Here is a 90,790-nt window from a genome sequence, read left to right as displayed (position 1 = left end):
CCCCCAGGACCAAACCCGGGCAGAATTCGAATCAGAAAAATCCGATCACAAACAAAAGACACCAAAAACTGGCATCCAAAAAACATTGCGCCCCACAAACGGGAAAATCCGGGACACAACAAAAAAACAACAAACAAAAACCACCAAACACACTATTGAGTTCTCAAACAACAGATGCCGTTTTCAGGCAACCCTGCCACTGTACTGCATGTGATCAGGGCGGTCAAGCTCCAGCCTCAGGTCTTTCGACCGGGGTCATCGGCTTGTGAAGGAAATACTACGTGCTGTCGGCCAGACGCCCAAATCCCCAGCGCAAGAGGCCAAAACGGGCGCCGGAGACTAGCTGACGCGCTCGATCTCCGCGCCCAGACCGACCAGATTTTCCACGAACTTCGGATACCCGCGGTCGATGTGAAACACGTCGTGCACCTCGGTGTCACCATCGGCCACGAGTCCGGCCAACACCAGCCCGGCGCCGGCACGGATGTCCGACGACCAGACCGGAGCGCTGGACAGTTGCGGTATCCCCCGCACCACCGCGTGGTGTCCGTCGGTGCGTGCGTCGGCACCGAGCCGGATCATCTCTTCGACGAAGCGGAACCGCGCCTCGAAGACGTTCTCGGTGATCATCGATGTGCCGTCGGCGATCGCGGCCAACCCGATGGCCATCGGTTGCAGATCCGTCGGGAAGCCGGGGAACGGCAGCGTGGCCACGTTCACCGCCTTGGGCCGTTCGTACTGCACCACCCGGAAGCCGTCGTCGGACTGCGTCACGGTCGCCCCGGCATCGTGCAGCTTGTGGAGCACGAGTTGCAGATGCGCGGGATCGATCCCCGTCACCGAGATGTCCCCGCGCGTCATCGCTGCGGCTATCCCCCACGTCGCGGCCACGATTCGATCGCCGATGACGCGGTGCTCGGTGGGATAGAGCCGGTCGACGCCGGTGATCGTCAGCGTCGATGACCCGGCCCCCGCGATCTCCGCGCCCATCTGATTCAGCATCGTGCACAGGTCCACGACGTCGGGCTCGCGTGCGGCGTTGTGGATCGTCGTGACACCGTCGGCGAGTACCGCCGCCATCAGGATGTTCTCGGTGGCGCCGACGGACGGGAACTCCAGCTGGATCTCGGCGCCGTGCAGGTGGTCTGCTTCGGCGACCACACAGCCGTGCTCGATCGTGCAGCGCGCCCCGAGTTGGCGCAAACCCGCCTGGTGCATGTCCAGCGGGCGGGATCCGATCGCGTCACCGCCGGGCAGTGCCACCTTCGCTCGCTTGCATCTACCGACCAGGGGCCCGAGGACGCACACCGACGCGCGGAACTGGCGCACCGCGGCGAAATCAGCGTCGTACTTCGGCTCATCCGGTGAGGTGATACGGACGACGTCGCCGTCGAGATCGACGGTCGCTCCGAGCCCGCGGAGCACCTCGGCCATCAGCGGCACGTCGAGGATGTCGGGACAGTTCGTGATGGTGCTGGTGCCTTCTGCCAGCAACGACGCGGCCATCAGCTTCAAGACGCTGTTCTTGGCGCCTCCGACGGCCACTTCGCCTGCCAACCGGCTGCCGCCGGTCACCACGAAACGCTCACCCACGCGGTCAGTCTAAACAGCGCGATGACCCATGTCAGTCTCCGCGAACGCGCCCTGACACGCGTCCCGTACGGTTTGGGCATGGCGGTGCATCTGACGCGGATCTACACCCGGACCGGCGACGACGGGACCACAGGCCTGAGCGATTTCAGCCGGGTGGCCAAGAACGACCCGCGCCTGGTGGCGTATGCCGATTGTGACGAGACAAACGCTGCCATCGGTGTCGCGATAGCGCTCGGGCACCCGGACGAGCACGTTCTCGAGGTACTCCGCCGCATCCAGAACGACCTGTTCGATGCCGGTGCCGACCTGTCCACGCCCGTGGTCGAGGACCCCCAGTACCCGCCGCTGCGCATCCAGCAGAGCTACATCGATCGCCTCGAGAAGTGGTGCGACGAGTTCAACGAACCCCTTCCGGCGCTCGATTCGTTCGTGCTGCCCGGCGGCACCGCGCTCTCAGCTCTCCTGCATGTCGCACGCACGGTGGCGCGCCGCGCCGAGAGATCAGCCTGGCTGGCTGTCGACACCCACGGTGACTCCATCAGCGTGCTCCCGGCCAAGTATCTGAACCGACTGTCCGACCTGCTGTTCATCTTGTCGCGAGTGGCCAACCCGGAAGGTGACGTGCTCTGGCGTCCCGGCGGTGGCGCTCAGTAGCTGCGTCGGCGGGCCCGCGGCGAGGGTCGCGACTCGACCCATGACGTGAACGCGGTCAGTGCACCGCGATCGAGGGCGATCTCGTATCCCCGGCCGCGGTCGGGCATGACGTCGCGCAATTCCAGGACGACGATCTCATCGGTCATGATGTCGAACTCGTCGCCGCGCGGCGAACGTCGCGACACGACCTCCAAGCCGCGACGGCTGAGCGTGCGATCGGGCCACCACCGCAGGCTGGACAGTCGGTAGAACTGCGCTTCGCCACCGCGGTACCGCATCACACCGTGCCGCCAGCCGTGGCCACCCACCGCAGGCACATCACGCAGGATCGCCGCGGTGCCGCCCACCTGACGCAGCTTCCACAACCGGTAGCTCAACGCGATGACGGCCAGCAGAAGCACGCTGACCAGCGCGACCATGAACAGCATGGACGCGCTCATCGCCGGTCAGTCCAGCTGGCCGAGGGCGCGCAGCCGCGCCCTGCCCCATGCCGCCGTCCGCTCGTCGTCGGACTCGGAATCCTGCTTGGCCTCGTCGCTGTTGATCTCGGACTCGAACTGCGCGTTCTCGACCAGAATCCGGACGGTCTCTTCCGTCACGGACAGGAATCCGCCGTCGACCGCGATCCGCAGATCGTCCTCGCCGTCCCGCTCGACGCGCACCATCGCGTCGTCGACGAGCTGCGCGACGAGTGGGATGTGCCGCGGCAGGATGCCGATCTCCCCGGCGGTGGTGCGAGTGAACAGGAAGGACGCCTCGCCCTTCCACAGTTCACGCTCGACGGCGACGATCTCGACGTTCATCTCCGCCATGTCACACCACCTTTCCCGGAACAGTCACTCGCGTCATCACAACTTCGCGCCGAGGCTTTCGGCCTTCTTCGCCAGGTCGTCGAGACCGCCGATCAGGAAGAACGCCTGCTCGGGCAGGTGATCGAAGTCGCCCTTGGTGAGCTTGTCGAACGCCTCGATGGTCTCTTTGAGCGGCACCGTGGAGCCCGGCTGACCGGTGAACTGCTCGGCCGCCATCATGTTCTGGCTCAGGAAGCGCTCGATACGACGCGCCCGGTTCACCAGCTGCTTGTCCTCTTCGGCGAGCTCGTCGATACCGAGGATGGCGATGATGTCCTGAAGGTCCTTGTAGCGCTGCAGGATTCGGATGACTTCCTGCGCCACGCGGTAGTGCTCGTCACCCACGACGGCCGGGTCGAGGATCGTCGAGCTCGACGCCAGCGGATCCACGGCCGGGAAGATGCCCTTCGAGAAGACCGTACGAGAGAGCTCGGTGGTCGCATCGAGGTGCGCGAACGTGGTCGCGGGCGCCGGGTCGGTGTAGTCGTCGGCGGGCACGTACACGGCCTGCATCGAGGTGATGGACTTGCCTCGGGTCGAGGTGATGCGCTCCTGCAGCTCACCCATCTCGTCGGCCAGCGTCGGCTGGTAGCCCACCGCGGACGGCATACGGCCCAGCAGCGTCGACACCTCGGAACCGGCCTGGGTGAACCGGAAGATGTTGTCGATGAACAGCAGCACGTCCTGGCCCTGCTCGTCGCGGAAGTACTCGGCCATGGTCAGCGCCGACAGGGCCACACGCATACGCGTGCCCGGCGGCTCATCCATCTGACCGAACACCAACGCGGTGTCCTTGAGCACGTTGGCGTCCTCGAGCTCGACCCACAGGTCGTTGCCCTCGCGGGTCCGCTCACCCACACCGGCGAACACGGAGGTGCCACCGAAATTGCGGGCGATGCGGTTGATCATCTCCTGGATGAGCACGGTCTTGCCCACGCCGGCACCGCCGAACAGGGCGATCTTGCCACCACGCACGTAGGGGGTGAGCAGGTCGACGACCTTGAGGCCCGTCTCGAGCATCTCGGTACGCGGTTCGAGCTCGGAGAAGGCCGGCGGCTTGCGGTGGATCGACCAGTGCTCGAAATCCTTGCCGTAGCCGGGCTCGTCGAGGCAGTCGCCGAGGGCGTTGAACACGTGACCCTTGACGCCGTCGCCGACGGGCACCGAGATCGAGGTACCGGTGTCGGTCACCTCGACGCCGCGGACGAGACCGTCGGTCGGCTGCATCGAGATGGTGCGCACCAGGTTGTCACCGAGGTGCTGCGCGACCTCCAGCGTCAGCGTCTTCGACAGCTCCTTGTAGGAGATGTCGGCGTGCAGCGCGTTGAACAGCTCGGGCACGGCACCGCGGGGGAACTCCACGTCCACGACCGGACCGGTGATGCGAACCACCCGACCGGTGGTCTCCTTGGTGCTTTCCTTGGACTTCTCTTCTGCGGGTGCGCTCATTTTTCTTCGCTTCCTAACCGATGCTGCTGGAGGTCATTTGGCGTCGGCCAGCGCGTTGGCGCCGCCGACGATCTCGCTGATTTCCTGGGTGATCTGTGCCTGCCGCTCGCGGTTGGCCGCCAGCGTGAGGGACTTGATCAGATCGTCGGCGTTGTCGGTGGCCGACTTCATGGCCCGTCGGCGTGACGCCGACTCCGAGGCCGCCGCCTCGAGCAACGCGGCGTAGACGCGGGTGGCCACGTAGCGCGGCAGCAGTGCGTCGAACAGCGTTTCAGCGTTGGGCTCGAACGTGAACAAGGTGCGCGGACCGTCCTCGGGACGGTCGTCTTCGACGTACTCGACGACCATCGGGGCGATCCGGCGCGCCGCCGCGCTCTGCGAGAGCATCGACTTGAACTCGGTGAACACGATGTGGAGTTCGTCGACGCCGAGCACGCCGTCTGCGCCGGCATCGTCACCGTCGTCGTCGGCTCCCGCCATGAACGCCGACACCAGGGTCTCGGCGATCTCCTTGGCGTTCTCGTAGTCGGGTCGCTCGGAGAACCCGGTCCAGGACTCGACGACATCGCGCTGGCGGAAGTTGAAGTAGCCCAACGCCTTACGCCCGACGACGTAGAGCACGGGGTCCTTGCCCTCCTCACGCAGCAGGGCGAAGAGCTCCTCGGACTGCCGCAGCACGTTGGCGTTGTACGCCCCGCACAAGCCGCGGTCCGAGGACACCACCAGCACACCGGCCCGGCGACGGTTCTCCCGCTCGACGAGCAGCGGATGATCCAGCGCGCTGGCGCTGGCCAGCTCGGTCAGCATGTTGGTGATCTCGGTGCTGTAGGGCCGAGCCGCCTCGACTCGGGCCTGCGCCTTCGAGATTCGCGAGGTCGCGATCAGTTCCTGGGCCTTGGTGATCTTCTTGATCGACCCGGCGGAACGGATACGCCCCCGAAGCTCGCGCAGTGTTGCAGCCATCTAGCTCTCCAGACCCTTTCGGTCCAACGTCGTTGTCGGTCTTACTTCTTGGCCGGCTTGCGGACCTTGACGGACTCTTTCTCGACGTCTTCTTCGTCCATCGCCTCGGTCTTGTCGTCGACCGCGACCGAGCTTCCGTCCGTGGCGGAGAAGCCCTTCTTGAACTCGTTGATGATGTCGGAGACCTTGTCCTGCTCCTCTTCCGGGAACTTCTTGCTCTCCCGGATGTTGTCGAGGATCTCGCTGTGCGAGCCCTTGATGTGCTCGAGCAGCTCGGACTCGAAGCGCGCGACGTCTTCGACCGGAACCGAGTCGAGGTGCCCGCCGGTGCCGAGGAAGATCGCGATGACCTGGTCCTCGACGGGGTACGGCGTGTACTGCGGCTGCTTGAGCAGCTCGACCAGGCGCGCGCCGCGGTCCAGCTGGGCCTTGGACGCGGCGTCCAGGTCAGAGGCGAAGGCGGCGAAGGACTCGAGCTCGCGGTACTGCGACAGCTCCAGACGCAGCGAGCCCGCCACCTCCTTCATCGCCTTGATCTGGGCGGCGCCACCGACGCGCGACACCGACACACCGACGTTGATGGCCGGGCGCACACCCTGGTTGAACAGGTCGGACTCCAGGAAGCACTGGCCGTCGGTGATCGAGATGACGTTGGTGGGGATGAACGCCGAGATGTCGTTGGCCTTGGTCTCGATGATCGGCAGACCGGTCATCGAGCCGCCGCCGAGCTCGTCGGACAGCTTCGCGCAGCGCTCGAGCAACCGCGAGTGCAGGTAGAACACGTCGCCGGGGAACGCCTCGCGGCCCGGCGGGCGGCGCAGCAGCAGCGAGATCGCGCGGTAGGCGTCGGCCTGCTTCGACAGATCGTCGAACACGATCAGCACGTGCTTGCCGTCGTACATCCAGTGCTGGCCGATGGCCGAACCGGTGTACGGCGCAAGCCATTTGAAGCCGGCGGCATCGGACGCGGGCGCGGCGACGATGGTGGTGTACTCCATCGCGCCACCCTCTTCGAGGGCCCGCTTCACCGAGGCGATCGTGGTGCCCTTCTGGCCGATCGCGACGTAGACGCAGCGCACCTGCTTGCTCGGGTCGCCGGTCTCCCAGGCCTCACGCTGGTTGAGGATCGTGTCGACCGCGACCGCAGTCTTACCGGTCTTGCGGTCACCGATGATGAGCTGGCGCTGGCCACGGCCGATCGGGGTCTGGCTGTCGATGGCTTTGATACCGGTCTGCAGCGGCTCGGACACGCCCTGGCGCTGCACCACCGACGGCGCCTGCAGCTCGAGGGCGCGACGGCCGTCGGCCTCGATGTCGCCCTGGCCGTCGATCGGCTCGCCCAGCGGGTTGATGACGCGGCCCAGGAACTTGTCGCCGACGGGCACGGACAGCACCTCGCCGGTGCGCTTGACCTGCTGGCCTTCTTCGATCTTTCCGAACTCGCCGAGGATCACGGCGCCGACGGTGTGCTCGTCGAGGTTCAGCGCGACACCGAGCACGCCGCCGGGGAACTCGAGCAGCTCCTGGGTCATGACCGAGGGCAGGCCCTCGACGTGGGCGATGCCGTCACCCGCGTCGACGACCGTGCCGATCTCTTCACGGTCGGAGTCGGCGGCGAAGGAGGAGACGTAGTCCTCGATCGCGCCCTCGATGTCAGAAGCCGAGATTGTCAACTCTGCCATGGGTTCGTCTTCCTGCCTTCGTGTTTCGTTGCTGGGAGTGCTGGGCCGGTCAGTCCGGCAGGCCCGTGCGGGCCGCTGCCAACCGGGAGGAGATGGATCCGTCGATGACCTCTTCGCCGACGGTGATGAGCAGACCTCCGAGGATGTCGGGGTCGATCTCGAGCTGCACCGACACCTCGGTGCCGTAGATGCGGCTCAGCACCTCGGTGAGACGGGTGCGCTGCGCGTCGCTGATCTCGGTCGCGGCCGTCACCTGCGCGACCGCCTCGCCGCGGCGGGACACCGCCAACTCGGCCAGGTCGGCGACTGCTGCGTCGGCGAGATCGCCGCGGAGCAACCGCACGGTCTGAGCCAGCAGCGCCGCGGTGGTGTCGTTGACTCCCCCGCCGGCTTCGACGACCTTGTTCAGCAGCTCGATCCGCTTGTCGGCCGGCACCGTCGGATCGGACAGCAGCCGGTTGAGCCGCGACTCCGCGTCGAGCACACGGCCCACACGGAACAGCTGCTCCTCGACCTCTTCGCTCTGCTCGTCGCGCTCCGAGCGGACCAGCAGCGCGAGTCGGGCGACGTGCTCGAGGGCATCCACGAGGTTGCCGTCGGTCGACCAGCGCTGCGCCACAGCGGTTTTGAGCAGATCAACCGTTGTTGCACTGAGCTTGTCGCCGAACAGCCGCTCGACCAGACGCTCCTTGGCGGCCGAGTCGTCGGTCGGCTCGGCGAGGTGGGTGTTGAGCGCGTGCTCCTCGGTCAGGAGCGCGGCAACCGAGGTCAGCTCCTCGGCGAGCGTCGTCAGCGCGTCCGCATCGGCGCCGTCGGCGACCGACTCGAACTTCTTGACGACCTCGGCGAGCGCCTCGCGGCTGGCGGCGCGCAGTGTGAGCGGGGCACCGGCCTCGAGGACCGCCGGCGACGGTGCCATGTCGTCGAGCTCGTCGAGGAAGCGGTCCACCGAGGCAGCCTGCGCCTCGTTGTCGGCGAGCTGGTCGCGGATGATCTGCTCGGCCTTGGCCACCGATTCCAACCCCAGCTGCTGGCGCAGCTCACGGATGGTCTGCTGCCGCAACAGCGAGACCTGTTGATCGCCTTGCGCTTTGATGCGCTCGGCTTCGGTGCCCGCTTGTTCGCGCAGGTGCTCGGCAATCCGTGACGAGTCGGCGCGGGCCTCCTCCGTCAGCTTCTCACCGCGGCTCTTTGCTTCTTCGACGGCCTTGGCGTGTTCGGCGTCGGCATTCGCCAGCTTGTCGGCGGCGGCCTTGCTCTCCATGAGCGCGGCGCGCACCGCTTCCTGCTGGGTGTTCATCAGCTTGCGCACCGGCGGGACCACCCATTTGACGATGATCGCCACGATGATCACGAATCCGACCAGCTGTCCGATGAAGGTGGACATCAGCGCCTCTCGCTCGCAGTGCCGTTGACGTCGACGCCGAGGATGCGACTGGCCAGGGTGGCCGACAGACCGTCGACCGACGACTGCAACTCCTCGTTGGTCGACGCCGCGTTGCGCTCCAGTTCGGCGTTGGCCGACTGCAGCTTCTCCGACACCTCGTTACCGGCCTCGGTTCTGGCCTCGTCGACCACCTGGCGACCTTCTGCGCGGGCCTCGTCGCGGATCGACGCCGCCTCACTGCGCGCCTTGGCCATGGTCTCTTCGTAATCCGCCTGGGCAGCCGCCGTCAGCTCGGCGGCCTTCCGGTTGTCGGCAGCGGTCTTGGCGAGCATCGCCTCGCGCTCGGCCAACACCTTGCTCACCGGAGGCACCACCCATTTCCAGATCACGCCGAGCACGATCAGGAAGATGAGCAGGACGAAGAAGAAGGTGCCGTTGGGGATCAGGAAGTTACTGGTCCCCCCGCCTCCTTCTTCGGCTGCCAAGACCCGTGCGGTGGTATCACCCATGACGACGAGTTAGCCGCCGACCGGGGTGGCGAACACGAACAGCGCCATGAAGGCCAGGTTGATGAAGTAGGCCGCCTCGACCAGACCGACCGTGATGAAGAACGGGGTGAACAGCCGACCCTGTGCCTCCGGCTGCCGGGCGATGCCCGAGATCAGGGCGTTACCGGCGATGCCGTCACCGATGCCTGCGCCGATCGCGCCGCCGGCCATGATCAGACCACCGCCGATGAGCGCGCCTGCAGCGATAGTGGGATCCATTACTTATCCTCCTTGATAACTGGCTGTCGGTTGTCGCCAGGTTCTGTTGGGTCTAACGGGTACTGCTGGTCTCAGTGAGCCGCGGCCGCGCCCTGCTTGGCGTGGTCGGACTCTTCCTTGGAGTCGTGTCCGGTGTCGTGGTCGTCGTGGTCGAGCTCCATCGACTGTCCGAAGTACAGGATCGTCAGCAGAGCGAAGATGAACGCCTGGATGAGGCCGATGAACAGGTCGAACGATTTCCAGATGGCGTTGGGCAGCCACAAGATCCAGGCCGGGAACAACGCGATCAGTCCGACCATGATGCCGCCGGCGAAGATGTTGCCGAAGAGTCGCAGTGACAGCGAGATCGGCTTGGCGATCTCTTCGACGATGTTGATCGGCGCGAGGAAGGCGACGTGGCCCTTGGCGACCTTGATGGGGTGGCCGATGACGCCGCGGCGCCACACGCCCGCTGCGTGGTAACAGAGGAACACGAACAGGGCCAGCGCCAGCACGAAGTTGATGTCCGAGGCCGGCGGCTTGATCAGTTCGGTGGTGACGCCCTCGGAATCGGTGTACTGCACGGGCAGCACCGACAGCCAGTTGGCGAACAGGATGAAGCAGAACAGCGCCACGGCCAGCGGCAGTACGAAGGGCGCGATGCGCATCCCGATCGCGCTCTCCACCTGGTTGCGCATCTGGATGGTGATCGCCTCGAAGAACAGCTGCACTCCGCCGGGGACGCCGGTCGAGGTGACCTTGGCGCGCAGGAAGAACGCCAGCGCGATCACGATGACGCCGGCGATGGCGGTCGACAGCACGGTGTCCACGTTGACCGTCAGGCCGAACCACTTCTGCTCGATGTGGTGACCGACCTCGAGGGCGAGCACGCTCTGGTTCATCTACGTATCAGTCCTTGAAGCTATCCGTCGGTGGGCGTCGAGGTGTCAGCAGCGGGGGCCGCTGCGCCGGCTTGGGTGTCGGGGTCACCGGCGCGCAGCTTCTTGAGAACGGGCAGGGAGGTGCTCATGACGAGAACCACCTGGAACAGTGCCAGACCGAACAGCACGCCGAGGCCCATCGGGCGAAAGACGAACGCAATGGTGAGCCCGACGACGGTGATCGCCAGCAGCCGGGACGCCGAGTTCAGCGCCATCTTCTTCTTGAGCGGATGGTCGTCGGCGGTGATGGACTCGACCGCGCGGCGCACCATCAGCGCGTTGGTCAGGCCCAGCGCCATGCCGATCGCGAAGAACGCACCGAACAGCGGGTAGCCGACCAGGGCCGCGGCGACGGTGATGAGCCCGGAGACGGCCGCGCAGATCACGAGCAGACGAACCGGCCGGAAAGCCACGGACGGGAACACCAACGGCGCGTCCTGCGCTGGCGTCGTCACTGCGTCACCTCAATCCCGCGGTCGTGTCGTGTGAGCGTCGTCTCGTTATTCCTGTGAGCGTCCGTAGCGTATCGGAGGGCGACGGGCGCGCGGGAATCACCCAAGAGGTAGCTCCTGAATCGGTTGATCTGTCGGTCGTGTGTCCGCCCCGATCGGTACCCAGGAATCTGGGAACCAATGGTTCGGAGGCCGGCAACCCGCGAGGTTTTTTCGGGTTCTAACTGAACCCTAACACATGGTGAGAGCCCAAAAAGGGGGCCTACTACTTTTTGTCGTATATCGGGTCTGCAGCGCTTCCCACCACGTCCTCGCCGTCGGCGTCGCGCCGCCTGAGCAACGGAATCAGTGTCACCACCCCGGCCACCACGATGGCACCTGCCATCACCGCGGCGGTGTGCCGCGGATCGAAGAAGATCGTGCTCGCCGCCCCCAGCGCGACGATGCCCACCCAGACGTAGATGAGCAGGACCACCCGGCGGTGCGAATGACCGATCTCGAGCAGACGGTGATGCAGGTGCATCTTGTCCGGGCTGAAGGGACTCAGTCCCGCGCGGGTCCGCCGGATGATCGCCAACAGCATGTCCAGAGCAGGCACGAACATCACCGCGACCACGAGCAGGAACGGCGACAGCAGGGCGAACACGTCGCGGGCGCCGTAGGCCGTCTGCGAGATCGGTCCCGCCGCAGTGGTGGAGGCGGCCGCGAGCATCAAGCCGATCAGCATCGACCCGGAGTCACCCATGAAGATCCGGGCCTTGTGGAAGTTGTGCGGCAGGAAGCCCAGGCACGCCCCGGCCAGCACGACCGAGATCACCGCGGGCGGATAGAACAGCACGTCGCCGCCGTGGTCGTGGAGCAGCCCGATGGAGAAGATGCAGATCGCCGACGCGGTGATCAATCCGAGGCCGGCGGCCAGCCCGTCGAGGCCGTCGACGAAATTCATCGCGTTGACGATCGCAACGGTCAGCGCGAGCGTGAGCAGAATGGATGCGACCTGGTCGAGCACGATGGTGCCGACCCCGCCGATCGGGATGTAGAGCACGCTCCACGCCACGCCCATGGTGACCATCACGCTCGCCGCCGTGATCTGACCGGCGAACTTGGTCAACGCGTCGAGTCCCCAGCGGTCGTCGATGAGTCCGACCACCATGATCAGGCCGCCCGCCACCACCACGGCCGGCAGGCCGGAGGAGTACACGAAGCCGCGGGTCAGCGCCGGCAGCTGGGACGCGAGAAGGACCGCGAACACCACTCCCGCGTACATCGCGAGTCCGCCCATCCGCGGCGTGGGCTGCATGTGCACGTCACGTTCGCGGGGATAGGCGACCGCGCCCCATCGGGTGGCCAGCACGCGCACCCAGCCGGTCGCGAGGTAGGTGATGATCGCAGCGGTCAGACCCACCAGTGCCAGTTCACGCAGCGGCACCCCTGCTCCGCGGTCGGTCAGTGCCAGCAGGGTGGTCGTCATGATCAGTCCGGGAGCGCCGTCAGCGTGGCGGCCTCGACGCCCAGCACGCCGGCCACCGCGTCGGCCGAGACCGGACCTTGGCGCAGGACGCGGGGATGCGCCCCGGTGAGGTCGACGATGGTCGACGCGGCCTGCTGCTCGGCCGGTCCGCCGTCGAGGTAGACCTCGACCAGATCGCCGAGTTGCTCACGGGCCTGCTGCGCCGTGACGGACGCGGGCCGGCCCGAGATGTTCGCGCTCGACACGGCCATGGGTCCGACTTCGCGAAGCAGTTCGATCGCCACGGGGTGCAGCGGCATGCGCAACATGACGGTGCCGTTGGCATCGCCGAGATCCCACTGCAGCGACGGTGCCTGGCGGACCACCAGACTCAACGCGCCCGGCCAGAACGCCCGGATCAGTTCTTTCGCGCTCTGCGGTACCGAGTACACGAGCCCGTCGATGGTGTGCCAGGAGCCGACCAGCACGGGGACCGGCATGTCACGGCCCCGCCCCTTGGCGGCGAGCAACGCGGCCACGGCGGCACTGTCGAACGCGTCAGCCCCGATGCCGTAGACGGTGTCGGTGGGCATCACCACCAGGCGGCCACCCTTGAGCGCGCTGATGGCTGACGCGATCCCGGCCTCCCGCTGCTCGGGATCGCCGCAGTCGAACATCTCGCTCACAAAGACCAGCCTCTCACTCCGCGCGCACGGCCGTCACGAAGCGTGGCCGCCCGGTGAGGTCGTGTCGAGCCGTCACGTCGGTGAACCGTCCGGCGCGGGTGAACGCGTCCACGGTGCGCGCCGAGGTGGTGTCGTCGTGTTCCACGGCACACGAGCCGCCCGGCCGCAGGAGGCGGGCGGCGGCGTCGACAATGCGGTCGATCACAGCCATTCCGTCCGGTCCGCCGAACAGCGCACGTGACGGATCATACTGCGCCACTTCAGGTTCCAGCTGCGCGCCGGTCGGGATGTAGGGCGGATTCGCCACCAGCAGATCGACGGTGCCGTCGAGTTCGGCCAGCAGACCGGGCGCGGTGACATCGGCGCACAGCACCTCCACCGGGGTGCCTGCGGCGTTACGGCGGGCGTAGCGGAGAGCATCGGACGAATCGTCGACCGCGATCACCCGGGCGCGCGCGCAGCCGCTCGCCAACGCCAGCGCCAGCGCGCCCGAACCGGTGCACAGGTCGACGATCAGCGGCTCGGCGGGCAGCGGCTGAGCCAGCGCCCATTCCAGCAGCGCCTCGGTCTCCGGACGGGGCACGAAGACCCCGGGCCCGACGTGCACCGACACGGGGCCGAAGGCGGCGGTGCCCGTCAGGTGCTGCAACGGCACGCGCTGGGCGCGACGTGCGACCAACGCGGCGAAACGTTCCCCGAAGTCGGTGTCCGGAACGGTGAATCCGAGCAGTCCCCGCTCGGTACCGGCAACGTGCGCGGCCAGCAACTCGGCGTCGACCCTCGGCGATGCGACCCCGGCGGCTGCCAACTGCTCCGCGGCATCGTCGATCAACAGGCGCATCGTCACGGGGCCACCGGCCACACTCACGACGCGCTCTGCAGCTTCGCCTGCCGGTCGGCCGCGGCCAGCGCGTCGAAGAGCGGGTCGAGATCGCCGTCGAGCACCTGGTCGAGGTTGTGGGCCTTGAAGTTGATCCGGTGATCGGCGATCCGGTTCTCGGGGAAGTTGTAGGTGCGGATGCGCTCACTGCGGTCGACGGTGCGGATCTGGCTGGCCCGGTCGGCGGATGCGTCGGCCTGCGCCTGCTCCTCGGCCAGCGACTGCAGCCGCGCGGCGAGCACCTGCATCGCCCGCGCCTTGTTCTGCAGCTGCGAGCGTTCGTTCTGGCACGTGACGACAATGCCGGTGGGCAGGTGGGTGATGCGCACGGCGGAGTCGGTGGTGTTGACGCCCTGGCCGCCCTTGCCCGAGGAACGGTAGACGTCGACGCGCAGGTCTGATTCGTCGATCTGAACCTGCTCCACCTCTTCGGGTTCCGGATACACCAGAACACCGGCCGCCGAGGTGTGCACACGACCTTGGGACTCGGTGACGGGCACCCGCTGCACGCGGTGCACGCCACCCTCGAACTTCAACCGTGACCACACGCCGTCGGCGGAATCGCCCTTGCTGCGGATGGACAGTGTCGCGTCCTTGTAGCCGCCGAGGTCGGAGGCGGTCTCGTCGAGCATCGTGACGGTCCAGCCATGCCGCTCGGCATACCGGATGTACATCCGGGCCAGATCGGCGGCGAACAGCGCGGACTCCTCGCCGCCCTCGCCGGACTTGACCTCGAGCACGATGTCGTCGGCATCGTGCGGATCGCGCGGAGCCAGTAGGTCGGACAGTGCGGTCTCGAGCCGCTCCACCGTTTCCGCCAGCTCATCGACTTCGCCGGCGAATGACGAGTCATCGGCGGCGAGCTCCCGGGCGGTCTCCAGATCTCCGCGCGCAGCCTCGAGTTTGCGATAGGTGGCCACGATCGGGGAGATCTGAGAGAACCGGCGCCCCACCTTGCGGGCCATGGCCGGATCGGCGTGCAACTCGGGTTCGGAGAGGCGCTGCTCGAGTTCAGCATGCTCGGCCAGGATGGCGTCGACCGCCGTCGCGGTGTCGCTCATCTCGCCTCCTTCGTCCGAACCGGTTGGTCTACCCCAGTCATGAAACGGCGCCCGGCCTGCGCAGAGTGCGACAGAGCGGGCGCCGTTGTGTCAGCTATTTGTCGGCAGAGGCCGCCGAAGCGTCAGCAGCCTTGGTCCGCTTGCCGTACCGCTTCTCGAAGCGGGCGACGCGGCCGCCGCTGTCCAGGATCTTCTGCTTGCCGGTGTAGAACGGGTGGCACTGCGAGCAGACCTCGACGGTGATGTTGCCGCTCTTCTTCGTGCTGCGGGTGGTGAAGCTGGCACCGCAACCACACAGCACCGTGGTGTCGACATAGTCCGGGTGGACGCCTGATTTCATGGTTTCCTCTTCGATCGTGGGCCCCGGGTCGCCCCTCCCGTGTCGGGAAGTTTCGGCGTGAACCGGAACCGAGGTGTAGGCACCCGGCCGGAGGCCGGAAGGCTGGCCCAAATTATGCCAGGTCAACCGCCAAGAGCCTAAACGTGCGCAGTACGCCCCCTATTCCGTCACCTCGGAGTACGCCCGACCGTCCCGACGCCAGAGCACTCGACCCGCGGGTTCGACCCCCATCGCGACGAGTTCCCGCTTGAGCACTTTGTTGGTCGCCGTCGCGGGCAGTTCAGGGGCCACCCAGACGTGGCGCGGCCAGGCCTTCGGCGACAGATCCGGCTGTGCCGCGAGGAAGGCGCCGAAGTCCTCGGGTGTCAGCGTCGCGCCGTCTGCCAACACGAGCGCGGCCATCACCTGGTCGCCGACGAGCTCGTCGGGAACGGGATAGACCGCGACCTGGCTGATCGCGGGCAGGCGACCGAGGATCCGCTCGATCGGCGCGGCGGTCATGTTCTCTCCGTCCACCCGCATCCAGTCGGCGGTGCGCCCGGCGAGGTAGATCCAGCCGGCGGCGTCGCGGTAGGCGAGGTCGCCGGACCAGAACATGCCGTGGCGCATGCGCTCGTCGGTGGCGTCCTGGTCGTTGTAGTAGCCGGCGAACATTCCCGGCCCCTCGGTGTTGACGAGCTCCCCGATGGCGGCGTCGCCGTTGCGCAATGCCCCGTGCTCGTCGAACTCGGCGACGGCGCACTCGGTCAGCGTCTCCGGGTCGTAGATGGCGACGCCCGGGAACCCCTTGCCGATCGACCCGGGCGGACAGCCGTCCTCCCGAGTGACGGTGACCGCGTTCTCGGTCGAACCGAAGCCGTCCCAGACCTGGCAGCCGAACCGGCGGGCGAATTCGGCGATGTCCCGATCGCTCGCCTCGTTCCCGAAGGCGATGCGCAACGGGTTGTCGGCATCGTCGGGTTGTTCTGCCCGCGCCAGCAGGTACGCCAGTGGCTTACCGACGTAGTTCATGTACGTGACGCCGTGACGGCGCACGTCGTCGAGGAACCGCGACGCGCTGAACGGCGCGGGCACCATCGCCGCTCCGGAGTTCAGCGCGACCGACCAGCCGGCGAGGATGCCGTTGCTGTGGAACAGCGGCATCGACAGGTAGCAGACGTCGGCGGGGGTGAGCTCGAACCGCCCGCTCAGTGCGGCACCGGCCAGCACCACCATTGCGTGCATCATCTTCACGGCCTTGGGGTCGCCACTGGTCCCGGACGTGAAGATCAGCATGAACGTGTCGGTGGCGCCGACCTCGCGGTGCGGCACCAGTGGTGGCGCACCGGCGATGACCTGTTTCCATTCGGCACTGCCGATCGTCAGCACGCGGACGTCCGCCAGGTCCAGACCGTCGAGGAGGCCGGCGTGCGCCTCGTCGGTGAGCAGGATCTGCACATCGGCGCGGCGGATGTCGCGGCCCAGCGCCTCGCCGCGGCGGGTGTCGTTGATCCCGCACAGCACGTAGCCGCCCAATCCCGCGGCGGCCAGCGCGGTCAGCATCTCGGGGGTGTTGCCGAGCAGCACGCCCACATGCAGGGGCCGCGTCGGATCGGCCAGGCCGATGAGAGCAGCCGCCTGCGCCTCCGCATCTGCGAGGTGCTGACGCCACGTCCAGCGCTGCCCGTCTCGGGTCACCGCGAGTCCGTCGTCGTCGCGTCGTTCCCGCAGCAGCTGCTGCACGGTCTCGGCCATCGGCACGTCCTTCGCGGTGGTGAACACTTTCCCGTCGGTGTCTACTCGACCGGCCGGCGCAGCGTACCAACGGCGCGTCGACCATTTGCGAAGATAGGGCGGTGAGCGTGGACACCGGGGCAGATTCTGTGACCGATCCGCAGACCGCCCGTGGCCGGTCGGTGCGAGATCGCCTCATCGACGCCGCCGAGCAGTGCTTGACCGCCAAGGGCATTCGCGCGACGACGGTGTCAGAGGTCGCCGAGGTGGCCGGCGTGAGTCGGGGCTGGCTGTATCGGCACTTCCCGGACAAGGCCGAGCTGCTCGGAGCCGCGATCGTCCGGCTGAACGAGGCGTTCTGGAGCGAGTCGAAGTCCCGACTCGATGCGGTCGACGGGCTCGACGAGCGCATCGCCGTCGGTGTGGCGCTCGCGCGGCGGGAGTCGGAGGCCCCGGGTGCGTTGGTGCTGAAACTGCGTCAGCAGGAGCCCGAAGCGTTCACCGCCTGCGCCGGACTGGGCGTACGCGGCCTGATCCCGGAGATCGCCGCGTTCTGGAAGCCGTATCTGGAGGCCGCGGTGGACGCCGGGGAGATCCATCCGGCCACCGATTGTGCGGAGGCCGCCGAGTGGATCGCGCGGATCGTCGTCAGCCTGGCGACGGTGCCGGGCGAGCACTGCGACCTCGATGACCACGCGTCGGTTCTGCGCCACGCCCGGCGCTACATCGTCGCGGGACTGCGGGCCGAGCCGGCGCCCTGAGTCACGCGGCGGCCGGCGGCCTGCCCGTCATCTGCATCAGGAGCTCGCGGATCGGCGCGTGGTGTGTGCGGCTGCCCTCCCCCACCTCGAAGTCGACATCGGTGGCGACGAGCCGCACTCCGGCGAGACGCCGACGCGCCTGGAACGGGAAACCCATCTGCCAGACGCGCTGCGCGGCCGCGACGGCGGCGTCGTCGGGCATCGCTCGATCGACGCCGAGAGGAACGCACAGGTCCTGGCCATGGACGAGCAGGTCGATCAGCGGCTCCACCGCCGAGGTTCCGGGCGGGTGCCGTCGCGATTCGGCGTCGGCCCGTAGCGCGGCGGCGATCTCCGCCGGGCTGCGCCGGTCTGTGCGAGCCATGCGATCGACCACAGCGTTGAAGCGAAAGCCGCTGCGTGCGGCCTCGAACAGCATGCGCGGCACGGGCAGGGTGCCGTGGGTGAGATGAGCGGCCACGTGACGGACCGACCACCCGGCGCACAGGGACGGCGTCTCCCAGCACCCCGGCTGGTCGGCGTCCAGAGCCTCGACGAGGTCGGCGAGCTCACGACGCTGGGCGGCGATGTGTCGCCACACGGCTGCATCCTCCACGAGACCCTCCCCATTTAGTCAGTTACCCTGACGAAAATAGTCAGATACTCGTACTAAAGTCAACGATCATGGCGGACGACCCGAGTACGGCAACGCTGATGTTCATCGCGCACCGCGACGTCGAAACGCGGGTGATGGCCGCGCTGGCCACGGCGGGAATCACCGATGTGACGCTCGCGCAGTCGCGATTGCTCCAGCGCCTGAGCCCGGAAGGCACGCGTCTGACCGACCTGGCCGATCAGGCCCGGATCACCAAACAGACCGCCGGCGCGCTCGTCGATCAACTGGAACGTGCGGGCTACGTGGACCGCAGGCCCGACCCGCGTGACGCACGGGCACGCCTGGTGACGCTCACCGACAAGGGCGACGCACTGTGCCGCCTGGCAGCCGACGAGGTCGCCCGGGTCGAGCAGCGGTGGCGCGAGCGCCTCGGGGCACGGTCCTTCGAGGCGCTGCGCGCGGCCTTGATCTCGCTACGCGAGATCACCGACCCCTACCGCTGACGGGTCAGTCGTCGCCGTTGCCGCCGGGGGTGTTCTTCGAGACCTGGACCAGGAACTCGTAGTTGTTCTTGGTCTTGCGCAGCTGGCTCATCAGCAGGTCGATGGCCTGGTGCGGGTCCAGCCCGGAGAGCACGCGGCGCAGCTTGTGCACGATCGCGAACTCGTCGGGCGAGAGCAGCAGCTCGTCCTTGCGGGTACCGGACGGGTTGACGTCCACCGCGGGGAACACCCGGCGCTCGGCGATCTTGCGGTCGAGCTTGAGCTCGGCGTTACCGGTGCCCTTAAATTCCTCGAAGATCACCGTGTCACCGGTGGAACCGGTCTCGACCATCGCCGTGGCGATGATGGTCAGCGAGCCACCCTCTTCGATGTTGCGCGCCGCACCGAGGAACCGCTTCGGCGGGTACAGCGCGGTCGAGTCGACACCACCGGAGAGGATGCGACCGGACGCGGGCGAGGCGTTGTTGTAGGCGCGGCCCAGCCGGGTGATGGAGTCCAGCAGCACGACGACGTCCTTGCCCTGCTCCACGAGGCGCTTCGCCCGCTCGATCGCGAGCTCGGCAGCCTGCGTGTGGTCTGACGGCGGACGGTCGAAGGTCGAGGCGATGACCTCTCCCTTGACCGAGCGCTGCATGTCGGTGACCTCTTCGGGCCGTTCGTCGACCAGCACGACCATCAGGTGGCACTCGGGATTGTTGCGGGTGATCGCGTTGGCGATGTCCTGCATGATCGTGGTCTTACCGGCCTTGGGCGGCGAGACGATCAGGGCGCGCTGGCCCTTGCCGATCGGCATGATCAGGTCGATGACGCGCGTGGTCAGCTTGTCTCCGCTGGTCTCCAGGCGCAGCCGCTGGTTCGGGTAGAGCGGCGTGAGCTTGGTGAACTCGGGCCGCTTGCGGGCCTCCTCGACGGGCTTGCCGTTGACGGAGTCCAGGCGCACCAGCGGATTGAACTTCTGGCGGGAGTTCTGCCCTCCGCCGTCGCCCTCCTTGGGCACCCGCACGGCACCGGTCACCGCGTCACCGCGGCGCAGCCCGTTCTTGCGGACCATGTTCATCGACACGTAGACGTCATTGGGCCCCGCCAGGTAGCCGGAGGTCCGCACGAACGCGTAGTTGTCGAGGACGTCGAGAATGCCGGCGACCGGCTGGACGACGTCGTCTTCGCGCAGTTCGGTGTCGCGGTCCGCACCGCCGCCGCCACCCTCACCACCGCGTTCGCGGCGGCGACGATCACGGAATCGGCGGCCCCGCCGGCCCTGCCGGCCGTCACCGTCGTCGTCGTTGTCGTTGTCGGAGTTGCGGTTGTCCTGGTTGCGATTGCCCTGGTTGCGGTCGTTCTGCTGGTTCTGCTGCCGGTTGCCACCATCGTTCTGGTTGCGGTCGTTCTGGCTGCGGTCGTTCTGGTTGCGGTTGTCGTTCTGACGACCACCGTCGTTCTGCCGGTTGCCGCTCTCGTTCTGGTTGCGGCCCTCGTTCTGACGGGTGCCGCCCTCGTTCTGGTTGCGACCATCGTTCTGGGTGCGGCCGTCGCGGTCGGACTTCTCCGCCGCGTCACGTGTGGTGTCCTGGCTGTCCTGACCGCGCTCCTGCTCGGGCTTGCGCTCCGGGGCCTCGGTGGGCGCCGGGGCGGCCTCTGCACGCGGGGCGTCCTGGCTCTCGGGCTGGTCAGTGGTCTTGGCTTCACCCTGCCCGCGGGACGCGGATCGGCGCTCGCGGCGCTGCGGCGGCGCCGCATCGGCCGGCGCGGAGGCCTCGGCTGCGGGTGCCTCGGCTGCGGGTGCGGATTCGGCAGACTTGCCGTTGGTGTCGCCGCGGCGCTCACGGATGGCGGCGATCAGTTCGCTCTTGCGCATCCCGGAGGCGCCTTCGACGCCGATCTCTTTGGCCAGCGTGCGCAGCTCGGGCAGCACCATGCTGGTCAGCGCGCCGCGGCGCGCGGGCGCCGCGGATGCAGCGGGAGCGTCGGTGGTCACGGCAGGAGACGCGCCGTTGTCAGCGCTGGAGTCAGCCGTGATGAGGTCCGTATCGGTCACGGATTTCCTTTCTTCCCTCGCTGATCTTCGTCTCGCGAGGGGTCTGTGCGCTCAGTCCAATCCGCTGAACGCTGAGGTCACACCGCTGCCACAGCATCGGTGATCCACGGGTCCGCCGGGATACGACACAACCGCCGGTCCACGAGTTGAGCAAGTGAAGAGTTTGGGTTGTCCTGAGGTCTGCAGTCGACGCAGGGCGAAATGCCTGCGATTGCTGGACGACTGCGAGAATAACCCGCTTCGGAGCCGGAAGCAAGAATCGCCGTGATTCATCTGGTGCGTGTGTGACTGCGGCGGTGCCGGCGATCAGGACCGCGCGGCGACACCGGCCGACCAGGTCACCCCGTGTCCGACCGGGGTCTTCACGACGGTGAACCCGAGTTCCCGACCGCGTTGCACCGCCTCGGCGGGCAGTTCGGCATGGTGTTCGGCGTGGTTACCGAAGGCGAGCACTGCGGGCCCGGCGCCCGACAGCACTGCTGGTATGCCACAACGACGCAGGACGTCGAGGTATTCCGCGGACGCCGGTAGCGCAGGGGCCCGTTGCGGCTGGTGCAGCACGTCCTCGGTCGCAGCCATCAGCAGATCGGGCCGCTCGGTCAGCGCCACGACCAACAGCGCCGCCCGACTCAGGTTGAAGCGGGCATCGGTGTGGCTGACCTGGTCCGGGAGCAGGATTCGGGTCTCCGCGGTGGACGAGCGCACGGCAGGGATCGCACTGAACAGCACGATGTCCGGATGCAGCCGGATCGGCGCAGCGGAGTAGCGAGGCGCTCCCCCGGCGCCCTCGGTCCACGACACCACTGCGCCACCCAGCACTGCAGCAGAGGCGTTGTCGGGATGCCCTTCGAACTCCGAGGAGGCCTGCACCAGGGCCTCGGTACACATCGGACTCGAACCCGCCTGTGCGGCAAGGCCGTTGGCAGCAGCCAGCCCGCCGACGACGGCAGCCGCCGACGAACCGAGACCGCGCGAGTGGGGAATGGTGTTGCGGCAGCGGACGATCAGCCCCGGCGCCGAGACGTTCGTCTCCTGCAACCCGCGTTGGATGGCCCGCACCACCAGATGTGACGCATCGAGAGGCACTTGCCCCTCGCCTTCGCCCCGCACCTCGACCACGAGGCCCGATTCTGTTGTCTCGACCACGATTTCGTCGTAGATGCCGAGCGCGATGCCCATGCTGTCGAAACCGGGGCCCAGGTTGGCGCTCGAGGCCGCCACCACTGCGGTCGCGGTCAAACCCGGGGGCAGGGTACGGGTCGCGGACACGTCGTCTCAGACCAGGCCGAGCTTGGCGACGACGGCGACCGGATCGACCGGGACGGGGATCACCGCGGGCATGCCCTTGAGCGCCGTATCGGGATCCTTGAGGCCGTTCCCGGTCACGGTGCACACCACCGTGGACCCCTTGGCCACCCAGCCGTCCTCGATGGACTTCAGCAGGCCGGCGATGCTGGCCGCCGACGCCGGCTCGACGAAGACACCCTCGGTGCGCGCCACCAGGTGGTAGGCCGCGAGGATTTCCTCGTCGGTGGCTGCGAGGAACTTGCCGTCGGACTGCTGTTGGGCTTCGACCGCCTGCGTCCACGACGCAGGCGAGCCGATCCGGATCGCGGTCGCGATGGTCTCGGGGTCGCTGACGGGTTCGCCGGACACCAGCGGCGCGGCACCGGCTGCCTGCGTGCCGAGCATGCGGGGCAGGCGCGCGGCCAGGCCGTCACGGTGGTATTCGGTGTAGCCCTTCCAGTACGCGGTGATGTTCCCGGCGTTACCGACCGGGAGCGCATGCACATCGGGTGCGTCACCGAGCGCGTCGACGATCTCGAACGCGGCGGTCTTCTGGCCTTCGATGCGGAACGGGTTCACCGAGTTCACCAGCGACACCGTTGGGAAGTCGGCGGTGAGTTTGCGCGCCAGCTCGAGGCAGTCGTCGAAGTTACCGTCGATCTGAATGATCTTCGCGCCGTGCATGACTGCCTGCGCGAGCTTGCCCATCGCGATCTTGCCCTGCGGCACGAGCACTGCGCAGGTGATGCCGGCGCGGGCGGCGTAGGCCGCGGCCGAGGCCGACGTGTTGCCCGTGGACGCGCAGAGGACCGCCTGCTGACCGCGCGCGACCGCCTCGGTGACGGCCATCGTCATGCCACGATCCTTGAACGATCCGGTGGGGTTGAGACCCTCCACCTTGAGATGCACGGTGCAGCCGGTGTAGTCGGACAGCCGCGGGGCCGGCAGCAGCGGAGTGCCGCCCTCTCGCAACGTGATCGGCGTCCACGAGTCGTCGATGGGCAACCGTTCGCGGTAGGCCTCGATCAGTCCGGGCCAGGGCTGGTGTACGGCACGGGTGGTGTTCACTCTGCAGTCCCTTCCATCCGCAACACGCTGTTGATGCTGGACACGACTTCCAGATCAGCCAGTGCGGCAACGGTTTCCGATAATGCGGCATCGGTTGCCCGGTGGGTGACCACGACGATGCGGGCGCCGCAGCGCGTTCCGCCCTCGTCGACCATGCCTTCCTGACGCACCTCGGCGATGCTGACCTCGCGCTTGGAGAACTCGGCGGCGACGGCCGACAGCACGCCCGGGCGGTCGGTGACGTTCATGTTGACGTAGTAGCGGGTCGCGATGTCGCCGATCGGCGCCACCGGCAGCTTGGCGTACTTGGACTCTCGGGGCCCACGCCCGCCCTGCACGCGGTTGCGTGCGGCCATCACGACGTCACCCAGCACGGCCGACGCGGTGGGAGCACCGCCGGCGCCCTGCCCGTAGAACATCAGCCGGCCGGCGGCCTCGGCTTCCACCACCACTGCATTGAAGGCCCCGTTGACCGACGCGAGCGGATGGGTCAACGGCACGAGCGCGGGATAGACACGGGCCGAAACCCGCTGCTGCCCATCGTCATCGGTGAGCCGCTCGCAGATCGCCAGCAGCTTGATCGTGCAGCCGAGCGCGCGCGCCGAGGCGAAGTCGGCGGCGCTGACCTTCGTGATTCCCTCGCGGTACACGTCGTCGGCGGTGACCCGGGTGTGGAAGGCAATCGAGGCGAGGATGGCCGCCTTGGCCGCTGCGTCGTATCCCTCGACGTCGGCGGTGGGGTCGGCTTCGGCGTAGCCGAGCGCGCCGGCGTCGGCCAGGGCGCTGCCGTAATCGGCGCCCGTGCTGTCCATCGCGGACAGGATGTAGTTCGTGGTGCCGTTGACGATGCCGGCCACCCGGAGCACCGTGTCGCCGGCCAGCGACTGGGTCAGCGGACGGATCACCGGGATCGCCCCGGCCACGGCAGCCTCGAAATACAGGTCCACGTGCGCGTTCTCGGCGGCCTGGGCCAGTTCGCCTGCCGCGACCGCCATCAGCGCTTTGTTGGCGGTGACGACGGACTTGCCCTGCTCCAGTGCCGCCAGGATGGCCTTGCGCGCCGGTTCCACCGGGCCCATGAGCTCGACGACGATGTCGATGTCGTCGCGCGAGACCAGGCCGTCGATGTCGTCGGTGAGAAGGTCGACGGGCACCCCACGATCGTCGGCGACGCGGCGCACGCCGATGCCGCGGACCTCCAACGGCGCGCCGATGCGCGCGGTCAGGTCGGCCGCGCTGCGCTCGATGATGCGCACCACCTCGCTACCGACGTTGCCGTGGCCCAGAACGGCCACCCCGATCGCGTCGCTCACCGCGTTACCTCACTTCCAGACTCAACAAGTCGTCAACCGTTTCCCGGCGCAGGATCAGGCGGGTCTGCCCGTCGCGCACGGCCACCACGGCCGGCCGGCCGATCAGGTTGTATCGGCTCGACATCGAATAGCAGTATGCGCCGGTGGCCGCCACCCCGAGCAGGTCACCCGGGGCCACGTCACCGGGCAGCCAGGCGTCGCGCACCACGATGTCACCGCTTTCGCAGTGTTTCCCGACCACCCGGGAGAGCACCGGGGCCTCCTCGGTGATGCGGGAGAGCAGGCGGACGTCGTATTCGGCGCCGTAGAGCGAGGTGCGGATGTTGTCGCTCATCCCGCCGTCGACGCTGACGTAGCGGCGCTGCCGGTCCGCCGCGATCGCGACGTCCTTGACGGTGCCGACCTCGTAGACCGTGATGGTGCCGGGCCCGGCGATCGCCCGGCCCGGTTCGACGACGAGTCGGGGTGCCGGCAGCCCGACGGCGGCAGATTCGTTCTCGACGATGGCCCCGATCTTGGCGGCGAGATCCTCCATCGGCGGCGGATCGTCCGAGGGCAGATACGAGATGCCCAACCCACCCCCGAGGTCGACGATCGACATCTGTGCGGTCTTGTCGACCCCGAACTCGGCGATGACGTCGCGCAGCAAGCCGATGACCCGGTGCGCGGCGAGCTCGAAGCCCGCGACGTCGAAGATCTGCGAACCGATGTGGCTGTGCAGGCCGACCAGGCGTAGGTGATCGGCCTCGAACACCCGGCGCACGGCGGCCATCGCGGCGCCGCTGGCCAGCGACAGGCCGAACTTCTGATCCTCGTGCGCGGTGGAGATGAATTCGTGGGTGTGCGCCTCCACGCCGACGGTGATGCGGATCAGCACGTCCTGGACGACACCAGCGGCACCGGCGATGTCGTCCAGCCGCCCGATCTCGATCATCGAATCGACCACGACGTGCTCGATCCCGGCCTGCACCGCCGCGGTCAGCTCGGCGATGGATTTGTTGTTGCCGTGCAGCGCAATGCGATTGGCGGGGAAGCCGGCATGCAGGGCGACAGCGAGCTCTCCCCCGCTGGCGACGTCGAGGGACAGACCTTCCTCGTCGACCCAGCGCGCGACCTCGGTGCACAGGAATGCCTTGGCCGCGTAGCGCACATGGTCGCCGCCCCCGAAAGCTGCCGCGATTTCGCGACAGCGAGAACGGAAGTCGTCCTCGTCGACGACGAACACCGGGGTGCCGTACTCGGCGGCGATGTCGGTCACCGAAACCCCGCCGATCGTCAGGACACCGGCGTCGTCGCGAACCGCGTTGCGAGGCCAGACATTCGGCGCCAACGCCGCGACATCGGCCGCGGTCTGAGGCCGGGCCGGCGCGCCCGCGTGGTGAATCTCTTCAGCGTGACGGGGCCCGGCCGGGTGGGCGATCACATCCGCTCCGGCGCGCTGACGCCGAGGATGCCCAGACCGTTGGCGATCGCCTGACGGGTGGCCGCGCACAGTGCCAGCCGCGCAGCGTGCAGATCGCCGGGCTCCTCGTCACCCTGGGGCAGCACCCGGCAGGAATCGTAGAAGCGGTGGTAATCGCCCGCCAGATCCTCGAGATAGCGCGAGACACGGTGCGGTTCGCGCAGCGCTGCGGCGGTGGCGAGCACCCGTGGGAACTCGCCGATGTTGCGGATCAGGGTGCCCTCTTTGTCGTGGGTCAGCAGATCCAGATGAGCGGTGTCGGGCGCGATGCCGAGGTCGGCGGCGTTGCGGGCCAGCGCGCACAGCCGCGCATGCGCGTATTGCACGTAGTAGACCGGGTTTTCGGCCGATGCCGAGGACCACAGCTGCAGGTCGATGTCGATAGGCGTGTCGACCGAGCTGCGGATCAGCGCGTAGCGCGCGGCGTCCACGCCGATCGCCTCGACGAGGTCGTCGAGCGTGATCACGGTGCCGGCACGCTTGCTCATCCGCACGGGCTGACCGTCGCGCACCAGGTTCACCATCTGACCGATCAGCACCTCGACGGTGTCGGGATCGTCGCCCAGAGCGGCAGCGGCGGCTTTCAGGCGCGCGATGTAGCCGTGGTGGTCGGCGCCGAGCATGTAGATGCACAGGTCGAACCCGCGCTGGCGCTTGTCCAGGAAGTAGGCGAGGTCACCGGCGATGTAGGCCGGGTTGCCGTCGCTTTTTATGACGACGCGATCCTTGTCGTCCCCGTAGTCGGTGGTGCGCAACCAGGTGGCGCCGTCCTTCTCGTAGATGGCGCCGGTGTCGCGCAGCTTGGCGATCGCCTGGTCGACGCGGCCGGAGGTGTGCATCGAGTCTTCGTGGGTGTAGATGTCGAAATCGGTGCCGAAGTCGTGCAGCGAGGCCTTGATGTGGTCGAACATCAGGTTGACGCCGATGGCGCGGAAGGTCTCCCGCATCTGCTCGTCGGGCAGGTTCATCGCATCGGGTTCCTGGGCGAGCACCTGTGCTGCGATGTCGCCGATGTAGGTGCCTGCGTAGCCGTCCTCGGGCGTCGGCTCACCCTTTGCGGCCGCGATCAGCGAGTTCGTGAACCGGTCGATCTGCGCGCCATGGTCGTTGAAGTAGTACTCGCGTACCACCTCGGCGCCCTGGGTGGTCAGCAGCCGGCCCAGCGCGTCACCGACGGCCGCCCACCGGGTGCCGCCGATGTGGATGGGTCCGGTCGGGTTGGCCGAGACGAACTCGAGGTTGACCTTCGTGCCGGCGAGCTGGGCCGACGTCCCGTAGCCCGCGGCGGCGGCGATGACGTCGCCAACCAGCACGTTCTGTGCGGCCGCCTCGATGCGGAGGTTGACGAAGCCGGGTCCGGCGACGTCGGCGGCGGCGATGCCGCTCTGCTCGGTGAGTGCGGCGGCCAGCCATCCGGCCAGCTCGCGGGGGTTGGCGCCGACTTTCTTGCCGAGCTGCAGGGCCAGGTTGGTGGCGTAGTCGCCGTGCTCGGGGTTGCGGGGGCGTTCCACGGTGACGGTGGCCGGCAGTGCAGAGGAGTCCAGGCCGTGCGCATCGAGCACCGCGGCAGCGGTGCTGCGGAGCAGTTCGGCCAGATCGGCGGGGGTCACGAGGGACCATCCTATGGTCTGGGCCCCTCATGCCCCGAATCCGTTTCCCCGCACGGATGCGCTACGCTAACCACGCCCGATCGGCGCAGCATCACCACGCGCCCCCGTAGCTCAGGGGATAGAGCGTCTGCCTCCGGAGCAGAAGGCCGCAGGTTCGAATCCTGCCGGGGGCACTTTTCGCGGCCAGGGAATTCCCGTTCAGACCGTCGCCTGCCGGCAGTCGGCGTCACGAACGTCGACGCCGCACCACGGTGGAGATCGCGTAGTAGACCGGCACACAGGCCCACACGAGTGCCAGTGACACGCTCAAGCCGAGTGGGTACTCGCGGTCGAGAACGGTCGGGTTGTCCGGTTTGGCGCCCGGGGTGTCGAAGACCGGTATCGCAAGAAGGACCAGGGTGGCCGAGCACATCGCAGCGACGGCGATCGGTGGCCACCAGCCTCGCCCCAGCACCCGGCGCCCGGTGTAGCCGAGCGCTGCGGTGACCGGGGCGAACACGAAGTCATGGACCGCCACGCCGACTGCAATCCATATGCCGATGCGGATGAGGGTCTGGATGTTCAGATCCAGGAGCAGCCAGACGCCGCAGGACGCGCTGACGATTCCGGCGATCACAAGAGCGCCCCGTAGGGCGTTGGTCGCGGCACTCGACGACGCGGTCTGCCCCGTCATTCGCCGACCACCTCGATTCGGGTCAGCCACTTCGTCTGCAGGACACCGGGCCTCGTCGGAGCGATGAGCCGGCAGGGGTAACCGTGGTCGAGGTCGAGCTGCTCACCGTTGAGCCGCAGAGCGATCAGCGTCGCCGAATCACGGGCGTGCGGCGCAGGCAGGATCGTGCGCGAGTACGGTCCTGGCGGTTCCAGTGAGATCATTCGCGCGGCGGATTCCGGCGAACCACCCACCGCTGCAATGAGATCGGCGAGTACGACACCCGTCCACGACGCATTGACGCTCCATCCCTCGACGCAGGCGATGGGCAATTCGCGTGTCGACTGGGGCATGGCCTGCAGGTCGGCCAGCGTGAAACTGCGAGTGGCGGCGGGGCCGACGACCGTCAGCCGGTAATCCGGCGACTGGGCGGCACGCACGACACCGGCGGCGAATGCCGTCCGATTGATGGGCACACCCTGCGGGCCGTCGCCGGAGCGAGGAGCGAGCACCGACAGCCGTCTCAGCCACGGCACCGTCTGACCGGCGGTCGCGACGGTCGCCAGCGCGGTGGCCGCAGCAGCGCCGATCAGGACGGTGCGGCGGGTCGCCCCTACCGCGCCGCCACCGGCGACATCGCCTGCATCGATCGGCTCACCGAGTGCGCGACGGATCACCGGGAGCTTGACACCGACGTGCACCGCAACCGCCCCCAGGGCGACCCAGGCCATCGCGAAATGAACTGGCGGAAAATAGAATCCGAACACATACCACTGAGCGATGTTGAGAAGGCCGGTGCTCAGCTGGAAGATCATCGAGCCGACGAGCACGAGGATGGACAGTCGCTCGAGCTGGCGCGCCACACCTCCGATCACAGGCCGGGCGAAGAGCTTGGGCCACACCGACCACAGCTTGACCATCAACAACGGAATCGCGGCGATCCCGCTGATCACGTGCAGCCCCTGCGTGACGCGATACAGCCAGACCGGCCGCGTGGGCCACCAGAACCACGGCTGTGGATGTTGTATGAGGTGACTGATCAATCCTGTCGCCATGCACAACACGACGGCGACCCCGAGCCACATCCCGACACGGACGGTCACCGCCGTGCTGCGGCTCCTCGCGAAGCCCCGTGTATCCGGCGCTGCCGGCGCGCCAACATCTGCAGACATGTCGTCTCTCACTCCGTCACCGAACCGCCCAGAACTGTACTGTCCGATACAAAGAATGTACTGTCAAGTACAGAGACGTCGAGAGCGAGAGGAGGAGGCTGTCGTGAGGGTGCCACCGACGACGGATCGCGGTCGAGCGACCGTGACGCGCATCCTCGATGCAGCGTGCGATCTCTTTGGCGCTCAGGGTGTTCGGACCACGACGCTCGACGAGATCGGCGCCGCCGCAGGTGTCGGGCGCAGTCAGCTCTACCACTTCTTCGTCGACAAGTCCGACCTGGTCGCCGAAGTGGTCGCCTACCAGGTCGAACGGGTCGTCGCCGGTCTCGCTCCGTTTCTGGAGTCGATGTCGACACCTGCCGACGTGCAGGCCTGGTGCGATGAAGTCGTGGCTTTCCACGCCGCGTCCGCACCATCGATTCGTTGCCCCATCGGGTCACTCGTGCACCAACTCGGCGAGTCCGACACAGCAGCACGCCATGCGCTGCTTTCCGGATTCCAACGATGGGAAGAGCTACTGGCCAGGGGACTTCGGCGCGTCGCAGACAACGGTGGTCTGACCGAGAGCTCCGACGCCGACACTCTGGCCTCTGCGATGCTCGCGGCCTATCAGGGCGGCGTGCTGCTCGCCGGTGCCACCGGCGACGTAGCCCCGTTGCGTCGCGCCCTTCTCGGCGTCACCGCCGCGGCGATCGCCCGCTCCCCTCACCCAGAACGGACGCCGAACAGGACAGCGAAGGCCTGACCGATCGTCCCGAGCACCGCCGTTTCATCACGAGCCGATCCGAACTTTCGGCGGCATGACCCATGTGGAGGACCCGATGAGCTATCCCGATCGATTCGACGTGGTGGTGATAGGCGGGGGCCCGGGCGGGGTCACCGCGGCCATTCGGCTCGCGGGCCACGGACTCGCCGTCGCCGTCATCGAAGACCGGTTGATCGGCGGCGAATGCCACTACTGGGCGTGCAACCCGACCAAGACGCTCATCAGGCCCATCGAGGTTCTCGACCTCGCCAAAGCCGTACCCGGTGTGCGCGAGGTTTTGGCGAGCCAGACCGTTGACGTTGGTGCTGTCTTGAGCAAGCGAGACGCGGTGATCGACCACCTCGTCGACCGGGACCTCGTCGCCGGGTTGACCGAAGCCGGGATCGAGGTGGTCCGGGGTCGAGGTCGGCTCGACGGCGAACGCACAGTGGTGGTGAACGATCCCGACGGACACGAGCGCCGACTTCATGCCGAACACGCCGTCATACTCGCCACCGGGACACGCCCGTTCATCCCGGACATCGACGGATTGCCTTCTGCCGCACCATGGACCAACCGCGAACTCGCGACCATGACGCGCGTCCCGGACAGAACCGTAGTCCTCGGAGGCGGAGTCGTCGGCGTGGAGAGCGCGACCATTCTGTCCGGGCTCGGAAGCGAGGTCACGCTGTTGGCACGCGGGTCCGGCCTTCTGCGAGGTTCCGAACCCTTCGTCGGTGCGCGCGTGTTGCGCGCTCTGCAGGACCGCGGTGTCGAGATCCGCTGCGAAACGCCGGTGACGTCGGTCGTGCGAAACGATTCCGGCGGTGTCACGATCGTCGCCGCCGGCTCACGCTTGGAGGCCGACGAAATCGTCGTTGCCACAGGTCGTTCGGTGAACACCGACGACGTGGGCCTGGACACCGTGGATCTTCCGGTGGGAGAGTTCGTCGCCGTCGACGATCACCTCACGGCGACCGGAGTCGGTGGTGAATGGCTGTACGCGATCGGCGACACGACGGGTCGTGCGCTGCTCTCCCATGTGTCTCAGTATCACGCGGGCATCGTGGCGGATGTCGTGGCCGGTCGCGCACGCGGCGTCGCACCGGACGCGACGGGATCGTCCGCACAGGACACCGGCCGACTGCCTCAGATCATCTTCACAGACCCGCAGGTGGTGGAGGTCGGTTACACCGAAGCCGACGCGCGCGCAGCGGGATTCGCCGTCACCACGCGGTGCGCGACATACCCCGGTGGTCTCGGAGAACTCCTGATCCTGCGCGACGGCTTCGAAGGCGAGGCCAAGTTGGTGATCGATGCCGAACGCGACACACTTCTCGGAGCCACATTCGTCGGTCCGAATGTCGCCGACTTGGTCCATGGCGCCACCGTCGCAGTCGTCGGCGAAGTTCCCCTGTCGGTGCTGCGACACGTCATAGCGCCTCATCCGTCGCTCAGCCAGATCTGGAACCCGCTTCTCGCCGGCTGATCAGCGGGCCGTCCGGCCCGCTGTCCACCGATCGGCCGGACCTCGTCATCTGCAGTGTCACAACCTATTCATGACGAGTCTGCGACCCCTGAAGACCTCACCCCGAGGGCCGAAAGACAGCGCGGACGCAGCCATCGGACTTGTTCTTGAACATTCGGTAGCCCTGCGGGCCCTGGTCCAACGGCATGACGTGGGTGGCGAGATGTTCGGTGTCCAGCTCCCCGTCCGCCATGTTCTGCAGGATCCTGGGAATGTAGCGATGACCGTGTTGCTGCGCCCCACGCACAGTCATCGACTTGTTCATGATGGCACCGAGCGGAAACTTGTCGACGACTCCGCCGTATACGCCCAGGATGAACATGCTGCCACCCTTGCGGCATGCGTAGGCGGCCTCGCGGAGTGCCGTGGGCCGGTCGCTCTGCAGGCGTAGTTGCTGCTTCACCTGATCGTAGAGATACGCCGGGCCCGTGCCGTGCGCTTCCATCCCGACGGCCTCGATCACCACGTCGGGGCCACGGCCGCCGGTGCGCTCCTTCAGCTCGGCCAAGACGCTGTCCTTGGAGTAGTCCAGTGTTTCAGCGCCGATGTGTGTGCGCACCTGCCCAAGTCGTTCGGGGAACCGGTCGATGACGATGACCTGCTCTGCGCCCATGAGCATTGCGCCGCGCGCAGCCATCTGCCCCACCCCGCCCGCGCCCCACACGGCGACGATGTCGCCGGGAGCGACGCCGGCACCGTCAGCGCCGGTCCACCCGGTCGGGGCGGCGTCGGAGGCGAACAGCGCCGCCAGGTCCGAAACCCCCTCCGGCACGGTGAATGCACCATGGTCGGGATAGGGCACGCGAATGTATTCGGCGTGGCTGCCGGCGTACCCACCCAGCGCATGGCTGTACGCGAAGCATCCGCCGATCGCAGACCCCCACATCGCCTCGGTGAGTGCAGGGTTGGGATTGCCGTTGTCACACAACGAGAACAGCTGGTTCTGGCAGTACCAGCACTGTCCGCAGGCGACGAACGAGCAGACCACGACTCGGTCACCCACCTGATGGTTGCGGACGGCCGGGCCGACTTCCACCACCTCGCCCATGAACTCGTGTCCCAGTACGTCGCCGGCGCGCATGGTCGGGATGTAGCCGCCCAGCAGGTGGAGGTCCGACCCGCACGTCGTCGATAACCTGACCCGGAGGATCACGTCGTGATCGTTGAGGATTTCGGGGTCGTCGACGGTCTCCACCGACGTCTCGTTGACTCCTGTCCAACAGAGGGCCTTCACAGGACTCCCTCCCCACCTGCGCGGCGGGTCGCCAACTCGACCAGTTTGCCGGTCGGGGCGGCGCTGCGGGTGCCGTGCGGTACGGGGTCGACCCGCAGCACCTCACCCACTTCGATCAGTTGTTTGGCTTGACGCAGGGCCGACCGGAGCTGCTGGCGCGGGTCGTCTCCCGACACGCGGCTGGCAACCGACCCGGGCCCACTGGGCTCCGCCTGGCGCAGCCGCGCGGCGAGTTCCGTGCCCTTCCCGCCGGGAGCGGTGCGGACGTGCACTTCGATGCGGTCGCCGAGCGCGGCGAGGGGCTCGGGCACCCGGCCGCCCGGCATGAGGTCCTCCGCAGGCCTGTTGATCGTCACACTGCGCCACCGCGAACGCGGCTCGGGGTCTGCGGCCTGGGACGTTTCGCCGGCGAGCCTGCGTTGCAGCTGGCGGGCCAGCTGACCGGCGACGTTCAGACCCGCCTGCGCAACCTTGCTGACCGGGGTACTCACGAGCCGCTCCCCGCGCCGGCGGGCTGTGCGGCCGAACTGAACAAGTCCACGATCGCCGCGCAGAAGGCGGGGAGGTCGTCCGGCGATCGGCTGGTGATCAGGTTCCCGTCCCGCGCCACCTCCTCGTCGACGACGTTGGCGCCGGCATTGCGCAGGTCGGTGCGGATGCTCGGGTACGAGGTGAGCGTCCGGCCGCTCGCGACGCCGGCCTCGATCAGCGTCCATGGTCCGTGGCATATCGAAGCGACCGGCTTACTCGCGGACATGAAGTCGCGGACGAACGCGACCGCGGCGGAATTCATTCGCAGCTGGTCCGGATTCACCGTGCCGCCAGGCAGCAACAACCCGTCGTAGTCGTCGACCGACGCCGACTCCACCAAGCCGTCCACGGAGAACGTACCTGCCGATTCCAGGTCGTGGTCGCGCGCTTGAATCTCGCCGTCGTGCAACGACAGCAGATCGGTGGTGCCTCCGGCGTCGTGCAGAGCCTGTCTGGGCTGTTCCAGTTCCACCCGTTCCACGCCGTCCGCGGCCAGAATCGCAATTCGCCTGCCGCGCAATTGGTCTGCCACTGTGAGTTCCTTTCGTTGTGAGGTGACGGCGTGCCCGTGCGGCACGTCGTCGGTCGTCAGTACCGATGTGATGCCGTGGATGGGTCAGCGTGCGCCCGCGCCGGCCTTCTGCTTGCTCGACCCGTTCGGGTGCAGCACGACCTTGGTCCAGCCCTCGTCCCGGCTATCGAAGTGCTGGTAGGCCTCGGGGCCCTCGTCCAGGGAGAGATTGTGCGAGACGATCCAGGACGGCTTCACCTTGTCACCTGCGATGAGATCGCGCAGGCGCCGGTTGTACCGTTTGACCGGACACTGTCCGCTACCGAGGGTCTGGCCCTTGAACCAATGCAGGCCGTAGTCGAAGGCCACGTCACCCTTCTTGGCCAATTCGTCTGCGCCGCCCGGATCTTGGGGGACGTACACACCGACGGAGCCGATGCCCCCGGTGAAGCGAACCGCTTTCACCAAACTGTTCAGCGTCATGTTCGGATGCTCGGTGCCCTGCGGGTCGTGCGCCTGGTAGCCCACGCACTCGCACCCGCGGTCGGCACCCAGGCCCTTGGTCTCGTCCATCACAACCTCCACCGGGTCTACCTTCGAGTCGTCGATGGCGATGGCGCCGATCTCCTCGGCAAGTCTCAACCGGTCGGGATGGCGATCCACCACCATCACCTTGGAGGTGCCCTTGACCGCCGCGGACAAAGCGGCCATGAGACCGACTGGTCCCGACCCGAAGATCACCACGGAGTCACCCGGTACGACCCCGGCCAACTCCGTGGCGTGATATCCCGTCGGGAAAATGTCTGCGAGCATCACATAGTCGTTCTCTTTGTCCACCGAATCTTCGGGCAACCGCAGGCAGTTGTGGTCGCCATAGGGCACACGCAGCAGTTCCGCCTGGCCGCCCTGCCACGGCCCCATGTCGGCGAAGCCGTAAGCCGCCCCGGCCATGTGCGGTTCGGGTTGGGTGGTGAGGCAGTAATTGGTGAATCCTCGCTCGCAGTTCTTGCAGAACCCGCACGAAACGTTGAACGGTATGGCTACCCGGTCACCGATCTTGACCTTGTCGACGCCGTCTCCGACCTCGACGACTTCACCGAGGTTCTCGTGGCCGAAGCAGCGGCCGGTCTCGAAGTCGGTTCTGCCTTCGTACATGTGCAGATCCGAGCCACAGATGTTGGTTGCGGTGATCTTCACCAACACGTCGCTGGGCCGCTCGACTTCTGCGTCAGGTACGTCCTTGACGCTGACCTGGCGCGGTCCCTCGTACACGATGCCTTTCATAGTTTTCTCTCCTCCGGTGAGTTGGTGCGGGGGGATGGTGCCCCTGCACTTCGGCGCTAAACAATTGCGAGACAATTTGTTTCTGTGTTCGCGCTGAGGCCGGCCGACCGTTTTTTCGGCAGCGGCGACACTGGTTGGTCGACCGAGTCAGGCACGACCGAAACGCACACATGCAAGGAACTTCTCAGCGGTGAAACGTGTGTGGATTTCCACTGAGGATTCCGGTGTCGGCCGGGTAACACCTGGCGGACAGGAAGAAGTGCGAGCCCCGAACGGGTCGGCCTGGGGCCGCCGAGCCTCCAGGGGTGCCGGTGTGCTCACCTCGGCTCCGGCCTGCATTCGCAGTCCACATCAAGGCACATCGATCACCGCTCGGTGGCGGCCGATCGCTGATGCGCACGCCCACGATTGTGACGACTCAGTCGCGCAAGCGCCTGCGCCCGACGGGACCAAAACATGGGAATCGATTCGTCCTGCCAGCACCATTTCCGCCACCCGCGGCGTCCGGCCTGCTTCGCAGGACGCCCTACTCCGCCGTTAACGGTCGTCTGTCGGCCTTCAACATCCCAGCTCGACCGCACCGACACCCTGCGTCACCGCACTGAGTGGCGCTGCCGGATCCATCAGACTGCTGCCGCTTCACCCGTCGGTCTGCCAGGGCAGCCTGCACCGAGGACCAATGCCCGATCACTATGGCGTAGAGCGACATCCACGAAACCCAGACCACCGAGTCCGACCACCACAGCAGGGTCGCGACCGTGCCCGGTATGAGCCAAACCAGCAGCCAGCTCGCGTGGAACCCCACTGCGTACTCGGGCTTGGTGACAACCTTCGTGACCCTCGTCGCGGCCGCAGACAGTCTCCCGGCGCGGATGGAGGCCAGCCGCCGGGCGGCAGATCGATGGGGCAGGTCGGCGAGGCGCGACGATGAACACAACTGCGGATCCTTTTCTCATGGTGACGATTCATGCGCTTTCACAGTGCATCTCTCAGGAATCGCGTTGGCCTGCAACGTTGATGGCTTCGACCGGCCAATGTTTGCAACCAAGCCCCAACGCCTGGGCCTCGCGAGGATCGAAGACGGTTCAGCCTTCTTTCCAGCCCCGCGGTCCCGCCCCACTGTGCACGCGCACGCAGGCCGGGCGAATGGGTGCCACGCGACGAATTCCGACGGGCCAATTGGACCTGCGGGGACAAGTGGTGCCGCTCCGCCTCCGCGACGGCCCGCAGGAGCCATGTCGCCCGACGTCCTGTCGGGCGACATGCTCCCGCGGTTTCCTCAGTGGCCGCTCGGAGGGTTGGGTGCCGGAGCGGCTGGACCGGGGGCACCGCCTGCCGGCGGAGCCGGAGCCTGCGCACCGTGGCCCGGATTGGCCGGGACGTTGCCGTCGTTCTGGCCGTACTTGGTCAGCACGACAGCGCCACCTGGCACGTCGCACACGGTTTGTGGTGCGCCGGTGGTGTCGACGGTCCGTGCCATTGCGGTCACCTCCGCAGGGCTGTCACCGCAAATCGCGGCGGATATCCGCGCAGCGTCCCCGGGGCTGGTGTTCTCCCGAATGATCACGGCGTCGACCGTCACATTCACATTTTCCGATGCGGGCTGCGCCGCAGCCACGCCGGCGCCCGTCATCGCCAGTGCCGTTCCGCTCAACACGGAGCCGATCATGAACTTCGCTGTTCCCATCATTTGCTTTCCTCATCTGTGCGGTGGAATGGAACACGCACGGCTGCTTCGCAATGAAGCGGCAGTGGCCGGCGGTAGGTGTCGGCAAGAGCTTTTCCCCGCGCTCCGAGAAACCGGCTACCCGGGTCATCCGCTGCGATTCGCACGAACCGCAATCGGCTTGAACATGTTCGGACAGCGGATGTTTCACTGATATGCCTCACACGCCGCGCGACATCCTGATCGCCTGTCGAACACCCGGTCAGCCGGGCCCAGGCGGAGACTTGGCACCGCGGGTCGAAACTCGAGCAGCAACTTCACGCCTGCGGGATCAAGTATTGGGCGTCCTGGGAGCTGATTCTTGTGCTCTTGGGTTCGGCTAGGTCATGCGCCCGCGGGAGGAGGAGCTCAGATGAACGTCACTCTGTCACGACGCCCTGACGACATCTGCTCGGGAATGAATCCGATGTCACGCAATGTCATCATCGACACGGACGACCTCGACGAGGCAGAGAACGCGGTGAGCGCGTACTACACGAGAACGAAATTCGCGCGAAGTCCTGATCGACCCACCCATACATGGGCCATGCGGTCACAGCTCGGGTCGATGGCGTTCGACCAGTTCCGACACAGCTATCGCTGTCGCTACGAGGCCGACCCCATCCATGGCATCGTCCTGTGTCGTGTGCGGTCGGGCTCTCTCCGGCATCAGCAGACGTCCGGTATGGGTGACCTGTGTCCGACGGGAACGACAACAGCGATAGCGTGGCGAGAACGCGTACCGTTGGTGGGCGACATCATTCACGGGCACTTCGACCTGATACAGATCAATCGGAGTGTGCTCAGCGCCGTAGCTTCGACGGCACCCCGGGCCGGCAACACTCCCGAACTCGTTCGGCTCACAGGGGGGATGCCGGTGTCGTCCGCCGCGAACAGAATGATGGCCCAGACGATCGACTATGTGCTCGACGGAATTGTGACCAGTGCGGACGCCACACACAGCCCGCTGTTGGTCGGTACGGTCGCCCGGCACCTCGCCGCGACCATGCTCGCCAGCTTTCCCAGCAATGCCTTGCTGGACCCGACCATCGAGGACCGGCGCGATTCCACACCAGCGCTTCTCCGACGCGCCGTTGCCTACATCGACGACCACGCGCACACCGATATCACCGTCTCCGACATTGCGAACCACATTTTCGTCACCACCCGCGCGTTGCAGTACATGTTCCGCAGGCATCGCGACTGCACCCCGATCGAGTACTTGAGGCGGGTCCGATTGCACAATGCGCATCTCGAACTCGTCGCCGCCGATCGCGCCGTCACCACAGTCGCCACCATCGCCCGCCGCTGGGGCTTCTGCCACACCGGGCGATTTGCCGAGTACTACCGACAACATTACGGATGTAACCCCCGCCAGACTCTCAGCTCGTAGGCGCTTTCGGTTATCCACGTCTGCGTCGACCAAGTCGGCCGGCGGCAAGGGAACGTGGGGCTGACGTAATCGGTGGCCCGGCGTGATGGAACCGCACGCACTGAATTCAGCTCGGTGTTCGGATGCCGCAAACGCGATCGGAGTACCAGCCGCCGTGAAAGACGCGAATGCCACGCACTTCTGTCCACCAATCGGGGGGACCGATACTCCCCCTCCTCACGAACCGATCAGCGGATACCCGCGTCGCCGCGGCCGCGGCATCGTCATCAGCAGCGCCACAACCGGCCACGACGACGGGAGGCTCATGATGACATCCGCGAACAACGGCAGCGGAAGAACATGGTCTGCAATCATCGATTGCTACGCAGTGGCTTTCGGAATCATACCGGGTCCACCGGACCGCCTCGACTCCGACAGCGCCGGGCCATGCTGCAGCGCTGACGAATGAATGCGCGCCTACCCCGCGCCCAGTCCGAGCCGCGTCGCGGCGTCGCGCAGATCGGTGCGGAACTGATCGAGGCTCGCCAACGTGTACATGCCGTCGATGTGGTCATTCGCCCACAAACTGTGGATCTTCTTCAGGTCGGCCTTGCGCCGGTGCCAGCCGATACCGTCGATCACTGCGAACACGAACTGGCGCGGAAGCCGCACCTCGGCCATCTCCTCGATCTCCCGGACCGCGTCGGTGAGCTTGCTGCCGGTGGAGTCGAAGCCCTTGGCCGCGACGACGATCGATGCGTTGTCGGCATCGGGCACGATCAGGTCGGCCGGCGCCGTTCGCCCCTGACGGCCGGTGAATCGGGATCGCTGAGTATGCGGCAAGCCGAGATCGCTTGCTATCGACGAGATTTCGTCTTCGATCCTGCGACCGGACGCCTGTCCCCCTGACGCGGTCGCCCGCGGCCCGGCGCGCGCGATCAACACATCGGCCAGCGTGTACGTGCGGTTGCGCTGCATGCGCAGCAACCGCAGCAGATCGAACTGTTCGTCGAGCATTGCGATGAGCTCCGCCGGGCGCTGTCGCGCCAGCGTCACGAACCCGGCCGTGCCGAACTCGGTGGTGACCGCCGCTTTGAGCTTCTCCTGACCGAGCCCGACGGTCAGCCCCAGCACATGCACTGACTGCGGATTGTGCCGCGCCCACCAGGCCAGAGTCGCTGCGTCGATGTCGGGCAGGTCTTCCAGGCTGGCCACGGCCTCGCTGATCGCCTCGGCTTCCGGCGTCGCCGCCGTCGGATCCACGATCGCGGTCAGCCGTCCCAGCGACGCCACGTAATCGTCGAAGGCGACGGCACTGCTCATCAGTCCCGCCCGATGAACAGGTACTCGCTCACGTCACGCCGGGCGGCCGCCACGTGCGTGCCGAAGCTGTACTTGTGATCGATCGCGATCATCTCGACCGACGGCTTGACCTTGCCCAGTAGGTCGCGGATGCGCGTCGCTCCCGGAATCGCATTCGACGAGTACGACAGCACGATCGCACCCGCGTCGGCGAAATGCTCGAACGACCGGAGCAACGCGTCCTCGATCGTGCGCTTGTAGGCGAACGGCGTGAACCGCTTCTCCAGCTTCTTGGTCTTCGTGTTCTCCATGATCCTGACGTCGCGCCAGTAGACCGACAGACCCTCGAGGAAGTGATAGCGCTTGATGTAGTCGTTGTCGTCGCTGGGCGGCGCGTAGGGCGGGTCGAGATACACCAGATCCGGTGCGTTGTCCGGGATCTCGAACACATCGCCGCGGCGCGCTCGGCTGCGGGCGCCGTTGCTGAACACCGTCGCGTTGTAGTCGAGCGCGCGTTCGCGGAAGTGTTCGCGCAGCGTCAGTTTGAGGTCGCGGCGCCCGTCGGCGTACTTGGTGCCGTCGGTGAACGTGAACACCCCGCGCGGCTGCTTGCGCGCCGCGGACAGGACCAGCGCGGAGATCGCCAGATCGCGCCGATGGCCCCTCAACGTGTCGATGTGCGACCACGCCGAATCGAGGAACCGGCGATCCTCCGGCGTGAAGTAGAGACCGTCGAAGGTGCGCTGGATGAAGTCGCGATCGTCGGCCGGCGGCCCGCAGATCGTGTCGATCAGCTCCTGGTCGAGCCGTACGGACGAGTTCTGCACCGTGGCCGCCGTGATGACCGCCGGGAAGTTGAGGAAATCGTTCGACGTGACCGCGAAGCCCTGCACCTTGAGCAGGTAGGACACCACCCCGGACCCCGAGAAGGCGTCGACGGCGGTTTCCCCGCCGATCTCGGCGAACACGCGTTCCAGGTGCGGCAGCAGTCGGTACTTGGACCCCATGTAGCGCAGCCGCGGGAAACGCTGCGCCTTGGCGACGACATCCGCGGAGGACAGGTCGGATCTGCGCGCCACCGACACAGATTCCCACACATCAGCGCGCTTCTCCGGCACGCTCACCGGCGCATGTCCGCGATCTCAGCATTCATCACAGTGCGGGTCACCGTATCGGCGAGCACCGACAACCGGCGGCCGCCGAGTGTACGAATTGTGACGCGAAACGCGAGTGAGCCCCTCAGAAACCGTGCGTTCGGCGTGAACGAACGCCGGGCTACGCCCCCAGCTGCTGATCGAGCGCCGCCACCTGGTCCTTGCCGTACTGCGTGGCGAGGTCGGCCGGAACCGGATCGTTAGCCGGACCGTCGAACTCCACGTCGACCGCGGCGTTCCCCCGGGTGAACATCAGCACGCCGACGGACTGCGACCCGTTGGGCGACAACCCGGTCGCCCACATGGCGCCGGGAGCCACATCGACGGGCTCGGACTTCGGATCGGCGACCACGCCACCCAGGCCGTCACGCCAGGCGTTCATCGCGTCGGTCGCCGCCTGCGGCGACGACAGCACCAGGATCTTCGTCGTGATCCCGCGCGTGCCGTCCCGGTGGTTGAAAACCTGTTCGACGCCCTGCTGGCCGCCGGGGTCGAGCACCGGCGGGACGGGTACATAGGCCGTCGAGTCGGTGGTCACGTTCGGGTTGACGGGCAGCGTCCCGTAATCCGGTGCGGCTGCGGCTGTCCCGAGACCGAGGGTGAGGACGGCCGACGCGGCGGCCAATCCCCCGAGCGAGATGGCAGGAAGTTTCATGCGTGTCTCCGCGGTGTTCGAGGGTCGTCGGGTCAGCAGGGATAGCACGCGAAGCCGCGCCAGCCGTCGCGCCAGGTCCAACCGGGGCCACACCCCATCCAGCCGGTGGACCCGTAGCAGTCGAGCAGCTGCACCGTCGGGCGCTCGGGCGTGGGCGCCGGTGCCGGCGCCGGAGCGGGGTTGGCGAGCAGTGCCGCCGCGGCGGTCGGCGCCCCGAGTAGTGAGCCGACGATCAGGGCCGAGGCCCCGACTGTCCTCGCGAGTCTGCGCATGTCCAATCCCCTCTTCAGACGCTGTGCGAACACCTCGAGAGGTTACGCGTCCGGGTGAGGCCGCAAGCAGTGAATCGCACGCAGAAATGACATCGCCCGCACTGCGCGGAGGGGCTGCCAACCAAGTGGTTAGTCTGCAGGGAGTCCATCGATGGAGCAGGAGGCCGCCATGCAGCTGGCACTGACACCCAGCGAAGCCGAGTTTCGCGACGAGCTTCGCACCTTCTACCGGACGGAGATCCCTGCCGAGATCCGGGAACGCAGCCGCGCCGGTGTGGAGATCACCAAAGAAGACATCGTCACCACGCACAAGATCCTCAACGACCACGGCCTCGCGGTGCCCAGCTGGCCGGTCGAATGGGGCGGCAAGGACTGGACGCCGACCCAGCACCAGATCTGGTTGGACGAGATGCAGTTGGCCTGCGTGCCGGAGCCGCTGAACTTCAACGCCAAGATGGTCGGGCCGGTGATCGCCGAGTTCGGCTCCCAAGCGGTCAAGGAGCGCTTCCTGCCGCCGACGGCCGCCCTCGACATCTGGTGGTGCCAGGGCTTTTCCGAACCAGAGGCGGGCTCCGACCTCGCCTCGCTGCGCACCACGGCGACGCGCGACGGCGACAGCTACGTGGTCAACGGCCAGAAGACCTGGACCACGCTCGGCCAGTACGCGGACTGGATCTTCTGCCTGGTGCGCACCGATCCCAACGCCCCGAAGAAGCAGGCCGGCATCTCGTTCCTGCTGATCGATCTCGACACCCCCGGCATCACGATGCGCCCCATCAAGCTCGTCGACGGCAGCGTCGAGGTCAACGAGGTGTTCTTCGAAGACGTCCGGGTGCCCGCTGAGAATCTCGTCGGTGAGGAGAACCAGGGCTGGAGCTATGCGAAGTTCCTGCTCGGTAACGAACGAACGGGCATCGCCCAGGTCGGGCGTACCAAGGTGCGCCTCGCGGAGGTCAAGGAGCACGCCAAAGCCAATGGCCTGCTGGAGGATCCGCTGTTCGCGGCGCGGCTCGCGGAGGCCGAGAACGACGTGCTCGCACTGGAATTGACCCAGATGAGGGTGGCCTCGGGCTCGAAGGGCGGCAAGCCCAACCCCGCGTCGTCGGTGCTCAAGCTGCGAGGCAGCCAGCTGCAGCAGGTCGCCACCGAGCTCATGATGGAGGTGGCCGGATCCGACATCCTGCCGTTCGGGAGCGACGCCGACATCGCGTCCCCGCAGTGGGCGCAGCACAGTGCACCGCGCTACCTGAACTACCGCAAGACCTCCATCTACGGCGGCAGCAACGAAGTGCAGCGCACCATCATCTCGTCGACCATCCTCGGACTGTAGAGACAAGGCGAACCCATGGACTTCCAGTTCAGTGAAGAACAGACCCTGCTGCGCGACACCACTCGCGAGATGCTCACGCGTGCGTACGACATCGAAAGCCGTCTCAAGGTGCTCGACACCGATCAAGGCTGGAGCCGCGACGTGTGGAACCAGCTCGCCGAAACCGGGGTTCTCGGCCTCGGCTTCGACGAGGATGCCGGCGGGCAGCTCGAGATCCACGCGGTGCTCGTCGAAGCCGGCCGCCGGCTGGCACCTGAGCCGATACTGCACGCTGCGCTGGGTCCGGGCGCGGTGATCGCGGAGGTCGGCAACGACGAGCAACGCGCGCTGCTCGACGAGGTCGCCGGCGGTCAGCGGCTGCTGGCGTTCGCCCACACCGAGCCGGGCATGCGCCGACCCACCGCGACGGTCAAGACCACCGCCGCGCGCGCCGGCGACGGGTGGACGGTCAGTGGCACCAAGAATCCGGTGCTGGCCGGCGACAGCGCCGACACATTGGTGGTCACGGCCGCGCTGCCCGACGGTGGCACGGGGCTGTTCCTGGTCGACGGGTCGGCGGTCTCACGCAAGCCCTACAAGACCTTCGACGGACAGCGCGGCGCCGAGATCGACCTCGACGCCGCTTCGGCCGAGCCGCTCGGTGATGCGGTCGACGCATCGGAAGCCGTCGAGCGTGCACTGGCGCGGTTCTCGTCGGGCCTGTGCTCCGAGGCTCTCGGGGCCATGGAGGAGGCTCTGCGGTTGACCACCGAATACCTCACGCAGCGCAAGCAATTCGGCGTCACGCTGAGCAAGTTCCAGACGCTGACCCAACGCGCCGCCGACATGTACGTCTCGCTCGAGCTCGCCCGCAGCATGGCGCTGTACGCCGCCATGTCGATCGCCGACGGTGACCTGTCTGCGACCATCGCCGCGCGTGCCAAAGTGCAGATCGGCCGGTCCGGCCGCCACATCGCCCAGGAGGCGATCCAGCTGCACGGCGGTATCGGCGTCACCGCCGAGTATCCGGTGGGCCACTACGCCGCTCGGCTGACGGCCATCGAGCAGACACTGGGTTCTGCGCAGGACCACCTGCACACGCTGGTGGGTCAGCTCGGCGACTACGAGGTCGTCACCGTCTAAATCCTGCCGGGTAGCGGCGCATTGCGTACCCTGCTGCAATGGCCGGCAGCCACACCATCGTCAGCGGTGGTGACGCACTGGCGGTGCGCATCGCCGAGGAGCTGCGCAGCGCCGGCGCCACAGTGACGGTGATCGATCAGCCCGATCAACTCACCCCGGCCGGCGTCGCAACGGCGACCGCCGTCGTGTGTGCCGGGCCGGACGACGCGAAGAATCTCGAGATGGCGCTGCTGGCGCGGCGATTCAGTCCCACCGTGCGGGTCGTGGCCCGCCTGGCGAACACCGTGTTGCGGGAGGCGATGGCGGCGGGCAACGGGCCGGGCGCGGTCCTCGACGTCGCCGACCTCGCTGCGCCGTCGGTCGTGGAGCGGTGCCTTGCCCGCACGACGCACTCGATCGCCGCGGGTGACCTCCGATTCGTCGTGTCGGGCACCGCGGTGACCCGCGCGGGCACGTTGCGCGAGATCCACGGTGACCTCGCCCCGGTCGCCGTCGTGCACGGCGAGCACAGTTCCACCCCGGGCGCAGTGGTCGCCTGCCCGGGGCGGGACCTGCACGTCGACGAAGGCGACTGGGTGGCGGTCATCGGCGACACCGGCGAGTTCGACGACCCCGACACCGCGGCCCGCCCCCATCCCCGCCGCTCTGCGATGACCCGAATAGCCAACGCGGCGCGCGCTTTTCGCGAAGACGTCAACCCCAATTTCTATCGCGCCCTCTCGGTGTCGATGAGCCTGCTCATCGGATCGACGCTCCTGCTGTGGTTCGCCTACGACAAGCCCGGGATGAGCTTCGTCGACGCGCTGTACTTCTCCACCGAGACCATCGCGACCGTGGGATACGGCGACTTCAGCTTCAGCGACCAGCCGACGTGGCTGCGCCTGTTCAGCATCGTGCTGATGTTCGCCGGCATCACCACCACGGCCGTGCTGATGGCCTTCGTCGCCGACCTGCTGCTGTCGCGGCGCCTGGCGTACTCGGCGGGTCGACGCAAGGTCCGCGAACTGGAGCGCCACATGATCGTGGTGGGCCTGGGATCGTTCGGCATCCGGGTGGCCGCCGATCTGAAGGCCGCCGGCCACGACGTCGCGGTCATCGAGCTCAACGACGAGAACCGTTATCTGTCCGCGGCTGCCGACCGGGGCATCCCGGTGATCTTCGGTGACGCCACGCTGCCCTCGACGTTGCACGCGGCGCGCATCGACGACGCCACGGCGGTGGCGGTGCTCACCGACGACGACGTGGTGAACATCGAGACGGCCATCGTCTCCCGCGAGCAGCTCAGGGCCAGCACCGCCGCGCCGGTCGTGCTGCGGGTCTTCGATCGGGCGCTGGGCGCCGCGGTCGCGCACCGGTTCGGTTTCGACACCGTGCTGTCGACCGTCGAGCTGTCCGCACCGTGGTTCATCGGGGCGGCGCTGGGCCTCACCGTGTTCGGCACGTTCTCGGTCGGCCAGGCGTCGTTCATGGTGGGCGGGGTACGGGTGGATCCCGGAAGCGAGCTGGACGGCATCCGGATGGCCGAGCTCTCGACACAGACCCGGGTGATCGCGATCGTCGGCAGCGATGGCGCCCGTGAACTGCACCCGCGGCGCGACTCGCAGCTGCATGCCGGCGACACCGCCTATCTCGTCGGTCCCTACCGAGAGTTGCTCGCGACGCTGAGCAAGGGCCGTGGTCGTGCCTCCACCGACTCCCCGGCATTCAGCTGAGGTCGGACACCACCTCGGCCACCTGGCGCAGCTGATCGATGTCGGTACTGGTCGGGATCAGGTGGATCTCATCGGTGCCGATGTCGGCGAATCGGCCGAGCACGACACGTAATTCGTCCTGGGTGCCGGCCCAGCCCGTCGTCGGGGCCATCGCGTCGACGATCTCGGCCGGTATCCAGTTCATGTACCGCCGCAGGTGGTGATGCACCTGTTCGCGAGGTGCGGTCCCCTCCCCGATCGCGAACCAGAACGAGGTGGCCAGGTGCGGTGCCGGCTTGCCGGCGTCGCGCCATGCGGCGCGCGCGACGTCGAACAGCTCGTTCTGCGCCGCGGTATCGAGATCCAGGCTGATGCCCGCCAGGCCCGAAGCCCAGCCCGCGGCGCTGCGCAGCGTCTTCGGACCCGTTGTGCCCACCAGCAACTCGGGTCCGCCGGACTGCACGGGCGGTGGCCCCACCGGCAGCGTCGCGTCCGTGACGTTCTCCCCCGCCCACACCCGCTGCATGACAGCGACCCGGTCGGCGAGCTGGCGCATCGTCTGGGTCGCGGGGTCGGCGCCGACAGCGCGGTAGTCCTCGTGCCGCCCGCCCACACCGATCCCGACCGTCAACCGCCCGTCGCACAGCAGGTCGCCGGTCGCGAGAGCCTTCGCCAGCATGACGGGGTCGTGCAGCTGCGGGATCACCACCGTGGTCACCAGCCGCACCCGCTCCGTCCACGCGGCCAGGGCGCCCAGCAGAGTCAGGCTCTCCGGATTGTCGAACGCGATGCGCTCACCCCAGCACAACGACGAGAACGGCCCGTCGTCGACCAGCCGCGCCCACGCCCGCAGCGTCGCACTGTCCAGGTCGGGCTCCATCACCGGCATCGTCATCCCGATTTGCACGCCGCGATTCTGACATGCGAGGGGTCAGCACCTAGGTGGGCTGGCCGTGCAGGTTCTTGGCGGTCGGTGACGTCTCGACCGCGGTCGGGGATGGGCACGTACCCAGCACCCGGTCGGCGGTGCCGGCACTCGTGACGGTGAACCAGTAGTGCTCGTTCTTGAAGTGGTGCTGCCGATGATTACGCCACACTGCCCGGTAGACAGCCGTTTTCGGCTTGTAGTCGCTGTGCACCAGATAGTGGCACCACTCGTAGCACAGCCCCAGCACGGCCAGGAACGTCAGGAACGTCAGACCCAGGGCGGGTCGCGGAAACGCCAGCAGCGCGATCGCGACCGACACGGGCAACACCCACAGCAGCGCAGGCCACGGGATGAAGATCAACGCGACATCGCGCGGGTCGACGTGGTGTTCGCGGTGCTTGCGCGCCAACAGGGAGTCGATGCGCAGTCCGGCGATGCGGCGGGGCTTCCAGTGCAGGATGCACACGTGGACGACCCATTCGAAGAACGGGAACACGGCGAGCATCACGACGGGCACCACCGCGTCGGTCCACGTCCAATCCCCGAGGTAGAGACGCGCGGTGAGTGCGGCGGCCAGCGTCGTGCCGATCATCCACGGAGACGGATGCGCCGCGAATTCGCGTGCGGCGTCGCCGAGGGTGAACTGTCGGCGGGTGGGGCGGACGGGTGCGCTGGTCAAGGCTTCTCCTCCAGGTGTGCCAGAGCGGTGAGCAGGGCTGTGGTCGCCGGTTCGAGCAGACGCCGGGCGTGTGACGACGCCGCACCGGCGTCTCCGGCGATCACGGCGCCGGCCAGGTCTCGGTAGTCGTCGACGCGTTCGACCTCGGCGGTCATCACCGCGGCCAGGGCGGGCAGCACGGGTTCGTACGTGGCGCGCAGCGTGTTGAACATCAGCCGGAACGCGATCGAGTCTGCGCAGTCGACGATGTGATCCCAGAAGTCGAGTGCATGACGTTGCGCGGCAACGGGATCGGTTTCCTCGGCCAAGGCGGTCAGAACCTGGTCGAGCATCTCGCGCGCGTGCGGGCCGCCGCGGCGGGCCGCGAGTTCGGCGACCTTCGGCCCGTTGTGCAGGCGTGTCTCGAGGATGCTGCGCACGACGTCGAGGTCCAGCTCACCGCCGCGCATCAGCAGCGTGGGGAGCAGGTCCAGGCCCGCGGTCCGCCGGAAGTCTCGCACGGTCGTGGCGTCACCCTGGCGCACCTCGACCAGACCCGCGGCCGCCAGGCGCTTGAGCGCCTCCCGGATGGCCGGGCGCGAGACGCCGAGGACCTCGGCGAGCCGCCGCTCGCTGGGCAGAGCTTCCCCCGGCTGCATCTCACCGCTGAGCACGTCCGCGACGATCTGGTCGAAGACGTCCTCGGGCACCGAACGGCGGTTCACGGGGCGCAGCACCATGCCCGACACTGTGCCCGCCCCACGGCCAGTTGGTCAAGTGGTCAGACCAATCTAGGTTGCGGCGGGGGTTATCCCCCGCCGGACTGGCGGGAAAACGCCGTCCCGCTCCCGTGCCGAGATCCCTAGGTTGGTGACCATGACCGCACCCGCTGAGACGACGATCGAGTCGGCACCCGACATCGCGGCGCCACCCCCGGTTCCGCGCACGACGACCATCGGCGTGGTGCCGACGGCCTCGATGGTCACCGGCGCGGCGATCGCCACCGTCTGGTTCTGGATTCCGTTGACGCTGTTGATCATCGGCGTCTCCTCGATCCCGAGTGTGATCGGTTTCGTCCTGGCCGCCGTGGTGTTCACCTACCTGGTGCGCGGCGTCGAGCGCGTCGAACGGGTGCGCAGCGAAGCGGTGTTCGGCATGGGCATCGGCGTGCCGCCGCGCCGGCTCTCCCCACACACCGGATTCCAACGCTGGGCCCACCAGATCCTGCTCGACCTGGGCAGCGCCCGGTTCTGGAAGGCGGTGGCCCACCACTACCTGCGCATGACCTACGACCTCCTGGCCACGGGTCTGGCAGTCGCCCTGCTGGTGTTCGCCTTCCTCGCACCAGCTGCCGCGATCGCGATCGGCAACAGCGACGCCGATGCCGGCCTGTCGTTCCTCCCTACACCGGTGGCGTTGCTGCTCGCGGTGGTGGCGCTCGTCGCCGCGGGCGCGCTGCTCGTCTACGCCCCTGCGCTCGACGCCACGATCGACCGCTGGCTGCTGACGCCATCGCCGACCGCCCACCTGCAATACCAGGTCAGCGCACTGGCCGATGCACGGCAGGGCGCGGTGACCTCGGCACAGACCGAACGCCACCGCATCGAACGCGACCTCCACGACGGTGTGCAACCTCGCTTGGTGTCCCTGGCCATGACGATCGGGTTGGCCCAGACGAAACTCGACACCGATCTGCCCGCCGCCAAGGCGCTGATCGCCGAGGCCCACGACGAGGCGAAGAGCGCTCTCGTGGAACTGCGCAACGTGGTCCGCGGTATCGCTCCGACGATTTTGGCCGACCGCGGCCTCGACGCGGCGCTGTCGGCGGTGGTGCAGCGCGCGACGACATCCGGGGTGCCGACCACGTTGAGTGTCCACCTGCCCCGCCGCCTACCCGACGAGGTCGAGGCGTGCGCCTACTTCGTCGTCGCCGAGGCCCTGACCAACGTCACCCGCCACGCGGGAGCCGGCCAGGCCGCCGTCACGGTCCGCCTGGACGACACCGCACAGCAGTTGCACGTCAGCGTGTTCGACGACGGACGGGGCGGTGCGCAGATCACCGGCGACGAGAACGCCACGGGACTGCGCGGCCTCGACGAGCGGGTGCGCGCGGCGCGCGGCACGTTCACGGTGTCCAGCCCGGTCACCGGTCCGACCATCATCACCGCGGTGCTGCCATGCGCATCGTGATCGCCGAGGATTCCGCGCTCCTGCGGGCGGGCATCGAACGCATCCTCACCGACGCCGGCCACGACGTGGTGGCCGGGGTGCCCGACGCGACCAACCTGCTGCGCTTGGTCAACGACACCCGGCCGGACCTCGCGATCCTCGACGTCCGGATGCCGCCCACCTTCACCGACGAGGGGATCCGCGCCGCAGCACTGCTGCGCAGCCAGAACCCGGAGTCGCCGGTGCTGGTGCTCTCCCACTACGTCGAGGAGCGATACGCTGCCGACCTGATCGCCTCGGACACTCGCGGCTTCGGTTATCTGCTCAAGGACCGGGTGGCCGATGTCCCGGCCTTCCTCGATGCCGTGGCCGTCGTCGGGGCCGGCGGGACCGTGCTCGATCCAGAAGTGGTGTCGCAGATCCTCGTTCGCTCACACCGTCGCAACATCCTGGATGCGCTGACCCCGCGCGAACGCGAGGTCCTACAGCTGATGGCCGAGGGCAAGACGAACTCGGCGATCGCGACGGCCCTGCACATGTCGGTCGGATCGGCCGAGAAACACATCGCGTCGATCTTCACCAAGCTCGGCCTGGCCCCCGACGACAGCGGCAACCGGCGTGTCCTCGCTGTGCTGCGATATCTCGAATCCTGAACGCGCGAAGGGACTCCCGCATGACCACCATGACAACCACGGTCACCCCACCCACCCCGCCACCGGCGCCGTCACCCGGCGGCCGTACGGCGATCCGCGCCGTCCTGGTCGTCGCCGCGACGGCCCTGATCATCGGAACCGTGGCGTCACTGGCCGTCTTCGCTTGGGGCGTGAGCACGTTCCGGGTCGTCACCGACAGCGCCGCGCTGCCCGCGACCGTGCGCGCGGTGACCGTCGACACGGGCTCCGTTCCGGTCCTCGTGCGTATCACCACCGATCGCGAGGCCCGCACGCCACGCATCGACATGACGATGGTCAATTCCGTACGCGCCGATGCGGATCCGTTGTCCGTGGCCGCCGACGGCACGTCGGCGCGCGTGACCATAGACGCCGAACCGACTGCCCTCCTGAACTGGGGGCGCGCCTCGCGGATCACGGTGGTGTTACCCGGGGATCAGGCCCGTCGGACCACGGTGACCACCGACCAGGACACCGGTGTGGTGATGCTCGAGGCCGACATCGACCGGCTGGTGGCCCGCACCCGCGACGGCGCGGTAATTCTCGGCGGCGCCGCGCGCGACGTCGAGATCACCGCACAGAACGGCGACATCGACACCCGTGACACGATCTCAGTGACCGGGACGTTTCGGGCCACCACGGCGACCGGCGACATCGACGTCGACTTCTCCGGCGTTCCCGCGACGCTGGACGCCCGGACAGAGGACGGCGACGTGACGATCGCGCTGCCCCCGCCCGGCCCGTACCTGGTCGACGCGACGACGGGACAATCGTGGGGTTCCACGGTGGTGCGCGTACCGCAGACCCGGGATCCCCGCGGCGCCGCGTCGGTGGTGAGCGTGCGCTCCGAAAACGGCGACGTCACCGTGGAACAGCTTGGCTAGCCGGCCGCAGCGCAGCGCCCCCGCATGCTCGAGCTGACCACCCTCAGCGACATTGTCGGCGCCTGATGAGCACACCTCACCATCGGCCGACAATGTCGCTCGGGGTGGGCCGATGTCAGCCTTGGCCGCCTTGTTCGGATGTCAACTTCTCGATGATCGCGGCAGCGGGAGCGGGCTCGGCCAGCCGGAACCCGGTGCCGGCCCAGATGTTGGTGCCGTGCGGATCGCCCGCCCGCACCGCCGCCGCCCGCAGCGGGCTCGTGAGATAGTGCACCTGCGGGTAGGCCAGCGGCGCCTGCGCATCATGGTCGTCGACGAAGCGATTGCGCAGGCCGCGCGCGTAGCGCCCCGAGAATGCTTTCGTGACAACAGTTTCGGTGAATTCGGGACTCACCAGCGCGGCCCGGTGCACCGGACTGCTGCCGGCTTCGTCAGCCAGCAGGAAGGCCGTGCCCAGCTGCGCGGCGACCGCCCCGCCGCGGCGTACCCGCGCCACGTCTGCCGCGGTCATCAGGCCGCCGGCGGCCACCACCGGAAGGTCGAGGACGGCCGTGATCGCGGCCAGTAGATCGTCGAGCGGCTGCTCGGCCGGACGCGACTGCGCGTCGAAGGTTCCGCGGTGCCCTCCTGCGGCAGGTCCCTGCGCCACGAGCACGTCGACGCCGCGGTCGGCCGCCTCGTGGGCCTCCGCGAGCGTGGTGATCGTGCCCGCGACGGTGACGCCGGCGGATCGGAGTCGCGCGACGTCATCGGCCGTCGGGAGCCCGAAGGTGAAGGACGCCACCGCCGGTCGCAGATCCAGCAGGACGTCGAGTTTCCCCTGCCACGCGTCGTCGTCGATGCGAGGCGCACCGACGGAGACGCCGTAGCGCTGCGCGTCCGGCACCAGCTGCGCGGCGTACCGTTCGATGCGCTCCTGATCACCGGTGTCCGGACCCGGCACGAACAGGTTCGCACCGATCGGGCCGGACGCCGACCGCATCGCCGCGCCCAATTTGTCAGCGAACACGTCGGCGCTGAGATAGCCGGCCGCGACGAAACCCAGCCCGCCGGCATTCGTGCCGGCCGCGGCGAGTTCGGGTGTCGAGGGTCCACCCGCCATCGGGGCGACCGACACCGGTGCGGTGAGATCACGAAAGTCGAACACGATGGGTAGCCTTTCCCGCGCGATCAGGTGACGGATCGCCCGCGCTGTTCTTCCTGGGTGCGGTAGTCGTCGGCCAGCGTGCGCACGTGCTTCGGCAGGGCACCGGCTGCCACATCGGCAAGGCTCGTGGTCTCCAGAACCGAACGCATACTGGCGCGCAACGCTCGCCACACATCGGTCAGCGCGGCGGTCGGTCCGCTGTAGGGTAGGTCACCGAGCCCGATGTCACGGACGCTGGCCAACGGCCCGTCGATACACCGCAGCACGTCGGCGATGCTGATCTCGGTGGCGCACCGGGCGAGTTCGTATCCGCCGTCGCGACCACGATGGCTGCGCACCAGTCGGTCGGTGCGCAGGTCCGACAGGATGTCGACCAGGAATTGCGCCGGAATGCCCTGTGCCCTCGCCAGATCCTCGGTCTTGACCAGCGCGCCATCGTCGGCGGTGGCCAGTTCGACCATCGCGCGGATCGCATACTCCGCCTTCGCCGACATTCGCATGCGCAGGCCTACCCGGGGATGTCGGCGGCGCGGGGCACGACCACGGCGAACAGGTCGGCGACCGCGGCCAAGCTCGCGGCCTGAAGCGCCGAAGCGGGCACGGGCTCTCCCCCGACCCCCGGTAGCGGGCGCGTCGCGGTCGCGGTGGCGACCACGGTCGGCGCATAGCCGAGGTTGAACGCGCCGCGCGCTGTCGAGTTCACGCACATGTGCGTCATGAACCCCGCCAGCACGAGATTCTGCACGCCCAGGGACGTGAGCCTGTCCTGCAGGTCGGTCTGCACGAAGGCGTTCGGATAGTTCTTCACCACAACCGGTTCGGTGTCGAGGGGGGCGACCCGCTCGACGATCGCGCCGGTGTGGCCACCGATGTCGTACAGCGAACCGGGGCCGTCGTCGTGCTGCACGTGGATGACCGGCGCACCGGCCGATCGAGCGAGGTCCAGCAGTACCGCCGCCTCGTCGAGAGCATCCTGCACCCCGTCGAGCTCCAACACCCCTTCGGTGTAGGTGTTCTGGCAGTCGATCAGCACCAGCACCGAATCGCCGAGCCGGGCCGGTGTGAGCGGCAGTCCCGACAGCGCGCGCAGAGTATTGGGTTCGGCCACCTCCGCAGCCTACAGTCGGGCCGTCACCGCCAACACCGCATCGGCCAGCTCGGGCCGGCAGACGATGAGGTCGGGCAGCTTGGAGTCCCGCTGGTTGTAGACCAGCGGGGAGCCGTCGATGCGGGAGGTGTGCAGTCCGGCCGCGCGGGCCACCGCGACCGGCGCGGCCGAATCCCATTCGTACTGACCACCGGCGTGCACGTAGACATCGGAGACGCCCTGCACCACGGACGCCACTTTCGCTCCGGCCGAACCCATTTCGACGAGCGTGCCCTCGAGCGCATCCTTGACCTCCAAGGCGATCGCGGGCGGCCGGGTGCGGGAGACGACGATTCTCGGCGCACCGGGCTGCGCAGGCGGCACAGGCACCGTGGGAGTGGCCAGCGTGACGCCCTGCGCGGGCAGCGCGACGGCGCCGGCGACGAGTTCGCCTGCCTGCCACAGCGCTACGTGTACGGCCCAGTCGGACCGCCCTGCCTCGGAGAACTCGCGGGTGCCGTCCAATGGATCCACGATCCAGACCCGTTCGGCGGACAGCCGAACCGGATCGTCGATGCCCTCTTCGGACAGCACCGCGTCGCCGGGCCGCACCGATGCCAACGCCTCCATCAGGAAGTCGTGGGATCGCTTGTCCCCTGCCGCTTTCCGCTCCGCCGCGTCCGCGTCGGCGAACTCGGCGCGTACGTCGAGCAGCAGCACACCGGCTTCCGTGGCGAGTCGCGCGGCGACCTCGTGATCGGATTCGGTCATGGCCTGCTCTCCAGCATCTCGATCACCCGGTCGGCGAGTCCGTCGAGGGGTAGATCCGGTGTCAGCTGCAAGTCGGGATCCTTCGGTCGCTGATAGGGGCTGTCGATACCGGTGAAGTGGGTGATCTCGCCGGCACGGGCCTTCGCGTACAGGCCTTTCGGATCGCGGCGTTCGCAATCCTCGAGCGGGGTGTCCATGAAGACCTCGAAGAAGTCCAGACCGGCCGCCGTCGTCACCTGCCGGGCCAACTCGCGATGCTCCTCGAGCGGACTGATCGCAGGCACCAGCACCACCTGGCCGGAGTCGGCGAGGATCGCCGCGATGTGGGCGAGCCGGCGCTGGTTCTCGGCGCGGTCGGCCATCGAGAACCCGAGGTCGGCGTTGAGCCCGTGCCGCAGGTTGTCTCCGTCGAGAACATAGGCAGGCACGCCCTTTTCGAGCAGCTTCTGCTCCACCAGCATTGCCACCGACGACTTGCCCGAACCCGACAGACCGGTGAACCACACCGTGCGCCCCTTGGACAGCCGGTCGTCGGAGGTGCACAGCGACTGGTGCCGCACTGTGTTGGGGCTCGACGTCCGCGCCGTCACGTAGGGCAGGATCATCCCCGCGGCGACCGTACCGTTGGTGTTCGGGTCGATCAGGATGAACGATCCCGTCGCAGCATTGCGGCTGTACTCATCGAGGAGCAGAGGCACCTGGCTGCGCAGCGACACCCGGCCCAGCTCGTTGAGTTTCAGCGCGGTGGCCGTCTTGTCGCGGTGCAACGTGTTGACATCGAGCCGGTAGTCCAGCGCCGTCACCCTGACGCGGGTGGTGCGCGTCGTGTGCTTGATCAGGTAGTCCCGACCCGGCTCCAGTGAGGCTTCGTCGGCCATCCAGCACACCGTGGCGTCGAACTGCTGCGTCACCCGGGGCTGGTTGTTGGGCCGGGCGATCAGGTCACCGCGGCTGATGTCGATGTCGTCGGCCAGGCTCACCGACACGGCCATCGGCGGAAACGCTTCCTGCACAGGGCCACCCGGGCCCTCGATGGCCGTGATGCGGGAGGTCTTGCCCGTGGGCAGCACCACGATCTCGTCGCCCGGACGCATGACGCCGCTGGCGACGGTGCCGGCGTAGCTGCGGTGATCGGCGTGCTCGCGGGTCTGCGGCCGGATCACGTACTGCACCGGGAACCGCACATCGACCAGGTTGCGATCGCCCGCGATGTACACGTCCTCGAGGTGGCTCAGCAGCGACGGCCCGTCGTACCACGGCGTGACATCGGATTTGGTGACGACGTTGTCTCCGTTGAGCGCCGAGAGCGGGATCGTGGTGACGTCCTGGACGTCGAGACGCGCGGCGAATTCGTAGAAGTCGTCCCGGATCTCGTCGAACCGCTCCTGACTCCAGCCGACCAGATCCATCTTGTTGACTGCGAGCACGATGTGCCGGATGCCCAGCAGCGAGGCCAGGAACGCGTGGCGGCGGGACTGCTCGAGCAGACCGTGCCGGGCGTCGACGAGCACGATCGCCAGCTGCGCGGTGGAGGTGCCGGTCACCATGTTGCGCGTGTACTGGATGTGACCCGGGGTGTCGGCGATGATGAATTTGCGCTTGGCGGTGGCGAAATAGCGGTAGGCCACATCGATCGTGATGCCCTGCTCACGCTCGGCGCGCAGGCCGTCGGTGACCAGAGCCAGGTCGGTGTAGTCGTTCCCGCGCTCCTTGGACGTGCGCTCGACGGCGGCGAGCTGATCCTCCATCACGGCCTTGCTGTCGTAGAGCAGCCGACCGATCAGCGTGGACTTTCCGTCGTCGACCGAACCGGCGGTCGCGATACGCAGCAGTGTCGTCGCCATGCTATTTCCCCCGTCGCTTCGCTCGCCCCATGTCAGAAGTACCCCTCACGCTTGCGGTCTTCCATCCCCGCCTCGGAGATCCGGTCATCGGCTCGCGTCGCGCCCCGCTCGGTCAAACGCGACACAGCGGTCTCGGCGATCACCTCGGACACCGTCGCCGCCGTCGACTCGACACAGCCGGTGCAGGTGACGTCGCCGACGGTGCGGAACCGCACGGTCTTCTCGATCACCGGCTCGTCCTTGCGCGGCTGCATGAACTTGTGCACCGCCAGCAGCATGCCGTCGCGCTCGAACACCTTGCGCTCATGCGCGTAGTAGATCGACGGCAGCTTGATCTTCTCGGCACCGATGTAGGACCAAATGTCGAACTCGGTCCAGTTCGACAGCGGAAAGGCGCGGATGTGCTCACCCTTGCGGTGCCGGCCGTTGTACAGGTTCCACAGCTCGGGGCGCTGGTTCTTCGGGTCCCACTGGCCGAACTCGTCGCGGAAGCTGAACACGCGCTCCTTGGCGCGCGCCTTCTCCTCGTCGCGGCGCGCCCCACCGAATGCGGCATCGAACTTGTTCTCCCGGATGGCCCGCAGCAGCGTGAACGTCTGCATCGGGTTGCGCGAGGGAATCGTCTCGACCACGCGGCCCGCGTCGATGTCCTCTTGAACACTGGCCACCACCAGGCGCACGCCCGACTGGGCGACCAGCTCGTCGCGTGCGGCCAGGACCTCGTCGAAGTTGTGGCCCGTGTCGACGTGCATCACCGGGAATGGCAGTCGGCCGGGCGCGAACGCCTTGAGCGCCAGGTGCAGCATCACGATCGAGTCCTTGCCGCCGGAGAACAGCAGCACCGGCCGCTCGAACTCGGCGGCCACCTCCCTGATGATGTGGATGGCTTCAGCTTCGAGCGCACGCAGGTGGCTCAGCTCGTAGCGACCCGCGTTGACCGCGGTGTCTTCGGTCGTCGTCATCGTTTCCCTGCAAAGTTGGTAGATTTGACCAGAATTACGATCATCACCGGGCAATGTAATCGCTGGGCCTGCAGGTGTCAACGGTTCGGAGGCGCCGAGCGTGGGGGTTGTGCACGCGACACGGGCGGCGGGCGTGCACAACCCCCACAGTCGAGGCGGCTACAACGTGACTTCGGTGAGCCTGCCGGTCGCGACATCGAAGACGAAGCCGCGCAGAGACTCGTGCTGTGTGACGAACGGGCTCGCTTCGATGCGGCGCAGCGACTGGCGGACGTCCTCGTCGAGATCGCCGAACGATTCGGCGGCCCATTCCGGCTTGATCCCGGTCTCCTCCTGGATATCGCGCTTGAACTCGTCGTCGGTGAATGTCAGCATGCCGCAGTCGGTGTGGTGGATGAGGATGATCTCTCGAGTGCCCAGCAGGCGCTGACTGATCGCCAGGGAGCGGATCTCGTCGTCGGTGACGACGCCGCCGGCGTTGCGGATGACGTGCGCCTCGCCATCGGAGAGCCCGAGGATCCGATACACGTTCAGCCGCGCATCCATGCAGGCGACAACGGCGACATGCCTGCTGGGCGGCAGCGGCAACGGCCCGGAGAACGTCTTCGCGAACTCCTCGTTGTTCCTCAGGTACTCGTCTGTCACCGACATGGCGCGACCGTAGAGATGCGGCTGCACAGCGTCACTGTTAAGAATCAGCCCGCGCGCAACCGTTCCGAGCGTGGGGGTTGTGCACGCATCGCGACAGCGAGTCGTACACAACACCCACGCTCGGCTGACTAATGCGCGAGGTCGTAGACCGTCGCGCCGCCCACGTCGCGCGGGGTGAAGGTCTTCTTCACCCAGGCGGTGATCTCCGCGGCGGAACCGCTGTCCCGGTGGCGACCGGGGCCGCCGTCGCCGCCGGCGATGAAGTAACGCACCTGACCGTCGTCGACGTACTGCTGGAATTGCGCCAGCGTCGGCGACGGGTCACTGCCCATGAAGCCGCCGATCGCCATCACCGAGGTGCCGGTGCTCAACTCCAGGCTGCTCGCCGTCATCGAGCCGACACTCGCTGCGGCCCAACGATTGTCGGTTGCTTTCACCAGGTTCTGCAGCGCGACGTTGTCCGATGCGCGCACGAACCCCGGACCGCCGGGACCGCCGGGCCCACCCGGCCCGCCGGGCATGTCGCCGAAACTGCCGAAGTCGGCGTGCGCAGCCGCCGGGCCGGCCATGGCGCCCGGCCCGCTGGCGGGACGGGCCGCCGTCTCGATCGCGTATGCCGCGGGGGCGGCAGCCCCCAGGATGAGCGCGGCGCCAGCCACTGCCGCCGCGAGCCTGCCCCACCGCTGCACACCCGCCACCAGCAGCACAGCCACCGCGAGCGAACCGATCAGCACCACCCAGCGCAGCCACGGCTGCCACCCCGGCGCTCGGCCGAGAAGCGCGAACGCCCACACCCCGGTGCCCGCCGACATCACCGCCAGCACCGCCCGCGCCGCCCAGAACTGCCGGGCGCGCCACAGCTCAGCCGCGCTGATCCCGATCAGAGCGGCAACCGCCGGCGCCAGCGCCAGCGTGTAGTACGGGTGGATGATGCCGTCCATGAAGCTGAACACGGCGGCGGTGACCAGCAGCCAGCCGCCCCACAGCAAGAGACTGGCTCGCAGTGGCGACGTCCGCGGCGCGCGGCGGGTGGACCACAGCAGCGCCACCAGCCCGATCAGCGCCGCGGGCAGCAGCCAGGACACCTCGGCACCGAACGACGGGCCGAACATCCGGCCGATGCCGGGGGTACCGCCGAAGAACACGTGCGCCCCGCCGCCCGGACCGTCACCCATGCCCGGGCCCCCGCCCCCGGGACCCTCGCCCCGACCGGCGATGCGCTGAATTCCGTTGTAGCCCAGAGCGAGCTGCAGCAGAGAGTTGTCGGTGGACCCGCCGATGTAGGGCCGCGAATCCGCCGGCCACAGGCTGACCAGCGCCAGGAACGGTCCCGCGGTCGCCACCATCGCGACGCCACCGGCCAGCAACGCCCGGACCCGCGGCCAGAACGCGATCGGCGCCGCGACCAGGAACGCGAGCGCCAACCCGGGCACCACGAGGAACGCCTGCAGCATCTTGGTCAGGAACGCCACGCCCAGGACCACTCCTGCACCGACCATCCAGCGGGTACGTCCGGTCTCGATGGCGCGCACCGTCAGATAAGCCGCCACCACGAGCAACAGCACCAGCAGCGCATCGGGGTTGTTGTAGCGGAACATCGACGCCGCCACCGGCATGACGGCGAGCGCGGCGCCGGCGATCAGACCGGCACCCGGCCCGCTGACCCGGCGCACCGCCGCGTAGAGCACGCCCACCGATGCCACGCCCATCAGCGCCTGCGGCAGCAGCATCGTGAACGGGCTGAAGCCGAACAGCCGGCCGGACAGCGCCATGAACCAGATCGACACCGGCGGCTTGTCCACGGTGATCGCGTTGCCGGAATCGAGGGATGCGAACAGCCAAGCCTTCCAGCTCTGGGTGCCGGCCTGCGCGGCCGCGGCATAGAAATCGTTGGCCCAGCCACTCGAACCCAGACCCCACAGGTACAGCACCGCGGTGGCGGCCAGCAGGGCGGCGAGTGCGAACCGGTGCCATCGCGCCGCCGGCTCACGCGCGGGCACGGGTGCGGTGGTGACCGAGGAATCGGCAGTGAGGGTCATCGGGCGACTCCTTCGGTGGCGGTGCGGCGCGGATGGAACACCCAGCCGCGCAACAGGACGAAGCGGACCACGGTGGCGAGCAGGTTGGCGCCGATCAGCACCGCCAGTTCGACCATGCGGTGCGGTGCCGCGGAGGTGGCGTGCAGCAGGCTCAGCGATCCGCTGGTGATGCCGAGCGCGACCCCGAAGACGATGAGTCCTTCGAGATGGTGCTGAGCGAGCCGGGACTGACCGCGGACACCGAAGGTGAAGCGGCGGTTGGCCGCGGTGTTGCCGATCGCGGTGAGCAACAGAGCCAAGAGGTTCGCCCACTGGGCGCCGACGCTGCCCCGCAACAGCATGAACAGCACGATGTAGGCGATCGTCGACGCGACCCCGATCGCTCCGAATCGCACCACTTGCCGCAGCAGCGAGCTGGGCGCTGCCGGCTGCTGGGACGGACTCAGCTGGGCAGCGATCATGTTCACCGGGATCGCGCCGCTGGCGAATCCGCGCAGCAGCCGCCCGATGCCGCGCAGATCGGCTGCTGCCGTCGCGACGATGTCGACGCGGCTGTCGGGATCGTCGACCCAGTCGACGGGGACCTCGTGGATGCGCAGTCCGCTGCGTTCGGCGAGCACCAGCAGCTCGGTGTCGAAGAACCACCCGGTGTCTTCGATGTAGGGCAGCAGGCGGGCCGCGACATCCGCGCGGATCGCCTTGAATCCGCACTGTGCGTCGGAGAACCGCGCGGACAGTGTGGATTTGAGGATGAGGTTGTAGCAGCGGGAGATGATTTCCCGCTTCGGTCCGCGGGTGACGTGTGCGCCGCGCGCCAGCCGGGTGCCGATCGCGAGGTCCGAGTGGCCGGAGATCAGCGGCGCCACCAAGGGGCCGAGCGCGGCCAGGTCGGTGGACAGGTCGACGTCGGTGTAGACGAGCACCGCCGCGTCGGAGGTCGACCAGACGTGGTGCAGTGCGCGTCCGCGCCCCTTCTCCTCCAGACGGACCATGCGTACCCCATCCAACTCGGCGGCGAGTTCCGCAGCGATACGCGGGGTGTCATCGGTGCTGGCGTTGTCGGCGATCGTGATGCGGGCCGTAAAAGGCACCGCATCGCTGAGATACCGGTGCAGCCGATACACCGAGTCGGCCAGGACGGCCTGCTCGTTGTAGACGGGAACGACGACGTCGAGGACCGGCGCCCCGGTGACCCGGGCGGTGCGGGCTGCGTGGGGTCGACGTTCGACAGGGGTTCGGCCACAACGTGTCTCGGCCACGGTGTCGGTAGGTGTCATGGTGTCCATGTTCTGTCGCTTCTGTGTGCTCATCGTTGGCCCGAGCTATGCGCCGGCTGTGACTGATGTCAGGTCGTAGACCACCGTGCCGTCGACGGTGCGCGCGACGAAGTTGGCGGCCACCCAGTCGCGGATCGCTACGGACTCCTTCGAGCCGCTTTCCGGGGCCCGGCCCATCGTCATCATCCGACCGGCGACGAAGTAGTGGATGCGCCCGGCAGCGACGTCGTCGACGAATTGCGCCAGCGTCGGCGCCGGATCGGTGCCGTTGAATCCGCCGATCGCCATCACCGGTGCACCGATGGCGAGCTGATATCCCGCGGCGTTGTTCGATCCGACAACGGCTGCCGCCCAGGTGAATCGGTCGGCGTCGGCGGCCAGCACCCTGGTGAGCTCCGGCCGCGGTGACGGTGCACTCAGCAGACCGCCACCGGGGCCGCCGCCGAAGAAGCCGCCACCCGGGAAACCACCCGATCGCGCCGGCCCGACCGACGGAATGGCACCCGTGTGGGGGGTCGCAACGGTCGCCAGCGTGTAGGCGGCTGGCCCGGTCAGGCAGCACACGAGGGCGAGGCCGCCGACGATCCGCGCCACCCGGGGCCCCAGCCGCGCGTTGACGACGATCAGTGCCGCGGCCGCCACTCCACCGACCACGATCGCGACGCGCAGCCACGGCATCCAGTCAGGGGTGCGGGTCAGCAGCTGCGCGGCCAGGAACACCGTCACCACCGTCGTCGCCGCCAGCGCGCTCGCCGCGCGCGGATCAGTTCGGTTGCGCCACAGTGCAGATGCGCCGATGCCGACGGTGGCGGCGATCGCGGGTGCCAGCGCCACGGTGTAGTACGGGTGCACGATGCCGTTCATGAAGCTGAACACGACGGCGGTGACCACGAGCCAGCCGCCCCACAGCACGAGCGCGGCCCGCGTGGCATCGGTGCGGGGTGCGCGGCGGGTCAGCACCAGCCCGGCGACGGTGCAGACGAGTGCGGCGACCAGCAGCCAGCCGATGTCGGCACCCATCGAGAAGCCGAACAACCGACCCCAGCCGACGTCGTGGTTGAGGTTGCCCAGCCCGCCGGGCTCGTTACCTGTCAGTCTGCCGAAACCGTTGTAGCCCAATGTCAATTCGAGAATGCTGTTGTGCTGCGAGCCGCCGATGTACGGTCGCGCATCGGACGGCCAGAGCTCGACGAGCGCGAGGTACCAGCCGGCCGAGACCACAACCGCGGCCCCGGCGATGCCGAGGTCGAGCACTCTCCGGCGCAGCGGCGACGGCCCGGCCATCAGATAGGCGGCGGCGAACGCCGGCAGCACCAGCAGCGCCTGCAGCATCTTGGCGAGGAACCCGAATCCCACGGCCACGCCCGCCGCGACCAGCCACCACCGGCCGGCGTCCTTCTCGCAGGCGCGCTGGGTGCAGTAGGCACCGAGCACCAGCATCAACACCAGCAACGCATCCGGGTTGTTGAACCGGAACATCAGCGCAGCCACCGGTGTCAGGGCGAGAATCCAGCCGGCCAGCAGAGCTGCGCCGGGGCCGGCGGCGCGGCGCACCGACGCGTAGAGCACGCCGACGGCGGCCACCCCCATCAGTGCCTGAGGCGCCAGCATGCTCCACGGCGAGAAGCCGAAGACCCGCGCGGAGAGGTCCATCACCCACAGCGCGGCGGGTGTCTTGTCGACGGTGATCGCGTTGGCGGCGTCGCTGGAACCGAACAGCATCGCGGTCGCGTCGCTCGAGCCGGCCTGCACCGCGGCGGCGTAGAAGGAGTTGGCCCATCCCGACGCGCCGAGGTTCCACAGATACAGCACGGCCGTGCTGACGAGGAGCACCAGCAACCCCGGCGAGCAGACGCGAACTCGAGCCGACACGCCGTGAAAAAGTCCAGTTCGCGTCTGCTCGCCGGGGTTCGGCGCAGCCTCGGGCCCCGACGTCAACACGCTCACCCGTTCGATCATCTTCGGCCCCGCTAGGCGCCCGATTGGTCTCCGCTGTGCCTTGGCTGTGAATCCACAGGAAGAGTCACGACGAATTCGGTGCGCCCGGGGACGCTGCGCACCACGATGGTCCCGTCGTGGGCCCGCACCACGGCGGCCACGATCGCCAACCCGAGACCGGTGCTGCCCCCGCGGCGCGACCGCGAGGAATCGCCGCGCGCGAAGCGCTCGAAGACCTCGGGCTGCAGGGAAGCCGGGATGCCGGGGCCGTCGTCGACGACGGTCAGCACCACGCCATCGGCCGTCGCTACCAGCGACGTCGTGACGGTGGTGCCCGGCGGCGTGTGGATGCGCGCATTGGCCAGCAGATTGGCCAACACCTGATGGAGCCGGGCCTCGTCGCCCGGCACCGCGACCGGTTCGTCGGGCAGGACGAGCTCCCACTCGTGGTCGGGCCCGGCGACGTGGGCGTCGCTGACCGCGTCGACGACCAGCCGGGTCAGGTCGACGGGCTCGCGCTCGAGCGGGCGACCCGCGTCCAGCCGGGCGAGCAGCAGCATGTCCTCGACGAGGCGGGTCATGCGCTCCGTCTCGGACTCCACGCGGTTCATCGCGTGCGCGACGTCGTCGGGCAGCTCGGCGCGCCTGCGCTGCGCGAGCTCGGTGTACCCGCGGATCGCGGCGAGCGGGGTGCGCAGCTCGTGGCTCGCGTCGGCCACGAACTGGCGGATCCGGGTCTCGCTGGCGTGCCGCGCCGACAGCGCACCCGCGATCCTGTCGAGCATCCGGTTCAGCGCCGAGCCGAGCCGCCCCACCTCCGTGTGCGCGGCGGCCGGGTCGACCGCGACGATCGGGGTCGGCAGGTCGACCTCGCCACGGTCGAGCTCGAGGTCGGCCACCTCGCGCGCCGCCGACGCCACCCGGGACAGGGGCGCCAGTTGCCGTCGGACGATCGCGATGCCCGCGAAGGCGGCGGCGATCAACGCGAGCACGGCAGCGACGCAGAACATGGCGAGGACCCACAGCAGGGTGTCGTCGACCACGGACAGCGGCAGCCCGGTGACGATCGTCTGAGACCCGGCGCGGCGGTCGTGCAGCCCGATGACGCGGTAGCGACCCAAGCCGTCGAGAGTGACCGTGCGCGGCGTGCGGTCGGGCGGCACGGCAGCCAACTGCGCGGCGGCCGCATCGGTGACCGTCGAGCGCGAACCGTCTGCGGTGATGACGCCGGCGTCGATACCGCGCCCGGGCGTGACGACGGCGCCGACGGTGCGGGTGGCCTGTCCGGGAGCGTTGAGGAAGCCGGGGCCGGGACCGGCCTCGGGGTCGAACCGCCTGCGGTCCTCCCAGCCCGGAGTGCCCGGCGTGAACACCGGCGGGGGCAGGTCGAAGATCGCCGCCGAGCGCCGACCGGCCTCGACGAGTTGTTCGTCGAGTTGGTGGGACAGGAACCGCTGCAGCGCGAATTCGGTGGCGACCCCGATGCCGGCGATGACGACGGCCAGCAGCACCATCTGGGTGACGATCAGCCGTACGCGCAGCGACCAGGTCCGAGGTGCGAGAACACGGCCCCGCGTGGCGGTCTGCCCGTCAGCGCGCGGGCTTGAGGACATACCCGGCGCCGCGCAGCGTGTGGATCATCGGCTCCCGGCCACTGTCGATCTTCTTGCGCAGATACGAGACGTACAGCTCGACGATGTTCGACCGTCCACCGAAGTCGTAGCTCCACACCCGATCCAGGATCTGTGCCTTGCTCAGCACCCGCTTGGCATTGCGCATCATGAACCGCAGCAGTTCGAACTCCGTGGCGGTCAGCGTGATCGGTTCGCCCGCGCGGGTGACCTCGTGACTGTCCTCGTCGAGGACCAGATCGCCGACCACGATCGTCGCTCCGGCGGCCTCTGTGCTGACCCCGGTGCGACGCAGCAGCGCCCGCAACCGCAAGACGACCTCTTCGATGCTGAACGGTTTGGTGACGTAGTCGTCGCCGCCGGCGGTCAGTCCGGCGATGCGGTCCTCCACCGAATCCTTGGCGGTGAGCAGCAGCAGCGGCAGGCCGGGGATCTGCTCTCGCAGCCGGTGCAGGACGTCCAGACCGCTCATGTCCGGCAGCATCACGTCGAGCACGACCACATCCGGTGGGTTGTCGCGCGCCGCCGCGATCGCGGTGGCGCCGTCGCCGGCGGTCGAGATCTCCCACCCCTCGTAGCGCAGCGCCATGGACACCAGCTCGGCCAGCACCGGTTCGTCGTCGACGACGAGCACGTGCACCGGGCTTCCGTCAGCGCGGCGCATCACCACCCGCGCGGCGTCGATGTCGCTGGTCGATGAGGTCACGCGTTCCATTATGGGTGCCGTCCGTGGGGCGCGGCTGTGCCGAAGCTATGCGCCTGCTGTGAAGCGGACACACAGCCGGCACTCATCTGAACCGGTCATCCTGGGCCCATGACCGAATCAGCAGCCGCCCTCGACGACGGAGCGTGGGCGACCCCCGAGCCCGAGCCGCGCCGGCGGCGAGTCCGCGAGGTCGCGGCCGCGGTCGCGATCGCGGCGGTGATCGGCGGGGTGGGCGGCGCGGCGATCCATGCCGCGCGCGGTGGCGGGCACCACCCGGGACCGTTCATGGTCGACATGTCGCGCCCCGGCGCGCCGGAGGGCCGCCCTGTCGGAGGCCCGGCGATCCCATAGCCTGTGCGGGTGCAGCACCGAGGCGGACCCGCCGGATGACCCGCTTCCTGGCGCGGCGGCTGCTCAACTACCTGGTGTTGCTGGCGCTGGCCTCTTTCCTGGCGTTCACCCTGACCTCGCTGACGTTCCATCCGCTGGACAGCCTGCTCGAACGCAGCCCCCGCCCTCCGCAGGCCGTCATCGACGCCAAAGCCGCGGAACTGGGCCTCGATCGACCGATCCCGGTCCGGTACGCCCACTGGGTGTCCGGTGCAATGCGCGGTGATTTCGGCACCACGGTGACGGGACAGCCGGTGACCGACGAGTTGTGGCGCCGGGTCGGGGTGAGCCTGCGGCTGGTGATCATCGGCTCGGTGCTCGGCACGATCATCGGCGTCGTCGTGGGCGCGTGGGGCGCCGTCCGGCAGTACCGGCTGTCCGACCGCGTGATCACCGTGGTGTCGCTGCTCATCATCAGCGCCCCTACGTTCGTGGTGGCCAACCTGCTGATCCTGGCGGCGTTGAAGGTCAACTCGGTGCTCGGCGTGCAGCTGTTCGAGTACACCGGCGAGACCTCGACCGACGCGGTGGGCGGCGGGTGGAACCAGTTCGTGGACCGGCTGCAGCATCTGGTGCTGCCGACCGCGACGCTGGCGCTGGGCTCGATCGCGGGTTTCAGCCGCTACCAACGCAATGCGATGCTCGACGTGCTGGGCCAGGACTTCATCCGCACCGCCAGGGCCAAGGGATTGACGCGGCGTCAGGCGCTGTTCCGGCACGGGTTGCGCACGGCGCTGATCCCGATGGCGACGCTGTTCGCCTACGGCATCAGCGGTCTGGTGACCGGCGCGGTGTTCGTCGAGAAGATCTTCGGCTGGCACGGCATGGGTGAGTGGTTCGTGCAGGGCATCGCCGCCCAGGACACCAACATCGTGGTCGCCTTCACGGTGTTCTCCGGGACGACGATCCTGCTGGGCGGTCTGCTCTCCGACGTGCTCTACGCCGCCCTCGACCCCCGGGTGCGTGCCTCATGACCACTCCGGAGTTCGTGTCACGGCGCACCCTGGTGTGGCGCCGCTTCCGCCGCAACCGGCCCGCGATGGTGTCGGTCGTGGTGCTGATCGTGCTGTTCGTGGGCTGCTGGGCACTGCCGCCGCTATTGCCCTACTCCTACACCGACCTGGATTACTACGCGCTGCAGCAGCCGCCGTCGCCGCAACACTGGTTCGGCACCAACGCGCTCGGCCAGGACCTGCTGGCCCAGACGCTGCGGGGCATGCAGAAATCGATGGTGATCGGTGTCTGTGTGGCCGTGATCTCCACGCTCGTCGCCGCGACCGTCGGCGCGGTCGCGGGGTACTTCGGCGGCTGGCGCGACACCGTGCTGATGTGGTTCGTCGACCTGCTGCTCGTGGTGCCGGGCTTCATCCTCATCGCGATCGTCACGCCCAGCACGCGGGGCGCCGGCACGGTGGTGTGGCTGATCGTGCTGCTGGCCGCGTTCAGCTGGATGATCAGCTCCCGCATGGTGCGTGGCCTGACGATGAGCCTGCGCGATCGCGAATTCGTCGCCGCTGCACGCTACATGGGGGTCAGCAACACGCGGATCATCGCCCGCCACATCGTGCCCAACGTCGCGTCGATCCTGATCATCGACACCACCCTCAACGTCGGCGTCGCGATCCTCGCCGAAACCGGGCTGAGCTTCCTGGGGTTCGGCGTGCAGCCGCCCGACGTGTCGCTGGGCACGCTGATCGCGGCCGGCACCGGCTCGGTGACGACGTTCCCGTGGGTGTTCCTGTTCCCCGCCGGCGTGCTGGTGTTGATCGTGTTGTGCGCCAACCTCATCGGCGACGGCCTGCGCGACGCGCTGGATCCGGGCGCGCGCCCGGCCCGACGGGTCCGTCTGGGGTCACGCCGATGACCCTGCTGCAGGTACGGGACCTGACCGTCACCTTCCCCACCGACACCGAACGGGTGCCCGCGGTGCGCGGCCTGGACTACGACGTCGCCGCCGGTGAGGTCGTGGCGTTGGTCGGTGAATCGGGGGCGGGCAAGTCGGCGGGCGCGATGGCCGTGGTCGGCCTGCTGCCCGAGTACGCCGAGGTGTCCGGGTCGGTGCGCTTGCACGGCTCCGAGTTGCTCACCGGATCCGATGCGGAGATGTCGCACATCCGCGGCGCGAGGATCGGCACCGTCTTCCAGGACCCGATGTCGTCGCTGACCCCGGTCTACACGGTGGGCGACCAGATCGCCGAGGCGGTCCGCATCCACCGCCGCGACGTGAGCCGCCAAGCCGCCCGCGCCCGCGCGGTGGAACTGCTCGAACTCGTCGGCATCGCGCAGCCCGCCCAGCGCGCGGCGGCGTTTCCCCATGAACTCTCCGGCGGGGAGCGCCAGCGGGTGGTGATCGCGATCGCGATCGCCAACGATCCGGATCTGCTGATCTGCGACGAACCCACGACCGCGCTCGACGTGACCGTCCAGGCTCAGATCCTCGAGGTGCTGCGCACCGCGCGCGACGTCACCGGCGCGGGCGTGCTGATCATCACCCACGACCTCGGCGTCGTCGCCGAGTTCGCCGACCGCGCACTGGTCATGTACGCCGGCCGCGCCGTCGAGACCGCGCCGGTCGCCGACCTCTACGCCAGACGCCGAATGCCTTATACCGCCGGCCTTTTGGGGTCAGTGCCGCGACTGGATGCCCCGCAGGGCGCTCGGCTGGTGCCGATCCCGGGCGCTCCCCCGTCACTGTCCGCACTGCCCCCCGGATGCCCTTTCACGCCGCGCTGCCCCCTGGCCATCGCCGAGTGCAGCGCCGCCGAACCGGAGCTGACCCCTGTCGGGCCGGACCACACCGTCGCATGCATCCGACACGAGGAGGTCACCGGCCGCAGCGCGGCCGAAATCTTTCGCGTCAGCACCGGGTCGCCCGGCGTGACGGACCCCGAGGCGCCGGTCGTCGTGTCGGTGCGCGGTCTGGTGAAGACGTTCCCGCTGACCAAGGGCGTGGTGTTGCGGCGCCGGGTCGGCGAGGTCCGTGCTGTCGACGGCGTGGATTTGACGGTGCGGCAAGGCCGCACGCTCGGCATCGTCGGCGAATCCGGCTCGGGAAAATCGACCACTCTGCACCAGATTCTCGGGTTGACCGCGCCGCAGCAGGGCAGCATCGAGGTGCTCGGCGCCGACGTCGCGTCACTGGACCGCCGGGCACGCCGCGCACTGCGCGGCGATCTGCAGGTGGTGTTCCAGGATCCGGTCGCCTCCTTGGATCCGCGGCTGCCGGTGTCCGATGTTCTCGCAGAGCCGTTGCAGGCCAACGGTTCTGACAAGAGTGCGATCGCCGACCGGGTGGCCGAGTTGCTGATGCTCGTCGGGTTGCGCCGCGAGGACGCCGCCCGCTATCCGGCGGAATTCTCCGGCGGACAGAAGCAGCGCATCGGCATCGCCCGCGCGCTGGCGCTGCACCCGAAGATCCTGGCGCTCGACGAACCCGTGTCGGCGCTCGACGTGTCGATCCAGGCCGGCATCATCAATCTGCTTCTCGACCTTCAGGACCGCTTCGGGCTGGCATACCTGTTCGTCTCGCACGACCTGTCGGTGGTCAAACACCTGGCCCACGACGTCGCGGTGATGCACCGCGGCCGGATCGTCGAGCAGGGCACCAGCGAGGACGTCTTCGGCAACCCTCGCGACGAGTACACGCGGCGATTGCTGGCCGCGGTTCCGCGCCCGCCCGGTTAGAGTCTGTCCGCATGAACCTCCTGCTGCGTCTGCTCTGTCTCGGGTTCGTCGGCATCCTGGTGCTCACCGGATGCTCGGGTTCGCAGGAACCGGCCCCGTCGGCAGGCGGCAGCGCCGAGCTGGGCGGCACCGCCGACATCAACCCGCAGGACCCCACCACGCTGCAGCAGGGCGGCACGCTGCGGCTGGCGCTGACCGGCTTCCCGGCCAACTTCAACAACCTGCACATCGACGGCAACCTGGGCGAGATCGGCGCGATGTACAAGACGATGCTGCCGCGCGCGTTCTTCATCAAGCCCAACGGGGAGATGACCGTCAACAGCGACTACTTCACCAACGTGGAGTTGACGGGTACCGATCCGCAGGTGGTCACCTACACGATCAACCCGAAAGCGGTGTGGAGCAACGGCAGGCCGATCACGTGGGAGGACATCGCGGCGCAGGTGAACGCGACCAGCGGTAAGGACAAGCGGTACCTGTTCGCGTCCCCCAACGGTGCAGAGCGTGTCGGCTCCGTCACCAAGGGTGTCGACGACCGGCAGGCGATCGTCACCTTCGCCAAGCATTACGCCGACTGGAAAGGCCTGTTCGCCGGTAACGGCATGCTGTTCCCGAAAGAGATGACCGGTACGCCGGAAGCGTTCAACACCGGCTTCCGGGACGGCCCGCCGCCCACCGCGGGCCCGTTCATCATCACCAACATCGACCGCGGCGCCCAACGGATCACGTTGGGCCGCAACCCGAAATGGTGGGGCACTCCCCCGCTGCTGGATTCCATCAGCTACACCGTGCTGGACGACGCGGCCCGCATCCCTGCGCTGCTGAACAACTCGATCGACGCCAGCGGTGTCGCCACGCTCGACGAGCTGAAAACCACCCGCTCCGCGCCGGGCATCGCGATGCGCCGCGCCCCGTCGGCGCAGTGGTACCACATGACATTCAACGGGGCGCCCGGCTCGATCCTCGCCGATCCGAAGCTGCGGATGGCGATCGCCAAGGGCATCGACCGGCAGGCCATCGTCACCGTCGCCCAGAACGGCCTCGTCGACAAGCCCGTCCCGCTGAACAACCACATCTATCTGGCCGGCCAGGAGGGCTACCAGGACAACAGCATTCCCTTCGACCCAGAAGCCGCCAAGAGAGAACTCGACGCGCTGGGCTGGCGGCAGAACGGCCAGTTCCGGGAGAAGGACGGCCGACGGTTGACCATCCGCGACGTGTACTACGACGCGCAGAGCACCGGTCAGATCGGGCAGATCGCGCAGAACAACCTCTCCCAGATCGGTGTCGACCTGCAGCTGGTGCCCGCCGCAGGCGGGAAGCTGTTCACCGAATTCGTCACCCCCGGCAACTTCGACATCGTCCAATTCGCCTGGGGCGGCGATGCTTTCGCCCTGTCCAGCCTCACCCAGGCGTATGCGTCTGCCGGCGAGAGCAACTATGGCAAGATCGGCAGCCCGCAGATCGACGCCAAGATCGACCAGACGCTGTCCGAGCTGGACCCTGCCAAGGCCCGCACCCTGGCCAACGAGCTGGACACGATGATCTGGCAGGAAGTGCACAGCCTGCCGCTGTTCCAAGCGGCCGGCAACGTCGCGGTGCGGGCCACACTGGCCAACTACGGCCCCGCCGGCATCGGTGACCTGAACTACAGCGCGATCGGCTTCATGAAGCAGTGACCTGCCGGACCGCGCGCGGCAGCGCGTCGGGCACCGTGCCCTCCGCGCGGGCGGCCAGCCGGATCGCGCCGACCAGCAGCCGGATCGTCAGGTTGGCCGGCAGCGCATCCAGTTCCGTTCCGCGCGAGGCCAGTTCGGCCATCTGACCGGCGGCCGCCGCCCGGCACACCTGCAGTGCGGCGTGCTCGCGGGTGTCGAGCATGCTGTGCCCGGCGGTGGGGAGGTCGACGAGCACCGCGTCGGGAACGAGGCCGGCGACCCGCTGGGCGATCCCCGGGGGCGTGGTGAGGTCGCGACCGCCGGAGAGCACCGCGGTCGGCCACCGGAAGTGCGGCATCGCCGAGGCCAGATCGTAGGGCTCGGCGACGAATTCGACGTCCCCGAGCGCCATCTCGCGCAGCGCGACAGCCGGGTCCAGGGGAAGGCCGTCTGGCTCGGCACCGTAGTTCAACTCGCGGTAGGCGATGCGCTCGACGAGGTCGGGCTCGTGTTGATAGGGCGTCTTGCGTTCCAGCAGGTTGCGCTCACCGAAGCCGACGGCCGCCCACAGCCAGTCGTGTCCGGCGAGCAGGAGGTCCAGTTGCCGGCACAGCACCTCCGGACCGGCGACGCCGTACACGTCTCCGATGAGCTGCGCGTCCTTGCTCGTCACCACGCCGCCCTGTACCAGGCGGCGCACCTTGGCCGCCAACTCCGCCGTGCCCGGTTCGGTCCCGTCCCACAGGACGCGGCGCGTCTGGGCTCGCACCTCGGCGATGTCGCCGGCCGACAGCAGTGGAGAGTCCAGCACCATCGCGTGCACGCGCTCCGGGTGGGACACGCCCAGACCGGCGGCCAGGTAGGTGCCGTAAGAGGCGCCGTAGACGATGGCTTTGTCGACGTGGGCGTCGTCGAGCACCGCGGCGAGGTCGTCGACGACGGCGCGGATCGTCAGCGCTTCAGGAGGCAGATCGTGGCCGCCGTCGTCGTGCCGGGACAGCCCGACACCCCGGTGCTCGACCATGATCACGTCCAGCCCGGCGAGCGCCGCACGCCGGCGAAATGAGCGGTACAGCGCAACCGACGCGGCCCCCGGACCGCCCGGGATGATCAGCAACGGATGCGTCGATTTACGCCCGGTACGCACGTAGTACACGTCGAACTCGCCGGTGCCGCCGTGTGCGCCGTTCGCCCCTGTCGGCCGCCGGACCGGCCGCACGCCCGGCAGCGCGGCCAGCTTGGCGTGCGTGCGCCGCCGCTTGGCGTTCATCGTCATCAGGGCCCATTGTGCCCCCGGCGCTCAGGGCCGGCCATTCCGGCTGCGGTTAGGGTCGAGGTTCGGTTCGAGCTGAGCGAAAGCAGTGGCATACCGATCGCGCATCGGTACACATCACGGTCATGACCTCCGTCGATCACCTCACCGCCCTGCTGCCCGACTCCGAGGACTTCGCCGCGCTGCTGCGCGACATCGCCGCCGGCGCCGCCGACCGCGACCGCCACGACGAGAACCCCGTCGACCAGGTGGCGGCCCTGAAGCGGGCCGGCTTCGGCACATTGCGGCTGCCCGCGTCATTCGGCGGCCCCGGACTGACGGTGCCGCAACTGTTCTCGGCCGTCATCGACGTGGCGCGTGCCGACCCGATCGTGGCGCACATCTTCCGGACGCACTTCTGGTTCGTGGAGGAGAGACTGCGCACCCACCATGACGGCGCCGATCCGCGTTCGGCAGCGTGGCTGTCGACGGTGGCCCGAGGCAAGACCTTCGGCAACGCATTCAGTGAGAAGGGCGCCCAGGCGGTCGGCAGCCTGGTGTTCAACACCCGGCTGCTGCCCGCCGAGGGCGGCTACCGGCTGGACGGGACGAAGTTCTACAGCACCGGCACGCTGTTCTCCGATTACCTCACCGTCACGGCCACCACCGACCACGACTCGGTGGCCACCGTCGTGGTGCCCGCCGACCGGCCCGGTGTGCAGATCATCGACGACTGGGACGGCTTCGGGCAGCGCCGCACCGGCACCGGCACGACCGTGTTCACCGATGTCGCGGTGTCGCAGGACGAGGTGCTCAGCGACACGCCCTACGACGCGGAGCCCCAGCCGACGGTGCAGTACGCCTCGCTGCAGCTGTTCATCCATGCGGTGGTCGCCGGGATCCTGGAGTCGGTGGTCGACGACGGGGTGGCGCTGCTGCGCTCGCGCGAGCGCAGCTTCAGCCACGCGGTGACCGAACGACCCATCGACGACCCGCTGCTGCAGCGCCAGCTCGGTGAGATCGCCAGCACCGCGGCGATCGCCCGGGCGGCGGTGCTGGACGCGGCCGCTGCGATCGGCGCGGCCACCGACTCCTACGGCGAGGATCGCGTGCCCGACGCCGTGCTCGCGACCGAGGCGCAGCTCAAAGTCGCCAAGGTCAAAGTGCACCTGGACGCCGTGGCTCCGGAGGCCGCGACGCGTCTGCTCGAACTCGGCGGGGCCAGCGCGGCGAGCCGCAGCCGCAACCTGGACCGGCACTGGCGCAACATCCGCACGATCACGCTGCACAACCCGGTCGGGCTCAAGGCCCGCGCAATCGGTCAGAACCTGTTGCACGGCACCGCACTTCCGGCCAACGCCTACTTCTGATCGAGTGGCCGAGCGCCCGCTCAGGAGGCCAATTCGATGTGGCGCGCTGTCTGCACCCCGGCGTAGCGCTGCGGACTGCACGTCAGGATGATCACCTGCCCGTCGCCGGCCACCGCGTCGAACACCTCGGCCATCCGGGTCAGACGATCGGGATCGGTGAAGCCGAGCGCGTCGTCGATCACCACCGGCACGGTGTCGTCCTTGGCGACCAGCGCCGCGCCGGCCAGCCGGGCCACGATGCCCAACTGTTCCTTGGCGCCGCCGGACAACGAGTCGTACGGCACCGTGCGCCCGGACAGCGTCCGGTGCCCGATGCGCAGCTCGCTGTCGACGTCGACCTCGAACGTGTCGCCGAAGACGATGCGCCCCAAGCGTTCCACCTCGCCGCGGAACGGATCGACATAGCGCGATCGCATCGCGTCGCGGTGTCGGCCCATCACGCTGCGCAGCAGTTGTGCCGCGCGCGCCCTGCGCTGCACCCGCTCGTGGTCGGCGGCGGCCCGTTCACGCTCGGTCTCCGCGGCGTCGAGCCGACCCTTGCGGCCCTCGGTGCCGACGACCTTCAGCTGGGCGGCGACGTCGCGCAGCGCCTCGGCCACGTCGTCGAAGCGAGCGACCGCCCCTGCCGCGGCGCGGCGCGCCTCGGCGACCCGCGCGCCGACCACGTCGGGCTGCTGGCTCGAAAGCTCCTGCCTGAGGCCGTCGACTGCGGCGTGCGCCGCGGCAGCCGCCTCGGCGTGGGACTGCACCGTGACGGCCAGCTCGTCGTCGCTGACCGCAGTTCGCGCCTCGGCGAGCCGCTTCTGGGCGGCGGCCAGCTCTTCGGTCATCACTGCGAGCTTCTCCGCCAGCCGCGCCCCGCGCATCTCCCGCTCGGCGAGCAACGCCGCGGCGGCCTCGGCGACCTTGACGTGGGTCTCGCAGTCGCGCAACGCCTGCTGGTGTGCTGCGGTCGCTTCCACCAACTCCAGCCGCTGCGCCTTCGGATCGAGCGAGCTCCCGGCCGAGTCTGCGTCGAACAGCCCGCCGTCGGCGGGCACGCGCGCCTGCACCGCAGCCAACCGGGATCGCAGGGTCTCGACGGAGTCGTCGGCGGCGAGCGCCTCGAGCACCGCGGTGATCTGCTTGCTGCTCGCCGCCAGCTCCTGGCGGCGGGTATCGAGTGCCCGCGCCGACTCGAGGTCAGGCGCCCCCACCGCGTGCAGAGCGCGGTCCAGCATCTCTTGCGCACGGTCGAGGGCGGCCTGGGTATCGGCTGCCGTCGCACCCGCGATCACCCGGACCGCGAGCACTCCGGGCAGGTCGATGCCCGTCGTACCCGACACCGACGTCGTCCACGTCTGGCCGGCTGCCAGCGGCACCGGCGCCCCGTCGATCGCGACATCCACATCCGCCGCCGCGACGACCTCGATGCGGGCCGAGGTCTGTTCGACCGCCGCCGCCGCACGCTCGACCGCTGCCGCGGCTTTCTCGAGTCCCGTCATCGACTCCGGGGTCACCGTGATTCGTGCGAGCTCGCGGCGGATGGCGTCGAGTTCACGCTGGTGCCGCTCGATGGTGGCGATGCGCGCGGTGAGCTTGTCCGCCTCCTCCCGGTCGGCGAGCAGTGCCACCGCGGCGTGGGCGGAGTCGACACGGTCCTTGCACCGCTGCAGATCTGCTTTCGCCTTCGCGACGGTGTCATCCGCGGCGACCCGCATCTCGCGGGCGGTGTCCGCATCCTCGGCGGCCGCGTCGGCGTCGGCGCGTAGGCGTGCGACGGCCGCGATCCGGTCGTCGACCTCGGCGCGGGTGCGTCGCCGCTCGGTGAGCGTCGCCAGGGACGCGGCGTGGGTCGATGCGGCTGCCTCCGCGCGGGCCTGTGCCTGCTCGAGCCGGGCCGTCAGCGCCGCCACCGTGTCGGCGGCCTCCTGAGCAGAGGCCAATTCGATTGCCGCGCTGTCCTTTTCACACGTCAGCGTCTCGAGATCAGCGGTCAGCGTGACATGCCGGCGGACCGCCTCGTCGACCTCGGCGATCGCCGCGGCGCAGCGGGCCACGTCGTCGTCGGCGGCCGTGAGCCGGTTGATGGCAGCCAGCCACTCTCCGGTGGGCCGGCCGGTGGCGGTGAAGTAGCGCCGGTACTCCTCCTCGACGCGGTCGACCAGCAGGGCATCGGCAGGGCCGGCGCCCGCGGTGGTGTCGTCGTCGACCTCGCCGGCGACGACATCGAGGGCACGCGACAGCGCATCGCATCCCGAGAGCTCGGTCGCCGACGTCGATGCCGCTTGGATCACCCGCTGCGCCTGCCACAGATCCAGGTCGACCGTCTCGGCGAGGATGGCGCGCACCCGCTCGTGCGCCTCGTCGCCGGTGAGCTGTTCGCGCCGCGGCGCCAGGACAGTCAGCTCGGTTTCGGGCTTCTTGTGGAACCGCTTGCGGTAGACGAATCGGTAAGCGCCGGTTGATATCTCAGCTGTCACCTCGGCACCGACATCGGCGTGGGTGGGCTTGACCTGCTTGACGTCCTTCTTCGTGGAGCGGTCCTTGGCGTCGAGCAGCAGGTCGAGCGCCTCGAGCATCGACGACTTGCCGATCTCGTTGGCTCCGCTGATCACGATCACGCCGCTGTCGGGAAAGGTGATGTCGCGGTGGGTGATTCCGCGATAATTGGTCAGCGTCAGCCGGTGCAGCTTCATGCCGCCCCTCCCTCGGTCAGGCGCAACAGCAGAGCCAGCGCGGCGCGGGCGTCCTCGGCGTCCTCACCGGCGGTGCGAGCCGTGGACACCAGCTCCTGCACCGCAGCGGCGGCGAACCCGCCGATGCCCAGATCGTCGAACTCGCCGTCGGCGGGCATCACCGCGATGTCGGTGTGCCGATCCCACGGGATCAGCGCGGCGAACAGGCGGGCGTAGCGGTCCAGGCACAGATCGAGGGCCGCCTTGTCGGTGACGGTCAACGAGCCGGTCAGACCGAGCCGGATCACCGTGCGGTCCTTGTCCGGCATGAGATCGAGGTTGATGTCGAGGTCCGTGACGTCACGGCTGTCGTCGACGTCGCGGCGCAGTGAGAGGAAGCGCCACGTGCCGACGGGGCGCGGATCGACGCGCACCGGACGGTGCGGGGCCGTCTCGTCGACGTCGACCACCAGTACATGACCCGGCTTCGGCTCGACGTCGTCGAAGTTGGTCACCTCGGGCGACCCCGAGTACCAGATACGACCGGACGACCCGACGTCGAACACAGAGTGCTTGTCGCCCAACGCCACATAGTGCACCGCACCGCGTGCGATCGCGCTCTCCACCGACGCCAGCGCGATCAACGACGGCCGGTCTTTGTCCGGCACCAGGATGTCGACCGCGCCGTGCCCGACGACGATGCGTGTCACCCCGTCGGCAGGCAGCCCGTCGAGCACCTGCGCCACGAGGTCGCTGGTGGGGAACTTCGAGGACCACGGCGCGGCGACCAGCTCCAGACCCGGCCGCACCTCATGCACCCCGGGGCGATCGAGCACGATGACGTTGTCGGGGCGTTCTGCGGTGAACAGCGCGCTGGTGTACACCGACGCCGCATCGAGCGGATCATGGTTGCCGGGAAGCAGATAGACCGGCACACCGATGCCGCGCATGGCCTCCAGCGACTGGCTGACCTCACGCGGCGCGAGCTGGTTGTGTTCGAACACGTCGCCGGCGACCACGATGAACTCGGCACCGGTATCGGCCGCCAGCGGCCCCAGCGCGGTGACCGCGGCCCGGCGGGCCGCCGAGTAGCGGGGCTGCGCCTCACCGCTGAGGAAGTGCCGCGTCATGCCGAGCTGCCAGTCAGCGGTGTGCAGGAATCGCATGCGGATGACCGTCCTTTCCTCGTGTCCGGCGGGCTCGTGGCGAGTGCATCGGAAGTCTAGGGCGGGCCGCCGACAAGTCCGGGGATGCGCACCGAGATGGCCTACGGTTATCTCCCATGAGCGACAGAACGCGCACGCTGGTGCTGATGCGGCACGCCAAATCGGACTATCCCGACGGGGTGTCGGATCACCGGCGGCCGCTGGCGCCCCGCGGGCAACGCGAGGCGGAGCTGGCAGGGGAATGGCTCCGCGGCAACGTCGGAGCGGTCGACGCGGTGTTGTGTTCGTCGGCGACGAGGACACGCCAGACGCTGGAGCGCAGCGGCATCACCGCCCCGGCGACGTTCTCCGATCGGCTCTACGAAGCGAGCCCGGGCATCGTCATCGAGGAGATCAACGGGGTCTCCGACGACATCGCGACGCTGCTGGTGGTCGGACACGAGCCGGTGATGTCATCGCTGGCACTGAGCCTGGCCACCGAGGAGAGCGCCAACGGCGAAGCCGGGCAGAAGATCTCGGCGAAGTACCCGACGTCGGCGATCGCGGTGCTGCGCGTCGCCGGGCCGTGGGTGGAGCTCGAGGTGGGCGGCGCGGAGCTGGCCGACTTCCACGTTCCGCGGTAGCCGCGCCGAGATGGACGAAATGGTTGCGTCTACTCGCACTTTTCCGCCCGAACGTCGGTTTGGGCGTACTGAAAGTCAGGCGCGGGTGGCGAGTGTGAGCTCCATCAGCTTGATCGCCATGCCACACGCGTCGATGCCGGGCGCCTGCGGATTGATCCACCAGCCCACGACACCCGCGGCGTCACTGGCCACGCCACACGCGCCGTTGGGGTCGTTGGGCCGCATCACGAAGGACTGGATGCCCGCGATCGACCGGTTCTCGATCTGGTAGTTGAGCTGCTGGGCGGTCTTGCGTTCGTTCTCGAGATCACCCTGCTCGTACCAGAACCGCGTGATGTCCACCAGCCCTGCGGGATTGGCCGCCTGCCAGCGGCACACCGCGCCGACGAACGTGCTCTGGATGTCGAGCGGGTCGGCACCGACCGTCTGGGCCAGGATGTCCTGGGTCAGCACGTCGCACTCTTTGAGCAGGTTGGGGTACTGGCGTTCAGAGTTGTTGTTGCGGGGCACATCGCCGGCACCCGACTTGGCCGCCGTGCCCTCGACCGTCTGCGTGCACCCGGTCAGCAACACCAGCGCTGTCATACCGGCTGCGGCCGCTGTTCGTCCCCGTCGAACGCTCATTTGGAGTTCACAATCGATTGGCGGGCGAGTTCCTTGGCGACATCACACGGGTCCGGGAACGGCTTCTGCGCGTAGCTGATCGACCACTCGATGAAGTCGTCGTCGAAGCCGATGCCGATCTCGCACAGGTTGACACCCAGGATCGGATCCTCGTTGGAGGCGATGAACCCGTCGTGACCCTCGATGTTGATGTCCTCGACGCTGGTGCGCGAAAGCTCCTCGGTCTTGCGCTCGCGCCCGATCGGGCTGCCCCGGAACCACGTGAAGGAGAAGTGCGGGCCGACGATGCTGCCGTTCATCAACCACTGACAGCCCGCGGAGTTCGTCGCGGTGTTGACCAGACCGGGGACCTGTGTCTGCTTCATGATCTCTTCGTCGCTGATGCCTGCGCACTGCGGGAAGAACGGGCCGTGTTTGGCGGCCGCGGACGGCGCATCCGTCGACGGCACCGTCGGCGAGGTGGGCTGATCTTGCGAACACCCGGCCAGCACCGGAAGCACGGCCGCGGCAGCAACGGCGAGCGCTTTCGCGGGCCGTCGGATTCTGCGGGGGCTGCGGGTCACGCCATGCACTGTAGCGGCAGGGTTTGGGGTCAACCACCGACAGGCCGACTGACCTGGGAATTCACAGTATTCTCAGGTACCGCGCCGGACAGGGGCCCCGATCGCGGGGTGTGCGACAGTAGCGGGATGCTCTGGGGCCTGCTCCGCCGGCACACCCGGCCGTACCGCCCGCTCCTCGCGGTGGTGGCAGCCCTCCAGCTCGTCAGCACCCTGGCCACGCTGTATCTGCCGACGATCAATGCCGCGATCATCGACGACGGGGTCGCCCGGGGGAACCTGCGTCGCATCGTCGAACTGGGGATGGTGATGCTCGGGGTGACCGCCGGCCAGGTGGTGTGCGCCGTCGGCGCCGTCTACTTCGGGTCACGCGCGAGCATGGGCGTCGGCCGCGATCTGCGGTCGGTGGTCTTCGGCCACGTCACCGGGTTCTCCGCCGAGCAGACCGCGCGGTTCGGCGCACCGTCGCTGCTGACCCGCACCACCAACGACGTCCAGCAAATCCAGCTGTTGGTGCAGCTGACCGCGACGATGCTCATCACCGCGCCGATCATGTGCATCGGCGGCATCGCGATGGCCGTCCACCAGAATGCAGGGTTGTCCTGGCTGCTGCTCGTCAGCGTCCCGGTGCTGGCGCTGGCCAACTATTGGATCGTCTCGCACCTGTTGCCCATCTTCCGCCGCCTGCAACGCCTCATCGACGGGATCAACCGGGTGATGCGGGAACAGCTGACGGGTTTGCGGGTGGTGCGCGCGTTCGCGCGCGAGCCTTACGAACGCACCAGATTCGCCGCGGCCAACACGGCGCTGGCCGACGCCGCACTCGAAGCCGGCCGGTGGCAGGCGTTGATGCTGCCGGTCACCACGCTGGTGATCAACGTCTCGAGCGTGGCGTTGATCTGGTTCGGCGGCCATCGAATCGATGCCGGCCAGATGCAGGTCGGCTCTCTGATCGCGTTCCTGTCGTACTTCATGCAGATCCTCGTCGCGGTGTTGATGGCGACGTTCATCCTCGTGATCATCCCCCGCGCCTCCGCGTGTGCCGAACGCATCACCGAGGTGCTCGCGACACAGCCGACCATCGTCAGCCCGGCCCGGCCGGTGACGCCCGAGTGCATCCGCGGGGAGGTCCGTTTCGCAGGCGCCACCTTCTGCTACGACGGCGCCGACCGCCCGGTGCTGCAGGACATCTCGTTGACAGCCCGGCGGGGGGCGACGACCGCGATCGTCGGCTCGACGGGATCGGGAAAGTCGACGCTGATCTCCCTGGTCTGCCGGCTCTACGACGTGACCGACGGGGCGGTCCTGGTCGACGGTGTCGACGTTCGCGACATGGACATCGAAACACTGTGGGCGGCGATCGGATTGGTGCCGCAGCGCGGGTACCTGTTCGCCGGCACGATCGCCGAGAACCTGCGCTTCGGGCGCTCCGACGCGACCGATGACCAGATGTGGGCGGCGTTGCGCGTCGCGGCCGCCGAGGACTTCGTCGCCGCGCACCCCGACGGTCTGGAGCAGCGCGTCGCCCAGGGCGGCATGAACTTCTCCGGAGGCCAGCGTCAGAGGCTGGCGATCGCGCGCGCCGTCATCCGCGACCCGGCGATCTACCTGTTCGACGACGCGTTCTCTGCGCTCGACGTGCACACCGACGCCACCGTGCGCGCGCGGCTGCGCGAGGTGTCCGCCGACGCCACGGTGATCGTTGTCGCACAACGTATCTCGACGATCGCCGAAGCCGACCACATCGTCGTGGTCGACGACGGGCGCGTCGTCGGCGCCGGCACCCACGACGACCTGATCGCCGGGTGCACGGCCTACCGCGAGTTCGCGGATTCACAGTCGGTCGGGACGCCGTGAGCGGACCGCTGGGCCGCTCGATGCGGATGAACGAACCCCCGCAGGCCCGTTCGAGGAACTTCCGCGCGTCGGCCCTGCGGTTGCTCTCGCGGTTGACGCCTCAGCGGGGCCTGACCGTGGCGGTGATCCTGCTCGGGATCGGCGGCATCGCGGTCGGCGTCGTCGGGCCGCGCATCCTCGGCCACGCCACCGATCTGCTGTTCAACGGTGTGGTGGGCCGGGGATTGCCCGCCGGGTCGACCAAGGAGCAGGCGATCGAAGCGGCCCGCGCGCGTGGTGACACCACCTTCGCCGACCTGCTGTCCGGGATGAACGTGGTCCCGGGCCAGGGCGTCGATTTCGGTGCGGTGGCCCGCACTCTGGCGCTGGCTTTGAGCCTGTACCTGGTTGCGGCGCTGATGGTCTGGCTCCAGGCGCTGCTGCTCAACATCGTGGTGCAGAAGACGATGGTGGCGTTGCGCGCCGACGTGGAGGACAAGATCCACCGGCTGCCGCTGCGATACTTCGACACCCGGCAGCGCGGGGAAGTGCTCAGCCGGGTCACCAACGACATCGACAACCTCGCCCAGTCGTTGTCGATGTCGATCACCCAATTGCTCACCTCGGTGCTGACCGTGTTCGCCGTGCTGGTGATGATGCTGACGATCTCACCGCTGCTGACGCTGTTCACGGTGGTGACCGTGCCGCTGTCGCTGTGGATCACCCGGTCGATCGCGGGGCGATCCCGGCGCCTGTTCATCGCTCAGTGGACCAACACCGGAAAGCTGAACGCCCACATCGAGGAGACCTACAGCGGCTTCACGGTCGTCACCACCTACGGCCACCGCGCCGCGGCTCAGAGGCAGTTCGCCGAGCTCAACGACGACGTCTACCACGCGAGCTTCGGGGCGCAGTTCCTCTCCGGCCTGGTGTCTCCTGCGACGGTTTTCGTCGGCAACCTCAGCTATGTGGCCGTCGCGGTGGTGGGCGGAATCCAGGTCGCCACCGGCCAGATCACTCTCGGCGGGATCCAGGCGTTCATCCAGTACGTGCGGCAGTTCAACCAGCCGCTGACCCAGATCGCCGGCATGTACAACACACTGCAGTCGGGGATCGCCAGCGCCGAGCGGGTTTTCGAGCTGCTCGACGCCGACGAGGAGCCGCAGGCGCCGGACCGGGAACTGCCGGCCGCGGGATCTCGTAGCGGCCGCGTCGAGTTCCGCGACGTCCGATTCGGTTACCGGCCCGACGCGCCGGTGATCGAGGACCTGAGTCTGGTCGTGGAGCCGGGCACCACGGTCGCGATCGTGGGACCCACCGGGGCCGGCAAGACCACGATGGTGAACCTGCTGATGCGGTTCTACGACGTCGACGCGGGACAGATCCTGCTCGACGGTGTCGACATCACCACCGTCAGCAGGTCCGCGTTGCGCGCCCGCATCGGCATGGTGCTGCAGGACACCTGGCTGTTCGCCGGCACGGTGTACGACAACATCGCCTACGGACGGCCCGATGCCGACCGCGACGAGGTGATCGAGGCCGCCACCGCGGCCTACGTGGACCGCTTTGTCCACACACTGCCCGACGGCTACGAGACCCGCATCGCCGACGGTGGCACGAACATCAGTGCCGGTGAGCGCCAACTGATCACGATCGCGCGGGCAGTCCTGGCCCAGCCTCGGCTCCTCATTCTCGACGAGGCGACGAGCTCGGTGGACACCCGCACCGAAGTGCTGATCCAGCACGCCATGACGTCACTACGCCGGGGTCGCACGAGTTTCCTGATCGCGCATCGACTGTCGACGATCCGTGACGCCGACCTGATCCTGGTGATGGACGCGGGCCGCATCGTCGAGCAGGGCACGCACGACGAGCTGATGGCTCGCCGCGGCGCCTACTGGACGATGATCTCGGCCTAGTCGGTCTGGGTGACCTGCGGCCCCTGCGCCCGCAGGTCGTCGACCTCACGCATCGCGTCGCGCAGCTTGCCGAGCCACTCGTCGGCGTGCTCGCCGACCAGGCGCACCGACCAGGCCAGCGCGTCGGAACGCGACCGTGCCACGCCCGCGTCGACCAGCGTGTCGAGCACCTGGCGCTCGCTTTGACGCAGCCGCGTCATCACCGGAACCGCCATGTTGGTGAAGAGGATTCGCTCGTCACCGACGGTCACACCCCAGGACACCTTGCGCGCGTAGCGCGCCTCGGCTTCGTCGGCGATGTGCATGCGTTCCGCGCGGGTCTGCTCGCGGAAACGTGCGGCCCGCCCGGAGGCGCGGGCCTCGCTCTCGGGGTTGTCGCCGTCGACGTCGGGAAGACGTCCGATGACGGTGATCTCTTCGCGGTCGACGATGACCTCGGGGTCACCGGCGAACCACTCCTCGGGCAGTCGTCCGGCGAACCATTCGGCGGCGTCGCGGGCATCGGGTTGATCGGCCTGTTGCCAGCCTCCGGAGCGGCCGGCTCTCTTGTGTGGATGGTGTCTCATGATTACATAATTACACCGTTACGACCTCACAGGAACGGGGTTCACCGTCGGCGAACGGCACTAGGGTGAGGCGCATGAGCGCACCCGGACCCGGCACGTGGCGGCCCGATCCCGAGGGTCGGTACGACTATCGGTGGCACGACGGGCAGCAGTGGACCGACCAGGTGTCGGCGGGCGGGCAGGTGATGCGGGCGCCGCTCGGCCAGCAGCCACCGCAGGCGCAGGCCCAGATGCAGGCCCAGCCCGTCGGTGACGGCGGATTCGCCGGCATCAGTGGCGATCTCGTCGACGGACGGTTCAGCGAGAAGGAAGCGAAGGCGATCGGCAACCAGAACGCCAAACTGTTGCGCGTTCGCCTGGGCGAGCCGTTCATGGCACGGCAAGGCTCGATGGTCGCCTATCAGGGCAACGTCGACTTCTCGTTCGAAGGCGGCGGCGCCTCCCGCTTCATCAAGAAGGCGCTGACCGGCGAGGGCCTGCCGCTGATGCGCTGCGCCGGGCAGGGCGATGTCTTCCTCGCCGAGCGCGCCTACGACGTCCACCTGCTGAACCTGACGAACTCGGGCCTGTCCATCAGCGGGAAGAATGTGTTGGCGTTCTCGTCGAGCCTCGACTGGAACATCGAACGCGTCAAAGGCGGCAGCATCGCGACCGGCGGCCTGTTCAACACCACGTTGCGCGGAACCGGGTGGGTCGCGCTGACCACCGACGGACCGCCGGTGGTGCTCAACGCCGCAGAAGCGCCCACGTTCGCCGACACCAACGCCGTCGTCGCCTGGTCGGCCAATCTGCAGACCCAGCTGAAGACGAGCTTCAAGGCCGGCGCGCTGATCGGGCGAGGCTCGGGCGAAGCCGTGCAGGTCTCGTTCTACGGCAACGGATTCGTAATCGTGCAGCCGTCGGAAGGGGTGCAGGTCACCACCGCGCAGTGACTGCTCTACAGCTCCAGCATCACGGTGACGGGGCCGTCGTTGACGAGTTCGACGGACATGTCGGCGCCGAACGCACCGGTCTGAACTTCTGCGCCTCCAGCGCGCAGCGCGTCGCAGAACGCATCGACCAGCGGCTCGGCGACCGCACCCGGTGCCGCCGCGTTCCACGTCGGCCGGCGACCCTTGGTGGTGTTGCCGTACAACGTGAATTGACTGACGACCAGGATCGGTGCGCCGATGTCGGCCGCAGATTTCTCGTCGTCGAGAATCCGCATTTGCCACAGCTTTTCGGCCAGTTTGACGGCGGTAGCGGCATCGTCGTCGTGGGTGATCCCGACCAGCGCGAGCAACCCCTGCGTCGCGGGTGTGATCTCGCCGACGACCTCCCCCGCGACCGTGACGCGCGCCGAGGTCACCCGCTGGACGAGCACACGCATGTCTAGAGCGATCCGAGGATTTGTTTCATCGTCGCGATCTCGCGCTGCTGGGTGTCGATGATGCTCTGTGCCAGCTGCTTGGCGTCTGCCGCCTCACCGTCGTCGAGTTCCGTCTGCGCCATCCGCACCGCGCCTTCGTGGTGGGCGATCATGCCGGTGAGGAACTGGCGCGCCGCATCGGTGCCCTGAGCCTGCCGCAGCTGGTCGAGCTGCTGGTCGGTCATCATGCCCATGCTGGTCATGTCGTGGCCCTCGTGGTTCATCGGCGGGGCACCCCACTGGGTGAGCCACTGCTGCATGGTCGCGATCTCGGGGCCCTGGGCGGCTTTGATCTGGTTGGCCAGCTCGACGACGCGGGCATCGATGCCCTGCTTACCCAGGATGATGTCGCTCATGACGATCGCCTGCTCGTGGTGGGGCACCATGCCGGCGGCGAAGGACACGTCGGCGTCGTTGTGGTCGGCGGCGGGATCGGCGCTGTGCGTCATCGAGCCGTGGTCGTGGCCGTCGTCGCCGTGTGCGCTGGTCGTCGGGCCGGCACTGTCCTGGCCCGCATCGCTACATCCGCTCAGCAGCAGCATCAGCGCAGTCCCGGCGGCCGCCGCCGCGGCCCTGTAGGTCGTCATCGTCATGGCTCCCATCAGCGTCGTTGAATACCCTAGGGGGGTATGGTACACATGTCGGGTAGGCGCGTCACACCGCCCCGGAAAGGATTCCCATGAGCACCACCACGATCACTGTCGAGGGTATGACGTGCAGCGGGTGCGCCTCCTCGGTGCGCGCCGAGCTCTCGCAGCTGCCCGGTGTGACCGACGTCAGCATCGACCTCGCCGGTGGCACGGTGACCATCGCCAGCACCCGGCCCGTTGACCCCGACGCCGTGCGCGCCGCCGTGGAAGAGGCCGGCTACCAGCTGGCGAGCTGATTCGTCATGCCCCCCATGACCTCGCTGGAGCTGTCGATCGACGGCATGACGTGCGCCTCCTGCGCAGCCCGCGTAGAGAAGAAGCTGAACAAGCTCGACGGGGTCGCCGCGACGGTCAACTTCGCGACCGAGAAAGCGCGCGTCACCTACGACGGCCACATCACCACCGACCAACTCCTCGCCGCCGTGGAGGCCGCCGGCTATCACGCGTCGCTCCCCCAGCAGACGCCGGTCGACTCGCAGACGGCGGACCCCGCCGCCGAGCTGCGTCGCCGCCTGCTCATCTGCGTGGCACTCTCGGTGCCGGTGATCGCGCTGGCGATGGTGCCGGCCTGGCAGTTCACGTACTGGCAGTGGCTTTCGCTGACGCTGGCCGCACCCGTGGTGATCTGGGGCGGCTGGCCGTTCCACGTCGCGACCTGGACGAATCTGCGGCACCGCGCCGCAACCATGGACACACTGATCTCGATCGGCACGCTCTCGGCGTTCGGGTGGTCGATCTACGCACTGTTCTGGGGCCACGCCGGCATGCCGGGGATGACCCACCCGTTCGAGCTCACGATCGCGCGCACCGACGGCTCGTCGAACATCTACCTGGAGGCGGCGGCCGGCGTGACCACCTTCCTGGTCGCGGGGCGCTACCTCGAGGCCAGAGCCAAACGACAGGCGGGTGCGGCGCTGCGCGCCCTACTCGACATGGGCGCCAAAGACGTGTCGGTCCGAAGAGACGGCGCCGAACAACGCATCCCGATCGAGCGACTCCGGGCGGGCGACGAGTTCGTGGTGCGGCCCGGCGAGAAGATCGCCGCGGATGGCGTGGTGCTGGAAGGTGATTCCGCCGTCGACGCCTCGATGCTGACCGGTGAATCGGTGCCGGTCGACGTTCATCCCGGTGACGAGGTGGTCGGGGCGACGGTCAACGTCGACGGGCTGCTGGTGGTACGGGCCCGACGAGTCGGCGCCGATACGCAGCTCGCGCAGATGGCCCGACTCGTCGAGAACGCACAGAACGGCAAGGCCTCGGCACAGCGGTTGGCCGACCGCATCTCCGCGGTGTTCGTGCCCGTCGTGATCGGATTGGCCGTCGCGACACTGGGATTCTGGCTGGCCGTGGGGGCGCCGGCCGCTGCCGCCTTCACCGCTGCGGTGTCCGTGCTCATCATCGCGTGCCCGTGCGCGCTGGGGTTGGCGACGCCGACCGCGCTGATGGTCGGCACGGGACGCGGTGCGCAGTTGGGCATCCTGATCAAGGGTCCCGAGGTGCTGGAGTCGACGCGGCGGGTCGACACGGTGATCGTCGACAAGACCGGGACGGTCACGACGGGGACGATGGCGATGACGGGTGTCATCGCTTCCGAGGGCGAGCAACCGGACGAGGTCTTGCTGATCGCCGGAGCCGTCGAAGCCGCATCGGAGCATCCGATCGCGCGGGCGATCAGCGGCGGTGCCCGCGACAAACTGGGAAACCTGCCGCCGGTCACGTCCTTCGAGAACCTGCGCGGCCTCGGCGTGCGGGGCGTCGTCAGCGATCGGACCGTGCTGCTCGGCCGGCCCCGGCTGTTCGACGAGCAAGGCTTCGCGGTCGCGGCGGATGTCAGGGTTGCCGTCCAGCGGGCCGAGAGTGAGGGCCACACCGCGGTGATCGTCGGATGGGATGGTCGGGCGCGTGGCGTGGTGACTGTGGCCGACACCGTGAAAGCAACGTCCGCTGAGGCGGTTTCGCTTCTCGAACAGCTCGGCCTGACGCCGATCATGGTGACCGGCGACAACGAAGCGGTCGCGCGCGCGGTGGCTGCCGAGGTCGGCATCGAGCAGGTGGTGGCGGGCGTCGTGCCGCAGGAGAAGGTCGACACCGTGATCCGGCTGCAGCGCGAGGGCAAGGTCGTCGCGATGGTGGGCGACGGCGTCAACGACGCGGCCGCACTGGCGCAGGCCGATCTCGGCTTGGCCATGGGTAGCGGCACCGACGTCGCGATCGAGGCCAGCGATCTCACGCTGGTGCGCGACGACCTGCGGGCCGTGCCCGACGCGATTCGCCTGTCCCGCCGCACTCTGAGCATCATCAAGGGCAACCTGTTCTGGGCATTCGCCTACAACGTCGCGGCGCTGCCGCTCGCCGCAGCCGGCCTGCTGAATCCGATGATCGCCGGGGCGGCAATGGCTTTCAGCTCGGTGTTCGTGGTGACCAACAGCCTGCGGCTGCGGGGGTTCACTCCCGCGCGCTGATCACGGCCCGTGGTCGTCTTCGGGCAGAAGGTAGCGCTCGGGGTGGTGGTAGCCGTTCACGCGCCGTCGGCCGGTGTCCAGGTCAGGTGGGGGAAGCCATTCGGTCCGGCCGCGATCGTTGATGCGGGTGGTCCAGCCGGTCTGCTCGATCATCCGATTGATGCTCCTATGCAGCGTCAAGCACTTCTTTTGGTGTGGCTAGATCTGCTTGGAGTGCTCGGTAGAGCTCGCGTACGACTGCCCGTTTGAGGCAGCGGATGATTTCTTTTTTGGTCTTTCCTTCCTGGATTCGCCGTTCGAGATAGCGCTGAGTGGGTTCGTGCCATCGCAGACGATTGATCACGATGAGGTGGATGGAGCAGTTGGCGTGACGGTCGCCGCCGCGATGCAACCGGTGGCGAGTGGTGTTGCCACTGCTGGCTGGAATGGGAGCCACCCCGCACAAGCGAGCGAGGGATGCTTCGGAAGAGAGTCGGTCGCTGTTCTGGCCGGCAGTTGTCAATAGCTGGCCAGCGGCTTCAGTTCCAACTCCGTTGATGGATAACAGGTTTGGTGCGTGCCTGGTAAGGATGGCCTTGAGTTCGGTATTGGCTTCGGCGATCTCCTCGTCGAGATGTTGGATCCGTCGAGCCAGGCGTCGCAGCATCCTGCGGGCGGTGATCGTGGGATCGTCGATGGCGCCGGCGGTCGGTATGCGCAGCCGGGCGCAGCGTGAGACCAGGGCGGCGCGGTCATAGCTGGCGAGTTTGGCTCGCAGATCTTCGGGTGCGCACCAGAGCAGGCCGTGGATCTGCTGAAGCGCTGCTTTGCGCGCCTTGGCGGCGCTGCGGCGGGTAGCCCGGATCTGTCGTACGGCCTCGACATGACCGTCACGATCTTTTGGGGTGGTGGTGGCTGATTCGCTGAGTACCGCGCGGGCGGCGTTGATCGCATCGATTGGATCGGACTTGCCTTGCCGGCGGCGGTCTTGGCGGTTAGGTCGGGCCACCTCGATCACTCTCACGCCCTGGGCTTGCAGATGACGGTGTAAGCCGGCCCCGAACGAGCCGGTGCCCTCGATACCGACGGTGGTGAGGCCGCCTAGCGACTGCGCCCAGGACAGCAGGCGTTGATACCCCGCCGGTGTAGCTGCGAACTCCTGATCACCCAATAGCTGGCCCGTGCCGGCATCCAAAACGGCGGCGTGATGGGTCATTTTGTGAGTGTCGACGCCCGCTACGACGTGACGAGTTGGCGATAGCTTTGTCATGCTGGTTCCTGCCGTCCTCTATCCGGTGGATGGGTGGGCGTCACCGGCGTCGATGGTTGGACAGGACAGAGATGGGGGCCTGTTGGCGCAAGCTCCTATGAAGTCACAGCCGTCACGTCGGTGACGTCGAGCACGCCACTATCGACGACAGCCGACAGATCAACACGCAGGACAACCCGTTAAGGGTGTCAGTCGGGCCCGGAGTCAGACCGCCGCCGACAGTGGCGCCCCTACATGCTCTCTATCCGGCCCACACGCGAGCGTGAGGTTCGTGATGTCGGTGGTGCCGCCGTCTTTCCAGTCCCGGACGTGATGCACCTGCGCCCAGTATCCGGGCACGGTACAGCCCGGCCGGGTGCAGCCCCGCGCGGAGGAATGCAACACGATCCGCTGGGCTGCCGATGCGAGTCGTTTGGTGCGGCCGAGGTAGAGCGGCTTGTTGGTGTGCTGATCGAACACCGCCAGATAGTGGTGCGCGTGGGCGGCCATCCGGATCAGATCACCCATCGGCAACAACGAGCCGCCGCCGGTGACCGCCGCCCCAGCTGACTTCTCCAATTCCTGCAGTGTCGTCGACACGATCACCGTGACCGGTAACCCGTTGTGCGACCCCAGCTCTCCCGACGTCAACGCCATGCGGCCGACGGCCAGCCAGGCGTCGTGAGTGCGTTGCGCGGCGGTCCGCGTGTCGCGACGCTTCTGCTCGGGGTCGGGGTTGCCGTCGACGCAAGGTGTCTCGTCATCAGGGTTGCACATGCCCGGCGCGGCCAACTTGGCCTGGATCGCTTCGTAGTGGGCCCGGAACTCCGGGGTGATCCAGCCGGTCAACCGGCTCATGCCGTCGGGCTGCTGCTCACCCAGGCAGATGCCGCGCCGCCGCGCCCGATCGGCATCCGACGGTTCGGGCCCGTCAGCGTCGATCATCGCAGCCAACCGGTCCGCAGTCTTCTTCAACTCGTTCGGGGTCAACCCCGCACCCAGCTCAGCGAGCTGCCGATCCGCGGCAGCGCGGGTGTCGACATCCACCCACACCGGCAGCCCGTCATGAAACGCGCTGATGACCGCGACGTGCTCCGCATCCAACGCTCCCGCGGCCTGGGCAGCAGCAGTGGCTTCCCACTGCGGCGGCAACGGCTCCCCGGTCAGCGCTTGCCGCGGCCCCAACGCGGCGGCGTCAGCCAGGCGGCGCTTGGCGTCGCGCTCGGAGACCCGCAGCGCGGTGGTCAGCACCTTCTTCCACGATGCTTCCCCCAACCGGCGCGGCTCCGTCTCCGCGGTGAGCCGCGCGATGATCTGGTGCTCCAACGCCGCACGCTACGGACCAGCGTCGTGACCTCCGACATCAGCGACACCAGCTCGCGATGGGTCAGCGTGTCGCAGGCGTCGTGCAGGATCGCGAGCCGAGCCCGCATCCCCTCCACTGCCTCCGCGACCACATCCATGTATCGAACACTAGTGGCGCTCCTAGTGTTCTCATGGGCGCATTCATGCTGGTCAGCAAGGTTTTGCGGTGCGATACAACGGGATCGGCGTTCCTTGGGTGAATTGAGGGACGCGCACGCGGTGTGCCTCTAGGTTTCGGGGTTACCACACCAACCGCAACCACAAGGA

General features: G+C 68.1%; 86 protein-coding genes and 1 tRNA gene. 26 read left to right on the top strand and 61 right to left on the bottom strand.

Features of this window, described 5'->3' with window-relative positions:
* The coding region (locus MHN84_RS25910) for a hypothetical protein (RefSeq protein ID WP_241207378.1) at window positions 1–214 on the top strand (214 nt) is incomplete at its 5' end.
* A 125-nt stretch (window positions 215–339) separates the two neighbouring features.
* Here the strand turns inward: MHN84_RS25910 and murA are convergent.
* Window positions 340–1,593 (bottom strand): UDP-N-acetylglucosamine 1-carboxyvinyltransferase, encoded by a 1,254-nt coding sequence (gene murA / locus MHN84_RS25905; protein ID WP_241207377.1) that lies wholly within the window; start codon window positions 1,591–1,593, stop codon window positions 340–342.
* Between the two features lie 78 nt (window positions 1,594–1,671).
* Between murA and MHN84_RS25900 the strand changes: the two genes are divergently transcribed.
* Window positions 1,672–2,247 carry a cob(I)yrinic acid a,c-diamide adenosyltransferase gene (locus MHN84_RS25900; RefSeq protein WP_241207376.1) on the top strand — a complete coding sequence of 192 codons (576 nt, stop codon included), beginning with the start codon at window positions 1,672–1,674 and terminating at the stop codon, window positions 2,245–2,247.
* Here MHN84_RS25900 and MHN84_RS25895 read toward each other — a convergent pair.
* The 16 genes from MHN84_RS25895 to fadD1 all read right to left on the bottom strand — a co-directional run bounded on the left by MHN84_RS25895 (window position 2,241) and on the right by fadD1 (window position 16,869).
* Window positions 2,241–2,687 (bottom strand): DUF2550 domain-containing protein, encoded by a 447-nt coding sequence (locus MHN84_RS25895; protein ID WP_241207375.1) that lies wholly within the window; start codon window positions 2,685–2,687, stop codon window positions 2,241–2,243. The genes MHN84_RS25900 and MHN84_RS25895 overlap by 7 nt on opposite strands.
* Window positions 2,688–2,693: 6 nt before the next feature.
* A complete protein-coding gene (locus MHN84_RS25890) occupies window positions 2,694–3,059 on the bottom strand; it encodes a F0F1 ATP synthase subunit epsilon (protein ID WP_241207374.1) in 366 nt (121 codons plus the stop codon).
* Between the two features lie 36 nt (window positions 3,060–3,095).
* Window positions 3,096–4,547, bottom strand: coding sequence for a F0F1 ATP synthase subunit beta (gene atpD, locus MHN84_RS25885; protein ID WP_241207373.1), 1,452 nt, complete (start codon window positions 4,545–4,547; stop codon window positions 3,096–3,098).
* 33 nt (window positions 4,548–4,580) lie between these two features.
* Window positions 4,581–5,510 (bottom strand): F0F1 ATP synthase subunit gamma, encoded by a 930-nt coding sequence (locus tag MHN84_RS25880; RefSeq protein ID WP_241207372.1) that lies wholly within the window; start codon window positions 5,508–5,510, stop codon window positions 4,581–4,583.
* Between the two features lie 41 nt (window positions 5,511–5,551).
* Entirely contained in the window at window positions 5,552–7,192 is a 1,641-nt protein-coding gene (atpA, locus tag MHN84_RS25875) for a F0F1 ATP synthase subunit alpha (RefSeq protein ID WP_241207371.1), read from the bottom strand.
* Between the two features lie 49 nt (window positions 7,193–7,241).
* Window positions 7,242–8,579, bottom strand: coding sequence for a F0F1 ATP synthase subunit B/delta (locus tag MHN84_RS25870; protein ID WP_241207370.1), 1,338 nt, complete (start codon window positions 8,577–8,579; stop codon window positions 7,242–7,244).
* The gene (locus MHN84_RS25865; RefSeq protein WP_241207369.1) at window positions 8,579–9,088 is read right to left on the bottom strand and encodes a F0F1 ATP synthase subunit B; all 510 of its coding nucleotides are present in this window, start codon (window positions 9,086–9,088) and stop codon (window positions 8,579–8,581) included. Before MHN84_RS25865 ends, MHN84_RS25870 begins: the two co-directional genes overlap by 1 nt.
* A 9-nt stretch (window positions 9,089–9,097) precedes the next feature.
* Window positions 9,098–9,346 (bottom strand): F0F1 ATP synthase subunit C, encoded by a 249-nt coding sequence (locus MHN84_RS25860; protein WP_046361386.1) that lies wholly within the window; start codon window positions 9,344–9,346, stop codon window positions 9,098–9,100.
* A 71-nt stretch (window positions 9,347–9,417) separates the two neighbouring features.
* The gene (atpB, locus tag MHN84_RS25855; protein ID WP_241207368.1) at window positions 9,418–10,227 is read right to left on the bottom strand and encodes a F0F1 ATP synthase subunit A; all 810 of its coding nucleotides are present in this window, start codon (window positions 10,225–10,227) and stop codon (window positions 9,418–9,420) included.
* A gap of 20 nt (window positions 10,228–10,247) precedes the next feature.
* Window positions 10,248–10,721, bottom strand: coding sequence for an ATP synthase subunit I (locus MHN84_RS25850; RefSeq protein ID WP_241207367.1), 474 nt, complete (start codon window positions 10,719–10,721; stop codon window positions 10,248–10,250).
* A gap of 262 nt (window positions 10,722–10,983) precedes the next feature.
* Window positions 10,984–12,189: an undecaprenyl/decaprenyl-phosphate alpha-N-acetylglucosaminyl 1-phosphate transferase gene (locus MHN84_RS25845; RefSeq protein WP_241207366.1), complete on the bottom strand. Its 1,206-nt coding sequence runs from the start codon at window positions 12,187–12,189 to the stop codon at window positions 10,984–10,986.
* A 2-nt stretch (window positions 12,190–12,191) separates the two neighbouring features.
* Window positions 12,192–12,854, bottom strand: coding sequence for an L-threonylcarbamoyladenylate synthase (locus MHN84_RS25840; protein WP_241207365.1), 663 nt, complete (start codon window positions 12,852–12,854; stop codon window positions 12,192–12,194).
* Between the two features lie 13 nt (window positions 12,855–12,867).
* Entirely contained in the window at window positions 12,868–13,695 is an 828-nt protein-coding gene (prmC, locus tag MHN84_RS25835) for a peptide chain release factor N(5)-glutamine methyltransferase (RefSeq protein ID WP_241207388.1), read from the bottom strand.
* A gap of 23 nt (window positions 13,696–13,718) precedes the next feature.
* Complete coding sequence (gene prfA / locus MHN84_RS25830) at window positions 13,719–14,795, bottom strand: peptide chain release factor 1 (protein ID WP_241207364.1); 1,077 nt, start codon at window positions 14,793–14,795, stop codon at window positions 13,719–13,721.
* Window positions 14,796–14,889: 94 nt separating this feature from the next.
* Complete coding sequence (rpmE, locus tag MHN84_RS25825) at window positions 14,890–15,135, bottom strand: 50S ribosomal protein L31 (RefSeq protein WP_241207363.1); 246 nt, start codon at window positions 15,133–15,135, stop codon at window positions 14,890–14,892.
* Window positions 15,136–15,294: 159 nt separating this feature from the next.
* On the bottom strand, window positions 15,295–16,869 hold the full coding sequence (gene fadD1, locus MHN84_RS25820; protein WP_241207362.1) for a fatty-acid--CoA ligase FadD1: 1,575 nt from the start codon (window positions 16,867–16,869) through the stop codon (window positions 15,295–15,297).
* A gap of 128 nt (window positions 16,870–16,997) precedes the next feature.
* Here fadD1 and MHN84_RS25815 point away from each other — a divergent pair, with 128 nt between their 5' ends.
* Window positions 16,998–17,609: a TetR/AcrR family transcriptional regulator gene (locus MHN84_RS25815; protein WP_241207361.1), complete on the top strand. Its 612-nt coding sequence runs from the start codon at window positions 16,998–17,000 to the stop codon at window positions 17,607–17,609.
* Window position 17,610: 1 nt separating this feature from the next.
* Here MHN84_RS25815 and MHN84_RS25810 read toward each other — a convergent pair whose 3' ends face one another.
* On the bottom strand, window positions 17,611–18,204 hold the full coding sequence (locus MHN84_RS25810; protein WP_241207360.1) for a maleylpyruvate isomerase family mycothiol-dependent enzyme: 594 nt from the start codon (window positions 18,202–18,204) through the stop codon (window positions 17,611–17,613).
* Between the two features lie 68 nt (window positions 18,205–18,272).
* On the opposite strand from MHN84_RS25810, the gene MHN84_RS25805 reads away from it, so the two are divergent.
* Window positions 18,273–18,707 carry a MarR family winged helix-turn-helix transcriptional regulator gene (locus MHN84_RS25805; protein WP_241207359.1) on the top strand — a complete coding sequence of 145 codons (435 nt, stop codon included), beginning with the start codon at window positions 18,273–18,275 and terminating at the stop codon, window positions 18,705–18,707.
* A 4-nt stretch (window positions 18,708–18,711) separates the two neighbouring features.
* On the opposite strand, the gene rho is transcribed toward MHN84_RS25805, so the two are convergent.
* From rho to argS, 6 genes are all read right to left on the bottom strand, one after another.
* On the bottom strand, window positions 18,712–20,742 hold the full coding sequence (gene rho / locus MHN84_RS25800; protein ID WP_241207358.1) for a transcription termination factor Rho: 2,031 nt from the start codon (window positions 20,740–20,742) through the stop codon (window positions 18,712–18,714).
* A gap of 306 nt (window positions 20,743–21,048) precedes the next feature.
* Window positions 21,049–22,011, bottom strand: a complete 963-nt coding sequence (gene thrB / locus MHN84_RS25795) for a homoserine kinase (protein WP_241207357.1) — start codon at window positions 22,009–22,011, stop codon at window positions 21,049–21,051.
* A 6-nt stretch (window positions 22,012–22,017) separates the two neighbouring features.
* Complete coding sequence (gene thrC, locus MHN84_RS25790) at window positions 22,018–23,097, bottom strand: threonine synthase (RefSeq protein WP_241207356.1); 1,080 nt, start codon at window positions 23,095–23,097, stop codon at window positions 22,018–22,020.
* On the bottom strand, window positions 23,094–24,410 hold the full coding sequence (locus tag MHN84_RS25785; protein ID WP_241207355.1) for a homoserine dehydrogenase: 1,317 nt from the start codon (window positions 24,408–24,410) through the stop codon (window positions 23,094–23,096). The genes thrC and MHN84_RS25785 overlap by 4 nt, the downstream gene beginning before the upstream one ends.
* A gap of 4 nt (window positions 24,411–24,414) precedes the next feature.
* Window positions 24,415–25,794 carry a diaminopimelate decarboxylase gene (gene lysA, locus MHN84_RS25780; protein WP_241207387.1) on the bottom strand — a complete coding sequence of 460 codons (1,380 nt, stop codon included), beginning with the start codon at window positions 25,792–25,794 and terminating at the stop codon, window positions 24,415–24,417.
* Window positions 25,795–25,829: 35 nt separating this feature from the next.
* Window positions 25,830–27,482 carry an arginine--tRNA ligase gene (gene argS / locus MHN84_RS25775; protein WP_241207354.1) on the bottom strand — a complete coding sequence of 551 codons (1,653 nt, stop codon included), beginning with the start codon at window positions 27,480–27,482 and terminating at the stop codon, window positions 25,830–25,832.
* A gap of 100 nt (window positions 27,483–27,582) precedes the next feature.
* Between argS and MHN84_RS25770 the strand changes: the two genes are divergently transcribed.
* Window positions 27,583–27,655 (top strand) — tRNA-Arg (locus tag MHN84_RS25770).
* 53 nt (window positions 27,656–27,708) lie between these two features.
* Here MHN84_RS25770 and MHN84_RS25765 read toward each other — a convergent pair.
* The gene (locus MHN84_RS25765; protein ID WP_241207353.1) at window positions 27,709–28,155 is read right to left on the bottom strand and encodes a hypothetical protein; all 447 of its coding nucleotides are present in this window, start codon (window positions 28,153–28,155) and stop codon (window positions 27,709–27,711) included.
* A complete protein-coding gene (locus MHN84_RS25760; RefSeq protein WP_374238428.1) occupies window positions 28,152–29,306 on the bottom strand; it encodes a molybdopterin-dependent oxidoreductase in 1,155 nt (384 codons plus the stop codon). The genes MHN84_RS25765 and MHN84_RS25760 overlap by 4 nt, the downstream gene beginning before the upstream one ends.
* A 103-nt stretch (window positions 29,307–29,409) precedes the next feature.
* Here MHN84_RS25760 and MHN84_RS25755 point away from each other — a divergent pair, with 103 nt between their 5' ends.
* Both MHN84_RS25755 and MHN84_RS25750 read left to right on the top strand, forming a co-directional pair.
* Entirely contained in the window at window positions 29,410–30,051 is a 642-nt protein-coding gene (locus tag MHN84_RS25755) for a TetR/AcrR family transcriptional regulator (RefSeq protein ID WP_241207352.1), read from the top strand.
* Window positions 30,052–30,106: 55 nt separating this feature from the next.
* Entirely contained in the window at window positions 30,107–31,540 is a 1,434-nt protein-coding gene (locus tag MHN84_RS25750; protein WP_241207351.1) for an NAD(P)/FAD-dependent oxidoreductase, read from the top strand.
* Window positions 31,541–31,637: 97 nt separating this feature from the next.
* Here MHN84_RS25750 and MHN84_RS25745 read toward each other — a convergent pair whose 3' ends face one another.
* From MHN84_RS25745 to MHN84_RS25725, 5 genes are all read right to left on the bottom strand, one after another.
* Window positions 31,638–32,813: a zinc-dependent alcohol dehydrogenase gene (locus MHN84_RS25745; RefSeq protein ID WP_241207350.1), complete on the bottom strand. Its 1,176-nt coding sequence runs from the start codon at window positions 32,811–32,813 to the stop codon at window positions 31,638–31,640.
* The gene (locus tag MHN84_RS25740; protein WP_241207349.1) at window positions 32,810–33,304 is read right to left on the bottom strand and encodes a hypothetical protein; all 495 of its coding nucleotides are present in this window, start codon (window positions 33,302–33,304) and stop codon (window positions 32,810–32,812) included. The genes MHN84_RS25745 and MHN84_RS25740 overlap by 4 nt, the downstream gene beginning before the upstream one ends.
* Entirely contained in the window at window positions 33,301–33,876 is a 576-nt protein-coding gene (locus tag MHN84_RS25735; RefSeq protein WP_241207348.1) for a type 1 glutamine amidotransferase domain-containing protein, read from the bottom strand. Before MHN84_RS25735 ends, MHN84_RS25740 begins: the two co-directional genes overlap by 4 nt.
* Before the next feature lie 84 nt (window positions 33,877–33,960).
* Complete coding sequence (locus MHN84_RS25730; RefSeq protein ID WP_241207347.1) at window positions 33,961–35,139, bottom strand: glutathione-independent formaldehyde dehydrogenase; 1,179 nt, start codon at window positions 35,137–35,139, stop codon at window positions 33,961–33,963.
* 1,279 nt (window positions 35,140–36,418) lie between these two features.
* Window positions 36,419–36,829, bottom strand: coding sequence for a hypothetical protein (locus MHN84_RS25725; RefSeq protein WP_241207346.1), 411 nt, complete (start codon window positions 36,827–36,829; stop codon window positions 36,419–36,421).
* Window positions 36,830–37,745: 916 nt separating this feature from the next.
* Here MHN84_RS25725 and MHN84_RS25720 point away from each other — a divergent pair.
* Window positions 37,746–38,237: a helix-turn-helix transcriptional regulator gene (locus MHN84_RS25720; RefSeq protein ID WP_241207345.1), complete on the top strand. Its 492-nt coding sequence runs from the start codon at window positions 37,746–37,748 to the stop codon at window positions 38,235–38,237.
* Between the two features lie 456 nt (window positions 38,238–38,693).
* Here MHN84_RS25720 and MHN84_RS25715 read toward each other — a convergent pair whose 3' ends face one another.
* The 4 genes from MHN84_RS25715 to MHN84_RS25700 form a co-directional block, all read right to left on the bottom strand.
* The gene (locus tag MHN84_RS25715; RefSeq protein ID WP_241207344.1) at window positions 38,694–39,539 is read right to left on the bottom strand and encodes a hypothetical protein; all 846 of its coding nucleotides are present in this window, start codon (window positions 39,537–39,539) and stop codon (window positions 38,694–38,696) included.
* Entirely contained in the window at window positions 39,539–40,636 is a 1,098-nt protein-coding gene (locus tag MHN84_RS25710; RefSeq protein ID WP_374238429.1) for a DNA adenine methylase, read from the bottom strand. The genes MHN84_RS25715 and MHN84_RS25710 overlap by 1 nt, the downstream gene beginning before the upstream one ends.
* Window positions 40,637–40,793: 157 nt before the next feature.
* Window positions 40,794–41,327 (bottom strand): hypothetical protein, encoded by a 534-nt coding sequence (locus tag MHN84_RS25705; protein WP_241207343.1) that lies wholly within the window; start codon window positions 41,325–41,327, stop codon window positions 40,794–40,796.
* 32 nt (window positions 41,328–41,359) lie between these two features.
* The gene (locus tag MHN84_RS25700; RefSeq protein WP_241207342.1) at window positions 41,360–41,599 is read right to left on the bottom strand and encodes a hypothetical protein; all 240 of its coding nucleotides are present in this window, start codon (window positions 41,597–41,599) and stop codon (window positions 41,360–41,362) included.
* A 169-nt stretch (window positions 41,600–41,768) separates the two neighbouring features.
* Between MHN84_RS25700 and MHN84_RS25695 the strand changes: the two genes are divergently transcribed.
* Genes MHN84_RS25695 through MHN84_RS25685 form a run of 3 tightly spaced genes read left to right on the top strand, consistent with a single transcriptional unit; the run spans window position 41,769 to window position 45,763 of the window.
* Entirely contained in the window at window positions 41,769–42,929 is a 1,161-nt protein-coding gene (locus tag MHN84_RS25695) for an acyl-CoA dehydrogenase family protein (RefSeq protein ID WP_241207384.1), read from the top strand.
* A gap of 15 nt (window positions 42,930–42,944) precedes the next feature.
* On the top strand, window positions 42,945–44,051 hold the full coding sequence (locus tag MHN84_RS25690) for an acyl-CoA dehydrogenase family protein (protein ID WP_241207341.1): 1,107 nt from the start codon (window positions 42,945–42,947) through the stop codon (window positions 44,049–44,051).
* A gap of 38 nt (window positions 44,052–44,089) precedes the next feature.
* A complete protein-coding gene (locus MHN84_RS25685; protein ID WP_241207340.1) occupies window positions 44,090–45,763 on the top strand; it encodes an NAD-binding protein in 1,674 nt (557 codons plus the stop codon).
* On the opposite strand, the gene MHN84_RS25680 is transcribed toward MHN84_RS25685, so the two are convergent.
* The 3 genes from MHN84_RS25680 to MHN84_RS25670 are packed head-to-tail and all read right to left on the bottom strand — an operon-like array spanning window position 45,756 to window position 48,068.
* Complete coding sequence (locus MHN84_RS25680) at window positions 45,756–46,637, bottom strand: LLM class flavin-dependent oxidoreductase (protein WP_241207383.1); 882 nt, start codon at window positions 46,635–46,637, stop codon at window positions 45,756–45,758. The two genes, MHN84_RS25685 and MHN84_RS25680, sit on opposite strands and share 8 nt — an antisense overlap.
* A 43-nt stretch (window positions 46,638–46,680) precedes the next feature.
* Window positions 46,681–47,349, bottom strand: coding sequence for a sterol desaturase family protein (locus tag MHN84_RS25675; protein ID WP_241207339.1), 669 nt, complete (start codon window positions 47,347–47,349; stop codon window positions 46,681–46,683).
* Window positions 47,346–48,068 carry a FadR/GntR family transcriptional regulator gene (locus MHN84_RS25670; RefSeq protein WP_241207338.1) on the bottom strand — a complete coding sequence of 241 codons (723 nt, stop codon included), beginning with the start codon at window positions 48,066–48,068 and terminating at the stop codon, window positions 47,346–47,348. The genes MHN84_RS25675 and MHN84_RS25670 overlap by 4 nt, the downstream gene beginning before the upstream one ends.
* A gap of 136 nt (window positions 48,069–48,204) precedes the next feature.
* Between MHN84_RS25670 and MHN84_RS25665 the strand changes: the two genes are divergently transcribed.
* Genes MHN84_RS25665 through MHN84_RS25655 form a run of 3 tightly spaced genes read left to right on the top strand, consistent with a single transcriptional unit; the run spans window position 48,205 to window position 51,052 of the window.
* Window positions 48,205–49,518, top strand: coding sequence for a histidine kinase (locus tag MHN84_RS25665; protein WP_241207337.1), 1,314 nt, complete (start codon window positions 48,205–48,207; stop codon window positions 49,516–49,518).
* Window positions 49,506–50,150 (top strand): response regulator transcription factor, encoded by a 645-nt coding sequence (locus MHN84_RS25660; RefSeq protein ID WP_241207336.1) that lies wholly within the window; start codon window positions 49,506–49,508, stop codon window positions 50,148–50,150. The genes MHN84_RS25665 and MHN84_RS25660 overlap by 13 nt, the downstream gene beginning before the upstream one ends.
* A 20-nt stretch (window positions 50,151–50,170) precedes the next feature.
* Window positions 50,171–51,052 carry a DUF4097 family beta strand repeat-containing protein gene (locus MHN84_RS25655; RefSeq protein WP_241207335.1) on the top strand — a complete coding sequence of 294 codons (882 nt, stop codon included), beginning with the start codon at window positions 50,171–50,173 and terminating at the stop codon, window positions 51,050–51,052.
* Between the two features lie 115 nt (window positions 51,053–51,167).
* Here the strand turns inward: MHN84_RS25655 and MHN84_RS25650 are convergent, their stop codons facing one another.
* The 12 genes from MHN84_RS25650 to MHN84_RS25595 all read right to left on the bottom strand — a co-directional run bounded on the left by MHN84_RS25650 (window position 51,168) and on the right by MHN84_RS25595 (window position 65,063).
* Entirely contained in the window at window positions 51,168–52,202 is a 1,035-nt protein-coding gene (locus MHN84_RS25650) for a nitronate monooxygenase (protein ID WP_241207382.1), read from the bottom strand.
* Between the two features lie 20 nt (window positions 52,203–52,222).
* Complete coding sequence (locus tag MHN84_RS25645; protein WP_241207334.1) at window positions 52,223–52,699, bottom strand: RrF2 family transcriptional regulator; 477 nt, start codon at window positions 52,697–52,699, stop codon at window positions 52,223–52,225.
* A gap of 8 nt (window positions 52,700–52,707) precedes the next feature.
* Window positions 52,708–53,307, bottom strand: coding sequence for a cysteine hydrolase family protein (locus MHN84_RS25640; RefSeq protein WP_241207333.1), 600 nt, complete (start codon window positions 53,305–53,307; stop codon window positions 52,708–52,710).
* 9 nt (window positions 53,308–53,316) lie between these two features.
* Entirely contained in the window at window positions 53,317–54,057 is a 741-nt protein-coding gene (locus MHN84_RS25635; RefSeq protein ID WP_241207332.1) for a 3'(2'),5'-bisphosphate nucleotidase CysQ, read from the bottom strand.
* The gene (cysN, locus tag MHN84_RS25630; protein ID WP_241207331.1) at window positions 54,054–55,901 is read right to left on the bottom strand and encodes a sulfate adenylyltransferase subunit CysN; all 1,848 of its coding nucleotides are present in this window, start codon (window positions 55,899–55,901) and stop codon (window positions 54,054–54,056) included. Before cysN ends, MHN84_RS25635 begins: the two co-directional genes overlap by 4 nt.
* A 32-nt stretch (window positions 55,902–55,933) precedes the next feature.
* The gene (cysD, locus tag MHN84_RS25625; protein WP_241207330.1) at window positions 55,934–56,863 is read right to left on the bottom strand and encodes a sulfate adenylyltransferase subunit CysD; all 930 of its coding nucleotides are present in this window, start codon (window positions 56,861–56,863) and stop codon (window positions 55,934–55,936) included.
* Window positions 56,864–57,022: 159 nt separating this feature from the next.
* On the bottom strand, window positions 57,023–57,514 hold the full coding sequence (locus MHN84_RS25620) for a carbonic anhydrase (protein ID WP_241207329.1): 492 nt from the start codon (window positions 57,512–57,514) through the stop codon (window positions 57,023–57,025).
* A 128-nt stretch (window positions 57,515–57,642) separates the two neighbouring features.
* Entirely contained in the window at window positions 57,643–59,553 is a 1,911-nt protein-coding gene (locus MHN84_RS25615) for a glycosyltransferase family 39 protein (RefSeq protein ID WP_241207328.1), read from the bottom strand.
* Entirely contained in the window at window positions 59,550–60,830 is a 1,281-nt protein-coding gene (locus tag MHN84_RS25610; RefSeq protein ID WP_241207327.1) for a bifunctional glycosyltransferase family 2/GtrA family protein, read from the bottom strand. The genes MHN84_RS25615 and MHN84_RS25610 overlap by 4 nt, the downstream gene beginning before the upstream one ends.
* 45 nt (window positions 60,831–60,875) lie before the next feature.
* A complete protein-coding gene (locus MHN84_RS25605) occupies window positions 60,876–62,789 on the bottom strand; it encodes a glycosyltransferase family 39 protein (protein WP_374238427.1) in 1,914 nt (637 codons plus the stop codon).
* Between the two features lie 11 nt (window positions 62,790–62,800).
* A complete protein-coding gene (locus MHN84_RS25600) occupies window positions 62,801–64,381 on the bottom strand; it encodes a cell wall metabolism sensor histidine kinase WalK (protein WP_241207326.1) in 1,581 nt (526 codons plus the stop codon).
* Complete coding sequence (locus MHN84_RS25595) at window positions 64,359–65,063, bottom strand: response regulator transcription factor (protein WP_241207380.1); 705 nt, start codon at window positions 65,061–65,063, stop codon at window positions 64,359–64,361. The genes MHN84_RS25600 and MHN84_RS25595 overlap by 23 nt, the downstream gene beginning before the upstream one ends.
* Window positions 65,064–65,213: 150 nt before the next feature.
* Here MHN84_RS25595 and MHN84_RS25590 point away from each other — a divergent pair, with 150 nt between their 5' ends.
* Genes MHN84_RS25590 through MHN84_RS25570 form a run of 5 tightly spaced genes read left to right on the top strand, consistent with a single transcriptional unit; the run spans window position 65,214 to window position 70,858 of the window.
* Window positions 65,214–65,456, top strand: coding sequence for a hypothetical protein (locus MHN84_RS25590; protein WP_241207325.1), 243 nt, complete (start codon window positions 65,214–65,216; stop codon window positions 65,454–65,456).
* A 35-nt stretch (window positions 65,457–65,491) separates the two neighbouring features.
* Complete coding sequence (locus MHN84_RS25585) at window positions 65,492–66,469, top strand: ABC transporter permease (protein WP_241207324.1); 978 nt, start codon at window positions 65,492–65,494, stop codon at window positions 66,467–66,469.
* The gene (locus MHN84_RS25580; protein ID WP_241207323.1) at window positions 66,466–67,359 is read left to right on the top strand and encodes an ABC transporter permease; all 894 of its coding nucleotides are present in this window, start codon (window positions 66,466–66,468) and stop codon (window positions 67,357–67,359) included. The genes MHN84_RS25585 and MHN84_RS25580 overlap by 4 nt, the downstream gene beginning before the upstream one ends.
* Window positions 67,356–69,179, top strand: a complete 1,824-nt coding sequence (locus tag MHN84_RS25575) for an ABC transporter ATP-binding protein (protein ID WP_241207322.1) — start codon at window positions 67,356–67,358, stop codon at window positions 69,177–69,179. The genes MHN84_RS25580 and MHN84_RS25575 overlap by 4 nt, the downstream gene beginning before the upstream one ends.
* 11 nt (window positions 69,180–69,190) lie before the next feature.
* Window positions 69,191–70,858, top strand: a complete 1,668-nt coding sequence (locus MHN84_RS25570) for an ABC transporter family substrate-binding protein (RefSeq protein WP_241207321.1) — start codon at window positions 69,191–69,193, stop codon at window positions 70,856–70,858.
* Here the strand turns inward: MHN84_RS25570 and MHN84_RS25565 are convergent.
* Window positions 70,845–72,113, bottom strand: a complete 1,269-nt coding sequence (locus MHN84_RS25565; protein ID WP_241207320.1) for an alpha/beta hydrolase — start codon at window positions 72,111–72,113, stop codon at window positions 70,845–70,847. The genes MHN84_RS25570 and MHN84_RS25565 overlap by 14 nt on opposite strands.
* 122 nt (window positions 72,114–72,235) lie before the next feature.
* Between MHN84_RS25565 and MHN84_RS25560 the strand changes: the two genes are divergently transcribed.
* Window positions 72,236–73,459, top strand: coding sequence for an acyl-CoA dehydrogenase family protein (locus MHN84_RS25560; RefSeq protein ID WP_241207319.1), 1,224 nt, complete (start codon window positions 72,236–72,238; stop codon window positions 73,457–73,459).
* A gap of 20 nt (window positions 73,460–73,479) precedes the next feature.
* On the opposite strand, the gene MHN84_RS25555 is transcribed toward MHN84_RS25560, so the two are convergent.
* Both MHN84_RS25555 and MHN84_RS25550 read right to left on the bottom strand, forming a co-directional pair.
* Window positions 73,480–76,137, bottom strand: a complete 2,658-nt coding sequence (locus MHN84_RS25555; RefSeq protein ID WP_241207318.1) for an AAA family ATPase — start codon at window positions 76,135–76,137, stop codon at window positions 73,480–73,482.
* Window positions 76,134–77,282 carry an exonuclease SbcCD subunit D gene (locus tag MHN84_RS25550; protein WP_241207317.1) on the bottom strand — a complete coding sequence of 383 codons (1,149 nt, stop codon included), beginning with the start codon at window positions 77,280–77,282 and terminating at the stop codon, window positions 76,134–76,136. The genes MHN84_RS25555 and MHN84_RS25550 overlap by 4 nt, the downstream gene beginning before the upstream one ends.
* Window positions 77,283–77,398: 116 nt before the next feature.
* On the opposite strand from MHN84_RS25550, the gene MHN84_RS25545 reads away from it, so the two are divergent.
* Window positions 77,399–77,905, top strand: coding sequence for a histidine phosphatase family protein (locus MHN84_RS25545; protein ID WP_241207316.1), 507 nt, complete (start codon window positions 77,399–77,401; stop codon window positions 77,903–77,905).
* 75 nt (window positions 77,906–77,980) lie between these two features.
* On the opposite strand, the gene MHN84_RS25540 is transcribed toward MHN84_RS25545, so the two are convergent.
* Together MHN84_RS25540 and MHN84_RS25535 are read right to left on the bottom strand one after the other, a co-directional pair.
* Window positions 77,981–78,529: a DUF3558 domain-containing protein gene (locus tag MHN84_RS25540; protein ID WP_241207315.1), complete on the bottom strand. Its 549-nt coding sequence runs from the start codon at window positions 78,527–78,529 to the stop codon at window positions 77,981–77,983.
* Window positions 78,526–79,101 (bottom strand): DUF3558 domain-containing protein, encoded by a 576-nt coding sequence (locus tag MHN84_RS25535; RefSeq protein ID WP_241207314.1) that lies wholly within the window; start codon window positions 79,099–79,101, stop codon window positions 78,526–78,528. The genes MHN84_RS25540 and MHN84_RS25535 overlap by 4 nt, the downstream gene beginning before the upstream one ends.
* 117 nt (window positions 79,102–79,218) lie before the next feature.
* Between MHN84_RS25535 and MHN84_RS25530 the strand changes: the two genes are divergently transcribed.
* Both MHN84_RS25530 and MHN84_RS25525 read left to right on the top strand, forming a co-directional pair.
* Window positions 79,219–80,946, top strand: coding sequence for an ABC transporter ATP-binding protein (locus MHN84_RS25530; RefSeq protein WP_241207313.1), 1,728 nt, complete (start codon window positions 79,219–79,221; stop codon window positions 80,944–80,946).
* Complete coding sequence (locus MHN84_RS25525) at window positions 80,943–82,844, top strand: ABC transporter ATP-binding protein (protein WP_308192992.1); 1,902 nt, start codon at window positions 80,943–80,945, stop codon at window positions 82,842–82,844. The genes MHN84_RS25530 and MHN84_RS25525 overlap by 4 nt, the downstream gene beginning before the upstream one ends.
* Here the strand turns inward: MHN84_RS25525 and MHN84_RS25520 are convergent.
* Complete coding sequence (locus MHN84_RS25520; RefSeq protein ID WP_241207312.1) at window positions 82,841–83,410, bottom strand: hypothetical protein; 570 nt, start codon at window positions 83,408–83,410, stop codon at window positions 82,841–82,843. The genes MHN84_RS25525 and MHN84_RS25520 overlap by 4 nt on opposite strands.
* A 74-nt stretch (window positions 83,411–83,484) precedes the next feature.
* On the opposite strand from MHN84_RS25520, the gene MHN84_RS25515 reads away from it, so the two are divergent.
* On the top strand, window positions 83,485–84,342 hold the full coding sequence (locus MHN84_RS25515; RefSeq protein WP_241207311.1) for an AIM24 family protein: 858 nt from the start codon (window positions 83,485–83,487) through the stop codon (window positions 84,340–84,342).
* Window positions 84,343–84,347: 5 nt separating this feature from the next.
* On the opposite strand, the gene dtd is transcribed toward MHN84_RS25515, so the two are convergent.
* Window positions 84,348–84,779 carry a D-aminoacyl-tRNA deacylase gene (gene dtd, locus MHN84_RS25510; RefSeq protein ID WP_241207310.1) on the bottom strand — a complete coding sequence of 144 codons (432 nt, stop codon included), beginning with the start codon at window positions 84,777–84,779 and terminating at the stop codon, window positions 84,348–84,350.
* Between the two features lie 2 nt (window positions 84,780–84,781).
* Complete coding sequence (locus tag MHN84_RS25505) at window positions 84,782–85,411, bottom strand: DUF305 domain-containing protein (protein WP_374238426.1); 630 nt, start codon at window positions 85,409–85,411, stop codon at window positions 84,782–84,784.
* Between the two features lie 86 nt (window positions 85,412–85,497).
* On the opposite strand from MHN84_RS25505, the gene MHN84_RS25500 reads away from it, so the two are divergent.
* Together MHN84_RS25500 and MHN84_RS25495 are read left to right on the top strand one after the other, a co-directional pair.
* Window positions 85,498–85,704, top strand: a complete 207-nt coding sequence (locus tag MHN84_RS25500) for a heavy-metal-associated domain-containing protein (protein WP_241207308.1) — start codon at window positions 85,498–85,500, stop codon at window positions 85,702–85,704.
* Window positions 85,705–85,719: 15 nt separating this feature from the next.
* Complete coding sequence (locus tag MHN84_RS25495) at window positions 85,720–87,930, top strand: cation-translocating P-type ATPase (RefSeq protein WP_241207307.1); 2,211 nt, start codon at window positions 85,720–85,722, stop codon at window positions 87,928–87,930.
* On the opposite strand, the gene MHN84_RS25490 is transcribed toward MHN84_RS25495, so the two are convergent.
* From MHN84_RS25490 to MHN84_RS25480, 3 genes are all read right to left on the bottom strand, one after another.
* On the bottom strand, window positions 87,931–88,083 hold the full coding sequence (locus MHN84_RS25490) for a hypothetical protein (RefSeq protein ID WP_241207389.1): 153 nt from the start codon (window positions 88,081–88,083) through the stop codon (window positions 87,931–87,933). It abuts the gene before it with no gap.
* Window positions 88,084–88,096: 13 nt separating this feature from the next.
* The gene (locus MHN84_RS25485) at window positions 88,097–89,179 is read right to left on the bottom strand and encodes an IS110 family transposase (protein WP_255730952.1); all 1,083 of its coding nucleotides are present in this window, start codon (window positions 89,177–89,179) and stop codon (window positions 88,097–88,099) included.
* Between the two features lie 204 nt (window positions 89,180–89,383).
* On the bottom strand, window positions 89,384–90,484 hold the full coding sequence (locus tag MHN84_RS25480; RefSeq protein ID WP_308192991.1) for an HNH endonuclease signature motif containing protein: 1,101 nt from the start codon (window positions 90,482–90,484) through the stop codon (window positions 89,384–89,386).
* Window positions 90,485–90,790 lie beyond the last annotated feature (306 nt).

Source organism: Mycobacterium sp. PSTR-4-N (assembly GCF_022348085.1).
GTDB lineage: Bacteria > Actinomycetota > Actinomycetes > Mycobacteriales > Mycobacteriaceae > Mycobacterium.
Note: the sequence above shows the minus strand (reverse complement) of the source record. Positions and strands in the feature narration are given on the sequence as shown.

What these genes read in the sequence shown, in the direction of transcription:
- MHN84_RS25605 (WP_374238427.1), bottom strand. Translation starts at nt 62,789, where the DNA reads ATGATCGAACGGGTGAGCGTGTTGACGTCGGGGCCCGAGGCTGCGCCG.
- MHN84_RS25545 (WP_241207316.1), top strand. Translation starts at nt 77,399, where the DNA reads ATGAGCGACAGAACGCGCACGCTGGTGCTGATGCGGCACGCCAAATCG.
- fadD1 (WP_241207362.1), bottom strand. Translation starts at nt 16,869, where the DNA reads ATGGCCGAGACCGTGCAGCAGCTGCTGCGGGAACGACGCGACGACGAC.
- MHN84_RS25665 (WP_241207337.1), top strand. Translation starts at nt 48,205, where the DNA reads ATGACCGCACCCGCTGAGACGACGATCGAGTCGGCACCCGACATCGCG.
- MHN84_RS25705 (WP_241207343.1), bottom strand. Translation starts at nt 41,327, where the DNA reads ATGAAACTTCCTGCCATCTCGCTCGGGGGATTGGCCGCCGCGTCGGCC.
- MHN84_RS25680 (WP_241207383.1), bottom strand. Translation starts at nt 46,637, where the DNA reads ATGACGATGCCGGTGATGGAGCCCGACCTGGACAGTGCGACGCTGCGG.
- MHN84_RS25520 (WP_241207312.1), bottom strand. Translation starts at nt 83,410, where the DNA reads ATGAGACACCATCCACACAAGAGAGCCGGCCGCTCCGGAGGCTGGCAA.
- MHN84_RS25660 (WP_241207336.1), top strand. Translation starts at nt 49,506, where the DNA reads ATGCGCATCGTGATCGCCGAGGATTCCGCGCTCCTGCGGGCGGGCATC.
- MHN84_RS25900 (WP_241207376.1), top strand. Translation starts at nt 1,672, where the DNA reads ATGGCGGTGCATCTGACGCGGATCTACACCCGGACCGGCGACGACGGG.
- MHN84_RS25555 (WP_241207318.1), bottom strand. Translation starts at nt 76,137, where the DNA reads ATGAAGCTGCACCGGCTGACGCTGACCAATTATCGCGGAATCACCCAC.
- MHN84_RS25515 (WP_241207311.1), top strand. Translation starts at nt 83,485, where the DNA reads ATGAGCGCACCCGGACCCGGCACGTGGCGGCCCGATCCCGAGGGTCGG.
- MHN84_RS25565 (WP_241207320.1), bottom strand. Translation starts at nt 72,113, where the DNA reads ATGACGATGAACGCCAAGCGGCGGCGCACGCACGCCAAGCTGGCCGCG.
- MHN84_RS25865 (WP_241207369.1), bottom strand. Translation starts at nt 9,088, where the DNA reads ATGGGTGATACCACCGCACGGGTCTTGGCAGCCGAAGAAGGAGGCGGG.
- MHN84_RS25720 (WP_241207345.1), top strand. Translation starts at nt 37,746, where the DNA reads ATGGCCCAGACGATCGACTATGTGCTCGACGGAATTGTGACCAGTGCG.
- atpD (WP_241207373.1), bottom strand. Translation starts at nt 4,547, where the DNA reads ATGAGCGCACCCGCAGAAGAGAAGTCCAAGGAAAGCACCAAGGAGACC.
- cysD (WP_241207330.1), bottom strand. Translation starts at nt 56,863, where the DNA reads ATGACGACGACCGAAGACACCGCGGTCAACGCGGGTCGCTACGAGCTG.
- MHN84_RS25600 (WP_241207326.1), bottom strand. Translation starts at nt 64,381, where the DNA reads ATGTCCTCAAGCCCGCGCGCTGACGGGCAGACCGCCACGCGGGGCCGT.
- MHN84_RS25715 (WP_241207344.1), bottom strand. Translation starts at nt 39,539, where the DNA reads ATGAGCAGTGCCGTCGCCTTCGACGATTACGTGGCGTCGCTGGGACGG.
- MHN84_RS25880 (WP_241207372.1), bottom strand. Translation starts at nt 5,510, where the DNA reads ATGGCTGCAACACTGCGCGAGCTTCGGGGGCGTATCCGTTCCGCCGGG.
- MHN84_RS25695 (WP_241207384.1), top strand. Translation starts at nt 41,769, where the DNA reads ATGCAGCTGGCACTGACACCCAGCGAAGCCGAGTTTCGCGACGAGCTT.
- MHN84_RS25530 (WP_241207313.1), top strand. Translation starts at nt 79,219, where the DNA reads ATGCTCTGGGGCCTGCTCCGCCGGCACACCCGGCCGTACCGCCCGCTC.
- MHN84_RS25485 (WP_255730952.1), bottom strand. Translation starts at nt 89,179, where the DNA reads ATGACAAAGCTATCGCCAACTCGTCACGTCGTAGCGGGCGTCGACACT.
- MHN84_RS25615 (WP_241207328.1), bottom strand. Translation starts at nt 59,553, where the DNA reads ATGACCCTCACTGCCGATTCCTCGGTCACCACCGCACCCGTGCCCGCG.
- MHN84_RS25690 (WP_241207341.1), top strand. Translation starts at nt 42,945, where the DNA reads ATGGACTTCCAGTTCAGTGAAGAACAGACCCTGCTGCGCGACACCACT.
- MHN84_RS25590 (WP_241207325.1), top strand. Translation starts at nt 65,214, where the DNA reads ATGACCGAATCAGCAGCCGCCCTCGACGACGGAGCGTGGGCGACCCCC.
- atpA (WP_241207371.1), bottom strand. Translation starts at nt 7,192, where the DNA reads ATGGCAGAGTTGACAATCTCGGCTTCTGACATCGAGGGCGCGATCGAG.
- prfA (WP_241207364.1), bottom strand. Translation starts at nt 14,795, where the DNA reads ATGAGCGACACCGCGACGGCGGTCGACGCCATCCTGGCCGAGCATGCT.
- MHN84_RS25620 (WP_241207329.1), bottom strand. Translation starts at nt 57,514, where the DNA reads ATGTCGGTGACAGACGAGTACCTGAGGAACAACGAGGAGTTCGCGAAG.
- MHN84_RS25890 (WP_241207374.1), bottom strand. Translation starts at nt 3,059, where the DNA reads ATGGCGGAGATGAACGTCGAGATCGTCGCCGTCGAGCGTGAACTGTGG.
- MHN84_RS25575 (WP_241207322.1), top strand. Translation starts at nt 67,356, where the DNA reads ATGACCCTGCTGCAGGTACGGGACCTGACCGTCACCTTCCCCACCGAC.
- MHN84_RS25805 (WP_241207359.1), top strand. Translation starts at nt 18,273, where the DNA reads ATGGCGGACGACCCGAGTACGGCAACGCTGATGTTCATCGCGCACCGC.
- MHN84_RS25550 (WP_241207317.1), bottom strand. Translation starts at nt 77,282, where the DNA reads ATGCGATTCCTGCACACCGCTGACTGGCAGCTCGGCATGACGCGGCAC.
- MHN84_RS25635 (WP_241207332.1), bottom strand. Translation starts at nt 54,057, where the DNA reads ATGACCGAATCCGATCACGAGGTCGCCGCGCGACTCGCCACGGAAGCC.
- MHN84_RS25730 (WP_241207347.1), bottom strand. Translation starts at nt 35,139, where the DNA reads ATGAAAGGCATCGTGTACGAGGGACCGCGCCAGGTCAGCGTCAAGGAC.
- MHN84_RS25765 (WP_241207353.1), bottom strand. Translation starts at nt 28,155, where the DNA reads ATGACGGGGCAGACCGCGTCGTCGAGTGCCGCGACCAACGCCCTACGG.
- MHN84_RS25595 (WP_241207380.1), bottom strand. Translation starts at nt 65,063, where the DNA reads ATGCGCCGCGCTGACGGAAGCCCGGTGCACGTGCTCGTCGTCGACGAC.
- prmC (WP_241207388.1), bottom strand. Translation starts at nt 13,695, where the DNA reads ATGCGCCTGTTGATCGACGATGCCGCGGAGCAGTTGGCAGCCGCCGGG.
- MHN84_RS25490 (WP_241207389.1), bottom strand. Translation starts at nt 88,083, where the DNA reads ATGATCGAGCAGACCGGCTGGACCACCCGCATCAACGATCGCGGCCGG.
- MHN84_RS25585 (WP_241207324.1), top strand. Translation starts at nt 65,492, where the DNA reads ATGACCCGCTTCCTGGCGCGGCGGCTGCTCAACTACCTGGTGTTGCTG.
- MHN84_RS25655 (WP_241207335.1), top strand. Translation starts at nt 50,171, where the DNA reads ATGACCACCATGACAACCACGGTCACCCCACCCACCCCGCCACCGGCG.
- MHN84_RS25560 (WP_241207319.1), top strand. Translation starts at nt 72,236, where the DNA reads ATGACCTCCGTCGATCACCTCACCGCCCTGCTGCCCGACTCCGAGGAC.
- MHN84_RS25760 (WP_374238428.1), bottom strand. Translation starts at nt 29,306, where the DNA reads ATGTCTGCAGATGTTGGCGCGCCGGCAGCGCCGGATACACGGGGCTTC.
- MHN84_RS25500 (WP_241207308.1), top strand. Translation starts at nt 85,498, where the DNA reads ATGAGCACCACCACGATCACTGTCGAGGGTATGACGTGCAGCGGGTGC.
- MHN84_RS25505 (WP_374238426.1), bottom strand. Translation starts at nt 85,411, where the DNA reads ATGACGATGACGACCTACAGGGCCGCGGCGGCGGCCGCCGGGACTGCG.
- MHN84_RS25700 (WP_241207342.1), bottom strand. Translation starts at nt 41,599, where the DNA reads ATGCGCAGACTCGCGAGGACAGTCGGGGCCTCGGCCCTGATCGTCGGC.
- MHN84_RS25750 (WP_241207351.1), top strand. Translation starts at nt 30,107, where the DNA reads ATGACCCATGTGGAGGACCCGATGAGCTATCCCGATCGATTCGACGTG.
- MHN84_RS25685 (WP_241207340.1), top strand. Translation starts at nt 44,090, where the DNA reads ATGGCCGGCAGCCACACCATCGTCAGCGGTGGTGACGCACTGGCGGTG.
- MHN84_RS25670 (WP_241207338.1), bottom strand. Translation starts at nt 48,068, where the DNA reads ATGGTGCTGCGCCCCGTGAACCGCCGTTCGGTGCCCGAGGACGTCTTC.
- MHN84_RS25860 (WP_046361386.1), bottom strand. Translation starts at nt 9,346, where the DNA reads ATGGATCCCACTATCGCTGCAGGCGCGCTCATCGGCGGTGGTCTGATC.
- MHN84_RS25845 (WP_241207366.1), bottom strand. Translation starts at nt 12,189, where the DNA reads ATGACGACCACCCTGCTGGCACTGACCGACCGCGGAGCAGGGGTGCCG.
- MHN84_RS25870 (WP_241207370.1), bottom strand. Translation starts at nt 8,579, where the DNA reads ATGTCCACCTTCATCGGACAGCTGGTCGGATTCGTGATCATCGTGGCG.
- atpB (WP_241207368.1), bottom strand. Translation starts at nt 10,227, where the DNA reads ATGAACCAGAGCGTGCTCGCCCTCGAGGTCGGTCACCACATCGAGCAG.
- MHN84_RS25570 (WP_241207321.1), top strand. Translation starts at nt 69,191, where the DNA reads ATGAACCTCCTGCTGCGTCTGCTCTGTCTCGGGTTCGTCGGCATCCTG.
- MHN84_RS25725 (WP_241207346.1), bottom strand. Translation starts at nt 36,829, where the DNA reads ATGATGGGAACAGCGAAGTTCATGATCGGCTCCGTGTTGAGCGGAACG.
- rpmE (WP_241207363.1), bottom strand. Translation starts at nt 15,135, where the DNA reads ATGAAATCAGGCGTCCACCCGGACTATGTCGACACCACGGTGCTGTGT.
- MHN84_RS25540 (WP_241207315.1), bottom strand. Translation starts at nt 78,529, where the DNA reads ATGAGCGTTCGACGGGGACGAACAGCGGCCGCAGCCGGTATGACAGCG.
- MHN84_RS25645 (WP_241207334.1), bottom strand. Translation starts at nt 52,699, where the DNA reads ATGCGAATGTCGGCGAAGGCGGAGTATGCGATCCGCGCGATGGTCGAA.
- MHN84_RS25495 (WP_241207307.1), top strand. Translation starts at nt 85,720, where the DNA reads ATGACCTCGCTGGAGCTGTCGATCGACGGCATGACGTGCGCCTCCTGC.
- MHN84_RS25580 (WP_241207323.1), top strand. Translation starts at nt 66,466, where the DNA reads ATGACCACTCCGGAGTTCGTGTCACGGCGCACCCTGGTGTGGCGCCGC.
- MHN84_RS25610 (WP_241207327.1), bottom strand. Translation starts at nt 60,830, where the DNA reads ATGACACCTACCGACACCGTGGCCGAGACACGTTGTGGCCGAACCCCT.
- MHN84_RS25895 (WP_241207375.1), bottom strand. Translation starts at nt 2,687, where the DNA reads ATGAGCGCGTCCATGCTGTTCATGGTCGCGCTGGTCAGCGTGCTTCTG.
- dtd (WP_241207310.1), bottom strand. Translation starts at nt 84,779, where the DNA reads ATGCGTGTGCTCGTCCAGCGGGTGACCTCGGCGCGCGTCACGGTCGCG.
- cysN (WP_241207331.1), bottom strand. Translation starts at nt 55,901, where the DNA reads ATGGCGACGACACTGCTGCGTATCGCGACCGCCGGTTCGGTCGACGAC.